At 69.2% G+C, this 90,733-nt stretch carries 94 protein-coding genes and 1 tRNA gene; 45 read left to right on the top strand and 50 right to left on the bottom strand.

Annotation, left to right across the window (positions count from 1 at the left end; genetic code table 11):
• Together R6U01_RS02125 and R6U01_RS02120 are read left to right on the top strand one after the other, a co-directional pair.
• The coding region (locus R6U01_RS02125) for a TCP-1/cpn60 chaperonin family protein (RefSeq protein ID WP_410284811.1) at window positions 1-765 on the top strand (765 nt) is incomplete at its 5' end.
• 390 nt (window positions 766-1,155) lie between these two features.
• Window positions 1,156-1,812, top strand: a complete 657-nt coding sequence (locus R6U01_RS02120; protein ID WP_410284810.1) for a lactate utilization protein — start codon at window positions 1,156-1,158, stop codon at window positions 1,810-1,812.
• Between the two features lie 252 nt (window positions 1,813-2,064).
• Here the strand turns inward: R6U01_RS02120 and R6U01_RS02115 are convergent.
• Window positions 2,065-2,138, bottom strand: a tRNA-Lys gene (locus tag R6U01_RS02115).
• Between the two features lie 113 nt (window positions 2,139-2,251).
• On the opposite strand from R6U01_RS02115, the gene R6U01_RS02110 reads away from it, so the two are divergent.
• A complete protein-coding gene (locus R6U01_RS02110; RefSeq protein WP_410284809.1) occupies window positions 2,252-3,589 on the top strand; it encodes a M20 family metallopeptidase in 1,338 nt (445 codons plus the stop codon).
• Here the strand turns inward: R6U01_RS02110 and R6U01_RS02105 are convergent.
• Window positions 3,562-4,230 (bottom strand): hypothetical protein, encoded by a 669-nt coding sequence (locus R6U01_RS02105; RefSeq protein ID WP_410284808.1) that lies wholly within the window; start codon window positions 4,228-4,230, stop codon window positions 3,562-3,564. The genes R6U01_RS02110 and R6U01_RS02105 overlap by 28 nt on opposite strands.
• A 776-nt stretch (window positions 4,231-5,006) precedes the next feature.
• On the opposite strand from R6U01_RS02105, the gene R6U01_RS02100 reads away from it, so the two are divergent.
• From R6U01_RS02100 to R6U01_RS02090, 3 genes are read left to right on the top strand one after another with little or no spacing between them, the layout of a single operon-like run.
• Complete coding sequence (locus R6U01_RS02100) at window positions 5,007-5,894, top strand: tetratricopeptide repeat protein (protein WP_410284807.1); 888 nt, start codon at window positions 5,007-5,009, stop codon at window positions 5,892-5,894.
• A gap of 22 nt (window positions 5,895-5,916) precedes the next feature.
• Window positions 5,917-6,216, top strand: coding sequence for a DUF424 domain-containing protein (locus tag R6U01_RS02095; RefSeq protein ID WP_410284813.1), 300 nt, complete (start codon window positions 5,917-5,919; stop codon window positions 6,214-6,216).
• Between the two features lie 10 nt (window positions 6,217-6,226).
• Window positions 6,227-6,547, top strand: coding sequence for a hypothetical protein (locus tag R6U01_RS02090; protein ID WP_410284806.1), 321 nt, complete (start codon window positions 6,227-6,229; stop codon window positions 6,545-6,547).
• 31 nt (window positions 6,548-6,578) lie between these two features.
• Here R6U01_RS02090 and R6U01_RS02085 read toward each other — a convergent pair whose 3' ends face one another.
• From R6U01_RS02085 to R6U01_RS02060, 6 genes are all read right to left on the bottom strand, one after another.
• Window positions 6,579-7,688, bottom strand: coding sequence for a pyridoxal-phosphate-dependent aminotransferase family protein (locus R6U01_RS02085; RefSeq protein ID WP_410284805.1), 1,110 nt, complete (start codon window positions 7,686-7,688; stop codon window positions 6,579-6,581).
• Window positions 7,689-7,857: 169 nt separating this feature from the next.
• Window positions 7,858-10,050 (bottom strand): amino acid permease, encoded by a 2,193-nt coding sequence (locus R6U01_RS02080; protein WP_410284804.1) that lies wholly within the window; start codon window positions 10,048-10,050, stop codon window positions 7,858-7,860.
• A 139-nt stretch (window positions 10,051-10,189) separates the two neighbouring features.
• Entirely contained in the window at window positions 10,190-10,447 is a 258-nt protein-coding gene (locus R6U01_RS02075; RefSeq protein WP_410284803.1) for a hypothetical protein, read from the bottom strand.
• 503 nt (window positions 10,448-10,950) lie between these two features.
• Entirely contained in the window at window positions 10,951-12,159 is a 1,209-nt protein-coding gene (locus R6U01_RS02070; RefSeq protein ID WP_410284802.1) for an ABC transporter ATP-binding protein, read from the bottom strand.
• Window positions 12,149-14,011 (bottom strand): ABC transporter permease, encoded by a 1,863-nt coding sequence (locus tag R6U01_RS02065; RefSeq protein WP_410284801.1) that lies wholly within the window; start codon window positions 14,009-14,011, stop codon window positions 12,149-12,151. The genes R6U01_RS02070 and R6U01_RS02065 overlap by 11 nt, the downstream gene beginning before the upstream one ends.
• Window positions 14,012-14,018: 7 nt before the next feature.
• Window positions 14,019-15,299, bottom strand: coding sequence for a thiamine ABC transporter substrate binding subunit (locus tag R6U01_RS02060; RefSeq protein ID WP_410284800.1), 1,281 nt, complete (start codon window positions 15,297-15,299; stop codon window positions 14,019-14,021).
• Between the two features lie 157 nt (window positions 15,300-15,456).
• Between R6U01_RS02060 and R6U01_RS02055 the strand changes: the two genes are divergently transcribed.
• Complete coding sequence (locus R6U01_RS02055; RefSeq protein ID WP_410284799.1) at window positions 15,457-16,278, top strand: hypothetical protein; 822 nt, start codon at window positions 15,457-15,459, stop codon at window positions 16,276-16,278.
• Between the two features lie 80 nt (window positions 16,279-16,358).
• Entirely contained in the window at window positions 16,359-17,099 is a 741-nt protein-coding gene (hisA, locus tag R6U01_RS02050) for a 1-(5-phosphoribosyl)-5-[(5-phosphoribosylamino)methylideneamino]imidazole-4-carboxamide isomerase (RefSeq protein ID WP_410284798.1), read from the top strand.
• A 39-nt stretch (window positions 17,100-17,138) separates the two neighbouring features.
• Here hisA and R6U01_RS02045 read toward each other — a convergent pair whose 3' ends face one another.
• Both R6U01_RS02045 and R6U01_RS02040 read right to left on the bottom strand, forming a co-directional pair.
• Complete coding sequence (locus tag R6U01_RS02045) at window positions 17,139-17,990, bottom strand: universal stress protein (RefSeq protein ID WP_410284797.1); 852 nt, start codon at window positions 17,988-17,990, stop codon at window positions 17,139-17,141.
• A gap of 1 nt (window position 17,991) precedes the next feature.
• A complete protein-coding gene (locus tag R6U01_RS02040) occupies window positions 17,992-19,443 on the bottom strand; it encodes an APC family permease (RefSeq protein ID WP_410284796.1) in 1,452 nt (483 codons plus the stop codon).
• 131 nt (window positions 19,444-19,574) lie between these two features.
• On the opposite strand from R6U01_RS02040, the gene hisB reads away from it, so the two are divergent.
• From hisB to R6U01_RS02015, 5 genes are all read left to right on the top strand, one after another.
• A complete protein-coding gene (hisB, locus tag R6U01_RS02035) occupies window positions 19,575-20,171 on the top strand; it encodes an imidazoleglycerol-phosphate dehydratase HisB (RefSeq protein WP_410284795.1) in 597 nt (198 codons plus the stop codon).
• A gap of 91 nt (window positions 20,172-20,262) precedes the next feature.
• Window positions 20,263-22,728, top strand: a complete 2,466-nt coding sequence (locus R6U01_RS02030; RefSeq protein ID WP_410284794.1) for an ATP-dependent DNA helicase — start codon at window positions 20,263-20,265, stop codon at window positions 22,726-22,728.
• Window positions 22,725-23,333, top strand: coding sequence for a KEOPS complex subunit Cgi121 (gene cgi121, locus R6U01_RS02025; protein ID WP_410284793.1), 609 nt, complete (start codon window positions 22,725-22,727; stop codon window positions 23,331-23,333). The genes R6U01_RS02030 and cgi121 overlap by 4 nt, the downstream gene beginning before the upstream one ends.
• Window positions 23,334-23,741: 408 nt before the next feature.
• On the top strand, window positions 23,742-24,350 hold the full coding sequence (locus R6U01_RS02020; protein WP_410284792.1) for an IMP cyclohydrolase: 609 nt from the start codon (window positions 23,742-23,744) through the stop codon (window positions 24,348-24,350).
• A gap of 75 nt (window positions 24,351-24,425) precedes the next feature.
• The gene (locus tag R6U01_RS02015) at window positions 24,426-26,558 is read left to right on the top strand and encodes a S9 family peptidase (RefSeq protein ID WP_410284791.1); all 2,133 of its coding nucleotides are present in this window, start codon (window positions 24,426-24,428) and stop codon (window positions 26,556-26,558) included.
• 4 nt (window positions 26,559-26,562) lie between these two features.
• Here R6U01_RS02015 and R6U01_RS02010 read toward each other — a convergent pair whose 3' ends face one another.
• From R6U01_RS02010 to R6U01_RS01995, 4 genes are all read right to left on the bottom strand, one after another.
• A complete protein-coding gene (locus R6U01_RS02010) occupies window positions 26,563-26,940 on the bottom strand; it encodes a helix-turn-helix domain-containing protein (protein WP_410284790.1) in 378 nt (125 codons plus the stop codon).
• A gap of 81 nt (window positions 26,941-27,021) precedes the next feature.
• Window positions 27,022-27,270: a hypothetical protein gene (locus R6U01_RS02005; RefSeq protein ID WP_410284789.1), complete on the bottom strand. Its 249-nt coding sequence runs from the start codon at window positions 27,268-27,270 to the stop codon at window positions 27,022-27,024.
• 52 nt (window positions 27,271-27,322) lie between these two features.
• Window positions 27,323-28,009 (bottom strand): DUF5828 family protein, encoded by a 687-nt coding sequence (locus tag R6U01_RS02000; RefSeq protein ID WP_410284788.1) that lies wholly within the window; start codon window positions 28,007-28,009, stop codon window positions 27,323-27,325.
• An 84-nt stretch (window positions 28,010-28,093) separates the two neighbouring features.
• Window positions 28,094-28,327: a hypothetical protein gene (locus tag R6U01_RS01995; RefSeq protein ID WP_410284787.1), complete on the bottom strand. Its 234-nt coding sequence runs from the start codon at window positions 28,325-28,327 to the stop codon at window positions 28,094-28,096.
• Window positions 28,328-28,473: 146 nt separating this feature from the next.
• Here R6U01_RS01995 and R6U01_RS01990 point away from each other — a divergent pair, with 146 nt between their 5' ends.
• Window positions 28,474-28,854, top strand: coding sequence for a cupin domain-containing protein (locus tag R6U01_RS01990; RefSeq protein WP_410284786.1), 381 nt, complete (start codon window positions 28,474-28,476; stop codon window positions 28,852-28,854).
• The gene (locus R6U01_RS01985) at window positions 28,847-29,476 is read left to right on the top strand and encodes a hypothetical protein (RefSeq protein WP_410284785.1); all 630 of its coding nucleotides are present in this window, start codon (window positions 28,847-28,849) and stop codon (window positions 29,474-29,476) included. Before R6U01_RS01990 ends, R6U01_RS01985 begins: the two co-directional genes overlap by 8 nt.
• A gap of 54 nt (window positions 29,477-29,530) precedes the next feature.
• Here the strand turns inward: R6U01_RS01985 and R6U01_RS01980 are convergent, their stop codons facing one another.
• The 4 genes from R6U01_RS01980 to R6U01_RS01965 all read right to left on the bottom strand — a co-directional run bounded on the left by R6U01_RS01980 (window position 29,531) and on the right by R6U01_RS01965 (window position 33,135).
• Complete coding sequence (locus tag R6U01_RS01980) at window positions 29,531-31,384, bottom strand: carbon starvation protein A (protein ID WP_410284784.1); 1,854 nt, start codon at window positions 31,382-31,384, stop codon at window positions 29,531-29,533.
• A gap of 162 nt (window positions 31,385-31,546) precedes the next feature.
• Window positions 31,547-32,524 carry an ArsA family ATPase gene (locus tag R6U01_RS01975; protein WP_410284783.1) on the bottom strand — a complete coding sequence of 326 codons (978 nt, stop codon included), beginning with the start codon at window positions 32,522-32,524 and terminating at the stop codon, window positions 31,547-31,549.
• The gene (locus R6U01_RS01970; RefSeq protein WP_410284782.1) at window positions 32,524-32,820 is read right to left on the bottom strand and encodes a hypothetical protein; all 297 of its coding nucleotides are present in this window, start codon (window positions 32,818-32,820) and stop codon (window positions 32,524-32,526) included. The genes R6U01_RS01975 and R6U01_RS01970 overlap by 1 nt, the downstream gene beginning before the upstream one ends.
• A gap of 99 nt (window positions 32,821-32,919) precedes the next feature.
• Entirely contained in the window at window positions 32,920-33,135 is a 216-nt protein-coding gene (locus R6U01_RS01965; RefSeq protein WP_410284781.1) for a hypothetical protein, read from the bottom strand.
• A 128-nt stretch (window positions 33,136-33,263) separates the two neighbouring features.
• Here R6U01_RS01965 and R6U01_RS01960 point away from each other — a divergent pair, with 128 nt between their 5' ends.
• Window positions 33,264-34,619 carry a CobW family GTP-binding protein gene (locus tag R6U01_RS01960; RefSeq protein WP_410284780.1) on the top strand — a complete coding sequence of 452 codons (1,356 nt, stop codon included), beginning with the start codon at window positions 33,264-33,266 and terminating at the stop codon, window positions 34,617-34,619.
• A gap of 114 nt (window positions 34,620-34,733) precedes the next feature.
• Here R6U01_RS01960 and R6U01_RS01955 read toward each other — a convergent pair whose 3' ends face one another.
• Together R6U01_RS01955 and R6U01_RS01950 are read right to left on the bottom strand one after the other, a co-directional pair.
• Window positions 34,734-34,973: a hypothetical protein gene (locus R6U01_RS01955; RefSeq protein WP_410284779.1), complete on the bottom strand. Its 240-nt coding sequence runs from the start codon at window positions 34,971-34,973 to the stop codon at window positions 34,734-34,736.
• An 87-nt stretch (window positions 34,974-35,060) separates the two neighbouring features.
• Window positions 35,061-35,387 carry a hypothetical protein gene (locus R6U01_RS01950; protein ID WP_410284778.1) on the bottom strand — a complete coding sequence of 109 codons (327 nt, stop codon included), beginning with the start codon at window positions 35,385-35,387 and terminating at the stop codon, window positions 35,061-35,063.
• A gap of 59 nt (window positions 35,388-35,446) precedes the next feature.
• Here R6U01_RS01950 and R6U01_RS01945 point away from each other — a divergent pair, with 59 nt between their 5' ends.
• The 6 genes from R6U01_RS01945 (at window position 35,447) to R6U01_RS01920 (ending at window position 39,032) form a co-directional block, all read left to right on the top strand.
• On the top strand, window positions 35,447-35,662 hold the full coding sequence (locus tag R6U01_RS01945; protein WP_410284777.1) for a hypothetical protein: 216 nt from the start codon (window positions 35,447-35,449) through the stop codon (window positions 35,660-35,662).
• An 82-nt stretch (window positions 35,663-35,744) separates the two neighbouring features.
• Window positions 35,745-36,419 (top strand): uracil phosphoribosyltransferase, encoded by a 675-nt coding sequence (gene upp / locus R6U01_RS01940; protein ID WP_410284776.1) that lies wholly within the window; start codon window positions 35,745-35,747, stop codon window positions 36,417-36,419.
• Window positions 36,420-36,505: 86 nt separating this feature from the next.
• Window positions 36,506-36,721 (top strand): hypothetical protein, encoded by a 216-nt coding sequence (locus R6U01_RS01935; RefSeq protein WP_410284775.1) that lies wholly within the window; start codon window positions 36,506-36,508, stop codon window positions 36,719-36,721.
• A 176-nt stretch (window positions 36,722-36,897) separates the two neighbouring features.
• A complete protein-coding gene (thrC, locus tag R6U01_RS01930) occupies window positions 36,898-38,181 on the top strand; it encodes a threonine synthase (RefSeq protein WP_410284774.1) in 1,284 nt (427 codons plus the stop codon).
• A gap of 96 nt (window positions 38,182-38,277) precedes the next feature.
• Window positions 38,278-38,634 (top strand): antitoxin VapB family protein, encoded by a 357-nt coding sequence (locus R6U01_RS01925; protein ID WP_410284773.1) that lies wholly within the window; start codon window positions 38,278-38,280, stop codon window positions 38,632-38,634.
• Window positions 38,631-39,032: a type II toxin-antitoxin system VapC family toxin gene (locus R6U01_RS01920; RefSeq protein ID WP_410284772.1), complete on the top strand. Its 402-nt coding sequence runs from the start codon at window positions 38,631-38,633 to the stop codon at window positions 39,030-39,032. The genes R6U01_RS01925 and R6U01_RS01920 overlap by 4 nt, the downstream gene beginning before the upstream one ends.
• 42 nt (window positions 39,033-39,074) lie before the next feature.
• Here R6U01_RS01920 and R6U01_RS01915 read toward each other — a convergent pair whose 3' ends face one another.
• The 4 genes from R6U01_RS01915 to R6U01_RS01900 all read right to left on the bottom strand — a co-directional run bounded on the left by R6U01_RS01915 (window position 39,075) and on the right by R6U01_RS01900 (window position 43,334).
• Window positions 39,075-40,388, bottom strand: a complete 1,314-nt coding sequence (locus tag R6U01_RS01915) for a hydroxyacid-oxoacid transhydrogenase (RefSeq protein WP_410284771.1) — start codon at window positions 40,386-40,388, stop codon at window positions 39,075-39,077.
• Window positions 40,385-41,191, bottom strand: coding sequence for an N-acyl homoserine lactonase family protein (locus R6U01_RS01910; RefSeq protein WP_410284770.1), 807 nt, complete (start codon window positions 41,189-41,191; stop codon window positions 40,385-40,387). The genes R6U01_RS01915 and R6U01_RS01910 overlap by 4 nt, the downstream gene beginning before the upstream one ends.
• 139 nt (window positions 41,192-41,330) lie before the next feature.
• Complete coding sequence (gene serA / locus R6U01_RS01905; RefSeq protein ID WP_410284769.1) at window positions 41,331-42,935, bottom strand: phosphoglycerate dehydrogenase; 1,605 nt, start codon at window positions 42,933-42,935, stop codon at window positions 41,331-41,333.
• Between the two features lie 159 nt (window positions 42,936-43,094).
• Window positions 43,095-43,334 carry a hypothetical protein gene (locus R6U01_RS01900; protein ID WP_410284768.1) on the bottom strand — a complete coding sequence of 80 codons (240 nt, stop codon included), beginning with the start codon at window positions 43,332-43,334 and terminating at the stop codon, window positions 43,095-43,097.
• A gap of 68 nt (window positions 43,335-43,402) precedes the next feature.
• Here R6U01_RS01900 and R6U01_RS01895 point away from each other — a divergent pair, with 68 nt between their 5' ends.
• Window positions 43,403-44,728: a hemolysin family protein gene (locus tag R6U01_RS01895; protein ID WP_410284767.1), complete on the top strand. Its 1,326-nt coding sequence runs from the start codon at window positions 43,403-43,405 to the stop codon at window positions 44,726-44,728.
• A 72-nt stretch (window positions 44,729-44,800) separates the two neighbouring features.
• Here the strand turns inward: R6U01_RS01895 and thpR are convergent, their stop codons facing one another.
• The 3 genes from thpR to R6U01_RS01880 form a co-directional block, all read right to left on the bottom strand.
• Window positions 44,801-45,391, bottom strand: coding sequence for an RNA 2',3'-cyclic phosphodiesterase (thpR, locus tag R6U01_RS01890; RefSeq protein ID WP_410284766.1), 591 nt, complete (start codon window positions 45,389-45,391; stop codon window positions 44,801-44,803).
• Between the two features lie 169 nt (window positions 45,392-45,560).
• On the bottom strand, window positions 45,561-46,814 hold the full coding sequence (locus R6U01_RS01885) for an MgtC/SapB family protein (RefSeq protein WP_410284765.1): 1,254 nt from the start codon (window positions 46,812-46,814) through the stop codon (window positions 45,561-45,563).
• Window positions 46,815-46,950: 136 nt separating this feature from the next.
• Complete coding sequence (locus R6U01_RS01880; RefSeq protein ID WP_410284764.1) at window positions 46,951-48,741, bottom strand: excinuclease ABC subunit C; 1,791 nt, start codon at window positions 48,739-48,741, stop codon at window positions 46,951-46,953.
• A 182-nt stretch (window positions 48,742-48,923) separates the two neighbouring features.
• Here R6U01_RS01880 and R6U01_RS01875 point away from each other — a divergent pair, with 182 nt between their 5' ends.
• From R6U01_RS01875 to R6U01_RS01865, 3 genes are all read left to right on the top strand, one after another.
• Window positions 48,924-50,534, top strand: a complete 1,611-nt coding sequence (locus tag R6U01_RS01875; RefSeq protein WP_410284763.1) for a methyl-accepting chemotaxis protein — start codon at window positions 48,924-48,926, stop codon at window positions 50,532-50,534.
• A 90-nt stretch (window positions 50,535-50,624) separates the two neighbouring features.
• A complete protein-coding gene (locus tag R6U01_RS01870; RefSeq protein WP_410284762.1) occupies window positions 50,625-52,019 on the top strand; it encodes a cytochrome P450 in 1,395 nt (464 codons plus the stop codon).
• 3 nt (window positions 52,020-52,022) lie between these two features.
• Window positions 52,023-52,238, top strand: a complete 216-nt coding sequence (locus R6U01_RS01865) for a hypothetical protein (RefSeq protein ID WP_410284761.1) — start codon at window positions 52,023-52,025, stop codon at window positions 52,236-52,238.
• 295 nt (window positions 52,239-52,533) lie between these two features.
• Here R6U01_RS01865 and R6U01_RS01860 read toward each other — a convergent pair whose 3' ends face one another.
• Complete coding sequence (locus tag R6U01_RS01860; protein ID WP_410284760.1) at window positions 52,534-53,127, bottom strand: 2'-5' RNA ligase family protein; 594 nt, start codon at window positions 53,125-53,127, stop codon at window positions 52,534-52,536.
• 3 nt (window positions 53,128-53,130) lie between these two features.
• Window positions 53,131-53,334, bottom strand: a complete 204-nt coding sequence (locus tag R6U01_RS01855) for a hypothetical protein (protein ID WP_410284759.1) — start codon at window positions 53,332-53,334, stop codon at window positions 53,131-53,133.
• 97 nt (window positions 53,335-53,431) lie between these two features.
• On the opposite strand from R6U01_RS01855, the gene serB reads away from it, so the two are divergent.
• The 5 genes from serB to R6U01_RS01830 all read left to right on the top strand — a co-directional run bounded on the left by serB (window position 53,432) and on the right by R6U01_RS01830 (window position 57,048).
• Complete coding sequence (gene serB, locus R6U01_RS01850) at window positions 53,432-54,079, top strand: phosphoserine phosphatase SerB (RefSeq protein WP_410284758.1); 648 nt, start codon at window positions 53,432-53,434, stop codon at window positions 54,077-54,079.
• A 113-nt stretch (window positions 54,080-54,192) separates the two neighbouring features.
• Window positions 54,193-54,996 (top strand): lycopene cyclase domain-containing protein, encoded by an 804-nt coding sequence (locus R6U01_RS01845; protein WP_410284757.1) that lies wholly within the window; start codon window positions 54,193-54,195, stop codon window positions 54,994-54,996.
• Complete coding sequence (locus R6U01_RS01840; RefSeq protein ID WP_410284756.1) at window positions 54,989-56,089, top strand: Brp/Blh family beta-carotene 15,15'-dioxygenase; 1,101 nt, start codon at window positions 54,989-54,991, stop codon at window positions 56,087-56,089. Before R6U01_RS01845 ends, R6U01_RS01840 begins: the two co-directional genes overlap by 8 nt.
• Before the next feature lie 60 nt (window positions 56,090-56,149).
• Window positions 56,150-56,767 carry an N-acetyltransferase gene (locus tag R6U01_RS01835; protein WP_410284755.1) on the top strand — a complete coding sequence of 206 codons (618 nt, stop codon included), beginning with the start codon at window positions 56,150-56,152 and terminating at the stop codon, window positions 56,765-56,767.
• Complete coding sequence (locus tag R6U01_RS01830) at window positions 56,764-57,048, top strand: hypothetical protein (protein ID WP_410284754.1); 285 nt, start codon at window positions 56,764-56,766, stop codon at window positions 57,046-57,048. Before R6U01_RS01835 ends, R6U01_RS01830 begins: the two co-directional genes overlap by 4 nt.
• An 85-nt stretch (window positions 57,049-57,133) precedes the next feature.
• Here R6U01_RS01830 and R6U01_RS01825 read toward each other — a convergent pair whose 3' ends face one another.
• From R6U01_RS01825 to R6U01_RS01815, 3 genes are all read right to left on the bottom strand, one after another.
• On the bottom strand, window positions 57,134-58,924 hold the full coding sequence (locus R6U01_RS01825) for an L-aspartate oxidase (RefSeq protein ID WP_410284753.1): 1,791 nt from the start codon (window positions 58,922-58,924) through the stop codon (window positions 57,134-57,136).
• A 160-nt stretch (window positions 58,925-59,084) separates the two neighbouring features.
• Window positions 59,085-59,972 carry a YkgJ family cysteine cluster protein gene (locus tag R6U01_RS01820; protein ID WP_410284752.1) on the bottom strand — a complete coding sequence of 296 codons (888 nt, stop codon included), beginning with the start codon at window positions 59,970-59,972 and terminating at the stop codon, window positions 59,085-59,087.
• Between the two features lie 610 nt (window positions 59,973-60,582).
• Window positions 60,583-61,260, bottom strand: coding sequence for a class I SAM-dependent methyltransferase (locus R6U01_RS01815; protein WP_410284751.1), 678 nt, complete (start codon window positions 61,258-61,260; stop codon window positions 60,583-60,585).
• A gap of 135 nt (window positions 61,261-61,395) precedes the next feature.
• Here R6U01_RS01815 and R6U01_RS01810 point away from each other — a divergent pair, with 135 nt between their 5' ends.
• Window positions 61,396-61,839 (top strand): DUF2391 domain-containing protein, encoded by a 444-nt coding sequence (locus R6U01_RS01810; protein WP_410284750.1) that lies wholly within the window; start codon window positions 61,396-61,398, stop codon window positions 61,837-61,839.
• 25 nt (window positions 61,840-61,864) lie between these two features.
• On the opposite strand, the gene R6U01_RS01805 is transcribed toward R6U01_RS01810, so the two are convergent.
• Both R6U01_RS01805 and R6U01_RS01800 read right to left on the bottom strand, forming a co-directional pair.
• Window positions 61,865-62,419, bottom strand: coding sequence for a magnesium transporter (locus R6U01_RS01805; protein WP_410284812.1), 555 nt, complete (start codon window positions 62,417-62,419; stop codon window positions 61,865-61,867).
• Between the two features lie 38 nt (window positions 62,420-62,457).
• Window positions 62,458-63,030, bottom strand: a complete 573-nt coding sequence (locus R6U01_RS01800) for a magnesium transporter (RefSeq protein WP_410284749.1) — start codon at window positions 63,028-63,030, stop codon at window positions 62,458-62,460.
• 147 nt (window positions 63,031-63,177) lie between these two features.
• On the opposite strand from R6U01_RS01800, the gene R6U01_RS01795 reads away from it, so the two are divergent.
• Entirely contained in the window at window positions 63,178-63,756 is a 579-nt protein-coding gene (locus tag R6U01_RS01795) for a hypothetical protein (protein ID WP_410284748.1), read from the top strand.
• 45 nt (window positions 63,757-63,801) lie between these two features.
• Here R6U01_RS01795 and R6U01_RS01790 read toward each other — a convergent pair whose 3' ends face one another.
• Window positions 63,802-64,671 (bottom strand): hypothetical protein, encoded by an 870-nt coding sequence (locus R6U01_RS01790; protein WP_410284747.1) that lies wholly within the window; start codon window positions 64,669-64,671, stop codon window positions 63,802-63,804.
• Window positions 64,672-64,903: 232 nt separating this feature from the next.
• Here R6U01_RS01790 and R6U01_RS01785 point away from each other — a divergent pair, with 232 nt between their 5' ends.
• Window positions 64,904-65,518: a hypothetical protein gene (locus R6U01_RS01785; protein WP_410284746.1), complete on the top strand. Its 615-nt coding sequence runs from the start codon at window positions 64,904-64,906 to the stop codon at window positions 65,516-65,518.
• 90 nt (window positions 65,519-65,608) lie between these two features.
• Here R6U01_RS01785 and R6U01_RS01780 read toward each other — a convergent pair whose 3' ends face one another.
• The 5 genes from R6U01_RS01780 to R6U01_RS01760 all read right to left on the bottom strand — a co-directional run bounded on the left by R6U01_RS01780 (window position 65,609) and on the right by R6U01_RS01760 (window position 69,106).
• Window positions 65,609-66,790, bottom strand: coding sequence for an aspartate kinase (locus R6U01_RS01780; protein WP_410284745.1), 1,182 nt, complete (start codon window positions 66,788-66,790; stop codon window positions 65,609-65,611).
• The gene (locus tag R6U01_RS01775) at window positions 66,781-67,029 is read right to left on the bottom strand and encodes a hypothetical protein (protein WP_410284744.1); all 249 of its coding nucleotides are present in this window, start codon (window positions 67,027-67,029) and stop codon (window positions 66,781-66,783) included. The genes R6U01_RS01780 and R6U01_RS01775 overlap by 10 nt, the downstream gene beginning before the upstream one ends.
• Window positions 67,030-67,229: 200 nt before the next feature.
• Entirely contained in the window at window positions 67,230-68,051 is an 822-nt protein-coding gene (locus R6U01_RS01770) for a Zn-ribbon containing protein (protein WP_410284743.1), read from the bottom strand.
• The gene (locus R6U01_RS01765) at window positions 68,052-68,465 is read right to left on the bottom strand and encodes a DUF2073 domain-containing protein (protein WP_410284742.1); all 414 of its coding nucleotides are present in this window, start codon (window positions 68,463-68,465) and stop codon (window positions 68,052-68,054) included.
• Entirely contained in the window at window positions 68,465-69,106 is a 642-nt protein-coding gene (locus R6U01_RS01760) for a GTP-binding protein (RefSeq protein WP_410284741.1), read from the bottom strand. Before R6U01_RS01760 ends, R6U01_RS01765 begins: the two co-directional genes overlap by 1 nt.
• 1,405 nt (window positions 69,107-70,511) lie before the next feature.
• On the opposite strand from R6U01_RS01760, the gene R6U01_RS01755 reads away from it, so the two are divergent.
• Window positions 70,512-72,272 (top strand): AAA family ATPase, encoded by a 1,761-nt coding sequence (locus tag R6U01_RS01755; protein WP_410284740.1) that lies wholly within the window; start codon window positions 70,512-70,514, stop codon window positions 72,270-72,272.
• Between the two features lie 72 nt (window positions 72,273-72,344).
• Here R6U01_RS01755 and R6U01_RS01750 read toward each other — a convergent pair whose 3' ends face one another.
• Entirely contained in the window at window positions 72,345-73,442 is a 1,098-nt protein-coding gene (locus R6U01_RS01750) for a S26 family signal peptidase (RefSeq protein ID WP_410284739.1), read from the bottom strand.
• A gap of 108 nt (window positions 73,443-73,550) precedes the next feature.
• Between R6U01_RS01750 and R6U01_RS01745 the strand changes: the two genes are divergently transcribed.
• Window positions 73,551-75,158, top strand: coding sequence for a DNA-directed DNA polymerase II small subunit (locus R6U01_RS01745; RefSeq protein ID WP_410284738.1), 1,608 nt, complete (start codon window positions 73,551-73,553; stop codon window positions 75,156-75,158).
• Window positions 75,159-75,349: 191 nt separating this feature from the next.
• On the opposite strand, the gene R6U01_RS01740 is transcribed toward R6U01_RS01745, so the two are convergent.
• The 4 genes from R6U01_RS01740 to R6U01_RS01725 all read right to left on the bottom strand — a co-directional run bounded on the left by R6U01_RS01740 (window position 75,350) and on the right by R6U01_RS01725 (window position 78,125).
• Window positions 75,350-75,985 carry an IMPACT family protein gene (locus tag R6U01_RS01740; protein WP_410284737.1) on the bottom strand — a complete coding sequence of 212 codons (636 nt, stop codon included), beginning with the start codon at window positions 75,983-75,985 and terminating at the stop codon, window positions 75,350-75,352.
• A complete protein-coding gene (locus R6U01_RS01735; protein ID WP_410284736.1) occupies window positions 75,982-76,473 on the bottom strand; it encodes a hypothetical protein in 492 nt (163 codons plus the stop codon). Before R6U01_RS01735 ends, R6U01_RS01740 begins: the two co-directional genes overlap by 4 nt.
• A gap of 34 nt (window positions 76,474-76,507) precedes the next feature.
• Entirely contained in the window at window positions 76,508-77,113 is a 606-nt protein-coding gene (gene pspAB / locus R6U01_RS01730) for a PspA-associated protein PspAB (protein WP_410284735.1), read from the bottom strand.
• Window positions 77,114-77,204: 91 nt separating this feature from the next.
• Window positions 77,205-78,125, bottom strand: a complete 921-nt coding sequence (locus R6U01_RS01725; protein WP_410284734.1) for an MBL fold metallo-hydrolase — start codon at window positions 78,123-78,125, stop codon at window positions 77,205-77,207.
• 160 nt (window positions 78,126-78,285) lie between these two features.
• Here R6U01_RS01725 and R6U01_RS01720 point away from each other — a divergent pair, with 160 nt between their 5' ends.
• Entirely contained in the window at window positions 78,286-79,236 is a 951-nt protein-coding gene (locus tag R6U01_RS01720; RefSeq protein ID WP_410284733.1) for an NAD(P)H-binding protein, read from the top strand.
• A complete protein-coding gene (locus R6U01_RS01715) occupies window positions 79,233-79,901 on the top strand; it encodes a hypothetical protein (protein ID WP_410284732.1) in 669 nt (222 codons plus the stop codon). Before R6U01_RS01720 ends, R6U01_RS01715 begins: the two co-directional genes overlap by 4 nt.
• A 150-nt stretch (window positions 79,902-80,051) precedes the next feature.
• Here the strand turns inward: R6U01_RS01715 and R6U01_RS01710 are convergent, their stop codons facing one another.
• Window positions 80,052-80,219 carry a DUF5786 family protein gene (locus tag R6U01_RS01710; RefSeq protein WP_410284731.1) on the bottom strand — a complete coding sequence of 56 codons (168 nt, stop codon included), beginning with the start codon at window positions 80,217-80,219 and terminating at the stop codon, window positions 80,052-80,054.
• Between the two features lie 247 nt (window positions 80,220-80,466).
• Here R6U01_RS01710 and R6U01_RS01705 point away from each other — a divergent pair, with 247 nt between their 5' ends.
• A complete protein-coding gene (locus R6U01_RS01705; RefSeq protein WP_410284730.1) occupies window positions 80,467-81,513 on the top strand; it encodes a DUF5784 family protein in 1,047 nt (348 codons plus the stop codon).
• 134 nt (window positions 81,514-81,647) lie between these two features.
• Here R6U01_RS01705 and R6U01_RS01700 read toward each other — a convergent pair whose 3' ends face one another.
• Entirely contained in the window at window positions 81,648-81,932 is a 285-nt protein-coding gene (locus R6U01_RS01700) for a DUF2795 domain-containing protein (protein WP_410284729.1), read from the bottom strand.
• 144 nt (window positions 81,933-82,076) lie between these two features.
• Here R6U01_RS01700 and R6U01_RS01695 point away from each other — a divergent pair, with 144 nt between their 5' ends.
• From R6U01_RS01695 to hemB, 3 genes are all read left to right on the top strand, one after another.
• Window positions 82,077-82,913: a PHP domain-containing protein gene (locus R6U01_RS01695; protein ID WP_410284728.1), complete on the top strand. Its 837-nt coding sequence runs from the start codon at window positions 82,077-82,079 to the stop codon at window positions 82,911-82,913.
• A gap of 25 nt (window positions 82,914-82,938) precedes the next feature.
• Window positions 82,939-83,103, top strand: a complete 165-nt coding sequence (locus tag R6U01_RS01690; protein WP_410284727.1) for a DUF6757 family protein — start codon at window positions 82,939-82,941, stop codon at window positions 83,101-83,103.
• Window positions 83,104-83,234: 131 nt separating this feature from the next.
• Complete coding sequence (hemB, locus tag R6U01_RS01685; protein ID WP_410284726.1) at window positions 83,235-84,215, top strand: porphobilinogen synthase; 981 nt, start codon at window positions 83,235-83,237, stop codon at window positions 84,213-84,215.
• A 297-nt stretch (window positions 84,216-84,512) separates the two neighbouring features.
• Here the strand turns inward: hemB and R6U01_RS01680 are convergent, their stop codons facing one another.
• Window positions 84,513-84,755: a ferredoxin gene (locus R6U01_RS01680; protein WP_410284725.1), complete on the bottom strand. Its 243-nt coding sequence runs from the start codon at window positions 84,753-84,755 to the stop codon at window positions 84,513-84,515.
• A 465-nt stretch (window positions 84,756-85,220) separates the two neighbouring features.
• On the opposite strand from R6U01_RS01680, the gene R6U01_RS01675 reads away from it, so the two are divergent.
• Both R6U01_RS01675 and R6U01_RS01670 read left to right on the top strand, forming a co-directional pair.
• Window positions 85,221-85,475 carry a hypothetical protein gene (locus R6U01_RS01675; RefSeq protein WP_410284724.1) on the top strand — a complete coding sequence of 85 codons (255 nt, stop codon included), beginning with the start codon at window positions 85,221-85,223 and terminating at the stop codon, window positions 85,473-85,475.
• A 92-nt stretch (window positions 85,476-85,567) separates the two neighbouring features.
• A complete protein-coding gene (locus R6U01_RS01670; RefSeq protein ID WP_410284723.1) occupies window positions 85,568-88,231 on the top strand; it encodes a valine--tRNA ligase in 2,664 nt (887 codons plus the stop codon).
• A gap of 43 nt (window positions 88,232-88,274) precedes the next feature.
• Here the strand turns inward: R6U01_RS01670 and R6U01_RS01665 are convergent, their stop codons facing one another.
• Together R6U01_RS01665 and R6U01_RS01660 are read right to left on the bottom strand one after the other, a co-directional pair.
• The gene (locus R6U01_RS01665; RefSeq protein ID WP_410284722.1) at window positions 88,275-89,330 is read right to left on the bottom strand and encodes a quinone-dependent dihydroorotate dehydrogenase; all 1,056 of its coding nucleotides are present in this window, start codon (window positions 89,328-89,330) and stop codon (window positions 88,275-88,277) included.
• Between the two features lie 138 nt (window positions 89,331-89,468).
• Window positions 89,469-89,672 (bottom strand): hypothetical protein, encoded by a 204-nt coding sequence (locus R6U01_RS01660; protein ID WP_410284721.1) that lies wholly within the window; start codon window positions 89,670-89,672, stop codon window positions 89,469-89,471.
• Window positions 89,673-89,964: 292 nt separating this feature from the next.
• On the opposite strand from R6U01_RS01660, the gene R6U01_RS01655 reads away from it, so the two are divergent.
• Entirely contained in the window at window positions 89,965-90,294 is a 330-nt protein-coding gene (locus tag R6U01_RS01655) for a non-histone chromosomal MC1 family protein (RefSeq protein ID WP_410284720.1), read from the top strand.
• Window positions 90,295-90,733 lie beyond the last annotated feature (439 nt).

The raw sequence follows: 90,733 nt of genomic DNA, 5'->3' as shown, positions 1-90,733 counted from the left end.
GGCATCCTCGCCGTCCGCCGAGCGAAGTCCGGTGACCTCAAACGCCTCGCCCGCGCGACCGGCGGCCGCGTCGTCTCCAACCTCGAGGACATCGAGTCGGACGACCTCGGCTTCGCCGGCTCCGTCGCCCAGAAGGACATCGGCGGCGACGAGCGCATCTTCGTCGAGGACGTCGAAGAGGCGAAGTCCGTCACCCTCATCCTCCGCGGCGGCACCGAACACGTCGTCGACGAGGTCGAGCGCGCCATCGAGGACTCGCTCGGCGTCGTCCGCACGACGCTGCTCGACGGGCAGATCCTGCCCGGCGGCGGCGCCGCCGAGGCCGAGCTCGCGCTGCAGCTCCGCGACTTCGCTGACTCCGTCGGCGGCCGCGAGCAGCTCGCCGTCGAGGCGTTCGCCGACGCGCTGGAAGTCGTCCCGCGCACTCTCGCCGAGAACGCGGGTCTCGATCCCATCGACTCGCTGGTCGACCTCCGCTCCCGCCACGACGCCGGCGAGTTCGGCGCCGGTCTCGACGCCTACACGGGCGACGTGATCGACATGGAGGCCGAGGGCGTCGTGGAGCCGCTCCGCGTCAAGACCCAGGCCATCGAGTCCGCCACCGAGGCGGCCGTCATGATCCTGCGCATCGACGACGTCATCGCGGCCGGCGACCTCAAGGGCGGCAGCTCCGACGACGGCGGCGACGAGGGCGGCCCCGGCGGCGCGCCCGGCGGCATGGGCGGCGGTATGGGCGGCATGGGCGGCATGGGCGGTGCGATGTAAGCGAGGTTCTGAAAGAACCTCACTGCCGAGCGGGGAGCGTCGCGACCCGCGAGGCGTAAGCGTCCAATAGGACAACTACACTCACCCACGCCGACGCCACCCCTCGCTGCACCGACCCGCCGACCGACCGTCGCGCCCCCTCGGGCCCGACGACACGCGATTTTTATCGACGACCGACCGCGTAGCCGCCGGCTCGTCCCGCCGACGGACTCCGAGCGGTCGCCCCACCGACACGACGATAACACCGGTGTCACCACCCGACACGAGTGTTCGCGAGCGATTAAGTGTCGTCCGGCCCTCCGATCGATCGACGAAATGGACCCGGCGCCGCTCGACGTTCGCTGACTCCGCCGAGGGGCGACGACGGTTCCGATTCGCCTTCACTTCACCATGCCACAGCAGAAAGCGGACTACGCAGACGACGCGGAGATCGACGACTCGCTCGACCAGGTGCCCGACGACGAGACCCTCGAGGAGACGGTCGCGAACTTGGAGGAGCACGGGTTCGACGTTATCGCCGTCGACGACGCCGCGGACGCACTAGACGCGGTCGAGGCCCAGATCCCCGCGGGCGTCTCCGTGATGAACGGTCACTCGACGACGCTCGAGGAGATCGGATTCGACGAGCTCCTGAGCGAGGGCGACCACGAGTGGGAGAGCCTCCCGGACGAGATCTGGGGCATCGACGACGACGCCAAGCGGCAGGCCGCACGGCGGCGGTCGCAGACGGCCGACTACTTCCTGGGGGGCATCAACGCGATCGCCCAGACCGGCGAGCTCGTCGCCGCCGACCTCTCCGGTAGCCGCGTCGGGGCGTACCCGTTCGCCGCCGGCAACGTGATCATCGTCAGCGGCGTCAACAAGGTCGTCCCCACGCTCGACGACGCGTTCGACCGGCTGGAGTCGGTCGCGTACCCGCTGGAGAACGAGCGCGCCCAGGAGGCGTACGGGGTCGAGTCGGCCGTCGCGAAGCAGCTGATCTACCGGCGTGAGACCGAGGAGGGCCGGACGACGGTCGTCCTCGTGCGCGAGCGGCTCGGGTACTGAACGCGGATCGACAGCGACGCGTCGCGCGTTTTTTGGGGTTTCGAACCCTCCCTCGGCGACGGTCTCGCGGCTCGCGAAGTGCTCGCCGCGAGAAGTACGGGCCGGGAGGGATCCACGCGAGCGAAGCGAGCGTGGAGCCAGTCGGACCGCATCGCGGTCCGACGGGATTCGAACCACGGTCACTCCGCAGGCTCCGTTCCCTGATTCGAATCCCTTCTGGCGTTTTCACTGCTCCCTTTGGTCGCAGGAAAACGGGCCGGGAGGGATTCGAACCCCCGACCGTCCGGTTAAAAGCCGGACGCTCTCCCTAACTGAGCTACCGGCCCAGACACGAATTCGTAAGGAGAGACCACGGATAAACGTTTAGAAACCGCACGCGGCGGGGCCCATCGGCCGGCAGACCCGAAACGGTTTCCGGGGGGGTGCCGTCGCCGAGAGCATGGACTTCGATATGCGCGCGTTCGCCGCGGCGCTCTGTCGGTTCGCCTCCACCGCCGGCGAGGAGGCGGTCGCGGCCGACTTCGTCGAGGGACAGCTCGACGACCTCGGCTTCGAGACGTACGCGTGGGACGCCGACGCCGATCTCCTCGCCGACCACCCCTCCTTTCCCGACGACCTCGACGAGGCGGACGTGGCGGGACGCCGGAGCGTCGGCGGCGTGCTCGAACTCGGCGGAGCGAGCGCGGGGGACGACGGAACCGAAGGTGAGGCGGGCGACGCCGCCGGCGACGCGCCGACGGTCGTGCTGAACGGCCACATCGACGTGGTGCCGGCCGAGCCCGCGGAGTGGTCGAGCGGCCCCTTCGAGCCGGAGTGGGGAGAGAGCGACGCCGGCGAGACCCTCACCGCCCGCGGCTCGACGGACATGAAGTCGGGGGTCGCGGCGTGCGTGGGCGCGGCGCTCGACGTGCGCGACGCCGTCGACTCCGGTGAGTTCGACCTCCCGGACGCGGGGGTGCGAGTCGTCGTCGAGGCGGTCGCGGGCGAGGAGGACGGCGGCTACGGCGCGGCGACCGCGGCGCTCGCGAACCCGTACCCGTTCCAGCGCGACGCGGCCATCGTCGCGGAGCCGACCGAGCTGCGCCCCGTGGTCGCCTGCGAGGGCTCGCTGATGGCACGGCTGGAGCTGACCGGGCGGAGCGCGCACGCCGCCACGCGCTGGGGCGGCGAGGACGTCCTCCCGCGATTCGAGGCCATCCGGGGGGCGTTCATGGACCTCGAGGCGGAGCGCGGGGAGTCGGTCGACCACCCATTGTATACGGAGTTCCCGGTGCCGTGGCCGGTGGTCTGCGGGACCGTCGAGGCCGGGTCGTGGGCGTCGACGGTCCCGGCGACGCTGACGGCCGAGTTCCGGATCGGGGTCGCGCCGGGCGAGACGGTGAGCGAGGTGGAGGCGGCGTTCCGCGAGCGGCTGGCGGCGGTCGCCGCCGAGGACCCGTGGCTGCGCGAGCACCCGCCGACGTTCGAGCGGTTCTCCGTGCAGTTCGAGCCCGCCGAGGTCGCCGTCGACGAGCCGATCGTGGAGGCGGCGCGGGCTGGCCTCGTCGACGCCGGGCTCCCGAACCCGGAGCCGACCGGGGCGACCTACGGCGCCGACTCCAGGCACTTCGTCGCGGCGGGGATCCCGGCCGTGTTGTTGGGGCCGGGGACGGTCGCGGAGGCGCACTACCCGGACGAGACGATCGCGTGGGGAGAAGTCGAGCGCGGACGGGCGGCGATCGCGGCCGCGGTCGGTCGGTTCGCCGAGGGCTACTCGGAACCGTCGGCGGCGAAGTAGTCGTCGAGCGCCTCTGCCGCGATCGTCCCCGGCTCGGCGTTTCGGTTCGAGGCGCGTCGGCGGAGCTTCATGTAGGTGTCGAGCGGGAGCCGAAGGTCGATGTGGCCGAGATCGACGCCCGTCTCGCGGACCGCGGTCTCGATGTCGGCGCCGTCGTTGACGGCGGACGCGACGGAGCGCACCTCGCGCACCGTGAGGTCGCCGTCGATCACCGTCCACGCGAGCAGGTAGCGGTCGGTGCCGCCGAGGCGCGCGACGTGTTTCGCCGCGCTCGGCGCGATCCGACCGCTCGCGACCTGGCGTCGGATCGCCTGCGGGAGGTCGTGGACGCGGGCCCACTTGCGGATGAACGCGACGGAGACGCCGTCTCCCGCGCACTCGGCCGCCGCCTTGTACGAGCCGACGCCGCGGACGAGCGCCGCGCACGCGGCCGCCCCACGCAGCATGAGCACGTTGTCCTCGTCGCCGACGTCGCCGGCCGCGAAGCGGGCCACCGTCTCGGCCGCCTCGGCGACGCTCTCGGGGTCGTCGGGGTCGAAGCCGACCGCCTCCGCGGCCCGCTCGCCCGTCACCTCGGGGTCGGACCGGACGACGGGCTCGCCGACGGGAGAGCGGCGGTCCGCGCGGGAGTCCTCGGTCATACCACTCCCTTCGGGTGTACACACATAAGCGGCCGGCACCGGGGCAGGATTCGCTCACGACCGCGACGGGCCACAAAGAACCGAGAAACGACTGAGAGCGGCCCGCAGTGGACGGCGAGGCCCCGATGGCGACGACGTGGTTTATAAATAGATCGCGAGGCGGCGTCACGACTGTTTATAAACGAACGCGCGGTGGCGCGTGCCTCCGAGCGCCCACCGGGCGCGAGTAGCGAGGGACCGGAGGTCCCTCTGACAGCCGGCGGCGGAGCCGCCGGCGAGAGCACGCGCGAGGGAGCCCGCGGCCGCCGCCGGCGGCCGCGGCGAGGCTGGGGAGGTGTGAGGTGCTGTGCGGTAGCGGTCGGGTGGGACTCAAAGGGGCAGCCGCGAGGGCGAAGCACGCCGTAGCAAGCACCGCAAGGAGCGAGTGGAACGAGCGACTGAGGAGCGCAGCAAGGCGCGCGAGTAGCGAGGGCGACCGAAGGGAGCCCTCGACTGGCGAGCGGCCGATAGGCCGCGAGCCCCTCGCGGCTGGGGCTTTGGAAGCGTTCACCGCCGATCTGTCTTCGACTACTTACAGTCGAGCGGCAGCGAGGCGCGAAGCGCCTCTGGCAGCCGGCGGCTTCGCCGCCGGCGACTGGGGCTTGGGAAGTGGCCACCGCGCTGGCGACTGCGTAGGAGCGGTCGATGAGACGAATACCGACGGAAGATACGTATAAATCACACCCGTTCAGTCGGCGACGCAACCCTTACGCCGCGTGACCGTCAAAACCGGGTATATGACCGACGAACGCGACGACGACCGCCACAAATTCTCCGCGGGGCAGGGCGTCGACGCCGACTACGAGGAGTTCACCCTCGACCCCGAGGAGATCGACGCCGACCCGAACACGGTCGACCCCGTCGACTCCCGCGTCCTCACCGATATCCTCGACAAGCGCAACGTTGAGAGCGACGCCATCGACGTCGAGCGCCTGATCGACGTCGGGCTCTCGTACATGGGGATCAACCGCTTCGAGGAGGCGACGGAGACGTTCGAGCGCGCGGCGCAGTTCGCCGAGGAGGACTCGCTCGAAGCGCAGGAGGCGTGGGTGAACAAGGGGGCGGCCCACGCCGAGTTAGAGGAGTACGACCAGGCGATCGGCGCCTACGAGGAGGCGCTGCGGATCGACGACTCCTCCGAGCACGCCGCGACCGCCGAGACCAACCTCGCGTACGCGCTCTGGGAGTTCGGCCGCACCGAGCAGGCGCTCGAACACGCCGAGCGCGCCGTCGAGACCGACCCGCGCTTCGCCGAGGCGTGGTACAACCGAGGGTTCCTGCTGGTGGAGCGCGGGCTCGCCGAGGACGCCGTCACCTGCTTCGACAACGCGATCCGCCTCGGCTACCGGAACGCGGGCGTCTTAGAGGAGAAGGCGCGCGCGCTCGAAGAGGCCGGCGAGCACGAGCAGGCCGAGGAGGTCGCCGACCGCGCCGACGAGATCCGCCGCGAGGCCGAAGAGCAGATGATCGAGGAACAGACCGGGCAGGCCCCCGGGCCGGGCGGTCTCGGAAACCGCGGCGGCCGCGGCGGCCAGCCGGACGCGGGCCGACAGCGGGGCGAGCGCGGCGAGCCGGCCGAGCCCCCGGAGCGCGAACTGCAGGGCGAGGGGCCCGAGGGGTTCTGAGATGGACCGGGGGGGTTCCGGGATGCTCCTGCGCGAGCGCGAGACCGCGGAGGGGACGCTCGTCTCCGTCTGCGACGCGGACTGTCTCGGCGAGACGTACGAGGACGGTCCCGTGACGCTCACCGTCACCGAGGAGTTCTACGGCGGCGACGAGGCCGTCGAAGCCGACGCCGAGGAGGTCGTCGCCGGGCTCCACCGCGCGCAGGTCGCGAACATCGTCGGCACCGAGGCCGTCGGCGTCGCGGTGGAACACGGACTCGTCGACGAGGAGACCGTTTTGGAGTTCGAGGAGACCCGACACGCACAACTGCTCTGGCTGTGAGCGGGAGGGCATGAAGCGAGTCACGAGGGAGGAGCTGGCGGACCGGCTGGGCCCGCTCCCTCCGTCGGACGCGTTCTGGAACCGCGCGGTCGAGGCCGGGCGCGGCGTCATCGGCGTCGCGCCGGCGGTCGTCGGTGAGGACGGCGAGGACGCGGAGCGAGCGCGTCGGAACCGGCGCCGACGCGGGGTTCCCGGCCCGGACGGCCCGCTCTCGACGGGCGACATCGTCGACGTCGGCGACCACTCGTTCGTCGTCGTCGCGGTCGAGGAGACGGCGGCCGGGGGGCGGCGGTATCGGATCGACCTGGTCGAGCCGCGGTCGGACGAGTGACCCTGTTAAGATAGAGACCGGAGCGACCGCGCTACAGATCCGCGACGTCTTCGATCGCGTCGGTGAGTTCCGTCACGCTCTCGACGGTGTGTTCGCCCATGTGACCGATGCGGAACGTCTCCTCGGCGATGTCGCCGTACCCGTTCGAGAAGGCCATGTCGTACTCCTCGCTCACCGCCTCGATCGTCGCGGCGACGTCGATGCCCCGCGTGTTCTCGATGCAGGCGACTGTCTGCGACTCGTACCCCTCCTCGGGGAACATCGCGAAGTGCTCGTCGGCCCAGTCGTGGACGTACGCCATCATCTCGCGGTGGCGCTCGTCGCGGGCGCGGTGTCCCTCGTCGAGCATCCGCTTCATCTGCTTGCGGTACGCTAACATGATCGGGATGGCGGGCGTCGAGTGGGTCTGGCCCTTGCGCTCGTAGTAGTCGATCGCGCGCCGGAAGCCGCCGTACCACGAGGAGGTGCCCTTCTCGACCTCGCGGTCGTAGGCGTCCTGGCTGACGACGCAGACCGCGAGCCCCGGCGGCATCGCGAACGCCTTCTGCGTGGACGCGAAGATCGCGTCGATGCCGTGTTCGTCGATATCGACGTAGTCGCCGCCGAGCGAGGAGACGGCGTCGACCGCGAAGTAGGTGTCCGGGTACTCGCTGATCACGTCGCCGATCTCCTCGATCGGATTGCGGACGCCGGTCGACGACTCGTTCATGACGCCCGCGACCATGTCGTACCCCTCGTCGCTGGATTCGAGCGCCTCGCGGACGTCCTCGGGCTTGACCGCGTTCCCCCACTCGTACTCCAGCCGGGTGACGTCCTTGCCGAGGCGCTCGGCGACGTTGGCGAAGCGCTCGCTGAAGCTCCCGCAGGTCGGCACCAAGACGCGCTCGTCGACGAGGTTGAGCGTCGACGCTTCCCAGAACTCCGTGCCGGAGGCCGTGAGGATGATCACGTCGTTGTCGGTGCCGAGGAACTCCTTGGTGTCCTCGACGATGGTGGTGTACAGGTCGGTCATCCGGTCCATCCGGTGGCCGAACGTCGACTCCGTCATCGCCTCGATCACGTCGTCAGGGACCTCCGTGGGCCCGGGGATGTACAGCGTCTTGTCGTCGTAGTCGTCTCGGTATTCGCGTTTTCTCGTCACGGGATCCACCTGATGGATCGTACCGGGTCGCGCGAGGGTATGTTCCTTGTGATACGCTCAGTTCCTCGTGAGACGCTCAGTTCCTCGTGAGACGCTCAGTTCCTCGTGAGACGCTCAGTTCCTCGTGAGACGCTCAAACACGGGGAGCGGCGACCGGCGGTCGAGACGCTCAGAACAGTCGCCGTTCGATCGCCCGGCGGAGCCGCCCGGGTCGGCTCGCGCCGTAGACGACGAGCGTCCCGTGTTCCGCCGTCACCGGGTCCGCTCCGCGACCGAACAGCCGGTCGACGAGCCCGCGCTGGACGCCGCTGACGACGAGGACGTCCGCGTCGTCGGTCGCGGTCTGGACCGCGGCGTCAGTGCCCGCGTCGACGACCCGCGTCTCGACCGGCGCCGCGCACAGGTCCGCCAGTTCGGCGAGGTAGTCGTCCGTCGTGTTCCGGCGGCTCTCGGGCGAGTCGCCGCCGACCGGGAAGTGGAACGTGACGGTCGCGCCGACCGCCGTGGCGAGCGCGTCGGCGATCGCGACCTTCGCCGGGTCGAACGGCCCCTCGTCGGTGACGACGGCGACGCGCTCGACGGTGTCGTGGTCGAGGTTCGACACCTCGATGGCGTCGCAGGGAGCGTGCGCTTCGATCCAGTCGGCGTCGCTGCCCAGCAGCGTGTCGAACCCCTCCGAGCGCTCGATGATCAGCGTGTCGGCGTCGACCTCCGCGGCGTAGTTGACGACGGCGTGTCGGGTGTCGTGGCTGACGACCTCGCCGTACCGGATCGGGATCGTCGAGTCGGTCGCCCGGTCGGCCATTCGCGCCTCGAACGCCTCGTCGGCCTCGGTGAGCGTGGCGGCCGACTGCGGGAGGGGCGTCTGGTCGGGCGTCTCGTCGAACCGCGCGACGCGGACGCCGCCCTCCCGGGTGCGTGCGAGGTCCGTGGCCAGGTCGATCAGCGACCGCTCGACGGCGGGCGGGGTCGCCTCGGTGACCGCCACGAGGACCTCGTCGCCGTCGGTCCCGACCGCGGACTCGGTCTGCTCGACGACGTCGCGACCGACGCTCCGTCGGAGGGCGTCGGTCATCGCCCCCTCGCGGTCCACGCCGCCCCGGCGGGAGACGAAGAGGTGGTACCACGCCATCGAGCCGACGATGATGACGACGGCGCCGACCAGCGGGACGAAGCCGATGTACCGGAGCAGCACGAACCCGCCGACGACCCCCACCAGCTGCGGGACGGGGTACAGCGGCGACCTGAAGCTGGGGTCGTACGCCTCGATCGACCCCTGACGGAAGGCGATCAGCGCGACGTTGATCAGGATGAAGACGAGGATCTTGAACGCGCTGGCGAGCTTGGCGATGTCGTCGATGGGGACGAACGCGATGAGGACGAGCAGCACGCCGCCGGTGATCGTGATCGCGTTGACGGGCGTCTCGAACCGGTCGCTGACGGTCTCGAAGACGTCGGGCGCGAGCCCGTCCCGACTCATGGCGAAGGGGTACCGCGACGAGGAGAGGATACCCGCGTTGGCGGTGCTGATCAGCGCGAGCAGCGCCGCGACGACGACGGCGGCGACGCCGATCGGGGGCAGCGCGTTGACGGCGGCGACCTCCATCGGCGTCTCGGTGTTCGTGAGCGCGGCCGCGTCCGCGACGCCGACCATGACGGTCACGATGGCGACGTAGATCCCGGCCGTGATGACGAGCGATCCGAGGATCCCGAGCGGGAGGTTCCGGTCGGGGTTCTCCACCTCCTCGGCGACGCTCGCGATCTTCGTGACGCCGGCGTAGGAGACGAACACGAACCCGGTCGCGCCGAGGATCCCGTCGATCCCGCCGTCGAAGAACCCCTCGAAGCGGGCGCCCTCGACGCTCGGGGCCCCGACGACGATGAACCAGACCATCACCGCCAGCATGACCGCGACGATGGCGATCTGCATCCGGCCGGTCTGTTTCGCGCCGACGACGTTCAACACGATGAGCAGGGTCGCGACCGTCAGCGCGACCGGCGTCACGGGCAGGTCCAACAGCAAGACGAGGTACGGCGCGCCTCCGACCAGCGCCAGCGCCCCCTTGAACGTCAGCGAGAACCACGTCCCGACGCCCGCGATGGTGCCGAACAGCGGGCCCATCGCGCGCTCGATGTAGAGGTACGTCCCGCCGGCCTCGGGCATCGCCGTCGCCATCTCCGACTTGCTCAGCGCCGCCGGCAGCACCAGCACGCCGGCGAGGAAGTACGCGAACACGACCGCCGGCCCGGCCATTTTCATCGCCAGCCCCGGCAGGATGAAGATCCCGCTCCCGACCATCGCGCCGATGCTGATGGCCGTCACCGCGGGCAGGCCGAGGTCGCGCTCCAGTTGCTTGCCCATCAGCGGGCGGGGGACACGGCGGGCCGATTCCGTCGGAGCGATACCGCGGCGGAGAGAGGGATCTGCGAGTCAGTCACGTGTGGGAGGGCTTTCGGTACCGGGCGATAAATGGCCCGATTGGGCGGCGGGCAGTCCCGGCTTACCGCCAGTGCCAGAAGTCGTTCCCGTCCTCCTCGACGGGGTCGGTGCGCTCGCGGAGGTCGACGACGTCCGCCTCGGTCGGCTCGTGGTCGTCCGGGAGCGCCTCCATGCACTCGAAACAGAGGAAGAACTCGGCGCCGTCGACGAGCTCCAGGGTCATCCCCTGCGTCGACTCGAACGCGAAGTTCCACAGGTCGCCGATCCCGCCGGCGATCCTGACGGACCGCTCGCAGACGTCACACGACTCCGATGCCATACTGAGGGTAGCGGCTCGGAGCGCTAATGCGTGTCGCCGTCGTACGCGGATCGGAGCGCAGTGTTCGATTGCGAGGTAACGGCGGGGACCCACGCTAGCGCCCGAGTCGGTCGTTTATAAATGGATGAGTGCGGATCGCCGGTGACCGCCTCCAAAGCCCCGGCCGATTACTTATAAACATCTAACCACTGATCACCGGTGACCGCCTCCAAAGCCCCAGCCGCGACGACTCGGGGGCCTTGCTGCGCTCCTCGCTCGCGATACTCGCTGCGGTGCTTGCTGCGGCCGCCTTCGTCCTCGCGACTGCCCCTTTGAGTCCCACCCGACCGCACCGTAACCACACCTCACGCCTCCCCAGCCTCGCCGCGGCCGCCGCCGGCGGCCGCGGGCTCCCTCGCGCGTGCTCTCGCCGGCGGCTCCGCCGCCGGCTGTCAGAGGGACCTCCGGTCCCTCGCTACTCGCGCCCGGTGGACGCTCGGAGGCACGCGCCACCGCGCCTCTATTTATAAATCGTCGTCCGTCACGCGCGCCCGGTCGTCGATCACGTGCGCGTCCTCGGGATCGAAGCCGACGACGACCTCGCCGGAGAGGGGGTCGCGCGTCCGGACGAGGAGGTCGCGACCGCCCCAGTCGAGGGTCACGCGCGTCGTCTCGCCGAGGAACTCCGCGCTCGCGACCGTCGCCGCGAGCCGGCTCTCCCCCTCGTCGATCCGGAGGTACTCCGGGCGAACGCAGAAGGTGAGGCGGTCACCGACCTCGACGTCGCTGGTCTCGTCGATCCGGACGCGGAGCGTCTCGCCGCCGACGTCGACCGCGGCGGTGCGGGTGGGACCGTCGCTCGCGCCCTCGTCGGCGGCGGTGGAGACGTCCCCGCCGCTCGCGCCCTCGTCGGCGGTGTCTGCCCCCTCGACGTCCGTGGTCCGACCCGCGAACACGTTGTTGTCGCCGACGAACTCGGCGACGAAGCGAGTGGCCGGCTCGCGGTACACCGTCCGCGGGGGCGCGATCTGCTCGGGCGCGCCGTCTCGCATCACCGCGACGCGGTCGGAGATCGCCAGCGCCTCCTCCTGGTCGTGGGTGACGTAGACGGTCGTGATCCCGAGCTCGGACTGGATCGTCCGGACCTGCACCCGGAGGCGCTCGCGGAGCTGCGCGTCGAGCGCGCTCATCGGCTCGTCGAGGAGGAGGACGTCGGGGCCGGGCGCGAGCGCCCGCGCCATCGCGACGCGCTGCTGTTGCCCGCCGGAGAGGCTCTCCGGGTCGCGGTCGGCGGCGTCGGGGAGGTCGACCAGCTCGAGCAGCTCCGCGACGCGCTCGTCGCGGGTGACGCCCCCGGGCGGGTCGGCGAAGTTGAGCCCGTACGCGACGTTCTCGCCGACGGTCATGTGCGGGAACAGCGCGTAGTTCTGGAAGACGACGCCCACGTCGCGGTCCTCCGGCGGCACCCCCGCGACCGACTCGCCGAAGAAGCGGACCGTCCCGGCGGTCGGTTCCTCGAACCCCGCGATCAGCCGGAGCGTCGTCGTCTTCCCGCACCCGGAGGGACCGACCAGCGTGAAGAACTCGCCCTCACGCACCCGGAGGCTCACGTCGTCGACGGCGGCGGTGTCGCCGTAGCGCTTCGTCACACCGTCGAGTTCGACGGCCGGCGGGGCGCGGTCGGTGGCCGCGGCCTCGGCCGCGGCGTCGGTGACCGACCGCTCAAAGTCCACGGGTCTCACCCCCGAGGCGCTCGATGACGACGAAGCTGAGCCCGGTGACGACGAGGAGAACGACGCCCATTGCGGTCGCCGGTCCGAGCCGACGCCCGATGAACCGTTCGATGGCGACCGGCATCGTGTACGCGTCGGCCCCGGTGGCGAGCACCACCGTCGCCGTGAACTCGCCGATCGAGATGGCGAACGCGAACGCCGCGCCGGCGACGACGCCGGGCCACACTAAGGGGAGTTCCACGTCGCGGATCACCCGGGCCCGCGACGCGCCGAGCGCCCGGGCCGACTCGACCAGCGAGCGGTCCAGCCCCTCCAGCCCCGGCGCGACCGTCCGGACGACGAAGGGGTACCCCGCGACGGCGTGCGCGACCGCGATGGCGACCGCGCCGGACACCGCGATCCGCCACCCCGCGACCTCGACGCCGAAGACGAGCCCGCGCAGGAGCCCGAGCCCGACGACGATCCCCGAGACGGCGAGCGGCGCCATCGCGGCCGCGTCGACCAGCTTCCGGCCCCGGTACCGGCGCGTCGTCAGCACCGCGACGACGACGCCCATCGGCAGCGCCATGAGCGTCGCCGCCGACGCGAACAGGAGGGAGTTGCGGATCGCGGGCCACGGCCGCACCTGAAACGCCGCGCCCGTCTGCTGGCGGTCCACGAGGAACCGGTAGTGCTCCAGCGTGAGCGCGCCGTCGCCCCCCGTGACGCTCGCGAGGATCATCGAGCCGATCGGAGCGAGGAAGAGGACGGCCGCGACGACGGCGTAGGCGGCGAGTCCGACGCGGGGGAGGACCTCTCGTAGGGTCCGCCCCGACGGGAGCAGGGGCTTCCGGGGGAGCGGACGGACGCCGCGCGCGCGGACCGTGTGTCGCGCCTCGTAGCGCAGGTACGCGAGCAGCACCCCCAGCGAGATCACGAGCTCGACGATCGCCAGCGCGGCCGCCTCAGAGTAGCTCAGGTCGCGGACGAGCCGGTAGATGAACACCTCGATCGTCGCCAGCTGGAACCCGCCGAGGGCGAGGACGATGGGGAAGGTGCCGAAGGTGAACACGAAGGTCAGCGCCGCGCCCGTCAGCACGGCGGGGTACACCTGCGGCGCGACCACGTCCGAGAACGCCCGGAGCGGCCCCGCGCCGAGGCTTCGGGCCGTCTCGACCGCGCTCGCGTCGACCGACTCCCACGCCGCGGTCGTCACCCGGGCGACGAGCGGCGCGTTGTAGAAGGCGTGCGCGATCACGATCGCCTGGAGCGTGAACATGAGGTCGACGGACGGGAGTCCGAGCGCCGACAGGACGGCGTTGAGCGTCCCGTTGGTCCCGAAGGTGGCGACGAAGCCGACCGCGACCATGATCGACGGGAGGACGAACGGGACGATCGTCAGCGACCGCAGCGTCCGGCGGCCGGGGAACTCGAAGCGCGCGAGCAGGTACGCCGCCGGGAGCCCGAGCGCGACGCTGGCGACGGTCGACAGCGCGGCCTGGTACGCGGTGAAGCCGACGATACCGAGCCGGCGGTCCGGCGCGAGGAGCGCGCGGATGACGGCGAGCGGCGACTCGCCCGCGAACAGCCGGGCGAGCTCTCCGAAATAAAAGGGGTCCCGCAGCAGCGCGGCGAACACCGCGAGCGTGGCAGCGCCGTCGACGACGACCGCCTCGACGAGCACCGTGCCGACCGGGTAGTAGAAGGCGACGACGAGGACGACGCTCGTGAGGACCGCGAGCGCGGTCAGCAGGCGCCCCTCGATCCGGTCGCGGAGGGTCCGGACGCGACGGCGATTCCCGGCGGCGCGGTCCGGGCCCCCGTCGACACCGCGGTCCGATGCCTCCTCGGCGCCGTTGCGGCGGTCGGTCACGCCACCCTCAGTTTCCGGCGAACTGTCGCTCCCAGGCGTCGATCCACTCACTGACGGAGCCTTGGAGCTCGTCGTACGTGAACGTCACCGGTTCGGCCGGCTCCTGGGCGAGCTCGGCGTAGTCGTCGGGGAGCGTCGCGGTGTCGGTCGCCGGGAAGGCGACGTTGCGCTGGGCGATCTCGCCTTGGACCTCGGACTTCAGCATGAACGACATGAACTCTCGCGCCAGCTCCGGCTCGTCGGCGTCGGCGAAGAGCGCCATCCCCTCGGGGTTCGCGTACGCCTGGTCGTTGAGGAAGCGGATCTGGTGCTCTTCGAGGTCCTCGCCCGCGTCGGCCGCGAACACCTGGTCGGTCGAGTAGGAGACGACCATCGGCGCCTCCCCGTTGCTCCAAGCGGTGTACGCGTCGTCCCACGAGCCGAGCACTCGCACGTCGTTGGCCTGGAGGTCCGCCCAGTAGTCGAGGTAGCCGTAGTCGGGGTCGTCGTCGCCGCCGGCGACCGCCTCGTCGTCGCCGTCGCTCGCGACCCCGCCGTCGCCGAATCGGTGGATCGTGTGGAGTAGGAACGAGCGTCCCGTGGTGGAGCTGCCGGGGTTCTGCGCGATGAGCGCGCCGCCGTGCTCGTCGGCGAGCAGTTCCTCGAACGTCTCGGGGGCCTCGATCGCCGTGCCGTCGTAGACGAGGCTGACGTAGCCGGTGTCGAAGGGGACCGCCCGGTCGAACGGGTCGAACAGGAGCCCCTCGCGGACGTCGTCGAACCCGTCGATCTCCCCGCGCTCGGCGAACAGGTCGTCGTCGAGCCGGTCGTCGACGCGCACGAGGTCCTCGGTGGTGAGGCCGACGTAGAGGTCGGCGTCGATCGACGCGCCCGAGGCGGCCCGCTCGACGTAGTAGTTCAGCTCGTTGTCTGGGGTCGCCCACTCCAGTTCGGCGTCGACGCGCGACTCGAACTCCTCTTTGAGCCACTCGCCCGGGCTCACCGAGGGCGCGTCGATGAAGCTGGTGTACGTCGCGACGGTCAGCGTGGGGGTCTCCTCGTCGTCACCGTCGTCGGAGCCGTCCTCCCCGTTAGCCCCGTCGTCACCGTCGTCGTCCCCGTTCGACCCGTCGTCATCCCCGTCCTCCTCATCGTCGCCGGTCCGCTGTGCGCTACACCCGGCGAGCGCGACGGCGCCCGCAGCGCCGCCGAGCGTCAAGAACCGGCGGCGGGTGGATCGACCCGTCCGCCGTCGGGTCGGTCGATCGATCGACACCGCGTCGTCGGCCGAGTCTGCGTCGTTAGTCATTACTGGGTTGTCACACCGAGTTGTTATAAGGGATCCGTGTCGGCGACGGCGGCGGCATCGCTGACGGCGCGCGGCGACGGGGGGTGGGCGGCTCCGACGATATCGCTCCTGATACCGCCGTCGACACCCATTTACGAGAGGTGTGATTCGTACGCCCATGCACGAACCGTCGACAGGGGACGCCGCCGGAACGACGCGCCGTCGGGCGCTCGCCGCCGCAGCCGGCGCCGCGACCGTCGGCCTCGCAGGCTGTCTCGGCACCCGGGACGGCCCGGTGCCGGAGCCGAGGGTGACGAGCGACCGGATCGACGACGGCTGGCGGCTCCTCGACGAGTCGGAGAGCACGGCCTTCGAGCAGGAGTACGGGCCGGTGACGGTGCGCGCGCTCGAACGCACGCTGATATACGAGTGCGTCTCGGTCGCCGACGCGCTCGACGAGACGGTCGGCGCGAGCGGGTCGCCGGTCGTCTTCTTCGCGACCCGGATCGACCTCCGGCCCGCCCTCGACGGGCTGCCGGGGGGTGTCGGTCGCGATCGGGTGATGGCGGAGGTGGAGACGGCGGCGGTGGACGCGTTCCGCGCGCAGCTCCGGAACGCCGGGATCGAGGAGCTCGAGGCGGCCGACGAGGGGACCACGACGGTGACGGGGGGCCACACCGCGACGGCGTGGCGCTTCGAGGGCGAGTTCGCGCTCGACGGGCAGTTCCCCCTCCCGGACGGCTCCTCGACCACGGTCGAGGAGCCCGTGGACGTCACGGCGCGGCTCGCCGTGTGGCACGACGGTACCGACGTGCTCGTGGCGGGCGGCGCGTTCCCGGCAGAGGCCCTCACCGAAGTGATCGGCGAGGCGCTCCCCGAGTCGATCGACGGCGAGACCGCGGTGGAGTCGGTCACCGACACGGAGACCGCGGAGGCCCTCGCGACCGATCCCGCCGGCTTCGACGAGGAGATCTCGGCGCTGATCGTCTCGGTGGCGTGAGGTGAGGCCACGCGGAGGGCGCCGACGCGTCTGTCGCGCGAACCGACCCGTTTAATCCGCGTCCCCGACTCCCGACGGGTATGAGCGGCTTCTCCGAGTTCGAGGTGATCCCGGCGGTCGACGTACAGGACGGCGAGGTCGTCCAGCTGGTCGGCGGCGAGCGCGGCACCGGCAAGCGGTACGGCGACCCCGTCGAGGCCGCCGAGCGCTGGATCGAGGCGGGCGCGCGGACGCTCCACCTCGTCGACCTCGACGGCGCGTTCGAGGGCGAGCGCGTCAACGCCGACGCGATAGAAGCGGTGGTCCGAAGCGTTCCGAACGGGATCGGCCTCCAGCTCGGCGGCGGCATCCGAACCGCCGGGGACGCGCGCGACCTCCTCGACCTCGGGCTCGACCGGGTGATCCTCGGGACCGCGGCGGTCGAGACGCCGGAGATCGTCGCGGAGATCGACGAGACCCATCCCGGGAGCGTCGTCGTCAGCCTCGACGCGAAGGACGGCGAGGTGGTGGTGAGCGGCTGGACGGAGGGGACCGGCCTCAACCCGGCCGCGGCCGCGACGCGCTACGAGGAGCTCGGCGCGGGGGCGGTCCTCTTCACCAACGTCGACGTCGAGGGACAGCTGGCGGGGATCGACCGCGAGGCGGTCGAGAGCGTCGTCGAGGCGGTCGACGTCCCGGTGGTCGCCTCCGGCGGCGTGGCGACCGTGGACGACGTGGTCGCGCTGAAGGACGCCGGGGCGGCCGCGGTCGTCGTGGGGACCGCGCTGTACGAGGGGACGTTCACGCTGCGCGAGGCGCAGTCGGCCGCAGACGACGTCTAAATCGGGGGCCCGCGAGTCGCCGCTCGTTCCCGGCGTCGGCTATCCCTCGGGGCGCTCGCGCTGGACGACCAACACCGGGCCGAGGAAGCGCTCGGCGACCTGTTTCGACGGCATCCCGAAGACGAACGTCGTGACCGACGGGTCCGTCTCGCCCATCACGACCGCGTCGTGCGACTCGGCCCGGCCCGCGATGGCGTCGAGCGGGGCGTCCGCGTCCTCGACGAGCGTCTCGATCCCGTCGGGGCCCATCCCCCGGTCGACCAGCGTGGTCTGCACGCCGTTCAGGAACGACTCCCCGTCTTCGGGGGATTCGCCCTCGGCGAGGACGTGGTACAGCGTCACCGCGACGCCCGTGTCGGCGAACAGCCCCGCGACGAGCCGCGTGACCCGCTCGATGCCGACCGTGCCGCGGAGCGCGACGAGCACCGACTCCACCTGCGTCGCGCTGTTCGGGACCAGCACCGCGAGACAGTTGTGCTCGTAGATTTGTCGGTCGATCGTGGTCTCCTCGTCGTGAGTGAACACGAGGCGCGTCTCCACGTCGGCCCCCGCCGCGGCGAGCGCGTCGGCGAACTCGGCGAGCTTCGACATCGCCGTCTCGCCGAACTGCTCGCGCGCCTGTTCGGCCGCCGTCTGGTCGGGGATGACGTGGTACCCGAGTAGCACGACCCGGGCGTTCGCGAGCAGTTCCGGCGCGCCGTTCGGGAGGGATTCACCCTCCAGCACCGCCAGCGGGACCAACACGGACGGTCGTGCGGTCTGCGGGGGATCTCCGGCCTCCGATGGGTCGCCGGTCTCCGAGGGATCGCCGGCCTCCGGAGGTCCTCCGGTCTCGGTCGACGCGTCGGAGTCGGTCGGTTCTCCGCCGGTCTCGGTGGGTGTGTCGGTCATCTCAGAAGTCACCTTTGAGGTCGACGTCGGTCGCGTAGTACCGGTACCAGCCGTACGCCGCGAGCATGATCGCGACGCCGACGCCGATCGACGCCGGCTGCATGAACGCGATGAGCGCGAAGCTCGCGAGCCCGCCGACGCCGGCGACCGCGAACCCGGCCGGACAGCGGAACGCCGGGTCGTACCACGGCGGCCGCTCTCGCCGCAGCTGGATCAGCGCGACGCAGATCAGCCCGTACATCACGAGGTGGAGGAACGAGGCGACCTCCGCGAGCAGCGCCACCTGCCCGGTCGCGGTCAGGACGACGATCGGACCGCCGGCGAGCCCGAGGGCGACGTGCGGAGTGCCGTACGTGAGGTTGAGCCGGCTCGCGGTCTCGGGGATGATCTCGTCGCGGCTCACCGCGTACACCGCGCGGGAGGCGCTGAGGATGGAGGCGTTCGCGCTGGAGAACGTCGCCAGCAGCCCCGCGACCACGATCGCCAGCGCGCCCGGGAGCCCGACGAAGGACCGGGCGACCTCGACCATCGCGGTCTCCCCGAACTCGCCGAGCCGGGCGCTGCCGAACGCGCTCGTCGCGACGAAGATCGTGACGACGTAGAAGACGCCGACGAGGAGCACGGAGCCGACCATCGCCAGCGGCAGGTTCCGACTCGGCTCCGTGATGTCGCCCGCGACGGTCGCGACCTGCGCGAACCCCAGGTAGGAGGTGAACACGAGCGCCGCGGTCTGGAGCACCGGCAGCGCCCCGCCGGGAGGGAAGAACCGCTCCGGCGTGCGCTCGGCGCCGAACACGCCGAGCGCGTCGAGGGAGCCGTAGGTCAGAAAGAGCGTGAGGATGACCAGGAGGAGGATCACGATCCCGTTCTGGAGCGCCGCGGTGTTCTCGGTCCCGAAGAGGCTGAGGACGGTGAGCCCGACGCCGAACGCGACGCCGAGGGGGACCGCGGGGCTGACCGGGAGCGCGATCCCCGCTTCGAGGAACACCTGTCCGGCGTAGCTGCCGAGCCCGACGAGGTAGAACGCGGAGGCGAACACGAGGCCGAGCCAGAGCCCGAGCCCGACGATCGCGCCGGCAGCGGTCCCCAGTCCGCGCGAGATGAAGAAGTAGCCGCCCCCGCTGCGCGGCATCGCGGTGGCGAGCTCCGAGGCCGGCAGCGCGACGAGGAGCGCGATGACCGCTCCGATCGCGAACGAGAGCGACGCCGCCGGACCGGCGTTCTCCGCCGCGAGTCCCGGGAAGACGAAGATCCCCGCGCCGATCATCGTTCCCACGCCGATCGCGAGCCCGCCCACGAGGCCGATCGTCCGCTCGAGCTCCCCCTCGCCGGTGTCGGCGTCGACGGCGGCGGCGACGGCGTCCGAGTCCCTGATACCGACCGCCGGCGGATCGACCTCGGATCCCGGAGCGTGCGGCGGATCTGACGCGTCGGGCGGATCGGAGTCGTCCATTCCGTACGAGGGTGACTCACGGCCGCGGCAAATATCCACCGCCGGCCGCGGTCGTCGAATCCGGTGTCGGGTCGGGGACCGCCGGAGCGGCCACCCGCAATCCACTTACGAATCGCCCGCGACGGGCCGGTATGAGCGACCACGAGCGGACGGCCGCGGTCTCCCGCGAGACGAGCGAGACGACGATCGAGCTCACCCTCGCGATCGACGGCGACGGCGACAGCGAGGTCGACACGGGGATCGGCTTCTACGACCACATGCTGGCGTCGTTCGCCAAACACGGGCTCTTCGACCTGACGGTGAGGTGCGACGGCGACACCGAGATCGACGACCACCACACGGTCGAGGACGTGGCGATCTGTCTCGGCGAGGCGTTCGACGAGGCGCTCGGCGACAAGCGCGGAATCCGCCGGTACGCCGACCGACGGGTCCCCCTCGACGAGGCGGTCGCGAGCGTCGTCGTCGACGTGGCCGGCCGCCCGTACTACGAGTTCTCGGGCGAGTTCTCCCAGGAGTCGGTCGGCGAGTTCACCAGCGTCATGGCCGACCACTTCGCGCTCTCGCTCGCGCACAACGCCGGCCTGACGCTCCACGCCGCGGTCGAGACGGGCGACAACGCCCACCACGAGGTCGAGGCCCTTTTTAAATCGCTCGCGCGGGCGCTCGACGACGCGACCCGGCTCGACGAGCGCCGCAGCGACACGCCGAGCACGAAAGGGGAGCTGTAGCGGAAGCGGCGGGCCAGGGGTGAACGACCGCCGAGCCCCGTCACCGCCCCGTTCCGACGGTTTAAATCGGGTCGGGACCCACCTCCCGGTAATGCAACCGAGTTCGCTCTCCGGGCTCCCCGCGGGCGTCGGCGAGGCGCTCGAAGCGGAGGGCGTCGCCGAGCTGTACCCGCCCCAAGAGGCCGCCGTCGAGGCCGGCGTCGTCGACGGCGAGAGCCTCGTCGCCGCGGTCCCGACGGCCTCCGGGAAGACCCTGATCGCCGAGCTCGCCATGCTGTCGGCGATCGACCGCGGCGGCAAAGCCCTCTACATCGTTCCGCTGCGCGCGCTCGCCAGCGAAAAGAAGACCGAGTTCGAGCGCTGGGAGGACCACGGGATCACGGTCGGCGTCTCCACCGGCAACTACGAGTCCGACGGCGAGTGGCTCGCCACGCGCGACATCATCGTCGCCACCTCGGAGAAGGTCGACTCGCTGATCCGCAACGGCGCCCCGTGGATCGACGACCTCACCTGCGTCGTGAGCGACGAGGTCCACCTCGTCGACGACGCGAACCGCGGCCCCACCCTCGAGGTCACCCTCGCGAAGCTCCGGAAGGTGAACCCCGGCCTGCAGACGGTCGCGCTCTCGGCGACCGTCGGCAACGCCGACGTCATCGCCGACTGGCTCGACGCCGCGCTGGTCGAGTCAGACTGGCGACCCATCGACCTCCGGATGGGCGTCCACTTCGGCAACGCGATCGACTTCGCGGACGGGAGCAAGCGGGAGGTGCCCGTCGAGCGCGGCGAGGACCAGACGGCCCGGCTCGTCGCCGACGCGCTCGACACCGAGGAGGACGGGCAGGGCGGCTCCTCGCTCGTCTTCGTCAACTCCCGCCGAAACGCCGAGTCGTCGGCCCGGAAGCTCACCGACGTCACCGGTCCGCGGCTCACGGACGACGAACGCGGCCGGCTCCGCGAGCTCGCCGACGAGATCCGCGGCGTCTCCGACACCGACACCTCCGAGGACCTCGCCGACGCGGTCGAGCGGGGGTCGGCGTTCCACCACGCGGGGCTCGCGAGCGAGCACCGGTCGCTGGTGGAGGACGCGTTCCGTGACCGCCTTATCAAGTGCATCTCGGCGACGCCGACGCTCGCCGCCGGCGTCAACACCCCCGCCCGGCGCGTGATCGTCCGCGACTGGCGCCGCTACGACGGGGAGTTCGGCGGCATGAAACCCCTCGACGTGCTGGAGGTCCACCAGATGTGCGGCCGTGCGGGTCGGCCCGGGCTCGACCCGTACGGCGAGGCGGTCCTGCTCGCGAACGACGCGGACACGAAAGAGGAGCTGTTCGAGCGGTACCTCTGGGCCGACCCCGAGCCGGTCCGCTCGAAGCTCGCCGCCGAGCCCGCGCTCCGGACTCACGTGCTCGCCACCGTCGCCTCCGGGTTCGCCTCCACCCGCGACGGCCTCCTGTCGTTTCTCGACAACACCCTCTACGCCACTCAGACCGACGACGAGGGACGGCTCGCGGCCGTCACCGACACGGTTCTCGACTACCTCGCCGTCAACGACTTCATCGACCGCGACCGCGGCGGCGGGAGCGAGAGCCTGACCGCGACCGGCATCGGCCACACCGTCTCGCGGCTCTACCTCGACCCGATGAGCGCGGCCGAGATGATCGACGGGCTTCGGCGGGCCGGCGACGGCGCCGCCGGTGCGACGGGCGCCGGTGCCGGCGAGTTCGTCAGGACCGCCGACGACGACGGCGACGAGCCCGGGTTCGGGACGTACACGCGGGCCGGCGAGGACGGCGACGAGTCGGCCGCCGGGAGCGACTCCGACGGGCAGATGTCCGAGCGCGACTCCGCTCCCTCGTCGCCCGACGTCACCCCGCTCGGCCTCTATCACCTCGTCAGCCGCACGCCCGATATGTACGAGCTCTACCTGAAGTCGGGGGACCGCGAGACGTACACCGAGCTCTGCTACGAGCGCGAGGGCGAGTTCCTCGGCGACGTGCCCTCCGAGTACGAGGACGTGCGCTTCGAGGACTGGCTCGCGTCGCTGAAGACGGCGCGGCTCCTGGAGGACTGGGCGAACGAGGTCGACGAGGACCGCATCACGGAGCGGTACGGCGTCGGCCCCGGCGACATCCGCGGGAAGGTCGACACCGCCGAGTGGCTGCTGCGCGCGGCCGAGACCCTCGCGCGCGACGTGGAGGGGGTCGACGGCGACGTCGTCGTGGCGGTCCGCGAGGCGAGAAAGCGGATCGAGTACGGCGTCCGCGAGGAGCTGCTCGACCTGGCCGGGGTCCGCAACGTCGGCCGGAAGCGCGCCCGCCGGCTGTTCGAGGCCGGCGTCGAAACCCGCGCCGACCTGCGCGAGGTCGACAAGGCGGTCGTGCTCGGCGCGCTCCGCGGCCGCGAGCGGACCGCCGAGCGGATCCTCGAACACGCGGGCCGCGAGAACCCGTCGATGGCCGACGTGCGGCCGGACAAGTCGGCGTCTGCGGCGGCGACCGCCGGGTCCGCGAGCGACGGGGACGGCGACGGACAGGCGAGCCTGGGTGATTTCGAATGAGCGACGGGAGCGGGAGCGCCGAGACCGACCACGCCGGGAGCGACGACGCCCTCCCAGACCCTCCGATCCCCCCACACCGACTCGTTCGCGGGACGGTCGCCATCGACGACCTCGACGCCTTCCTCTCTCGGCTCGACGCGATCGCCGCCGAGACCGGCGCGGTCGTCCAGGCGTTCGACGCCGGCCTCGTCGTCTCCGACGCGCACCTCCGCACGGCGACTCGCCTCGCGGCTCGGGCGATCGCCCGCGGCGAGGCCGTCGCGCGCGACCCGGGCGTCGAGGTCCTGCTGTACACGGCCGGCCGGCGACAGATCGACCGCGCGCTGGCGCTCGGCGTCTCCGAGGGCGAACAGCGCGCGGTCGTGCTCGTCGCCGATTTCGGCGGTGTCGACGGCGCGGGCCGACCCACCGCGGACCTCGACGCGGCCGAGACCGCCGTCGAGGGGCTGACCGTTCCGGCCGAGACCGCTGAAGTCGCCGACGGGTTCGACGCGGATCGGGTCAGGGAGTTCTACGGCGTCTCCGATCGCGAACTCGCGGCGACGGCCGGCGGACTGGCCGATATCGTCCGCGAGCGGGTCGCTCTGCTCGACGTCGAGAAGTGATTCGGACCGCGGACGAACCGGTTGCAAACCCCTTTGTTTCTACTGGAAACCGCACCACGTGAGCGGGTTTTGATTCCATGCGAAGTGAGTCGCCGAGTCGAACGAGGCGATCAACCCGAAACGATCCACCGCAGGCGACCCGGACGGGGCAGTCGCGTTCGAGTCGAAGACGGGACGAACCGCGAGAATAGTCCATCCTGGATTCGAACCAGGGTCGTTGCCCCCAGAAGGCAACAGGATTGGCCACTACCCCAATGGACTGTGCGCATCCGTCGATAGCCTGTGCGTGTTTGTAAGCGTTGCGCGTCGCCGGCACTCTGTCACGCGTTCACAGGATCGGTCTCGTGTCTGATCGACGAACGTGTGCATATCGATGCGTTTTACTCGACCGAATAGCCACGACCCTGTATGTACGTCGGACGATTCGTCGTCGTCGCCCCCGGAATCGGTGCCTACCGCGTCTCCTCGCGTTCGTTCCCGAACCGACGCGTGCTCGACCGCGGCGGAACCCTCACGGTGGGACCGACGCCGGACGCCCCCGAGACGGACAACCCGTACGTCTCGTACAACTGCGCGCGCGAGGTCCGGACGCCGGCGGACGAGCCGCTGGCGGTCGTCGGCAACGGCTCGCACGTCGACCCGATCGCGGAGAAGTTGGAGCTGGGGTACCCCGCGCGCGACGCCCTGGCGGCCCCGCTGCTCGCGCTCGACTTCGAAAAGGACGACTACGACACGCCGCGGATCGCCGGGGTCGTCGGGAGCGAGACGGCGACGGTCGGGGTCGTCCGCCGCGACGCGCTCATCGTGGAGGCCGTCGACGAGCCGACGATCGTCGCCACCTACGAGACCGACAGTCCGGAGCCGTACCCCCTCGCGGCGGCGGACGCCGAGACGCCGGACGCGAGCGCGGCCGCGACCGAGGTCCTCGACGCCGACTTCGAGCACCCCGTCTGTGCCGCGGGCGCGACGGTGGACGACGACGGCGTGACGCTGGCGTTCGACAACGGGGGCGAGTAGGGAGCCGGACCGCCGTCGCCCCGGCCGCTTTTCCGGCTCCCGACGCCTTTTGCCCGCGGCGGTCGAGCCCCCTCCATGGAGCGCGTCACCGCGGCCGACTACCACGACATCGCGACGCCCGCCGACCCGCGGGTCTCGCCCGACGGGAACCGGATCGCCTTCCTGCGACGGCAGCCGACTGACGACGAGTCCACCGAATCGACGGTGTACCTCGTCGACGTCGCGGGCGGCGACCCCCGCAGACTCACCCTCGCCGAGGGCTCGGACGCGGAGCCGCGCTGGAGTCCGTCCGGCGACCGGATCGCGTTCACCTCGACGCGGGGCGACGACGACGACCGCCAGCAGCTGTGGGTGCTCCCGGTCGACGGCGGCGAAGCCCGGCGGGTCACCGACGTCGTCGGCGGCGTCTCCGAGATCGTCTGGTCGCCGGACGGAGAGCGGATCGCCTTCGTCCAGTCGGTGACCGCCGAGGACCGCGAGGAGGACCGGGACCTGTCGGTGCCGGCGGAGTACGAGCCCGACGAGCACCCCGACCCGCGCGTGATCGACCGCACCGTCTACCGGTCCGACCAGGAGTACTTCGACGGCCGGCGGTCGGGCGTGTACGTCGTCGACGCGGACGCGGCGGTCGACGGCGCGGCGGCGTCGGACCCCGCGGAGGGCGTCGAGCGGGTGACCGGCCGCGACGCCGACTTCGCCGCGCCCGATTGGGGGGACGCCGACACCCTCTACTTCGCCGAGGAGGTCGGCGACGACCCCGACGACTCCGTGGAGATCGCGATCCGCGCGCACGACTTCGAGACGGGCGAGACGGAGCGCGTTCACACGACGACCGGCTGGGGCGCCGCGCTCGCCGCGACCGCCGACGGCCGCGTCGCGTTCACCCACGCCGAGCCCGAGCGGGTGTCGATGCAGCCCGTCGACCTCCGCGTCGTCGACAGCGAGACGGGCGCGGTGACCGACCTCACCGGCGAGATCGACCGCGGACTGGGCTACGAGGCGGCGCCCCAGTGGGGCCCCGACGACGCGACGCTGTACTTCTCGACCCCCGACGAGGGGAAGACGGCGCTGTGGCACGTCCCGGCCGACGGGAGCGCGGCGCCTGAACGGCTCCTCCGGCCCGGAACCGTCTCCGGCGCGACCGTCGGCGGCGACGACGGCACTGGGCCCGGCGAAGTGACCGTCGCGTTCGCCGCCAGCGGGTGGGACCACCCGGGCGACGTCTTCGCGCACGACGCGTGGAGCGGCGAGACGACGCGGCTCACTGAGCTGAACGCCGACTACCTCGCCGAGCGAGCGATCGCGGAGCCCGAGGAGCTCCGATTCGAGTCGGACGGGACGGCGGTCCAGGGATGGGTGATGATGCCGCCGGACTCCGACCCGGACGGCGAGGGAAGCGAGGCGGACGAGGACGACGAGGAGTACCCCCTCGCGGTCGAGGTCCACGGCGGCCCGCACGCGATGTGGTCGACCGCGGGGACGATGTGGCACGAGTTCCAGACGCTCGCGGCCCGCGGCTACGTCGTCTTCTGGTCGAACCCGCGCGGCTCGACCGGCTACGGCGAGGCGTTCATGCAGGCGATCGAGCGCGACTGGGGGGAGGTGACCCTCTCGGACGTGATGGCCGGCGTGGAGACGGTCGCCGAGCGGCCGGACGTCGACGAGACGAACGCCTTCCTCACCGGCGGCTCCTTCGGCGGGTTCATGACCGCGTGGGCGGTGGGCCAGACCGACTACTTCCGCGCGGCCGTCTCCCAGCGCGGCGTGTACGACCTCACCGGCTTCTACGGCTCGACCGACGGGGCGTACAAGCTCGTCGAGGGCGACTTCGACACCGTCCCCTCGGCCGAGCCCGGGTGGCTGTGGGAGCAGTCACCGACCGGCCACGCCGACGAGGTCGACACGCCGACGCTCCTCATTCACAGCGAGGACGACACCCGGACGCCGATCTGCACGGCGGAGCTGTACCACCGGATCCTCCGGAAGAACGGCGTCGACACGCGATTCGTGCGCTACCCGCGCGAGGGTCACGAGCTCTCCCGCTCCGGCGAGCCCGGACACGTGGTCGACCGCATCGAGCGGATCGTCCGCTGGTTCGACGGCTACTCGGAGCACCACGACGCGCCGCGGGCGCTCGACCGCCCCGACGACGAGGGGCTGAGCGCTGCGACCGACGAGGACGAAGCGGAGGACGGCGACCAGTCGTAGCCCCTCACTCCCGGTCGTCCGGGTCGAAGGCGTCGATCGCAGTGTGAACGCCCTCGACCCACTCGTCGAGCGCGTCTTGAAGCCGTTCTTTCGCCTCCGGGACTGGGATCGCGGTGTACTGGTAGACGTAGCCGCCGGAGTCGAGCAGTCGACGGCGGCGCTCGACGAGCCCCTTGTCCCGCAGCGTCGACAGCGAGCGGTTCACGTTCGACCGGTCCCGGTCGAGCGTGTCCGCGAGCTCGGCGACGGTGCTCCCCGGGTGATCGAGCAGCGTCAGGTACGTGCGACTCTCGTGGTCTTGAATGCCGAACACGCAGGAAAGCACGTGTTCGAACGAGGGAGAGACGTCGCCGACGAGGTCCTCGATCTCGGGGTCGTTCATGGGCGTCGTTCGGCTGCGGTCGGGTTAAAAGTCGTCATCGGTCGCGAACCGAGGTCGAGGGAGCGGCGGCCCGCGATCGGGTCAGTCCTCGGCGCCGGCGTCGGCGTACCCCATCCGGTCGATACAGCCGCGCATGTCCGCCTCGTCCGCGTGGCGGTGGAGGTTCGTCGGCGTGTCGCAGTGATACGTCTCCCCGTCGTACCGGAGCACGACCTCGTGGCGACCGCCGGCGACCTCGACGTCGACGAGGATCCGGCGGCCGTCGTTGAGGGCGTCGATGATCTCGTCGGCCGACAGCTCGCCGGCCTCGATCCGGAGTACCTCGGTCATACGTTTCCTTCGCGGGTCACCGAATTAAAACCGCGTGTGCGCCGCGCCGGGATCACGTCGTCGTCGAGTCCGGACCGCCCTCCTTCTCGGGGGGTTCGACGCCCTCGGCGGCGGCGACATCGTCGGTGCGCTTCTCGGTCTCGACGTGCCAGCGGTCGATCTCCGACTCGTACTCGGCGAGGATGTCGCTCACCTCCGCCTTCAGCTCGTCGTCGTTGACGTTCACCTCGAACTCGAACGTCTCGCCGTCCTCGCCGCGGCCGACTTCCTGGATATTCGCGCTGACGAGCTCGTTGTCGAAGTAGTACGGCGCCATCTGGGTCATCACCTTCCGATAGACTGTGTCCTCTACCTTCCGGAGCGCCTTCCGGCTCGCCGAATCGGCCGCGCGGGCGACGTGGCCGATCGACTCGCCCCAGCTCTCCATCGCGCTCTCGGTGTCGTTCTCTTCGACTTTCTCGTAGGACTCGGTGAGCTTCTCACCGGCCGTCTGGAGGTCGTCGCCGGGCGTCTTGCCGGCCTGTTCGCCCTCGCCCTCGCCGACGGACGCCTGCTCGGCGGTCTTCGCCGACACGTCCTCGTCGATGCGCTCGTGGGACTTCGGGCGCCAGTCGTCGAACTCGTGGAACGGGTCGCCACTGGCGCCCGTCTCGCGGAGCGCTAGGGTGATCCGCTCGCCGTGCTCGACGACGTCCCCCCAGTCTCCGCGCATCTTGAAACCGGAGATGCTCTCTTCCATCGGGTGGACCCCCTTACGAAACGAACGCGTATAAGTCTCTTCGAATTGACGTGAGCCGTGGCGTCGGTCGAGCGGCCGGGAGCGCTACTTTCCGTACGAGAGCCGCCGCCCGAGGGCGTCGACCCGCTTTTTGAGGTCGCTGAGAAACCCCCCCGGCGACACCCGCCGGAACGAGGACTCGTCGACCTCGATGCGCTCGCCGGCGAAGGGGTCGCGCTGGGCGCGCTCCTCCGAGTCCTGCTCTCCGCTTACGGCGCCCACGACGGTCGACATCGAGCATCGCCCGCACGCCTCCGCCTGTATTTCGTCGTCTGACATGCGTATCCCTACCGAACGATCGTGTTCGACGCGGTTAAAACTCCCGCAGCGGCGCCGCTGCGGGGGTTCGTCGCCGACGGCGCGGTCTCGGAACCGACCGACGCCGGCCCGACGACCTTTTCAATCGCTCCGTGGAATGAGTTCACATGGGATACCGCGTCGTCGACACGGACTCGGTGGAGCCGAAGGCCGACCGCCCCTGCGAGTGCCGAAAGCTCTCCGGGCCGGCCGGCTTCGACTCCGCGGCGATAAACCGGTTCCGCGCCGAGCCGGGCGAGCAGCTCCCGCTCGCGTACCACTATCACCAGACCCAACAGGAGGCGTTCTACGTCCTCGACGGCACGCTCTCGGTGGAAACGCCGGATCAGACGTACGAGGTCCCCAACGACGACCTGTTCGTCGTCGACCCCGAGAGCCCGCAGCGAGCGTACAACGCGGCCGACGCCGACGGTCCCGTGACCGTCCTGGCGATCGGGGCGCCGCCCGCAGCGGACGACGCGGTCGCCTACGACCCGGACGATGAGTGACGCGGCCGGAGGGAGCGACGAGCGCCGCGACCCCGACGAGCTCCCGGCCGAGATCCGGGAGGCGGTCCCCGACTACGACGACGAGTACCTCGACCGCGTCTCCGACCGGCTGATGTACAGCTACGACCTCGACGCCGACGTCGTCGTCGACGGGGAGCGGTTCGATCTCACCGCCCAGATGCGGATGCGCAACCAGAAGCAGTTCCTCCACCCCGCGCTGAGCTACGCGGACCACGACGTGATGGAGTACCTGTTCGCCCGACGCGTCGCCAGTCCGACGGTCGGCGAACTGGAGCGGCTCGTCGAGTTCGCGCACGGCGTGGCCGACGAGCGGGTCGAGGGGAACGAGCAACACTACGGCACCGATATCACGGTCGTGCTCGTCGCCGACCGAATCCCGGAGTCGGTCGCCGAGTTCGTCGACGGCTTCCGAGACCGGACGCTGTTGAAGTTCGGCTACTACGGCCACTACGAGGTGAACCTCGTCGTCGTCGCGCCCGACGAGGAGCGGCTCGTCGCCAGCGAGGTCGCGAGCAGCGCCGAGGCGCTCCGGCTGTGGGAGCCGGTCGAGAAGCCGGACGAGGGGTTCTTTTCGCGGTTCGCGAAGCGGTTCTGGCGCTGATCGGGCGGAGAAAGGAATCCGAAAACCGAAACGGTCCGCGAAGCGGCGTCGCCGTCAGTCGTCGCTCGGCTCGGCCGCGGGCGTCCCCCGGCTCCGCACGGACCGGAGGTTACTGACCCCGATCCGGACGAGCGACAGGGCGATGTAGATCAGCGCCAGTCCGAGGAGCATCTGCGCCACGGACGAGAGCTGCGCGCCGAGCGTTCCGGCGCCGCCCTGGATGAGGTTGACGTAGAGGTTGTTGTACAGCGCGACCCACGTCAGCCCGAGCACGGTGATCGTCACCATGATCGCCATCGGGACGCCGGTGGAGACGAGCTGCTTGGACTCGTCCCAGTTGGCGAGCCACACCGTCGCCGTCAGCAGCGCGAGCGCCGCGAGCAGCTGGTTTGCGCCGCCGAACAGTCCCCAGAGCGTCTCCCACTGCCCCGAGACGACGAGGAGGTACGCGAAGCCGACCTGGATGACCGGGTTCGTGTACCGACCGCGGGCAGCGGCTCCGATGCCGCCGGACAGCCCGGAGACGGTCATGCCGTCGTCCATGCCGACGATCTCCTCCATCATGTACCGACCCAGTCGCACCGCGGTGTCGGTGGAGGTGAGCAGGAAACTCACCAGGACGAGCGCCATGAACACGCTCCCGATGGCCTGCGGGATCCCGACACTGGTGAGGATGATCCCGCCGCCGGTCGCGAAGTTCGGCAGCGCGCCGCCGATACCGCCGCCCGCGGCGTCACCGGCGAACCCGGCGACCGCGAGCGTCGACAGCGCGAGGGCACCGAGCAGTCCCTCTCCGAGCATTCCGCCGTAGCCGATCAGCCGAGCGTCGCTCTCCTTGTTGAGCTGCTTCGAGGTCGTCCCCGAGGAGACGAGCGAGTGGAAGCCGCTGATCGTCCCGCACGCGATGGTGATGAAAAGCAGCGGGAACAGCGGGAACAGGCCGGCCGCTTCGATCCCCCAGAACCCCTCGAAGACGCCGATCGAGGAGTCGACCGTGAGCGGTTGACTCGACGTGGCGAAGATCGTCCCGACGATGATCGCCAACACGCCGCCGCCGACCCCCGCGTACAGCAGGAACGACGAGAGGTAGTCGCGCGGCTGAAGCAGTACCCACACGGGGAGGGCGCTCGCGATACCGGCGTACACCATCACGATCGGAACCCACGCGGCGGCGTTACCGCCGATCTGTCCCGCGGCGGGTACCCAGCTCCCCGTGCTCCCGCTGAACAGCACGAACGTCCCCGCGGGGTGGCTCCCCTCGGCGAGTTCGAACAGCGCGAACGGGTACTGGATGCCGACCCAGACGCCGGCGAACACGCCGGCGACGAACAGGATCGTCCCCGGGACGAACGGTCCGTTAAGCTGGTAGAGGTACACGCCGAACGCGAGCGCGAGCGCCACGTACACGAAACTCGCGGTCGTCACCTGCGGGAACGCGTTGAACACGACGCCGACGACGAACGCGAACACCGCGACGACGAGAATGATCGTGAGGAACGCGAACCACAATAACAGGTTCTTCCCCCGCTCTCCGACGTACTGGCCCACGATGTACCCGATCGAGCGACCCTCGTGGCGGATCGAGCTCGACAGCGAGATGAAGTCGTGGACCGCGCCCATCAGCGGATTCCCGATCGCGATCCATAGCATCGCTGGGACCCACCCCCAGATGGCCCCCGCCGTGATCGGGCCGACGATCGGCGCGCCGCCCGCGATACTCGAGAAGTGATGCCCCAGTAGGACCGGTTTCTTCGACGGTACGTACTCTTGGCCGTCCTCGTACTTGTGTGCCGGCGTCTCTCGTTCGTCGTCGAGCTCGACGAACCGCGAGAGGTACCGCGAATACCCCATGTATCCGACAGTGAACGTTCCGAGAACCGCGACCATTATCCATATTACGTTTGTCATGAGTTCCCCTGCCTCGTGAACTCGGTTCGGAAAGAGCGTATTAAATATTGGCTTCAACCGTGATAGTTACGCGGAAGAGGCGAGCGGATCACCGAATCGGAAGCCGTACGGCGGTTCCTTTCTTCAGACAGAGGCTTGATTTCGCGATCCGAATGCCGGTTCTTACTCGCGCGCACTCGCGGACTGTCCCGTTTCCACGTCGAGCGCGGCCGCGACCTCCGAGAGCACGTCGCCCCGGACCTCGCTGGTCCGCGACTCGATCTCGGCGACCAGCGGCGGGTCGAACTCCTCGCGAACCTGACTGAGCCGCTCGCGCTCGGTCGTGACCTTCTCGCGGAGGTAGCTCGCGCCGCGTCCCTCCTCGTCGTCGTCCGGCGATGGCGTGAGCTTGTTCGCCACGAGTCCGCGGACCCGCAGGTCGCGCTCGGTGAACCCCTCGATCGCCCGCCCGGTCTCGTTGACCGACAGCTGATCGGGGTTCAACACGAGGAAGAAGGCGGCGTCGTTTCGCATCGTGTCGCCGGCGAACTCGAAGAACTCCTTGCGGCGCTGGAGCCGCTCCAAGACGGGGTCGCCGTCCATCAGCCGTCGGGGCTCCATATCGCCGATCGCGGCCTTCTCGAACAGGTCGATCGACTGCTTGCGCTTGTACAGCAGGCGGTCGATCCAGTCGCCGAGGAACTCCGGGAGCCCGAGGAGCCGGAGCGTCGACCCGGTCGGTGCGGTGTCGAAGACGATGCGGTCGTACGAGTCGCGCTCCTCGCGCATCACGCTCACGAACGCGTCGAAGAGGGCGGCCTCGTACGCCCCCGGCGTTCCGTGCGACATCTCCAGCTGCCGGTTGATCTCCGACACCATCGCCGCCGACACCTGCTCGGAGAGCCCCTCGCGGATCTCCTGGAGGTGGCGCTGCATCTCGTCTTCGGGGTCGATCTCCATCGCGTCGAGCTTCGCGACCCCGTCGACCGGTTCCGGGTCGTCGCCGAACTGCTGGTCGAACACGTCGGACACCGAGTGCGCCGGGTCGGTCGAGACGACGAGCGTGCGCAGCCCGGCGTTCGCGCAGCGGTACGCGTACGCACAGGAGACGGTGGTCTTGCCGACCCCGCCCTTCCCGCCGAAGAAGACGAACTGCTCCATCAGAAGTGGTACTGCTGACCCTTTCGTTCGATGAGGCTCTCTCGGTCCCACAGCCGCCGCTCCCACGCCTCGAACTCGTTTTCGAGGTAGGGAAGCAGCTCCGCGGTGTAGTACGAGACCGGCGAGGGGATCCCGAACGCGTCGGGGAAGCACGCGAGCATGAACTCGTCTTCCGCGTCCTCCGCCTCCTTCTCGATCTTCTCGTACGCCGGATGCGTGATCATGCCGTGGTACAGGCCGCGGAGCCACTCCTCAAGGACGGCTCGAAAGCGTTCGATCCGGTCTGCGACTGTCATTATCAGTCGTGACGGTCGATGTGCGTTAAAAACTGTCGCGGTGGTGTGTCGACCGCCCGGGGGCGGTCCGACTCGGTCGGACGGCGGTACCGGCGCCGTCTACGCCGAGTTGCCGTCGGCCGCCAGTTCGGCCTGCGGCTCGTCCGAGTCCGTCGCCTCCTCGGCCTCGTCGAGCTCCGGTTGCTCGTCCTCGTCCGGAGTCGGCGTGTGCGCGTCCCCGTCGAGCGCATCCCAGACGAGGTACATCATCGCGACGACCATTAGAACGGTCATGACGATCGCCACGATTCCCACCGCGGACACGTACTGGAACATGGTCGGCGGTGGGCGGGCGCGACGTATCAACGTATCGGCTTCCAGTGAGCGGGTTCGGGGCCTCGCCGACGAGCGCGCTCGATGCCGCCGCCGCGACGTTGAAGGGGCCCGCACACCGACCGAACGTCATGGACGACGACCGGACTCCGGTGACCGTACTCTCGGGGAGCCTCGGCGCCGGGAAGACGACGCTGTTGAATCACCTCCTGCGGAACGCCGGCGAGCGCGACATCGCGGTGCTGGTCAACGACATGGGCGACGTCAACGTCGACGCCGAGCTGATCGCCGAGGAGTCCGAGGTCGACGTCGAGGGTGTCACGGAGCTGTCGAACGGCTGCATCTGCTGTGAGCTCCAGGACGACTTAGAGACCGCCGTGGTGCGGCTCGCCAACGAGCGCTCCTTCGACAACCTGGTCGTCGAGTCGTCGGGCATCTCCGAGCCCGCGCCGGTCGCGCGGCTGTTCACGACCGAGTCGCGCGCGGCGGCGCGCTACCGGGTCGACGCGCTGGTGACCGTGATCGACACGCGCGGGTTCCTCGACGCCTTCGCCGGCGGCGGGACGCCCGAACGCCGCGTCGCCGCGGACGACGAGGAGGAGGCCCGCCCGCTCTCCGACCTCGTCGTGGAGCAGGTCGAGGTGTCGAACCTGGTCGTGTGTAACAAGGCCGACCTCTGTACCGACGCGGAGCTGGACGAGGCGGTCGAGCTCGTGGGCGCGCTCCAGCCCGACGCGGAGACGGTCGTCACCGAGTTCTCCGCGGTCGACCCCGACCGGATCCTCGACGTCGGGCTGTTCGACGCGGGCGAGCTTGGCGACCTGCCCGGGTGGAAGCGGGCGCTGGCGGAGGCCGCCGAAGACCACGCCGACGGCGAGGACGGCCACGCCGATCACGACGAGGACGCCCGCGCCCACGACGAGGACGGCCACGCCCACGACGACCGCGCCCACCGCCACCCGGACGAGGTGTACGGCGTCACCTCCTTCACCTACCGGCGCCGGCGGCCGTTCCACCCGGACCGGATCGCCGCCGTTCTCCGCGACCTGCCCGCCGACGTCGTCCGTTCGAAGGGCACGCTCTGGGTCGCCGGCACGGACCAGCGCCAGCAGGTCGGACAGGCCGGCGCGTCGGTGCGGGTCACGGCGCTCGGCCCCTGGATCGCGAGCCTCCCGGCGGTCGAGCGCGACATGCTGCGCTCGAACCGGCCGGACCTCGACTGGGACGACGAGCACGGCGACCGGCGCACGGAGTACGTCGTCATCGGTACGGACATCGACGAGGCGACGGTCCGCGGCCGCTTGGACGACGCGCTCGTCACCGACGAGGAGTGGGCGGCCTTCAGGGACGACGGAACGAGCGAAGACGACGGAACGAGCGAAGACGACGGAACGGGCGGAGACGACGGAAGCGCGACGACCGCCGCGGACGACGGGTTCCCCTTCCCGACGGAGCAGGGCGAGGAGCTGGCGCTCCGCGAGCCCTGACAGGGGACGAGGCTTCGACCGGCGGAATCGGCGGGATGCGGACGCCGGCGTCAGCGGGCGCCGACCTCAGCGGGCGCAAACCTCATGGGGCGCAGACCTCAGCGGGCGACGAGTTCAACAGGCGCAGCCCGTCCCACTCGCGCGTTCGAATCGCATCGCCTCGCCGCAGTCGGGACACGCGGGCGTACCGTCCTCGTCGCGGTCGAGGCCCTCCGCATCGACCTCGACGTCTCGGACCCGGACGCCGCAGTCGTCACACCAGTACGAGCCCTCGGAGCCGTCGTCGCCGGCGTTCCCGGGCGCGCGCTGCGTCGAGCCCGCCATCATGTCCGCTACCGTGTCGAAGATTCCCATGGCGGGGGGTACGAGGCCCTGCGTCTTACTTTCCCGGTGCTGTGTGAACTGTACGCACGACCGCGGTCGCCGTCGGCACCGAGACGGTCACAACAGCGGAACGGTGAGCGCGACGATCAGGACGCCGAGGCCCATTCCGGCGTACAGCAGCCGCTCGACTCGCGGTCCCGGCGGGAGCGGCCCGGCATCGAGCGGCGGGGCGCGGCGAACGAGCTGCTGGTAGGCGAGCGCGGTGGCGAGCGCGAACGCCAGCGTCGACAGCGCGAGCGACGTCGCGAGCGTGAGGCCGTACGAGAGGCCGTAGATGGGGCCGAACGAGAGCGCGAACGTGAACGCGAGCCCGGCGGTGACGAGGAAGGGAACGGGATCGATCCGGTCACCGTGGCGGTTGTGAACAGGCACCTCAACGCTCATGGGGTTCGTACGAGCCGCACGGACAAAGAGCTAAGTGCCGGTCTCCCGCGGGGATTCCTATGAGCGAGGAGCCGAAGGGGATCCGCGAGGGGGTCGAGGAATCGAAGGGCGACCCGCGGCTGATCCTCCTGTTGAACGCGGTCCTCTCCGCGTGGTTCGCGTGGACCGTCGTCTGGGGGCTCGACCGACTAGGCGTGACCGCGCTGACCGCGGCGAACGTCGGCGCCCTCGCGCTGATCGTCTTCGGGGTGACGTACGTCGCGGTGTTGCGATGAGTTCGAGCCGAGAGCGCCTCGGATCGCCACGAACCGGCGGGGTTCGCCACGTTTTAAGCCGAACGCGGTCCCTCTCCCGACAATGACGATCGAAGACCGCGACGACGCGTACCTCATCACGCACGCGCTGGCGAAGGACACCCTCTCGCGGCTCCGGGACGTCGAGACCGAGCAGGTCGCCTTCCGGAAGGGACTGGTGAAGCTCGGCCGCATCTGCGGGTACGAGATCATCGACGGCGCGATGGAGACGGAGTACGTCCCGGTGACGACGCCGCTCCAGGAGACCACCGGCGAGCGCGTGAAGGGCCTCGACGACGTGGTGATCATCAACGTGTTGCGGGCCGCGACCCCGTTCGTCGAAGGGCTGTTGAAGGCGTTCCCCCGCGCGAAGCAGGGCGTCATCTCCGCCGGCCGCGACGAGGAGGCCGGGATGACCGACGGCGAGTTCCCGATAACCATCGACTACGTGAAGCTGCCGGAGATCGGCCCCGACGACACCGTGATCGTCGCCGACCCGATGCTCGCGACCGGCTCGACGATGTGCGCGGTGCTCGAGCACGTCCTCGACGAGGCAGACGACTTCGAGGACCTGTTCGTCCTCTCGGCCGTCTCCGCGCCCGACGGGCTCGTCCGCGTGAGCGAGCAGGTGCCCGAGGCGGACCTGCTGACGGTCGCCATCGACGAGCGCCTCGACGACGACGGGTTCATCGTCCCGGGCCTCGGCGACGCCGGCGACCGCGCGTTCCGCACGGTCTGAGGTTGCCAGGCGCCGCGTACGGTCCGTGTGCCTCCCGGCTCCCTCCGTCGACGTACTTTTAAGAGCCGTCCCCGCGACCGATCGGTATGAGCGACGCGCCGACGACCGAGCCCTGCGACGGCTGCGGCGAGCCGACCACGGACGCGCTCGCGCGGACGCTTCGGCTGAGCGTCGACCGGGCCAACATCGACACCCAGCGGCTCTGCCCCGACTGTTTCGCCGACTGGATCGAGCGCTACCAGAACCGGCTCGGCTCCGGCCCCGACGAGTCCGACGGCAGCTCCGAGATCATCGTCGACTGAGGTCGCTCGGTTCGACCGACGCCACCGGGCTCCCGTCCCGCGGCACTCCGCCCCCGCCGGGCTCCCGCCCCGCCGGACTCCGCCCCCGCGCCGAACCGGTTCGCCTCGGAGCGCGCGAACGGCAACGTCCGTCCCGACCGCCCGTCTTAAGCCGCGGCGGCACGGACCACGACGTAATGGACCTCGCCATCGACGCCCCGACCCCGGCGGCGCCCGACTGCGCCGCCGACGGGACGTGGCTCGCCTGTATCGAGTGCGACGAGACGTTCGCCCCCTTCGAGGACGTCCGGTACACCTGCGACGAGTGCGACGGCCTGTTGGAGGTGCGCTACGCCGACCCGCCGACGTTCGACGAGTTCGGGTCGGGCGCCTCGACCGACGGCCCCGACCGCGGCGTCTGGCGCTACCGCGAGGCGCTCCCCTTCGACCTAGGCGTCACGCTCCCCGAGGGCGGCACCCCGCTCCACCGCGTCCCGCGGATCGAGGAGGCGGTGGGCGTCGACGCGCTCCGGATCAAACACGAGGGAATGAACCCCACCGGCTCGTTCAAGGACCGCGGGATGACCGTCGGCGTCCGGGTCGCGAAGGAGCTGGGCGTCGGCGCGCTCGCCTGCGCGTCCACCGGCAACACCTCGGCCGCGCTCGCCGCCTACGGCGGGCGCGGCGACATGCAGACGCTCGTGCTCCTCCCGCAGGGGAAGGTCGCCGCCGGGAAGGTCGCGCAGGCGAGCCTCCACGGCGCCCGCATCCTGGAGGTCGACGGCAACTTCGACGCCTGTCTCGACATCGTCCAGGAGCTGGCCGCCCGCGGCGAGGCGTACCTGCTCAACTCGCTGAACCCGTTCCGCCTGGAGGGCCAGAAGACGATCGGCTTCGAGATCTTAGAGGAGTTCTACGCCGACTACGGCGTCTTCCCGGACCGGATCGTCCTCCCCGTCGGCAACGCCGGGAACACCTCGGCGCTTTATAAGGGATTCCGCGAGCTGGTCCAGGCGGGTGCGCTCGATGTCGACGAGGTCCCCAAGCTGACCGGCGTGCAGGCGGAGGGCGCCGCGCCGATGGTCGAGGCGGTCGAGGAGGGGAACGACGAGATCCGCCGGTGGGAGGAGGTCGAGACGCGCGCGACCGCGATCCGCATCGGCAACCCGGTCAACGCGCCGAAGGCGATCCCCGGGATCCGCAACACGGGCGGCACCGCCGTCGCCGTCACCGACAACGAGATCACCGCCGCGCAGCGCCACCTCGCCAGCGAGGGCGTCGGCGTCGAGCCCGCCTCCGCGGCGAGCCTCGCCGGCCTGAAGAAGCTCCGGCGCTCCGGCGTCGTCGACGACGACGAGCGCGTGGTCTGTCTCACGACGGGGCACCTCCTGAAGGACCCCGAGGCCGCCTACGAGGCCGGCGGCGAGCCCGAGCCCGTCCCGAACGACGTGGACGCGGTGCTCGATCACCTGCGCGGGTGATCTGGTCGTCCGCGCACGCGGTTCTCCTCTCGCGCGTCTCTCTGTCCCCTCGTCGTCGCCACATATTATACACACAAACACATACACAAACACGAGATGCCCACCAAGACGATCGGCGTTCGCGAGGAGGTGTACGAGCGGCTCCGCGCTCGGAAGCGCGACGGCGAGAGTTTCACCGATCTCATCGATCGGCTGATCGACGAGAGCGAGGGCGACTGGCGCGACGGGTTCGGGTCGCTGTCGGTCGAGGAGGCCGACTCGCTTCGAGAGACGACGGCCGCGTCGAGAGAGCGATTCGACGGGTCGGCGAGTGACCGACAGACCGCGGCGCTCGATCGGTTGGCGGGCGCCCCCGACGGCGACGACCAGCCGAGTGACGACGGTTCCGACGACGCGGAGCCCGACGACGCGGACCCCGACGACGCGAACGTCGACGCCGGAGGGTCGGCGTGACTCGGTACCTGCTCGACACCACGTTTCTGATCGACTATCTGGGCGGCTCCGACAGCGTTCGTCGGTTCCTCGAATTACACGGGGAAGACGAGTTCGCGACGACCGCGACGAACTACAAGGAGGTCGCGGTCGGTCTCCGTCTCGACGGCTCGTTCGACGCGGAAACGCTCGCGGCGGCGTTCGAGTGGCTCGACGTGGTCCCGATCGCGAGCGAACACGCCCTCGCTGCGAGCGCCTTCGAGGCGGAGCTGTACCGCTCCGACGAGCACACGAGGCGAGGCGTCGACGCCGCCGCCGCGGACCTGCTCATCGCCGGAGTCGCCGACGCCGAGGGCATGGCCGTCGTCACTCGGAACGTCGACGACTTCGAGCCGTTCGTCCCGGTCGTCGAGTACTGACTGCCAATACCGATCGTCCGCCGTCGACCGGTTCGGCGGATGTCACTCCCAGTTGTACAGCGCGTCGTCGAACACCGCTTTCACGTCCTCCTTCGTCACGGGTCGCGGGTTACACCGGAGCAGTCGCTGCTGGCTCTCGATGGTGCGCTCGGCGAGCGCCTCGGTGTCGTCTGCGGTGATCCCGGCCAGCTCGTTGAGACCGCTCGGGAGCACGTTGAGGTCGCGCTGGAGGCGGACGAACTCCGCGCGGGCCCGGTCGGCCGCCTCGCGGGTGCTCATTCCCGAGGTGTCGGCGCCGAGCATCTCCGCCACCTTCGCGAACCGCGGCGGGTCGCTGGCGACGTTGTAGCCGAGGGTGCTCGCGGGCGTGAGCGCGGCGATCGTCTCCCCGTGGTACGTGTGGTAGTTGTTGCCGACGGGGTACGCCATCGCGTGCGCGAGGCTCGCGCCGGCCGTGAGCCCGGCGATAGCGCCGAACAGCGCGCCTTTTAACATCGCGCCGCGCGCCTCGACGTCGTCGCCGTTGTTAACGACGCGCCGGACGTTCGAGGAGAGCAGGTCGATCGCCTTCTCGCTGAACATCTCCGTGAAGTCGGTCCGTCCGGCGTAGACGGGGCGGTCCGCGGGGTCCTCGGGACGGAGCAGGTCGTCGTATCGGTGGGTGGTGTAGCCCTCGATCGCGTGGCCCAGCGCGTCCATCGCGGTCTTCGCCGTGAGATCCGGCGGCAGCGTCGTGGTGAGCGTCGGATCGAGCACCGCGGCGTCCGCCCGGACGTGCGTGCTGGAGATCCCCTCTTTGATCTCCTTTTCGGGCACCGAGAGGATCGCCACGGGGGAGATCTCCGAGCCCGTCCCCGCCGTCGTCGGTAGCAAGATCAGGGGCGGTCCCGACTCCGTGAGGCTCTCCCCCGCGCCGGTCGGTGCCGCCACGTAGTTGAGCGCGTCGCCGCCGTTGGCGACGATCGCTCGCGTCGCCTTCGCGGTGTCCATACAGCTCCCGCCGCCGACTCCGAGGTAGAAGTCGTACCCGTCCTCGCCCATCTCCTCGCGGACGAACGCGATGCACTCCTCGACGGCGCCGATGCTCGGCTCGCGCTCGACGCCGTCGTACACGTCGACGTCGAAGCCGTCGGCTTCCAGTTCGTCGGCGACGCGGTCGACGTGACCGAGCGAGACGAGGTCCTCGTCGGTGACGATCAGCCCACGACCGTCGCCGCCGAGTCCCAACTGCCCGAGCTGATACCCGAGTTCGTCGGCCGCGCCCGCCCCCACGCGGATCGCCGGCATTCGCACCTCCCAGACCGTCTCCGGCGACAACTGGTGCGGATCCGCCGAGACGGAGCGCTCGTAGCTCACACCCCCCACCCCGGCTGGATCGCCTCGAACTGCTCGGGGTCGTGGCCGAACACGACCTCGGCGTCGTGGCGCCGCTCCAGTTCGCGGATGCGGTCCATGCTGTCGGCCCACTCCGTCTTCCCCCACACGAGGGGGCCGCCCAGCGGCGTTCCGTTCTCGTAGTTCTCGTTCATGTACGCCTGATCGCCGGTGAACACCACGGTGTCGCCGGAATCGAGGTGGATCACGGACCCGGTGAGCCCGGGCGTGTGACCGGGGAACCTGACGAACTCCAGGTCGACGAAGTGCTCCTCGCGATCGCGGTGGAGCACCTGCCAGTTCAGACCGTGGTCGAAGTCGTCGAGTACGTACGCGGCGCTTCCCTCGTCGGTCTTCGCGCTGTAGTAGGCGAACTTCAACTCCTCTTCGTGGACGTACACCGGCGTGTCGGTGCCCGCGAAGAACTCCAGCCCGCCCGCGTGATCGAGGTGGAGGTGACTCTGGAACACCGCGTCGATGTCGTCGAGCGAGTACCCCGCCGCCTCCAGGTCGTCGTCGAGCCGGTGCTCGCTCGCGTCGTGCGGATAAAACGCCTGTACGAGTCCCTCGGGCCAGTGGCCGTCGGCGGCGTCGTGGTGGGAGCCCGTGTCCCAGAGGATCGTCGCCTCGGGGTGGTCGATGACGAGGTTCCACACCGGGATCTCGCCATAGTCGGTGTCCGGGTTCGGCTCGTCGTGCGTCCCGATGGTATTCGCCTCCATCATGTAGTTCATGTCGCAGTACAGCCCGCCGCGGTCGATGACGTGGACTTCGGCGTCTACCATGCCGTCGGATATTTATTATAATCATTCATAAACATACCTTTGGAACGCGGGCGGTTCGTCCCGTTCCGGGTCCGCGGCGCCACGGCTCGGGACTGTCGCGGACTGCGAAAAAACCGCACTCGACAGTTCTCGCGCCGGTCTATTCGGCCGGCCGCTCGTCGGCGTCGTCCAGCGTGATCTCGGTGACCTCGACGATCCGGTCGTCGGCCAGCAGCGCCTCGATCGCCGCGTCGGGGACGTCGTGGTCGAGGTTGTAGACCGTGAGCGCCTCGCCGCCCTGCGTCTCGCGGGCGTTGTACATCCCGGCGATGTTGACGTCGTGGTCGCCGAGGACGGTGCCGATGAGGCCGATGACGCCCGGCTCGTCCGTGTTGCGCGCGACCAGCATGTGGCCGTACGGGACCGCGTCGACGCGGAACCCGTCGATCCGGACAATCCGCGGGTCCTCGCCGGCGAACAGGGTGCCCTCGACCGCGATCGAGTCCTCGCCGTTGTGGACGGTGACGCGCACGAGGCTCTGGAAGTCCTCCGTCTGGCGGGTCTTGGACTCGGTCACGTCGATGCCGCGCTCTTCGGCGAGCCGCGGCGCGTTCACCGCGTTCACCTGCCACTCCAGCGGCTCGAACACGCCCTTCAGCGCGCTCGCGGTGACGAGCTCGACGTCCTCCTCGGCGATGTCGCCCTCGTAGGCCGCCTCCACGCTCGTGATGCGGCCGTCGAGCAGCTGCGCGGCGACCTTGCCGGCGGTCTCCGCCACGGCGATGTACGGCTTGATCCGCGGGAACGCGGTCTCGTCGACGGAGGGCGCGTTGAGCGCGGTGAGCACCGGCTCGTCGTCGAACGCGGAGAGCACGGCCTCGGCGGTGTCGACGGCGACGTTCTCCTGGGCCGCCTCAGTCGACGCGCCGAGGTGCGGCGTCAAGACGATCTCCTCGACGTCGAGCAGCGGCGAGTCCTGCGAGAGCGGCTCCTCGGCGAACGAGTCGAGCGCGGCGCCCGCGAGGACGCCGTCGTCGACCGCCTCGGCGAGCGCGTCCTCGTCGATGATGCCGCCGCGGGCGCAGTTGATGAGGTAGCCGCCCTCCAGCTGGGCCAGCTCGTCCTCGCCGATCATCCCCTCCGTCTCGGGGAGGAGCGGGGTGTGGATCGTCGCGAAGTCGCCGCGCGCGAGCGCCTCGTGGAGGTCCTCGACGAGCTCGGCGCCGAGCCGGTCGGCGCGCTCCTCGGAGATGTACGGGTCGTAGACGACGAGGTCCATCCCGAGCGAGTCGAGCCGCTTGGCGACCTCCTGGCCGACGCGACCGAGCCCGACGATGGTGAGCGTCTTGTTGTTCACCTCGGTGCCGAGGAACTCGCCTTTGGCCCACTCGCCGGCGAGGAGGCGACCGTGCGCCTGCGGGATCGAGCGCGCGACGGCGAACGTCATCGCGACCGTGTGCTCGGCGGCAGCCCGGACGTTGCCCTCCGGCGCGTTGGCGACGATGACGCCGTGGTCCGTGGCGGCCTCGATGTCGATGTTGTCGACGCCGATCCCCGCGCGGCCGACGATGACGAGGTCGGGGGCGGCCTCGAAGACGGCCTCGGTGACCTCGGTCCCGGAGCGGACGATGAGGGCGTTGGCGTCGCTCACGGCGTCGAGGAGGGCCTCCCCCTCGACGTGGTAGTCCGTTTCGACCTCGTGGCCGGCGTCTCGGAGTCGGTCCAACCCCGCGTCCGCGATGGGGTCGGTCACGAGTACCTTCATGTTCGGATCCACCGGCGGCGCGAGGTTAACGCTTTCCTCATCGCGCCGTTTTGCCGTCCGATGTGATCCGTGATCGTGGTCACCTTACCCCTTCGTTTCCGGTGGAAACACCTCGTTCGTGTCTACCCGCGTTGCGGAGCGCCTCCCTCCGCTCGCCCTTCACCTCCTTCGCTCCTTCCCCCTCCTCGTTTCTTCTCCCTCCTCCTCGCTCTGTCCCCTCCTCGTCCCTTCTCCTCGTATCTTCTCTCTCCTCCTCGATCTGTCCCCTCCTCGTCCCTTCTCCTCGTATCTTCTCCCTCCTCGTCCCTTCTCCTCGTATGTTCTCCCTCCTCCTCGCTCTGTCCCCTCCTCGTATCTTCTCTCTCCTCCTCGCTCCTTCCCCCTATCGTCCCTTCTCATCCCCTCGGTGTGCGGATCCGCCCGCTCCCCGGCGGTACTCCCTTTTATATTCGGCCGCACGGGCGCGTATGGACATTACGATCGCGTTCGCCGGCGTGGCCGCGATCCTCGTGCTGACGGGGATCAGTGCCTTCTTCTCCAGCTCGGAGCTGGCCGTCTTCTCGGTGCCGAGCCACCGGATCGACTCGCTGCTCGCCGCCGACGTGCCCGGCGCGCGGGCGCTCTCGGCGCTCCGCGAGGACTCGCACCGCTTCCTGGTCACGGCGTTGGTGAGCAACAACGTGGCCAACATCGCGGCCGCCTCGGTCGCGACCGCCGTGTTCGTCCGGTTCGGCTTCTCCGGAGGGCAGGCCGCGACCGGGTCGACGCTCGTCACCTCCGTTTTCGTCATCGTCTTCGGGGAGATCGCGCCGAAGTCCTACGCGGTCGCGAACGCCGAGACGCACGCGCTCCGCGTCTCCCGCCCGGTGGTCGCGATCCAGCGGGTCATCCGCCCGGTACTGTACGTCTTCGAGGCGCTCTCGGGCGTCGTCAACCGCTTCACCGGCGGGGAGTCCGACATCGAGTCGTACCTCACCCGCGAGGAGATCGAGACGCTCGTGCTCTCGGGGCAGGCCGCGGGCGCGATCGATCCCGAGGAGGGAGCGATGATCCGCGGGGTCCTCGACCTGGAGTCCACGCGCGTCTCCGCGGTGATGGTCCCCCGCACCGACATGGTGGCGCTGCCGGACACCGCGACCCCGGCCGACGTGCTCTCGACCGCCGGCCGGGAGGGCGTCACCCGGATGCCGGTGTACGGCGAGAACCGAGACGATGTGGTCGGGACCGTCGACGTGCGCGACGCCATCGGCGCCCACGAGCGTGGCGAGCCGCTTTCGAGCGCCCTCCGCGAGCCGACGTTCGTCCCGGAGACCCAGCCCGTCGACGAGCTGTTCGCCGAGCTGCGGTCGTCCGGGCGACGGCTGGCGGTCGTCGTCGACGAGTTCGGCGCGGTCGTCGGGATCGTCACGCTGGCGGACGTCGTCGAGGAGATCGTCGGCGAACTGGTCGGCCGGTGGGAGGTCGACCACGTCGACGTGGTCGCGCCCGACGCGGCGGTCGTCCGCGGGTGGACCACGGTCGCGCACCTCAACGAGACCCTCGGGCTGGACCTCCCGGTCGGCGGGGGCGTCGAGACGGTGGCGGGGCTGATCTCCCAGCGGATGGGCCGGGTCGCGGCCGAGGGCGACCGCGTCGTCCTCGGGGACGTGTCGCTCACCGTCACCGGGGCGACTCCGACGCGGGTGACGCGGGTGCGGGTCGAACACCCCGGAGAACGGCGGAGCTCGGGGGACGGGGACGACGCCGAGCGCGACGACGGCGGGGATCGGGGGGGATCCGAGAGGACGGAGTGAAGGCGTCGATCCGGCGAGCGCGCCGATCCGGCGAGCGCGCCGATCCGGCGAGCGCGTCGACCCCCTCCCGCCTCACAGCTCGAACGACGCGACGGTCTCGTACGTCGGGCCGTCGCTCGTCAGCGTCGACGAGACGAGCCGGACCGCCTCGACCTCGAACCGACCGATCTCGGGATCGCGGTTCCGGACGACCTCTTGGACCAGGTCCTTCCCGCGAGCGTCGTCCATCCGGGCGAGCGTGACGTGCGGGGTGAACGCGTGGTCCGCGGGGTCGACGCCGAGCGCGGTCGCCTCCGCCTCCAGCGCCCCGTGGAGCGCGGTCAGTTCCGCGCTCCCGTCGCCGATTCCGGCCCACACGACCGAGACGTAGTCGAGGCTCGGGAAGACGCCGAATCCCTCCACGGAGCACTCGAAGGGATCCGCGTCGGCGTCCGCGACCGCGCGCTCGCCGGCGGCGGTCACGTCGTCGAGAGCGGGGGCGTCGCTCTCGGCGTCGGCGTCGCCGGCGTCCGCGTCGTCGACCTCGCCGAGGAACGTCAGCGTCACGTGCGCCTGTTCGGGGTCGACGAACCGGAGTCCGTCGGCGCCCTCGAACGCGGCCTGTGCCTCCGCGACGGGCGCCGCGAGGTCGTCCGGCAGGCCGACGGCGAAGAACGCGCGCATAGACGGGTCCGAAGTTGGTCGAGGTCGATTATAAATGCGCGTGGGGTCAGTCGGCGGCTCCACCGGAAGCGGGGGGGTTGTTCGGGGAACCCCTCGAAGGTGCCGGCCGAACGCGGAAGAGGCACAGCGCGTCGCGGGAGCGCGAGTCACGACGCGCGACGGCGGAAGCCTATATCACGAGGAGAACGAGGCCGCTCGCGACGACGACGCCCAGGACGATGGAGACGAGTCGTCCGAGGCGATAGGTGCCCAGGAGCCACGCCAGTGCGGCCTTGACCAGCGTGTTCGCGATGGCCGCGATGACGATTCCCGTGGTCGCGACCTGCGTCGAAATCGTCCCCTCGGCAGCGAGCCTGCTCAGCGTGATCGTCATCGCGTCGACGTCTGCCAGCCCCGAGAGGAACGCCGTGGCGTACACGCCCGACGTGCCGAACCACTCGTGCGCGTGTTCGGAGACGAGGAGCACGAGCGCGAAGACCACCCCGAACAGGAGCGCCGGCCGGAGTCGAAACGGATTGCTCAGCTCGTCGGGTTCGACCGTCTCGTCGGACGTCGTGCGCCAGTACAGCGCTCCGGCGGCAACGGTCCCGACGACGGTCATGGCTCCCAGCGGAACGGCGACGCTCGGGAGGAGCTCCGGATTGACGACCGCGACCTCGATGAGCGCTCGGGGGAACATCACGATGGACGCGATGACGACCGCGAACGCGCAGATGTGATACAGCGTCTCGTTTTGCGTCGTCTTCTCCGCCATCGAAACCGTCGTCGCCGTCGAGGAGACGAACCCGCCGATGACGCCGGTCACCGCGATGCCCTGTTCGGGATCGAGGAACTGCGCGAGCACGTACGCGACGAACCCGAGCCCGGTGACGAAGACGACCATCAACCAGATAAACCGCGGGTTGAGCCCGTAGAGGGCGTCTAACGGGCGGTTCGGAAGGGTGGGGAGAACGACGAGGACGACGAGGATGAACTTCGCCGAGGCCAGGCGCTCGGTCTCTTCGATGTTCTCGGCGAACTCGTGGATCGGGTCCTTGATCGAGAGGAGCACCGTGACGGTCCCGCCGACGACGATCGCGACGATCGCACCGGTGTCGGAGTGCATCGCGATCGCCCCCAGTATCGCGGTGAGGAGGGCAGCCATCACCGTCGTCAGACCGATGTCCTCTTCGAACCTGATTTTTCCGGCGTACGCGACGGTGAGCGGGACGACGAGCGCGCCGATGGCAAGCGGAAGCATCCTCGGGAAGAACTCCGAGACGAGCCCGCCGTAGAGCGCGAACAGGGGGAAGGTGCGGCTCCCGGCGAACATCCCGCCCGACTCGCTCTGCTCCCGTTCCAATCCGATGAGTGCGCCGAGCCCCACACCGACGAGGAGATGTAAGAGAACCTCGGCGAGCGGATCGGCTACGGGGTCGACCATTGCCCGGAGGTTCGGGTACGCCCGACGTTAAACTACGGGACGAGAGAAATCGCGGCGTTCACGCCCGCGGCGTCGCTCGAGTCAGCGGGGTCGAATCGTCTATCGATACGCCCTCGCTGCCCGCCGGCCGGTCTGTTTACAAGCGCTCGCGGAGGGTCCGGGCGGTCGCGTCGCCGACGCCGTCGACGTCGGTGAGGTCCTCGGGCGAGGCCTCGCGCACGCTCTCGACCGACCCGAATCTGCGGAGGAGTCGGCGGCGCGTCTGAGGACCGACGCCGGGCACGTCGTCGAGGACCGTCCTGACCTCGTCGCGGACGGTCTGGTGGTACGACACCGCGAAGCGGTGCGCCTCGTCGCGGACCCGCTGGAGCAGGTGCAGTTCGGGGGCGTCGTCGGGCCACCGGCGGGTGCCGGTCGGGGTGACGACCAGCTCCTCGGCCTTCGCGAGCGCGACGACGGGCACGTCCCAGCCGGTCTCCGCGAGCGCGTCGCGGGCGGCGCCGAGCTGCCCGTCGCCGCCGTCGATGAGCAGGAGGTCGGGGTCGGGGCGGTCGTCCCGGCCGGAGACCGCGCGCTCGGCGCGCCACCGGATCAGCTCGCGCATGTTCGCGTAGTCGTCGTTGCGGTCGGTGAGCTTCTTCCGGCGGTAGTCGGCCGTCTCCGCGCTCCCGTCGACGAAGCAGACGTCCGAGCCGACCACCGCGGTGCCCTGCGCGTGGCTCACGTCGAACCCCTCGATCCGGGCGGGCCGGTCGATCCCGAGCCGCTCGCCGAGCGCGCCGACGGGGTCGTCGCGCCCCCCGCGCTTGCGGGCGTTCTTGAGGGCGAGCTCGACGAGCTTCGCCTCGCGGCCCGCGCCGGGCACCCGCACCGCGACGCCTTCGGCCTCCAGCCAGTCGACCACGTCCGGGTCCGACGGGCGCTCCGCCAAGAGGACCGCGTCCGGGAACTCGCGTTCGGCGTAGTACTGCGTGAGGAACGCCGACAGCACCGCGGCAGGGGTGTTGGCGTCGGGGTCGGCGGGGGCGTCGGCGACGGTCGCTTCCGCTCCCTCGGCGTCGTCTCCCACCGCCGCCGCGTCCAACCGGTGGCGGCTCCGGTCGACCAGCTGCCCGCGCTCGCTGTGGAGCCGTGCGACGCGGGCGACGTCGCCCTCGACGGCGGCCGCGAGCACGTCGACGGTGCGGTCGTCGGACCGGTCGCTCACGGCTTCGCCGCCCTCGCCGTGGAACGCCTCGACCGCTTCGAGCCGGTCCCGGAGGTTGGCGGCGCGCTCGAACTCCGCGCGCTCGGCGGCGGCCTCCATCCGCCGGCGCAGGGGGTCGGCGAGGACGCCCGTCTCGCCCTCCAAGAACCGGTGGACGGCGGCCACGTCCTCGGCGTAGCTCTCGGGGTCGATCTCGCCGGTGCAGGGGGCCGAGCAGATCCCCATCTCGTAGTCGAGGCAGGGGCGGTCGCGGTTCGCGTACTTGTGGTCCGAGCAGCCGCGGAGCAGGTACTCGTCGCGGACCGCCTTCACCACGGTCTCGACGCGGCCCTTGTCCGTGAACGGCCCGTACGCGACCGCGCCCTCCTCCGGGTCGCGGGTGACCTCGATCCGGGGGATCGGGTGGTCGGTGAGCGCGATCAGCGGGTACGACTTGTCGTCCTTCAGCCGGACGTTGAACCGGGGCTGCAGCCGCTTTATGAGGTTCGCCTCCAACAGCAGCGCCTGCGTCTCGGTATCAGTGACCGCGAACTCGATCCGGTCGGCCCGCGCGACCATCCCCCGAATGCGCCCCGATCGCGGGTCCGCGTACGACCGCACCCGGTCGCGCAGGTCGACCGCCTTGCCGACGTACAGCGTGGTCTCTCCCGCCCGGAACTGGTACACGCCGGGCTCGGTCGGGAGGTCTGCGGCCCGCTCGCGCACGGCGTCGGCGTCCATCGACCGGGAGTAGCCGCCGAACGCGTTTGAACGCTACGGGCGGGGGTGTTGCGAGCTGCGCAGCGAAGGAAGAGGTCAGCGTAGCCGGCGGCGATCCTGTCGGCCGTCCAACGGACTTGGTATCAGTTTCGAGAATCGGGGGAAACCGTTTATCCGGGTGCTTTGGGGAGGGCCACGTAGACATGACGGGACTTCGAGGGCTCTTCCGGCGCGTGTTCGGGCGGGATCGGAACTCGCGGTCGGTCCCGGACGGGGGCGTCGTCGTCGACGACTCGACCGGTGACGGGGGGTCGACTCCGGGAGGGGTCGGAGGCGGGGGCGAAGCGTACACGATCGCCGAAGCCCGGGGCGTCGACCGCGCCGAAACGCTGGCCAGGGCGGGCTTCGAGCAGGTGTTCGACGCGACGAGCGTCCCGACGTTCATCCTGGACGCCGAGGGGAACGTCGCCGAGTGGAACGAGTCCATCGCGTCGCTCACCGGGAGCGAGCGCGAGGACGCCGTCGGCCACGGCCACGTCTCGGAGCTGTTCTACCCCGACGGCCGACGGGCGGACACCCTCGCCGACAAGGTGCTCGACGCGCCGGAGACCGCCGACGAGGCCTACGGCGTCGAGCGCTGCGACTCGGCTCGGCACCGCTACCGCGACACCAGCACGATGGTGGACCGGCACGGCGACGAGAAGCACATCGAGTTCACGGCGACCCCGTTGTACGACGGCGACGAGGTGATCGGCGTCACCGAGGTCGTCATCGACCGCACGGAGAACGTCGACGAGCGCGACGCGACGACGGAACTGGTCTCCGAGATCCGCGCGACGGCCGAGGAGATCGGCGAGGGAAACCTCGACGCACGCGCCGTCTGCCACGAGGAGTGCGAGATCCTCGACGACGACCTGTTGGCCGTCATCGGCGTCGTCAACGAGATGGCCGAGAACCTCCAGGACCTCTCCGAGAGCGTCCACGAGCAGGCGCGACAGATCGACCGGACGGTCCAGGAGGCGAGCGGCGCCGCCGCCGACATCGCCGAGAACGTCGACGAGCAGAACGAGCTGTTAGAGGAGAGCGTCTCCGAGATGCAGTCGTTCTCGGCCGGGATGGAGGAGGTCGCCGCCACGGCGGACCAGGTCGACTCGGCCGCGGTCGCCGCCAGCGAGGCCGCCGACGAGGGGCTCGACGCCAGCGAGGACGCCCGCGAGGCGACGGAGGACGTCGTCGAGATCGGGGACGAGCTCGTCGAGAGCGTGGGGGCGCTCTCGGAGCGCATGGACGACATCGAAGAGGTGATCGAGGTCATCTCGGACGTCGCCGAGCAGACGAACCTGCTCGCGCTCAACGCCAACATCGAGGCCGCCCGCGCCGGGGAGGGCGGGGACGGCTTCGCGGTCGTCGCCGAGGAGGTGAAGAAGCTCGCCGACGAGACCCGCGGCTACACCGAGGAGATCACGGAGAGCCTGGCCGAACTCCAGGCGCAGTCGGACGAGACGAGCGCCGCCGTCGAGCGCTCGCACGATCGGATCGAGGACGCCGGCACCGAGATCGAGACCGTCCTCGACTCCCTGGCGGAGATCGCCGACGCGGTCGACGAAGCGGCCGCCGGCGTCGCCGAGGTCGCTCGGACGACCGACGACCAGGCGGCGACCGTCGAGGAGCTCACCTCGTCGCTGGAGGCGGTGCGGGAGCGCTCCGACCGCACCGAGGCGGCGACCCACCGCATCGTCGAGGCGACCGACGATCAGGAGGTCGCCGTCGACGAACTGATCGCGCGCGTCGAGCGGCTGGACGCCCGAGAGTAGGCCGAACGCCGCGCTTCGATCGGCCGTCCCCGCGGTGCGTCTCGTCGGCCGCCGCCGAACGTTTAACCCCACCGAGGCCCTGTTTCTGGTATGTCCGCCACGCCGCCCGGACCCATGGGCGACCCCTTCTTCGGCAACGGTCGCCAGTACGCCGACGATCCGTTCTCGTTCATGCACGCCTGCGCCGACAGCTACGGCGACGTCGTCCGTTTCGACCTCGGCCCGCGCGAGACGTACCTCCTGACGAACCCCGCCGATATCGAGCGCGTCCTCGTCTCCGACGCCGAGCGCTACCGGAAGCCGCAGTTCGGCGACGACGCCATCGACACGCTGCTCGGGGACGGCCTCCTCATGAGCGAGGGAGAGACGTGGGAGCGCCAGCGGAAGCTCGCGAGCCCCTCGTTCCACAACCGCCGGATCGGAGCGCTCGCGGGGACGATGGTCGAACACACGCGGTCCCAGATCGCGGACTGGAACGACGGCGAGATCGTCGACGTGCAGCTGGAGGTCGCCCGCCTCACCGTCAAGATAATCGTCTCGGCGATGTTCGGCGCCGATATCACCGACGAGGAGGTGAAGACGGTCCAGGAGGAGCTGGAGCCGCTCGGCGCTCGGTTCGAGCCCGACCCGCGCCGCTTCCTGATCCCGAACTGGGTCCCGACCCGTGAGAACCGCGAGTTCGACGCCGCTATCGACACCCTCGAGTCCGTGATCGACGGGATCGTCGAGCGCCGGCGCGGGACCGAGCGCGACCCGAGCGTCGACCCGGCCGGGCCCGAGGGCGTCGCGGTTCGCGGTCCCCCCGGCGACGGGAACGGCGACCTGCCGATGGACCTGCTCTCCGTCCTGCTGCGCGCCCGCGACCGGGGCGAGCAGACGGACGAGAACCTGCGCGACGAGCTGGTGACGATGCTGCTGGCGGGTCACGACACGACCGCGCTCGCGCTGACGTACACCTTCTACCTGCTCTCGAAGCACCCCGAGGCGCGGGAGCGCGTGGCCGCGGAGGCCGAAGCCGCTGTGGCGGACGGCGCCCCGACCGCCGCCGACGCGCGCGAGATGAAATTCACGGACCGCGTGCTCACCGAGTCGATGCGGCTGTACCCGCCCGTCTACACCATGTTCCGCGAGCCGAAGCTCGACGTGAAACTGGGGGGGTATCGGATCCCCGAGGGCTCCGCGCTGATGCTGTCGCAGTGGGTGATCCACCGGTCCTCGCGTTGGTACGACGACCCCGAGACGTTCGATCCGGACCGCTGGACGCCCGAGCGTCGGAGCCGGCGCCCCCGGTTCGCCTACTTCCCGTTCGGCGCCGGTCCGCGCCATTGCATCGGCAAGGCGTTCTCGCTGCTGGAGGCGAAGCTGATCCTCGCGGAGGTCTGTTCGCAGTACGACCTCGACTACGAGGGGCCCGAGCTCTCGCTGCGCGGGTCGCTGACGATGCACCCGAATCACCCGGTCCCGATGCGGATCCGCGAGCGGTGAGGGATGCCTGACGACGGGACCGAGTACTGCCGCCGCTGCGGCGAGCCTCTCGTCCGCGGCGCCGTCGCGAGCCACCAGCGCGCCTGTTGCCTCTACGCGACCCCGATCGCCGGGATCTGCCCGACGCACGGCCCCGTCGGCCCCCACCACGCGGTCAACGAGCCGAGCGGGAGCGACGGCGCGAACGGCGAGAACGACGTGAACGACGGCCGAGAATGACCGCCGACGGCGACGTGCTACTTATAAATCGATAGCGGTGGCGTCGCCGGCGCTACGCGCCGGCTGCAAGCGAGAGCTTCGCTCTCGCCCTGCGCGCCTCCGAACGCCCGCAGGGCGTGAGGAGCGCGTGCGAGGGAGTCGCTGGCGCGTTCCGCGCCAGCGACGAGGCTGGGGAGGCGTGAGATGCGGTCGACGTGGGGGCTTTGGAGGTGGTCACCGTCGAAGCCCAGTCGACAGCGTATCGCCGAGCGGCTGGGGCGTTGGACGCCTTCACCGTCGATCCGCTCGCAACCACTTATAAATCGATAGTCGCGGCGACCTCGCGAAACTCCGGATCATACAGGTCGAGCGCGTGGACCCGCCACCGGATCGGGTCGAACTCGGTGGCGACGAGGTCCGCCACGGTCCCCGGCTCGGGGTTCCCGCCGCGAGCCAGGGTGACGTGCGGGACGAAGTCGTCGCCCTCGATCCCCTCGACCGCGCCGTAGGCGGCGCAGAGCCGGCGGTGAATCCGGACGAGCCCGTCGCTCTCGACGGCGAGATACACGACGGGCCGCGAGCCGGAGGCCGGGGCGTCGAAGACGTCGACCCCGGTCACCGCGACGTCGAACGGGTCGGTACCCGAGAGGAGGGGCCGGAGGTCCTCGCGCAGCGCCGCGATCGCGTCCTCCTTGAGGACGATCGGGTCGCCGCCGGGAGCGTCGTCGGGTGACCCCGCGCGACCGGACCGACCGCCGCCCGCGACGCGGTCCGGAACGTCCTCGACCCCGAGCCGCTTGCAGACCAGAGTGTGCCGGTCTCGCACGCGGTCGAACCCCGACAGTTTCGGGTGGAGATCGGCCGCGAGGTGGTCGACAGCGGGCGGGAGCGGGACGTTGAGGCTGAACACGTCTCAGATCCGATCGGTGAGCCGTAAGGCGATCAGGACGACGATCGCGACGACGATCAGCGTCGGGAGCGCCTCGATCAGCGCGAACGTCAGGTCCAGCACCGTCCCGAGGATCTCCAGGAGAAGCCACACGATAGCAAGCCCCAAGATCACCTTCAGGAGGTCGTCGACGTCGAGGTCGGCGCGGTCCGCGTCCGGTCTGTCCATAGGTGAGTCGACGGTCGCGACGGGCAAAAAGGCCACCGAGGGGCGCCGTCGGTGCGCGATCGGGTATTTAAAAATGGCTCCGCGCCGAACGGGATCCATGAGTCTCATCGCGTTCGACTTCGACGGCACGCTCTCCGACTCCGAGATGACGGTCCTGCTCGCCCGGCGCGCGGGCGTCGCCGACGAGGTGGCCGAGATCACGGAGCGGGCGATGAACGACGAGCTCAGCTACGCCGAGAGCCTCTACCGGCGGGCGGAGCTGCTCGACGGGCTCGACGAGGACGCGGTCGCGGCCGCGTTCGACGAGGTGACGCTGCGGTCCGGCGCCGGGGAGCTGATCGCCCGGTTGCAGGCCGACGGCCACCACGTCGCGGTGCTCACGGGCGGGTTCGAACGCGGCGTGGAGCGCGCGCTCGCGACGGAAGGCGTGGAGGCCGACACGATCGTCGCCAACCGCCTCCCGATGGCGGGCGGGAAACTCACCGGCGACGCCGAGGGACCGCTCATCGAGGGGACCAAAGACGACGCGCTGGCCGAGCTGGCCGACGACCTCGGCGTCCCGATGGCGGAGACGGTCGCGATCGGCGACGGCGCGAACGACCTCCCGATGCTGGAGGTCGCCGGCCTCGCGGTCGGGTTCGTTCCCAAGGACGCGGTGCGTCCCGTCTGTGACGCCGTCGTCGCCTCCATGTTCCGGCTCGGGAAGGTGCTGGAGAGCTACGGCGTGCTGTCGCCCGAGTCGTGACCCCATCGGGAGCCGAGCGTCGTCGCACCCGCCACGGCCACACTGTTTGGATAGGTCCTTAATAAGGGGCGGAGCGAACAGGGAGTTATGAACGGCGTTGCCGGGGTGAGTAGATGCTTCCGACGCTGACGTATCTCCAGTTCCACCTCGTCTTCAGCCTCCCCGTGGTCGCGGCGCTGTGGTACCTCGCGCCGCGGTACGAGCCGGTCCGTCGCCGCCGCGCGACCGCCGGGATCGCGATCCTCGTCGCCATCGCGTACCTGTACACGACGCCGTGGATCAGCTACATGATCCGGCAGGGGGCGTGGTGGTACGCGGACGGGGCGGTGCTCGTCCGCGCGCTGTCGATCCCGCTCGGCGAGTACCTCTTTTTCACCATTCAGACCGTCGTCACCGCGTTCGCGCTCCACCTGATCGGGTTCGACCCGACGTTCCGCGAGGGCGACTTCGACCGACTGCCACGGGTGGCCGGCGTCGTCGCCGGCGTCGCGATGGTGGTGGGCGGGCTGTGGCTGGTGACGCTCGACCAATCGTACCTCTACCTCGGCGGGCTGATCGCGTGGGTCGGTCCCGTCGTCGCGCTCCAGTGGGCGGTCGGCGGCGGCTACCTGGTTCGGACGCCGCGGGTCTGGCTCGCGGCGACGCTGATCCCGGCCGCGTACTTCTGGGTCGCGGACCGGATCGCGATCGAGATGGGGACGTGGCAGCTCTCGACCGAGCTCACGACCGGCGTGGCCGTCCTCGGGCTCCCGATCGAGGAGATGCTCTTCTTCGCCTCGGCCGGCGTGATGACCGTGAACGGGCTCGTGCTGTTCGAGTGGGTGCTCGACTGGAACGACCGCCGCGGGCGGCCGACCGAGGCCGCCGCCGGCGCGTTCGAACCGGACCCCGAGTCGGCCGACCCCGTCGATGACTGAGACCGCGACGCGCTCGGCGGCGCGGCGCGAACCGACGGCGGTCGAGCGCGACGACCGAGCCCGATCGGCCGTCGACCGGTGGTTCGCGCTGTACCCCGCGCTGGCGCTCGCCGCGCTGCTGCCGGTCGGCGCCGTGACCCCTCTGTTTCCGGTCGAGATCGGCGTCGCGACGTTCGCGCTGGGGACGCTCGTCGTCGGGATGGCCCACGGCGCGGTCGACCACCTCGTCCCCCTGCGGGCGGCGCCCGACGTGTCGCTTCGGCGGTCGGTCGCCGTCGTCTCCGCGGTGTACGCGCTCCTCGGCGGGGCGGTCGTCGCGGCGTTCTTCCTCGCGCCGGTGGCCGCGTTCGTCGGGTTCATCGCGCTCACGTGGCTCCACTGGGGGCAGGGTGACGTCGCGGCGCTCGTCGTCGCCGGCGTCGACCACCTCCCGACCTCGGCCGAGCGCTGGCTGAGCCTCGTCGTCCGCGGCGGGCTCCCGATGGGCGTCCCGCTGCTCGGGCATCCGGGGGAGTACCGGCTGGTCGCCGAGTGGATCGTGGGGCTGTTCGTCGTCGACGCGGCCGCCGCGACCGCCGCGGTCGACCCGCTGTTCGTCCCGGCGACGCGACTGGCCGTCGGCGGGTTCATGATCGCCGCGACGGCGCTGTCGGTCGTGCTGGGGTACCGGCGCGTCCGCGCCGGAGCCTCGCGCCGGGGGTGGGTCCGCGACGCGGGCGAGGTGGCGGTGCTGTGGGCGTGGTTCCTCCTCGCCGCGCCGGTGTTCGCCGTCGGAGTGTACTTCGCGCTCTGGCACGCGCTCCGGCACGTCGGCCGGCTCGTCCTCGTCGACGAGCGGGCGTCCGCGGCGCTCGGCGACGGCGACTTGCTCGGCGCCCTCCGGCGGTTCGCGCGCGACGCCGCGCCGCTCACCCTCGGCGGCTTCCTCGTCGTCGCCGCGGTCGGGCTGTCGGTCCCCGCCGGCGTCGCCGCGCCCGGAGACTTGCTCGCCGTGTCGCTCGTCGCCATCGCGGCCATGACGCTTCCGCACGTCGTCGTCGTCGCGTGGCTCGATAGACGACAGGGCGTCTGGCGGCCGCGAGCGGGCGGGTAAGATCGGTCTGCGCTCGCGTCAGCGTGCCACTCTTGTCGACGGGGAGCGTACCGCATCGGGATGGACGAGATCGCGATCCGAGACCCGCGACCGGACGACGCCGACGAGCTGGAGGCGCTCATCACCGCGCACTTCAGCGAGGGGAGCTCCTACGGCGTGGACCTCGGCCTCGACGACCCGACCTACCACGTGCTGGTCGCGGTCACGGTCGACGCCGACGTCGAGTCGGACGGCGTGGGGAGCGCCGACACGGACGCCGCAGACGGCGGCAGCGACTCGATCCTCGGAGTCATGGCGCTGCGCGAGCTCGAGGACCCGGCCGCCGTCGCCGAGGAGATGTACTTTTTCGACGACCCCGCTCTGGTCCCCGAAGCCGACCGGTACGGTCACCTCGAGATGGGCTACATCCGGGAAGGGGCGACGGGGCGCGGGATCGGGAGTCGGCTCCTCGAACGGCTGCACGATATCGGCGCGAGGCGGGGCGTCGACCTGTTCCTCGCTGACTCGTGGTTCCACGGCGGCGACGACTCCCCGGAGAAGCTGTTCGACCGCCACGGCTACGAGACGGTCCACCGCGAGCCGATCGAGCGGTCCGCCGCGGAGTGCCCGAAGTGCGAGGTCGAGTGCACCTGCGAGGGGGCGCTCGCGGTGCGACGCGTCGGGGGGAATGCGCGGTGAATCACGACCGCGTCCACGCCAGAGAGCCGTCGCACCACGTCGACCGGTGGTCAGTCGGGGTGATCGAATCGATCGACGAGCGCGACGGTCACTGCGTCGTGACGGTTCGCCCGGTCGCGTCGGGGGAGGCGGGCGACGAGCGGCAGTCCGAAGGCGACGGCAGGACCGTCGAGCTCGTGATCACCCTCGCGGTCAGAGACCTGTTCGTGGGGCGGCTCGCCGTCGACGACGACGAGTCGCCGGTCGGCGAGCGCGTGTGGTATCGGAAACGGGGCGGGTGAGGCGGGGTAAAACAGTACATAAACGTAGCGGGGTGGAGGCCGACGCGGTCAGCGGGACCGGACCGTCCCGAACGGTCCGGCGTCGTCACTCCAGCTGGTGGTAGTCCAGCTCGTGACCCTCGTCGAGCGCGGCCTGAACGGCTTCGCTCGGCTCGTCGACCGGTTCGGTCCGGAGCCGCATCCCGCCGACGTCGGCGGCGTCGATGTAGATGTTCCGCCGCCAGTCGGAGTCGACGTCGGGGTGATCGGTGCGGTAGTGGGCGCCGCGGGACTCCTCGCGTTCGAGCGCACCGCGGAGCACCGCCTCGGCGGCGACGAGGGTGAACCCGACGTCGACGGCGAGCTCGAACGACTCGCTCGTGACCGGGCCGACGCGCATGTCGGCGGCCCGCTCGCGGACGGCGTCGAGTCGCTCGAGCCCCTCACGGAGGGACGACTCGTCGCGGAGGATCCCGGCGTGGTCCCACATCAGCTCCCGCAGCTCGGCGATCACCTCGTCCACGTCGTGGTCGCCCTCGTTCCCCGCCATCGCGCGCAGGTCCCGGAAGTGCGGTTCGACGAGCGACTCGCGGAGGGCGTCCGGAACCTCGCCCGGGCCGTCGACCCGGTCGGCGATCCGCTCGCCGGCGACGACGCCGTACGCGACGGTCTCGGCCAGCGAGTTGCCGCCGAGCCGGTTCGCGCCGTGAACGCCCGCCATCGTCTCGCCGATGGCGAAGAGGCCGTCCACGTCGGTCTCTCCGCCGTCGTCGACGGCGACGCCGCCCATCCCGTAGTGGGAGGTGGGCGCCACCTCGACGGGCGCTTCGGCCATGTCCACGCCGAGGTCGTGGAACCGCTCGTACATCCGCGGGAGACGCTCGCGGATGAAGTCGGCGTCGCGATGAGAGATGTCGAGGAAGACGCCGCCGTTCTCGGTGCCGCGTCCCTCGGCGACCTCCTGTGCGATCGCCCGAGCGACCACGTCGCGGGCGTCCAGCTCCATCTGGTCGGGGGAGTACCGCTCCATGAAGCGCTCGCCCTCGCTGTTGAACAGGCGGCCGCCCTCGCCGCGGACCGCCTCGGTCACGAGGCGCCCGCTCCACGGCGCCCACTCCGGGTCGCCCTCGTCGACGGCCATCCCTGTCGGGTGGAACTGCATGAACTCCATGTCCATCAGCGACGCGCCGGCGTCGGACGCCAGCGCCGCGCCGTCGCCGTTGTTCTCGTCGTCTCTGGACGTGTGGCGGTTGTAGATCGCCGCGTGGCCGCCGGCGGCGAGGACGACGGTGCCGGCGTTGAACAAGACGAACTCGCCGGTGTCCATGTCGAACCCGACGGCACCGTAGACCGCGTCGCCGTCGGAGACGAGCTTCGTGATCATCACGTTCTCGCGGTACGGGACGGAGAGCTCCCGGGCCCGGTCCACGAGCGCGTTCAGCATCGACTCGCCGGTGTGATCGCCGGCGAACGCCGTCCGGCGGAACGACTGGGCGCCGAAGAACCGCTGGTCGATCTCGCCGTCCTCGGTGCGCGAGTACGCCATCCCCCACTCGTCGAGTTCGCGGAGGCGCTCGGGCATCTGCTCGGTCACGGTCTCGACCTTCGCCGGGTCGTTGAGGAAGTGGCCCTCGTTGAGTGTGTCGGCGGCGTGGATCGCCGGCGAGTCCTCGGGGTCGCGGGTGCCGAGCGCGCCGTTGATCCCGCCGCGGGCCCACGTCGTGTGCGCGTCGCCGTGGCCGCGCTTGCCGAGCACCAGAACGTCGTCGACCCCGCGCTCGGCGAGCTCGATCGCTGACCGTGCCCCCGCCGCGCCGGCGCCGATGACGAGGACGGAGACGTCCACGTGGTCGTACTCGACCGATTCGTCGGGGTCAGTGGGTCGTCGTTCGTTCACGTCTCTGGTACGGTCTCTACGGGGAAAAGGCTCACGCGCGTGCGCGCGCGAGAGAACGTAAGGTGGTGCGAAGTGGGATGACGCGGCTGAGGTGGGGTGACGCGGCTGAGGTGGGGTGACGCGGCTGGCGCGAGCGGGGTGACGGCGGTGAGCGGTCCCGTCAGTCCCACCCCGGCGTTCCGGGGGCGCCGGCGTCGTCCTCCAGTTCGCGGACCAGCCGCTCTTGCGAGTCGGCGTCGAAGGGAACGGGCTCCCCGTCGGCGCCGGCGCGGTCCGTCCACTCGCCAATCGCGCGCCCCGCCCACGAGTCGGCGTCGCGGGCGCGAGCGCGGGCCTCGGCCATGCGGTCGCGGTCGACCGACAGCGATCCGGGACGGGAGCCGACGGCGGCCCCGACGAACCGGGCCCGGTCGTCGTCGGTGAGCGAGTCGCTCCGGATCCGGTCGATCACGCCGTCGAGTCCGTCCGGATCCGGGTACGCGAAGACGGTCGTTCCGAGCGCCTGCGGGCCGAACGCGGGCGCGGGGAGGTCGGCCGGCGGCTCGTCGTCGAGGAGTCGGTCGCCGCCGCCCGCGTCCTCGACGCGCTCGCACTCGGTCTCGGCGTCGAGTTCGAGGTTCTGCCCCGGGTACGTCGCGCAGGTCCGGGGATAGCGGTCCTCGTCGTGGATCCGGCACTGGAGCGTCGTCGGGTCGAGGAAGACGCACGCGTCGAGCCAGCGGAGCTCGTCGGTGCCGATCGGCGCGACCGGCTTAGGCGGTTTCCGAAGGCCGAGCATGAACACGGGGCGGTCGCCGGCCGCCGCGACCTCGGTGCCGTCGACGGCGACGCGTTCGTCGCGCTCGGCGGGCTCGAACAGGCGGGGGACGAGCACGTCGCCGAGTCCGTCGTCGAGGAAGCCGGCGACCTCGTCGCGGGTGAGCGGGACCAGGTCGTACGCGTCGTCGAGGGGAGGGCGGTCGCCGGCGCGGTCGGAACCGGCGGCGTCCGGCGCGAGCGGCCGCCAGTCGACGCAGCAGCCGGCGCAGCCCTCACAGCGGAGTTCCATATGGTATCAACCGTGCGAACGGTTCGCACGGTTAAAAGGGATCGGAGGGTGACGGGTTCGCATTTATAAACAGAGGGCGGTCGGCGCGCGCCTCCGAGCGGCCGCCCCGGGCGGCCGCGAGTAGCGAGGGACCGAAGGTCCCTCTGACAGCCGGCGGCTCCGCCGCCGGCGAGAGCGCGTGCGAGGGACGCGGCGAGTGACGCGGGCGACCGAAGGGAGCCCCGAACGAGCCGCGAGGCTGGGGAGGTGTGAGGTGCGGGGCGGTTGCGGTCGGGGCGGGATTCAAAGGGGCAGTCGCGAGGACGGCGCACGCTCGCTGTGCTCCTCATTCGGTCGCTCACTTCGTTCGCTCCCTCATTGCGGTGCTTACATCGCCTGCGCCGTCCTCGCGACTGGGGCTTTGAGGTGTTCGCCGCAGAGGAGTCGATCAGGTATAGCCGAGCGGCTGGGGCTTTGGAGGTGTCCGCCGTACAGGAGTCGATCACATACAGCCGAGCGGTAGCGAGGCGCTTCGCGCCTCTGGCAGCCGACGGCGAAGCCGCCGGCAACTGGGACTTTGGAGGTGTTCACCGTCGATCCGCGATCGACCGTTTATAAACGAGCGATCGGGTCAGGGCGCGACGCCGACGGTCAACAGCGTCCCCCACGTCCGGTAGCGGTCGACCATCGCCTCGCGCGAGTGCCAGTCCTCGGTGGGGAACTCGGCGGCGGGCGGGATCTCGATCTCCCGGTCGGGAACGTTGTCCTGTTCGGCGACGTACAGCCCGGCGTCGCGGAACGCCTCGCGGTACTCCTCGCGGCTCCACAGGGTCATCTCCACCGCGATGTTGTCCTGCCACGCGTGGCTCGCTTCGTTCTCCGCGTAGTAGTTGACGGCGCAGTAGAAGGTGCCGCCGGGTTTCAGCACGCGCCGGATCTCCCGGAGCGTGTTGCGGGGGTCCGCCGCGTAGTAGAACGCCTCCATCGAGAAGACGTGGTCGAGCGAGTCGTCGGCGAAGGGGAGCGCGTCGAAGTCGCCGACGAGGAAGCCGACCGCGTCGTCGTCGGTGTAGCTCCGAGCGTTGCCCGCCATCTCGGGCGCGCCGTCGAGTCCGTACGCTCGCCCGATCCCGCGCTCGCGGAGCGCGCGGAGCGCGTAGCCGGAGCCGGTGCCCAGGTCCAGAACGGCGTCGCCCGCCTCGACCGGCATCCGCGCGAGGACGTGCTTCGCGGTGTGCCAGTGTCTGTCCTCCATCCCGCGGTCCTTCCCCGACGTCGCCCACTGATCGAACTCTTCGCGAACGCTCATGGCGGGACGAGGGGCGGACGGGTGAAAACCGGTTCGGAGCGGAATGGGTGCCGTCCGTCCGATTTGCGGCGTACGACACGCGACGTGCGCTCAGAAACCGCCGCCGTTTTATTTACCGGCGACCGTGCGAGGAGTGTGAAACGCCCGCAGAGCCTCCGTCGACCGAAGTACCGGATCGCGGACTCCGCACAGCAGGCGGTCGGCGGCTTCCTCCTCGCGGGACCGTTCGTCGTCACCGAGGAAGTGTGGGTGCTGGCTGCGGGCATGCACTGGATTCAGGGGGTGCTGACCGCCGGGATCGTCGCGCTGATCGGGTACGCCGCGCTCTACCGGGCAGACACTGACCGCGACCCCGAGGTTGAAAAAGAGATCGCGGGGATCCCCGCCCGGTTCGTGTCCCTGATGATCGTCGCCTTCGGCTCCGTGGCCCTCCTCGCGGTGCTGTTCGACGCCCCGGACACGTTCCTCATCGAGGAGGGCGTGACGGGTATCGAGTTGTGGGGGACGACGGCCAAGGCCGTCTCGGTCGGCGCGGTGTTCAGCGTCGTCGGCGCCGCGACCGCCGACAGCGTGTTCTGAGTTCACACGACCACCGAGACGAAGCTCACACCACCACCGAAACGACCGCGAAGAGGATCAGGACGCCGGCGATGTCACAAACGTTAGTGACGACCGGAATTGTGGTGCTGTCCGGATCGAGGCCGACGCGGTAGGAGGCCTCCACGGCGGCGACGCTCGTCACGACGACGAGGACGGCGAGGAGCATCCCGGAGATCAGCGAGACGAGGAGCACGCGCCCGAGCGCGAGCGTACCGCCGAGCGCGACGCCGATGGCCCACGCGGCGACGCCGACCGCGCCGAAGACGGTGGCCGCGAGCGCGAACACGGCGCCAGCGTTCGCCCTGAGATCGGGGTTCGACGGGTCCAGCTCGTACGTCCCGAGATACAGCTGGGTGGTGAGCCGCGAGCAGGTGATCGACGCGAGGTTCCCCGCGGTGCCGATCTGGACCGGAACCAACACGAGGAGCGCCGGGTTCTGGACGAGGACCGCCTCGTACACTTCGAGGACGGTGCCGGAGACGAGCTGGAGCACCGACAGCCCGGCGAGGAGGGGAACCATCGTCCGCACGATCCGTGGGATCGACCACTCGTCCGGCATGGTCGTCTCGGAGATGTTCGAGGGGGCGTCTCCGTCGGTCACAGCACGACCCCCACGACGTAGATACCGACGAGCAGGAAGAGAACCCCGAACACGTCGCCGAGCGTCGTCACGACCGGCCCGATCACGTTGTCCGGGTCGAGTCCCCGCCGGTAGCCGACGAAGATGACGACGATCAGTACCGAAATCATGAGCACCGCCGAGAGAAACCCGGCGATGACCATGATCCCGACCAGTTGAAGGAGGTTACCCCCCGATCCCAGAAGCCTCAGCCAGAGGGAGGTGACGACGGCGATGAACACGGAGACGGTCATCCCGTTGATAAAGGAGGCGACGATGGCGTTCGTGAGTCGCCGGTCCAGCCGAAACCGCGGCTCGATGAGTCCCTGGTGGAGGCCGGTGGAGAGGCGGGCTCCGAGCGAGCCGTAAACGCCGCCCCGCGTGGCGAGGAACGCGGGGAGCAGGAGGAGGAGTCCGGGCACCTCCGAGATCCCGGCTCGCATCGTCTCGGAACCGAGGATGGTCCCCGCGAACAGCCCGGCGACGAGACTGACCAGAATCACCGGGAGCGCTTGCCGATAGACGTCGCGCGCGGTGTCGTGGCCCACCATCGTACGTCTCGATGGTGGGAACACTCAAAAAAACCGGCCAACCGACACGGCCCGCGTCGAAACCCGATCGGACGACGCGGTTCGTATCGAAACCCGATCGGACGACGTGGCCCGCATCGTTAAGTCGGTCGGGCGATTTCCGATCGCATGGACTATTCGCTCGCCATCGAGAACGGGCCTGAAACGATCCCTGGCGGCACGGGGCTCCTACTCATCCACCCGAGTATCGGCGAGACGGACCGGATCGACACGGACTTTCTGAAGACCGACACCGACGCGTTCCTCGTCGTCTCCACGCGGACGACGGCACGGGAGGTCGAACAGAAGCTGGAGTACTACGACGTCGACGAGACGAAGGCGACCATCCTCGACACGCTCTCCGTGGAGCGCGGGTACTCGCGGCGCTCCAGCGACGACGTGTACTACGTCTCCGCTCCCGACGACCTCGACGGCGTGGTCGACCGAGTTGAGCGGTTCCTCACCGAGAGCGAGGGGAAGCGACGCGTCTCGGTCGACTCGCTCACTGAGATGGCGTACTACGCCGACGACAACGCGGTGTTCGAGGCGGCTGCGGACATCCTCGAGCTTCTCGATGAACACGACGCGGTCGGGATCTTCCACCTCTCCGAGGAGGTCCACGAGGTCGCGACGCTCGACCGCTTCAGAGATCTGTTCGAAGGGGTCATCGAACTCGACGGCGACGGCAACGTCACCGTCGAAATATAAAAGGAAGAACGAGTCGGGGAGAAAACGAGTCGGGGAGACGTCCCGTCAGTCGTCGTCGGTGACCATCGACTCGAACGTCTTTTCCGCCCACTTCACCGCGTAGGGAGCGCCGCGGTCGCGGTAGGCGGCCGTGTCGAGGGCGGCGAACGGCGCCGGGAGGTCGAGGCCGTGACGGACGGCAGAACAGGCGTACTCGGTCGCGCTCGCGAAGTCGGTCTCGCCGCGAACAACCTCGCCGGCCAGATCGCCGAGCCGGCCCTCTAATCGGCTCCCAGCGTCGGTCCACGCGTCGAACAGTCGCGGGTGACGCCCCTCCCACGACGCGAAGACGTCGCGAGTGTACACCCCGACCCACGCGTCGAAGAGCGCGGCCCCGACCTGAAACACGTCGTTCGAGCCGTATCCCGTGGTCGAGGCACCGGTGTCGGGGTCCGGCCGGCGGATGGCGGCATCGAGATCGCGGTAGCGCTCGCCGAAGAAGGGGAGGAACGTCTCGGGGAGTCGGTCAGGGGGAGCGTCGTCCGGGAGCGTTCCGGGAGACGGCGAGACGCCGACCTGGACCAGCCGATCGGCGATCAGGAACGCGAGGAAATCGTCCGGGGTGCCCGCCGCTCGCTTCTTCACGAGTATCGTCTGCGGGTCGGTCTGGGTCGTCCGGGCGACGGTGCCGTCGCCGGGGAGTCCGACGGTGAACGCGGGACCGACGTACGTCCGGAGGAGGTCGGGCGTCTGGTCGGGGAGCCACTCCGCTGGGAAGGACGCGGGCGAGAGCGCGTCGACGAACAGACCGAGGTCCTCCGCCGCTGCCGGCGGAAGGGTCTCGAAGTCCGCGTCGACGTCGAGGACCGGGGATCCGGGCGCGTGTTCCTCGCGGACCGCCTCGAGGTCCTCGTCGAGCGGTCGGGTCGAGAACATCAGCCGAGCACGTACGAGAGGATGATGAGTACGGACAGGGCCGCCGACACGCCGATCGTTCCGAGCACGATCGTGGTGGATTTGCTCATGTCGAATCGTGCGGCCGCTGGTCGTTTAAAACTATATTACTTCGAGCGGACGGGGAGCGCTTCGGACGGAACGGCGGCTACGGACGACCGCTGCGGAAGCCTGACGGCAGCGGGTTTATACGGGTTCGTCCGGTAACCGAGGTATGCGGATCCGTGACGCACTCGAGTCCGACGCCGAGGCGCTGGCGACGGCGACCGGTCGGCCACGAGAGGTCGTGCGGAACATGATCCACGACCGGTCAGTTCGGGTCGCAGTGGAAGAAGAGGGCGATGGAAACGGCGCTGAGGAGGGCGATGGCGACGGCGCTGAGGAGGGCGATGGCGACGGCGCTGAGGAGGGTGGTGGCAACGGCGCTGAGGAGGGTGGTGGCAACGGCGCTGAGGAGGGTGGTGGCAACGGCGCTGAGGAGCGCGATGGCGACGGGGCCGAAGAGAGGGACGCCAGTGCTGAAGTAAGCGAGGGCGGTGAGGGAACTGTCCGGGGGTTCGTCGCCTTCGATGTCCGCGCCGACACCGTTCATGTGACCGACTTCGAGGGAAGCGGATCGACGGTCCGAACGCTGTTCGAGGAGCCGCGGCGATTCGCGCGCCGAGAGGGGATGGGCGTTGAGGTCGTCGTCCCGAACGATGAGGAGACCAGCGAGGTCATCGAGGCGTCTGGGTTCGCGGCCGCGGGGAGAGGCCCGCGGTTTGAGGGGCGCCGGACCACCCGGTATCGGATCGAATCCGAAGAGCTGGACGAAGGCAAAGACGAATAAAGACGGTGAATATCGGGCCCCAGACGGGGGAAGACGAGGGGAGATCGTCGGATCGTCTGGTCGCTCGACGTCGGGCAGGTCGACGTCCGGTCAGTCGAATCGGCGCTGGACGATTTCGAGCGCCTCTTCTCTGTCCTTCCAGTCGACGAACACCGCGACCGACGTCGCGCTCGTGATGAGGTCGATGATGTTGATCCCGTCTTCTGCCAGCGGCGCGATGATCTCCTGGATGACGCCGGGCTGGTTGGGGAGCTCGCCGCCGGTCACTCGGATGACCGCGATCGGGTCGGCGACGGTCACCGACGAGAGCGCCTCGTCGTCGACGACGGCCTCGTGAAGGAGCGCCTCGGCGGTCTCCGCGATGTCCACGTCGACGTAGAACGTGACCGAGTCCATGCCGGAAGCGACCGCGTCGATGTTGATCTCCTCCTTGCGGAGGGCGTTCGCGAGCTGCGAGAGAATTCCCGAGCGGTTCCGAATCGCGCGCCCGGCGATGGTGAGACACGCGAGCGGTTCCTCGCGCATGTCGATCAGGCTCTCGAACTGGCCCTCGATGCGGGTCCCGCCCCTGAGGAGGTCGCCGTGTTGGTAGTGGACGACCCGGACGGAGAGGTCCTCGTCCTTGTACGAGAGCGCCGATGGCGCGACGACCTCGGCGCCCCGGAACGAGAGGTTCCGGAGCTCGTCGACGGTGATCCGACCGACGTTCCGCGCTCCCTCGACGACGCGGGGGTCGCCGGTCATGACGCCCTCGACGTCGGTGACGATCACGACCTCGTCGGCGTCCATGTAGTTGCCGAGCATGACCGCGGTGGTGTCGGAACCGCCGCGGCCCAGCGTCGTGACGTTGCCGTCGTGGTCCTCCGCCAGAAACCCGGTGATGATGGGGACGACGCCGTCGAGGCGCTCCGCGATGGCCTGCGCGCGCTTTTTCGTCTCCTCGACGTCGACCTCCCCGAGTTCGTCCGTGATCACCGGCCAGTCCGGATGGCCGGGTTCGAGAAAGACGGCGTCGATATCGCGGACCGAGAGAGCTGCCTTGAGCATCCTGACGCTGGTGCGCTCGCCCATGGAGACGATCTCAGCGCGGTCGGCGTCGTCGGTCTCGAAGGTTATATCCTCGAGGAGGTCGTCGGTGGTCGATCCCATCGCGCTCGCGACGACGGCGATCTCGTGGCCGGCCTCGACCGCGTTCGCGACCGAGTCGGCCGCGCGTTCGATCCGATCGCCGCTGCCTAGGCTCGTCCCGCCGAACTTGGCGACTACGCGCATACGGCCACCTCAGCACGAACAGACCTGAGCGCGTCGTCGACCGGCTTCGACACGTCGGTTTTCGAACGGTCGGCTTTCGACAGGTCGTCCGTCGATATGTCGTCCGTCGACAGGTCGTCCGTCGATATGTCGTCCGTCGATAGGTCGTCCGTCGACAGTGTGTCCGTCGATGAGTCGTCGTATCCGATCAGACGAGAGGCGCCTCGGGGCCCCGAATTGAAAGCGCGATCAGCAGACATGAGCGCCCGTAGCGGAGGAAGCCGCATAACTGTGTCCACTTCGACAATGGTCGCCCGAACGAACGGTTCGGTGAGGTCGACTGGTTGGGAGACGTTCTCGTTCGGTGAGGTTGCCGGGTTGGGAGACGTTTCAGTTCGGTGGGGTCGACCGCGCTGAAGGTCAGCTCAGTAGCGCTAGTCGGGGGAAATCGCCGGTGCCGTCACTCGTCTTGAATGCCCCACGCGTCGGGCATCTCGATGACGTACCGTCCGTCTTCCTGCAGGGAGATAATGTACTCCTGGCGGTCGTACAGCTCCATCAGATTGAGCTCGTACTTCCCCGGGCTCACGATCCGGATGCTCTCGAACTGCTCGTTGAGTTCGTCACGGAGTTCGTCGATGTCGGGACGCGGACCGTCAGGGGCAGTGGAGTCACCGACATCGCTGTCGGGGTTAGAGTCGACCGGTTGGCTCGCGCGGTCGAGTTCATCCGGCGAGACGACGTCGGAGCGAGCGCTCGCCTGCGCGACGTCCTCTTCGCTGCGTTCGTTGACGTGTTCGGTTCCGGTCGGCGGATCGGCTGGTTCGGTGTGTTCGGCTTGCTCCGACGACGAGCTAGACGAATCGGCCGATTCAGCGTTTGCGGACGATCGCTTATCGGCGCTTGGAGTCGAATCGGCGCTTGGAGTCGAAGCATCCGTGTCGGCAGCGTCCGTCGAGTCAGAGGAAACGGCGCTGCCGATCCGGGAAGACCGATCCTCCGAAGCCGTGGACGACCGCTCTGTCGCATCCCCTGTCGGCGCTGACTGCTCGGTCGGCGCTGACTGGTCAGCCGACGTCGACTGGTCGCTCGACGCTGACTGCTCGGTCGACGTCGACTGGTCGCTCGACGCTGACTGCTCGGTCGACGTCGGTTGTTCGTCGGTAGCCGCGCCCGCGGGTTTGAATTGGAACTTGTTTCCACCGCAGTCCGGACAGCCGGAGAGCATCTCCTTCGATCCGTCGGGGAACGTCCGGCCGCAGGTGGTACACTGGTGAGGCATCTATTTGCGGGAGACGAGCGTGCTGATGAGGTTCTCGTCTTTATGCAGCGTCTCGATACGGTTGGCCGGACCGATGACGGTGAGCTTCTGGGCGGACTTCCGGCCCATCAGCTTGTCGAGGAAGCTCTGGTCGTTCGCCTCCGCCTTCGGGTACGTCTCGATCTCGATCCCGGTGAAGTCGTCCGGGCTGATCTCGGTCATCGTCACCTCGATCAGCTTCGACTCCTCGTCGGGGGAGAGTCCCTCCTCGAGGATCACAATGTTCCCATCGCGGACGCCGTCGAGGATGAGGCGGATCTTCTCCATACCGGTGAGCCCCTCCATCCGGGCACCGCTTATCATGTCGATCCGGACACCGTCGTCGGGGTCGTCGGGAGAGGCGTCGCCGTCGACGTTGGGGGTCGGGCCGGGCATCAGCCGAAGTACTCCGCGATCTTCGTGTACACTTCGTCCATGTTGTCGCCTTCGAGCGCCGAGAGCGGGATCGTCTCGTGTTGCGGGAACGCGTTGGCGATCTGCTGGACGTCCGACTCGGGCAGGTCCGTCTTGTTCGCGAGGATCAGCGCCGGGAGATCTTGCGACTCGATGATCCCGATGAGCATCGTGTTCACCTGCGTGAACGGGTCCGTGGAAGAGTCGAGCACGTAGATGACGCCGTCGACGTCCTCGCGGAGCCAGTGCATCGCCTCGGCGACGCCCTCTGTCGCCTCGCGGGAGCGACGCACGGCGTCTTCCTTCTCCATGTCGTGGTCGAGGAACTCCTTGTAATCGACCTTCGTCGTCACACCGGGCGTGTCGACGATGTCGATCGTGACCTTCCGCCCGTTCCGTTCGATTTCGACGTTCTCCTTTCGGCGAGCTCGTCGTGTCTCGTGCGGGATGTGACTCTCGGGCCCGACGGCGTCACCCGTCCAGTCGCGTGCGATCCGATTTGCGAGGGTCGTCTTTCCAGCGTTCGGCGGTCCGTAGATCCCGATCCGTTTGGGTTCATCGGCCGCGAACAGCCCGTCGGTGACCCGTGATATGCTGTCTTTGAGATTCGTGAGCAGTCCCATCCTGACCTCCAGTGCTGTTTTCTCCCGAACGAGCCGTGTTGCGTGCGACCGCTCGGTCCGACCGCGCCCGGGGTTCGTTCGGGGAATTACAGTAGAATCTACACCCCTCTCACTTAAGAACTGCGTCAGACGCACCGATCGCCCGATATCTCCAGTGTGCGGATTCGTGTCCTCCAATATCGAATTCATTTCGAACCGTCGAAACGAACGTGTCGGATACGCCACTATCTGGGGCTCCTCGACAGTGAGTCTGAGGTCCCTCGACAATGAGGAGCCGTAGGCGACTGTCGGTCGCTTCTCCCCCCCACCCCTTTGTTTCAACTGGAGACTGTTGGCGGTGTGGGTAGGTGGGCGGGGAGACGGGAGTGTCGTGGCGATAGCAGTTTAATTATATTATCTACTGTTACAAATAACTATGAACTAACAACAAAAATGTAGGAAAGATTGTCGAGGGTACTGTTATATGACATAGTATATAAAACCTTCTAATATATACGACCCCTCCACGAATCCCCCCACCCACCGAAACCGAGTTCCACACGAAACAAAGGGGTGGGGGGGTCGCGACAACGTGAACGGGTTCGGGCAGGACAGAGGAGCAGAAATATCAGTTGCGTGGCCGGTCAGGTAGCAGGCTACCCAGCGACTGCGACGGTGGAATCGCCCAGCGGTCTCCCCTCCGTTTCCCGTCGACGGTCGACGCCGTCCACGCACGAACCGAATTACTCCTCGGGCAGGTGGCGGGCAAGCCGATCGACTCTTTAATAGAAATCGACGTAGCCGAAACCGATATGGTACAAACAAAACTGTCCCCGCCCTGTATACGAACTCGTCACTAGCCCTCCATAAGCCCAGCCCTCCATAGGAAACCTCCCCCAGCCTTCATTTGCATCGACGCTCCCGGCCGGCATTCGAACTCCGTCTTGGAGCAGCGTTCGGACCGCACCGAGAGCAGTGTTCGAACGATATCCTCCGGGAGACTTCGGACTACTCCTCGGCGAGCTGCAAATTTCACCGACGTTCTCACTGATGCGTGACTCCGCAAAGTCGAGTCGATTCGACGCCGGTGTCGACACGTCGGTTCACCAAGGCGCTATCGGGAACGGTAAGATCTTGTTAACCGTCCCCTAGCCACCCTCTGCGGAGCGCCCCAGTCGCCATCAGTTTCGAGTCAGGCACGTTCGGGGAACATCCGTTTTGAACTCAGAGAACGTCCGTTTCGAGTTCGGAGAACATCCATTTCGAGTCCGGAGAGCAACACTTTAGTACCGCCTCTTCATCTGGTTCGACTGCATCAACTGGATATCGCTGGACGCGTATTGTGCCAGATGTCCACGTTTCAGGGCGGAACGCGACGCAGTGGGCCTCAGCGCGAGGTATTTCCACTTGAAACAAGGGGGTTCACATGGACGAAACAGAGCACACATCGCAGGCGGGTGAATCGGAAGATAACGGCGGGGAAATCGACGATCCGACCGCGACGGACGGGGTTCTCGACGACCCGCCACCGCCTCAGGATCCGTCGGACGACGGTACCGAGGGTTCCGGCGGTGACCCCGACACCGCGTCGACCGCCGACCGAGACGCCAACGCGGGTCCGAAATCGGACGTGGACCCCGCTGCCGCCACGGACAGTACGACCGACGCGGAGGTCGCAACGGACGCGGAGGTCGCAACCGATGCGGAGGTCACCGCTGACGAGGACGTCGACGTCGGAAGCGGCGGCCGCGATCGGTCTTCACCTGACGTCGATTTCGACGGAGTCGTCCTCGACGACGACGACAGTCAGGGGCTGTTCGACGACCTGCTCTCCGGTGAGCCGATCTTCGAGAACAAGGAGGTACTCCGCCCCTCGTACACCCCGCACGAACTCCCGCACCGGAACGACCAGATCAACCGAATGGCGACGATCCTCGTCTCCGCGCTTCGGGGTGAGACGCCGTCGAACATCCTCATTTACGGAAAGACGGGAACGGGAAAGACGGCGTCGGCGAAGTTCGTCTCACAGGAGCTCGAGTCGACCTCCCAGAAGTACGACGTTCCCTGCGAGGTCGAGTACATCAACTGCGAAGTCACCGACACCCAGTATCGCGTCCTCGCGCAGCTCGCTAACACGTTCATCGAGAAGAACCAGCAGGTCATCGCGAACCGTCTCGACGATCACCGAGAGTTCAGATCCGACGCGGTCGACGACCCGGGAATCCTCGCCGGCACCGAGTTCGCGACGCTCGACGAACTCGACACACGAATCGAGGAACTCGAGGCCGACGCCGCGGAGATGGAAGAGGTCCCGATGACCGGGTGGCCGACCGACCGAGTTTACTCGACGTTCTTCGAAGCGGTCGACTACCACGAGCGCGTGGTCGTGATCATGCTCGACGAGATCGACAAGCTCGTCGAGAAGAGCGGCGACGACACGCTGTATAACCTCTCGCGGATGAACTCCGAGCTCGATCGGTCCCGGATCTCAATCATGGGGATCTCGAACGACCTGAAGTTCACCGACTTCCTCGATCCCCGTGTCAAGTCCAGTCTCGGCGAGGAGGAGATCGTCTTCCCCCCCTACGACGCGAACCAACTCCGAGACATCCTCCAGCACCGCGCCGATATCGCGTTCAAACAGGATGCGCTCACCGACGACGTGATTCCGCTTTGTGCGGCCTTCGCGGCCCAGGAACACGGTGACGCCCGTCGCGCCCTCGACCTCCTCCGGACCGCGGGCGAGCTGGCCGAGCGCTCGCAGGCGGAGATCGTCGCCGAGAAACACGTCCGGCAGGCACAGGACAAGATCGAGCTCGACCGCGTCGTGGAGGTCGTGCGAACCCTCCCGACCCAGAGCAAGATCGTCCTCTTCGCCGTCATTCTCCTCGAAAAGAACGGCGTCCACAACATCAACACCGGCGAGGTGTTCAACATCTACAAGCGGCTGTGCGAGGAGATCGACGCGGACGTACTCACGCAGCGCCGCGTCACCGACCTCATCAGCGAACTCGACATGCTCGGGATCGTCAACGCGGTCGTCGTCTCGAAGGGCCGGTACGGCCGCACGAAGGAAATGGGGCTGTCGGTGCCCGTCGAGGAGACGGAGGCGGTACTGCTGTCCGATTCCCGTCTCGGCGATATCGAGAACGCTCAGCCGTTCGTTCAGGCGCGGTTCGACAACTGAACCGCGTCACCGTCACGCGATCAATTGACTCACCCCCGTTACCGTCACGCGATCAACTGGCTCGCGTGGCCGTCACGCGACAGCGCCGCCGAGTGAGCCACCAGCTGAACTCGCGAGTGAACCTCCGGTCGAAACTATGGGCTCGTCAGTCGGCTTCCGTTCCTCGATTTCGCTGCGTTCGCCGGACGTCTCGGAGCCGTCGACCGAATCGATCTCTCCGGCCACGGTCGTCGCGATCACGTCACCCAGCTCTGCCTGGCCGCTCGCTATCAGGCGCACGTACCCGAGGTACGGGACACGCACTCTCGCGACACCGGTCACCCACTCGGCCCTGACCGGAGCCGCGAGCCCGTTCGCTTGATCGTACGCGCCGTTGTTATCGCCGAGCGTGATGAACCCGCTGTGAGGGGCCGGACAGTGGCGGAGCTCGGCGCACCCCGCTGCGTTGTGATACTCGTCGTCGGCGCGGTCGTACCAGTTTTCCCCCTCTTCCACGTGAAACATGGCCCGGTGGATGATCGGCGAGGCCGTCCGTCCGGGCGGTCGGTATATCACGACCGAGCCGTACGAGCCGAACGTTCGGTAGTCGGCGCTTCGCCCCGCCTCATAGGTCACCACGCCGATATCGTTCGCCGCCGCGTCGGGCGCGAGCCGCCCCGGCTCGGTGACGAAGACGAGGTCGCCGACCTCCATGTTCGGCTCCATGCTTCCCGACTCGACGGCGACCATCGGCGGCCACACGCCGCTGATCCCAAACAGGAGCAGTCCGATCACGAGGACGATGGCGACGCTGGAGAGCATCTCCCGGATCCACATCAACGCGCCTTCATCGTCGTGACGGAACCGATAGACGAAACTCTCCGACGCTTCCGTAGCTGACTGGACATCACCTCGCTCCGCGGGCCCGCTCTCATCCTCATCCGTCGGGAACCGACTCTCTCCCGAGGGGTCGCCCGGCACGATCGGCTCAGCTTGTCCGGACTCGTCGGTGGGTTCGGTAAGGTCGGACTCGTCGGTGGGTTCGGTGGATTCGGATCCGTTGGTGGGATCAGATACCTCGGTAGGATCGGATGCGTCAGTGAGATCGGATCCGTCGCGTCCGTTCCCGTCCGACACGTCGGTTCGCTCGGCCGGGTCGCCGTCGGATCCCGGCCGATCCTCTTCGTCCATTACGTCCGGCTTGACGGGTTTCGGTGATAAGCTTCCGGGTCACCGCCCCGCGAGTCAGCCGGCTCCTCCTCCGGAACCGTTTTGAGTCGTACTCCCCTCTCGGCTGTCGTGCCGCTGGAGTCGAACGCGCGGATCGCAAAGGAGCTCGCCAGTCGGGGATACAACGCGGAGCGGGAGGCGGTTACCCTGCTGGCGAGCGCCCCAGACTCCGAAGCAGCCCTCCACCGCGCCGTGGACCGCGCGCCGGACGACGCTCTCCGCATCACCGCCGATCACGTCCGCGCGGCGATCGATTCGAACGAGACCTCCGACGCCGAAACCGCGACCGAATCGGAACCGAACACGTCCCCGAACCCGGACCGATCTCCAGTCGAAACGAAGGGGTATGACGGTGCCGTCCGCGTCGACTCGACCGGGGGAAGCTCCGATCGCGTCTCCGCGGATACCGGCGGTGAGCGCGCCCCCACCGACGACGGCGAACCCACCGGCAGCCGCGACCGTGACTCGGCTCGTAGAGAGCTCGAGGTCGGCAACGACATGACCGGACGGAGTACCGGGACCGGCGAGTACGCCGACTTCGTCCGGACGTTCCGCGACCGCTACGAGCGCCTCTCGAAGGTGCTCCGCGGTCGCGTCAACCACCGCCCCGCCGAGGCGATCGCGGACATGCCCGGCGGCAGCGACGCCGCGATGATCGGGCTCGTCAACGACGTCCGCTCGACCAAGTCCGGCCACTGGCTCGTCGAACTGGAGGACACCACCGGCACGTTCCCCGCGCTGGTGATGAAAGACAAGGGCCTCGCCGACGTCGTCGACGAGATCCTGATGGACGAGTGCGTCGCCGTCGAGGGGACCCTCGCCGACGACTCCGGAATCCTCTTCGCCGATTCGCTGCACTTCCCGGACGTTCCCCGAACGCACCGGACCGGCGCCGCCGACCGCCACGTCCAGGCCGCGTTGATCTCCGACGTCCACGTCGGCAGCGACGAGTTCATGGCCGACGCGTGGCACCGGTTCACCGACTGGCTCCACACCCCCGAAGCCGAACCGATCGAGTACCTCCTGCTCGCCGGCGACATGGTCGAGGGTGTCGGCGTCTACCCCAATCAGGACGAGGAGCTGGAGATCGTCGACATCTACGACCAGTACGAGGCGTTCTCGGAGCACCTCAAGGAGGTACCGGCCGACACCGAAGTCGTGATGATCCCCGGTAACCACGACGCGGTTCGGCTCGCGGAGCCGCAACCCGGTTTCAACGACGAGATCCGCGACATCCTGGACGTCCACGACGCGCGGATCGTCTCGAACCCGGCCACCGTCAGCGTCGAGGGCGTCGACGTGCTGATGTACCACGGCGTCTCGCTCGACGAGGTGATCGCGGAGCTCCCCGAGGAGAAGGCGAGCTACGACGAGCCCCACAAGGCCATGTACCAGCTGCTGAAGAAGCGCCACGTCGCGCCCCAGTTCGGCGGGCACACTCGCGTCGCACCGGAGGAACGCGACTACCTCGTCATCGAGAACGTCCCGGACGTGTTCCACACCGGCCACGTCCACAAGCTCGGCTGGGGGAAGTACCACAACGTCCTCGCGGTGAACTCCGGCTGCTGGCAGGCCCAGACCGACTTCCAGAAGTCCGTCAACATCGACCCCGACGCGGGCTACGCGCCCATCCTCGACTTGGACACGCTGGAGATGACCGTTCGGAAGTTCGCGTAGTCGGCCTCGGCCCTTTCCCGGTCGGCCACGACCGACGGTTCAAGTCGAATACCGAGCCCACTCCCTCCGTGACCTGACCGTCGCTCGCGGCGCACTGGGCGGGAGCGCGACGCGCCGCCGCGAGTAGCAAACCCGAGCGTCGCCTGTTCGCCATTGAGGCTCTCGCCGACCGATCGCCGTCACCGATCCGACTACCAATCGATCTCGACCCGCCCGCTCGTCGCGCTGTTGAGCCGCTCCACGAGCGCCTCCACCTCGGGCACGGGAACCCGCAGTTCGAACCGCACGCGCTCCTCGTACTCCGCGTCGAACGCGACGCTCGAGGACTCGATCACGCCCCGAACAGTCCCCGAGTCGTCGTATTCGGTCTCGACGACCAGCCGACGATGCGGCCGTTCCTCGACGACGCCGGCCTCGTCGACCCCGTCCTTCACCGCCCGCGAGTAGGCGCGCGCGAGGCCGCCGACGCCGAGGTTCGTCCCGCCGTAGTAGCGAGTCACCACCGCGACGACGTTGCGGATCTCGCGCTGTTGGAGGACGTTGAGCGCCGGCTTTCCGGCCGAGCCGGAGGGCTCGCCGTCGTCGTCGGAGTACTCCCGGAGCATGGGACCGCCTCCGGGCGTCCGCTCGGACGCCGCACCGGCCGGCACCCGGTACGCCGGCACGTTGTGAGTCGCGTCGCCGTACTCGCCCCCGACGTGCTCGATGAACGCCTCTGCCTCCGCGACCGTGTCGACCGGGGCGACGTGGCCGAGGAACTCCGAGCCCCGGACCTCGAACGCCGCCGTCGCGGGCCTCGCGACCGTCAGGTACGTCTCGTCGGTCACGGGTCCGAGCCCCCTCCTGCGGGATCGTCGTCGGCCCGGTTTCCATCGCCGCTCGCGGTGTCGTCTCGGCGGTCGAGCACGACGCCCGTCGGCGGCGCGAGCCGGTAGAGCGCGAGGAACGCGACGACGCCGACGACCTCCGCTCCCTTCGCGACGATCGCCAGCGGGTCGTCCGCGAGCGCCGACACGACCCCGGCGCCGTACCAGCCGACGTAGCCGAGGAGGAACGCGGCGAGCGTCCCGGCGCCGAGCGCGTACAGACGCCGGTACTCCGGCGCGCGCAGCGTCGCGACCGCGACGGCGACCGTGAACGCTCCGCCGAGCACGAACACGTAGGGACGCGGATCGCCTGCGGCCTCCAGGCGCGGCCACGCCCACAGCAGGTGAACCGCCGCGCTCACCGCCGCGGCCTGCGCCGCGATCATCCGACCCACCCGCTTTATCGGGGCGTCACGGCCGCCGTGTCCCCCGGCGTTCGACGCGCTCATCGAGTCACTCCCACGGTTCGACGCGCTCATCGAGTCACTCCCACGGGTGCTTCCCGGGCGCGTCCGGCCACAGCGGGTACCAGTACGCCTCGTCGTCTTCGAGGCCGAGCTCGCCGTCGAGGACGGACTGGAGTTTGAACTCCACCTGTCGGTTCCGGTCGCTCGTCCCCTTCGGCGAGAACGGGTAGTACGCGCCGCGCCGGAACGAGTAGATCCAATAGACGTCGAGATCTCCGCGCTCGAAGCCGAAGACGGCCGCGAGCAGCCGGGAGCCGAACCCCTCCTCGATGAACTGGTCGGCCGCGAAGTGGACGCTCGTCACGAGGTCCTCCGGGTCGTCGTCCTCGAGGACGAACCACTGGTAGCCGTGGTCGTCCTCGTGGCGCCGAAACCCCGTTCCGGTCTCCACCTCGCCGGCCTCCAAGATGGCCTCCACGGTCTCGACGGCGTCGTCGAAGCGGGTGCTGTCCACGCCGGAGAAGCACAGCGCGGCCTCCCCGCAGTGGTCGTAGCCGAGGTCGGCCTCCATCGTCATGTACGCGGTCGACATCCCGAAGAGGTCCTCGGGGTCGGCCTCGCGGGTCGCGTCCGTCTCGGCGCTCGTTCCGAACACGGCGCGGATCGTGTCGAAGATACCCATTTATAACTGGATCGTAGGTGGCGCGGGGTTTAGGAGGTTTGCGTCGGCGGCGACGCGCCGTCGGTGGCACCTCCGTCTCACCCCTCCGGCGTCACTCCTCGTCCTTCTCCGCGACGTAGTCGAGGTACCCGAGGACGCCCCGAACGTTCAGACTCGCGTTGGCGCGGGCGCGCTCGGAGTTCCAGAACTCCGCGTCCCGGCTCGTCTCCTCGAAGTGCTCGATGACCGCCTCGTCGTCGCCGAGCTCCTCCCGCTTCTCCCGGATCGCCTCCACCCACTCCACGTACGCGCGCTTCACTTCGCCGGCCAACGCCGGCTCGTACTCTCGCGGTCCGAAGTGACCGAAACAGAGGTACCCCGGGTCGAGCTCCTCGATCGTCCGGACGTCGGCGAGACACTGGTCGAGGTCGAACTGCGGCGGGGGCGTCGTCGGCTCGATTCCGTCGACGGCGGGGACGTAGATCCCGGCGGCGTCGGCCGTGAAGACGACGTCGGCGTCGGGGTCGTGGTAGACCGCGTGGTGGGGGGCGTGTCCCGGCGCCTCGTACACGACCAGCTCGCGGTCGCCGAGGTCGATCCGATCGCCGTCCGCGAGTCCGGATATCCGGTCTTCGGGAACCGGTTCGGGATCGTCGTAGTACTCCCACTGCTCTCGCACCGCGGACTTCGTCCCGGCGACGAGCGCCTCCGGATCGACGAGGTGTCGCACCCCCTTTTCCGGCACGACGACCTCCGCGTTCGGGTAGCGCTGCGCGAGGTGCCCCGCACCGCCCGCGTGATCGAGGTGCGCGTGTGTCGGCAGGATCCACGCCAGATCCTCGCGTCCGATCCCGACCTCCGCGATCGTCTCGTACAGCGCCTCCCGGTTCGCGCCGGTTCCGGTGTCGATCACGACGGGTCGCTCCGCGTCGTACACGTACACGGATCCGTACTCGTCGGTGTCGAACATCCCGGTGTCGTGGACGTACAGGTCCGGAACCCCGCGGACCGGTTCGAACTCGCCTGCGTGCATGCCACAACGAGCGGCGCGCGGGCCCTTTTAACGATCGGTCCCGGCGACGGGGGTGGAGCCGTTTCCCAACGGTCCGCGCGTCGACTCCCCCGCGGTCTCGGATCGGTGACGAGGGCCGGCCGTGGCGGACGCTTATGGTCGTTCCACACGTGGAATTGGTATGCGCGTGCTCGTCACCGGTGCCACGGGATTCGTGGGGAGCCGACTCGTTCCGACGCTCCTCGACCGCGGCCACGAGGTCGTCGCCCTCGTCCGCGACGCCGACGGCTACGCTCCGCCCCCCGGCGTCCACGTCGTCGAGGGCGACCTCCTGGAGCCGGACACGCTCCCGCCTGCGTTCGAGATCGACGGCGATCCGATCGACGCCGCCTACTACCTCGTCCACTCGATGGACGGCGGCCCCGGCTACGAGGAACGGGATCGCAACTGCGCGACGAACTTCGTCGAGGCGGCGTCGACCGCCGGCGTCGATCGGGTGATCTACCTCGGCGGTCTCGGGGAGGACCGCGAAGAGCTCTCGGAGCACCTCCGCTCCCGCCGCGAGGTCGAGCGGATCCTGTCAGGCGGCGGTCCGGCGCTGACCACGCTACGGGCGGCGATCATCATCGGCGCCGGCAGCGCGAGCTTCGAGGTCATCCACGGGCTCGCGAGCCGGCTCCCGGTGATGACGACGCCGAAGTGGGTCGACACGCTCTGTCAGCCGATCGCGATCGACGACGTGGTGGCGTACCTCACCGGGGCCCTCGAGGTGCCAGAGACGCGAGACGACACCTTCGAGATCGGCGGGCCGGACGTGTTGACGTACGCGGAGATCCTCCGTCGGACCCGTCGACAGCTCGGCCACAAGCTGTGGATCATCCGGGTCCCGGTGTTGAGCCCGGAGCTGTCGGCGAAGTGGCTCCGGCTGGTGACCGACGTCAACCCCTACCTCGCCCGTTCGCTCGTCGAGGGGCTCCGGAACACCGTGATCGTCGAGGACGACCGGATCCGGGACCTCATCCCGATCGAACAGACGCCCTTCGAGGTCGCGGTCGCGCGGGCGATCGACAGACCGCGTCGCGGCGACCCGTCCGACGAGATCCCGGCGACCGAGCCCGAGGTCGAGCTGTGAGCCGGAACTACGGCGAGACGTGGGTGTACGAGAGTCTCGTCGGAGGGATACCCGGTCTGGGCATCTCGCGCGCCCTCGCGGTCGCGATCCAGTTCCTGCTGTTCCAAGCCGGCGTGCTCGCGCTCGGCTGGTACTACGGGCTGTGGGACGCGGTCGTCGCCGGGACGGTCGCCGTCCTCGTCGCCGCGATCGGCAGCGTCGAGATGCATCGGCTCGGCGAGGCGAACCGCCGCCTCTCGACCCCGCCGGAGCACAAGCGGCTGCTGTTCGGATCCAGCATCGAGATCGTCCTCGGCGTGCTCGCGTTCATCGCGCTGCTCACGTACATGATCGCCTGGGACGGGACGCTGATCGAGCGCCTGTTCGGCCTCGACCCGCCGATCCCGGTGGTGTATCTCACCCTCCTGATCCTCTGGGACCTCACCTACCGGATCGGCACGTCGTGGTGGAGCGCGGTCGTCGCGCTCTGGCGGGCGATAAACGTCGACCTCAGTCCGAGCGAGGCGGCCCGCGTCAGGCGGCTCGACGCGGAGAACATCGGGTTCTCGGCGCTCCAGTTGGTCCTCGTCCCGTTCCTGATCGGGGAACCGATCCTGCTCGGGGCCGTCGTCGGCCACGTCCTCGCCGTCGCGATCGTCTGTTCGGCCGCGATCGCGTTGACCTGACCGGGGCCGAGCGGCGCTCGCGTCTCAGAGCTTGTCACTCAGTGTAGGGAGCGTCGCTCAGTGCAGAGCTTGTCGCTCAGGGGAGAGCTCGTCGCTCAGTGGGTCGGCGGGAATCGGTGGTTCCGCAGAAAAGCGAGTCGGGTCGCCGTGTCACTCGCCCTGCAGCTCTTGGAACTTGTTGAGGAGCGCCTCCGCGGAGTCGCCGGAGTCGTACGTGAGCGAGCCGGAGTACTCCAGCCGCTCGGCGTCGAAGTCGGCGTCCACTTCGCTGGTCTTCTTCTCGCGACGCTCGTGTTCGGCCTCGTCATAGGCACCCATTGACATGGTATACTCTCACTTAGAAATAATCAGTCATATATGTGTCGGTGAATTGTCTGATTCTCGAAACGATGTCCGAGGAGACTGGAACGGTCGAGGTCTCGGGCTCTCGGGGTCGTAGCCCGGAATCTCACCCTTCTCGGTCGAACTCGGTCCGACGAACCGCATCGACGCACCCCATCGACGTCCGATCAGCCGGTGTCCGGTCCACCGGAACCGATTAGACCCGGCGGCCGGTAGCACCGGCGTGGCACAACCGCTCCGATTCAGACGCGCTCCCGGGCGGTGGAGCGCCGACCGTGTCCGGTCGCAGCTCGAACGGCCGCTCGACGAGAACCTCGGAGCGACCGCCGGCGACCCGTGGTTCAGCCCGCCGCCGGGATACGACGCCAGACGGTTCGACATGGACGACGGCTCGTTCGCCCTGTTCTGCTGGACCGACGACGACGCCGACCCTCCGCCGGACGCCGACGGCGGACCTGTCGGCTACTGGATCGGCAACACCGAGACGCCGAGCCAGCTGTGGCGCACGGACAAGTACGGGTTCGACGAGGTGGCGTACCCCATATCCCGGTGGGTTCAGCGGGAGCTGCTCGCGGGCCTTCACAACGACGAGCCGTGGCTCGCGGCGTACCCGCACGTCTCGTGGTTCTTCCTGCCCGTGTTCTGCTCGAAGGACGGCGCGGAGACGACGCGGGCGTTCTTCCGAGACCACGCGGCCGGGTTCCCGGACGCGACGCGCGAGGAGAGCACGGGGTTCGTCGAGGAGACGCTTCGACCGGGGACGCTCGACGACTACCGGGAGACGATGGCGGGAAAGCTCGGCACGTCGGCGTCCATGGACATCGTGCGGATGAGCGCGACGATCGCCGAGTTCACCGCGGCGCGGATACTCACCGACGCGGGCTACGACGTGACCCCGGAGATCGAGGTGACGACCGGGCACTCGCTCGACTTCCGAGCGACCGACCCCGAGACCGGCCGCGCGTCCCTCGTCGAAGTGACCCGCCCGCAACCCGTCTCCAGCCGATCCGCGAGCGGTCCCGTCGCGGCGGTCCGAGACACCGCGGAGACGAAGACGAGCGGCCAACTGGAGGCACACGGCGGCGGCGTCACGCTGCTCGTGGACTGTACCTCCTTTCCCGAGGACGATTGGGCCGCCGTTCGAGACGCCAAGCCGGAGGTCCGGCACCGCCCGGCCGTCGTCATGCGCGCACGGCCGGACGGGCACGTGGAGGGGTATCGGAAGGGGTCGGTTCCGATCGACCTGTCTCCCGCCATCGACTGGGTGTAGGTCCCGCCGTCGTCGCGCGTCCCGCTGCGCCGTGCGGGACGCGATCGACGGTGGCGACGAGAGCGATACCGTTCTCTCCCGCGACGCTCAGGGGCAGCGCGTTCCGAAAAAAGCCGGCCGAGCCGTGGTTCCGCTCAGAACGAGACCGGCGACGGCCCGTCCTCGGCGGCGGTCGTCGGGTCGCGGTCCGAGTAGAACCGCCGACCGACTCCGCGGTGACAGACGCCCGCGCGGAGGGTGGTGAAGACGTCCTCCGGATCGTCGAACGTCTGGTCCCCGAACCGCTCTAACACGTCGCCGAGACGCTCGGATCCCTCCGCGAGCTCTACGGTCGCGTTCCCGTGGGCCGCGATCAGTTCCTCCGAGGTCGTCGGATAGTGGTGCCGTTCAAGTCGGTCGTCGACGCCGTTCAAGCGCATCACCTCTCACAAACCGCCGGATGTTCTTAATTATTTTCCATGCACAACCTTAGTCCGGAATATCTCGTTATACTTCCTTATATTGGGTTGTGTTCACACGCGACGATCGGCGGCGATTAGTACGCGGGTCGCCGAACCGGACCCATGGACACGGACCGGATCGTCGCCGACCTCCACGCGCACACGACCGTCTCGGACGGCACCATGACCGCGGCGGAGCTCGCCACGACCGCCGCCGACGCGGGGCTCGACTGGGTCGCCGTCACCGACCATGACCGGATCCACCCCGACCTCGACGCTTCCGTCGTCGAGCGCGAGGGGGTCCGGGTCGTGCGGGGGCTCGAACTGCGCATCGACGCCGGCTTCGAACGGCTCGACCTGCTCGGGTACGCGGTCGAGCACACCGCCGCGCTCGACGCCGAGATCGAACGCCTCCAGGCGGACCGCGAGCGCCGCGGCGCCGCGATCCTCGACGCGGTCGAGAAGCGGCTCGACGTCGACCTCGGCGTCGAACCCCGTCCGGGCCTCGGGCGCCCGCACATCGCCCGCGCGATCGAGGCGTCCGAGGCGCCGTACGACTACGCGGGCGCCTTCGACGAGCTGATCGGGAACGACGGTCCCTGCTACGTCGCCCGCGAGGTGACCGGGCTGGAGCGCGGCGTCGAACTCCTCCGAGACGCGTCTGCGTTCGTGGGGCTCGCCCACCCGTTTCGGTACGAGGACGTCGCCGCCGCGCTCGACGTCGCTCGCGGTCTGGACGCGGTAGAGCGGTTCTACCCGTACGGTCGTCCCGTCGACGACGACCGCGTCGATCGGGTCGCCGCCGAGAGCGACCTCCTCCTGACGGGCGGCAGCGACGCCCACGAGCGAACGCTCGCCGAGGCGGGGCTGACCGTCGAGGCCTTCGAGCCCGTGCGCGAGCGGCTGCCGGACCCGCTTGGCGGTGGAATCGAATCCTCCCCGATCGACGAACAGGATTAAGCCCGACGCCGATAGAGTGTCGACCATGCGGTGTCACTACTGCGAGCGGGAGGCCACGTACGAGGCCGAGCAGAGCGGCGTGGTCGTCGGTCTCTGCGAGCAACACTTCAAGGAACGCGTCGAGGAACTCGCGGAGTCGGACGAGCTCGCGTCGCTCCGCGACCGGATCGATATCGAGTCGTCGGAATAACCCCCTCACCGGCGCCCCGCGGCTTCGGTGTCACCGTCGTCGGTTCGCCGGGGTGATCGCCGGTTCGTCGGGGCGATCGCCGGTTCGCCGCGGACGAATCATAAAAGAGAGCCCGTAGCCAACGCTTCGGTATGCATCCCACCGACCGGCCGCGCCGGCTCCGGACCGACGGCCTCCGTCCGCTCGTCAGCGAGACCGCGCTGTCGGCGTCGGACCTCGTCGCGCCCGTCTTCGTCGACGCGACGACTGACGAGCGCGTCCCGATCGAGACGATGCCGGGCCACGAGCGCGTCCCCGTGAGCGAGGCCGTCGACCGCGTCGAGGAGATCCGCGAGACCGGCGTCGAGGCCGTGATGCTCTTCGGGATCCCCGAGTCGAAGGACGCCGAGGGGAGTCGCGCGTACGCCGAGGACGGGGTCGTCCAGCGCGCGATTCGACGGATCGCCGCCGAGACCGACGCGTACGTCATCGGCGACGTCTGCCTCTGTGAGTACACCGACCACGGGCACTGCGGCGTGATCGAGGAGTCGGCGGAGACGGACCCGACGCTCACGGTAAAAAACGACGAGACGCTGGGGCTGCTCGCCGAGACGGCGGTCTCGCAGGCCGACGCGGGCGCGGACATGGTCGCGCCCTCCGCGATGACGGACGGGCAGGTGCGGGCGATCCGCGAGGCGCTCGACGCGGCCGGCCACGAGGACGTGGCGCTCATGAGCTACGCCGTCAAGTACGAGTCGGCGTTCTACGGTCCCTTCCGCGACGCGGCCGACGGCGCGCCCGCGTTCGGCGACCGGCGCCACTACCAGATGGACCTCGCGAACCGCCGCGAGGCGCTCCGTGAGGCGCGGATCGACGCCGAAGAGGGCGCCGACGTGCTGATGGTGAAACCCGGACTCCCGTACCTCGATATCGTCGGTGACCTCCGGCGGGAGTTCGACCGCCCGATCGCCGCGTACAACGTCTCCGGCGAGTACGCGATGCTGCACGCGGCCGCCGAGAAGGGGTGGCTCGACCTGGAAGCGACCGCCCACGAGTCGCTGCTCTCGATCAAGCGCGCGGGCGCGGACCTGATCGTCACGTACTTCGCCGAGGACCTGGCCGAGCGCTTATAAATCGGAGCGGGTGGAGATCGGCGGTTTTGCCACGCATCCACCTCGGCGCGCCCCGGTGAGCGGCCCGGAGGGCCGCGAACCGCCGGTGCGAGGGAGTCAGTCGCCGCAGGCGACTGACGAGGCTGGGGAGGTATGAGGCACGGGGTGGTGCTGTGGCGGGACGGGGCTCAAAGGGGCAACCGCGAGGCGCGAAGCGCCTCGGGCAGCCGGCGGCAACGCCGCCGGCGACTGGGGCTTTGGAGGTGTTTGTCGCAACCGATCTGCCAGCCGCTATTTATAAACAAAAGCTCGGATCGTTCACACCACCTGCTCGCCGTCGTCGTCGTACACCTCGATGGCGTCCACCGGGCAGACCCGCGCCGCGAACTTCGCGTCGAACTCCTCGCCGTCGGGCACGTCGACCACGAACACGTCGTCTTCCTCCTCTTCGCTTCCTTTTAAATCGGCCTTCCCGTCGTTCAGGTTCTTTTCGAAGGCGTCCCACTCGGCGACGCACTGGTACATCCCGACGCAGGTGTCGCGGTCGAATTTCACTTGCATGCTCCCCGGTTCGACGAGGCGGTACAAAGCGCTGGCGACGCGATACGGCGGAATCCAACCACCTCCAAAGCCCCAGCAGCTCGGCTATAAGCCACTGACAGCGGATCTACGGGGAACACCTCCAAAGCCCCAGTCGCGAGGACTCGGTGCGCTCGCTGCGGTCCTCGTCACTCGTTTCACTCGTTCCTGCGGTCCTTGCGTCGCGCGCCTTCGTCCTCGCGACTGCCCCTTTGAGTCCCGCCCCGACCGCGCCGCAACCGCACCTCACACCTCCCCAGCCTCGCGGCTCGTTCGGGGCTCCCTTCGGTCGCCCGCGTCACTCGCCGCGTCCCTCGCACGCGCTACTCGCGGCCGCCGAGGGCGGCTACTCGGAGGCGCACGCCACCGCATTCAGTATTCGTGATCGCTCGTGAGTTCCATAGCCCGACCGTCCTTTTTAAGCGTCGCAGGCGCCCATCATCGGGTATGACCACGGTCTGGCTCGTCGACCGACAGTTCGACTCGAAGGGACTCGTGCGGCTCACCTACGCCACGGAGGACGGCGAGCGGATGCACACGAAGGAGCTTGCCGAGCAGCGCCTCGTCACGGGCGACGGGATCACCGCCGGCCGCGACGTCGACGAGAACGCGCTCGGGGAGAGCCCGGACGACGAGGTCGAGCGGTTCGCCGCGGAGGCGTCGCGGATGGCCGCCGAGCACGACCCGGACGACGTGGTGTAAGACGCGATTCGGCGGACGCAATAGAAGCGACGGCTCGGGGCGCCCACACAACCGAGTCCGTTAAGGGGGAACCGCGGGAAGGTGAGCGTGAAATGCCCAGTGGTGAGTACGACCCCGACACCGTCGAGCCGCGGTGGCAGCGGCGATGGGTCGACGAGGAGACGTACGCCTATCCCGACGACGACCCGGTCGACCCGAACACCGTCTTCTCCATCGACACGCCCCCGCCGACGGTATCGGGGAGCCTCCACATGGGCCACCTGTACGGCTTTACCCTCCAGGACTTCGTCGCCCGCTTCGAGCGGATGAACGGCGGCGAGACGTTCTTCCCGTTCGGCTACGACGACAACGGAATCGCCTCCGAGCGGCTCACCGAGGACGAGCTCGACATCCGCCATCAGGACTTCGAGCGCCGCGAGTTCCAGGCGAAGTGCCGAGAGGTCTGCGCGCGGTACGAGGAGCAGTTCACCGAGAACGTCCAGGCGCTCGGCGTCTCCGTCGACTGGGACCACACCTACCAGACGATCGAGCCGCGCGTCCAGCGCATCTCCCAGCTGTCGTTCGTCGACCTGTACGATCAGGGTCGGGAGTACCGCGAGAAGGCCCCCGCGATCTGGTGTCCCGAGTGCGAGACCGCCATCTCGCAGGTCGAGACGGAGGACGACGAGCAGGACAGCCACTTCCACGACATCGCGTTCCCCGTCGCTTCCAGCGACGACGACGAGTTCGTCATCTCGACCACGCGGCCGGAGCTGCTCCCCGCGTGCGTCGCCGTCTTCGTTCACCCCGACGACGACAAGAACCAGCATCTCGTCGGCGAGTCCGCCGAGGTCCCGCTGTTCGGCCACGAGGTGCCGATCATCGCGGACGAGCGCGTCGACATGGACACCGGCTCCGGGATCGTGATGTGCTGTACGTTCGGCGACCGGAACGACATCGAGTGGTACCAGGTCCACGACCTGGACCTCCGCGTCGCCATCGACGAATCCGGTCACATGACCGGCGTGGCCGAGGGGTACGAGGGGATGCACTCGTCGGCGGCCGGCGAGGCCATCGTCGAGGACCTCGACGAGGCGGGCGCGCTGTTAGACCGCCGCGCGATCACCCACAGCGTCAACGTCCACGAGCGCTGCGGCACGAGCGTCGAGTTCCTCGTCACCGAGCAGTGGTACGTCGAGATGCTCGACAAGACCGACGAGTACCTCGAGATCGGCCGGGAGATGGAGTGGTCCCCGGAGAAGATGTTCACCCGGTACGAGCACTGGGTCGAGGGTCTCCAGTGGGACTGGCTCATCTCCCGCCAGCGCTCCTCCGGCATCCCGTTCCCGGTGTGGTACTGCGGGGACTGCGGCGAGGTCGTCGTCGCCGAGAAGGCCGATCTCCCGGTCGATCCCCTCTCTGACGATCCACCCGTCGACGCCTGCCCCGCCTGCGGTCACGACGAGTTCGAACCCGAGGACGACGTGCTCGACACGTGGGCGACGTCCAGCCTGACGCCCTTGATCAACGCCGGCTGGGACTGGGACGAGGAGGCCGAGGAGTTCACGATGGAACACCCCGAGCTGTACCGGTTCGACCTCCGACCCCAAGGGCACGACATCATCAGCTTCTGGCTGTTCCACACGCTCGTGAAGTGCTACGAGCACACCGGCGAGGTCCCGTTCGAGGAGACGATGATCAACGGCCATGTCCTCGACGAGAACCGGGAGAAGATGTCCAAGTCCGTCGGCAACGTCGTCGAGCCCGAGGAGGTCCTGTCGGAGTTCCCGGTCGACGCCACGCGCTACTGGGCCGCCGGCACCGCCGTCGGCGACGACTTCCCGTTCAAAAAGAAGGACCTTCGCGCGGGCGAGAAGCTGATCCGCAAGCTGTGGAACGCCTCCAAGCTCGTCGAGTCGCTGGCGCCGGAGCCGTACCCGGACGCGCCGGCCGACGGGGAGTTCCGCGAGCTCGACCGCTGGCTGCTCGCCGAGCTCGACGACCGGGTCAAGCGGCTCACCGACCTGTTCGAGGACCGCGCGTTCTCGAAGGCCCGCGACGAGCTTCGGAGCTTCTTCTGGAACACGTTCTGCGACGACTACCTCGAGATCGCCAAGCAGCGCGAGGACGACGCCGCGGCATACACGCTTCGGACGGCGCACCGCCGGTTCCTGAAGCTGTTCGCGCCGCTGCTCGCGCACGTGACCGAGGAGCTCTGGCACGACATGTACGCGGACGGGGCGAGCGATCCCGATGCGGTTGACGCCGCCGTCGCCGACGGCGCCCGCGACTCGATCCACCTCGCCGACTGGCCCGATCCGCTCGGGCTGGACGCGGACCACGAGGCCGGCGCCGCCGCCACGGCGGTCGTCGCCGTCCTCCGGAAGTACAAAAGCGAGAACCAGCTCCCGCTGAACGCCGAGCTCGACGCCGTCGAGGTGTACGCCGACGTCCGCGGCTTCGAGGACGACATCACGGGCGTGATGCACGTCGACGACCTCACCGTCCGCCCCGACGCCGACGCGCCGGTCGAGACGGTCGTCACGGGGATAGACCTCGACTACGCGACGATCGGCCCGAAGTACGGGGATCGGGTCGGCGACATCGAGGCCGCGATCGCACGGGAGGCGTACGAGATCGACGGCGAGAAGCTCCACGTGGCCGACGTCACGCTCGTCGGCGACGAGTTCGCGGTCGAAGAAGAACGGCAGTACCGCGGTGACGGCGAGCTGTTAGAGGCCGACGACGTCGTCGTCATCGTCCGCAACGAGGCGTAGGGCCGAGTCCTCTCGCCGGCTCCGCCGTCGTCGGCTCCGTCGACTACAGATCCGCGCCGACCGCCTCGGCGACGGAGTCGAACCCGTCGCGATCGAGCAGGTCGCAGAGCCCCTCGTTGATGTCGCGGGCGAGACGCGGCCCCTCGTACACGAGACCCGTGTACAGCTGGACGAGCGAGGCGCCGGCGCGTATCTTCTCGTAGGCTCCCGCGGCGTCCGAGACGCCGCCGACACCGACCACCGGCACTTCAGTGCGCTCGGCGACGAACCGGACCCGGTCGGTGGCGAGCCGCTCGATCGGTTTCCCTGAGAGGCCGCCTCCCTCGGCGCGATTCGGGCTCTTCAGTGACTCTGGGCGGGACGTCGTGGTGTTGGTCGCGATGACGCCGCCGAGACCGAGGCCGTCGACGACGCCGAGCGCCTCTTCGACTGCGGACTCCGGGAGGTCCGGCGAGAGCTTCACGAGCAGGGGGCTCGCGCCGGCGTCGACGAGACCACCGAGTATTTCTTCGAGGGCCTCTCGGTTCTGCAGCTCGCGGAGACCGGGCGTGTTCGGGCTCGAGACGTTGACGACGAAGTAGTCGCCCGCGTCCGCGACGCGCTCGTACGTGTACAGGTAGTCGTCCGGCGCGTCGGCGAGCGGCGTCGACTTCGACTTCCCGATGTTGATCCCGACGGGCACGTCGGGCATCGGCTCGCGGTCGAGCCGGTCGCCGACGGCGTCTGCTCCCTCGTTGTTGAATCCCATCCGGTTGATCAGTGCCTCGTCCTCCCGGAGTCGGAACAGTCGCGGTCGCGGATTCCCGGGTTGTCGCTCGGCCGTCACGCCGCCGACCTCGACGTGCCCGAATCCGAGCGACGCGAGCGCGCGCGGCACCTCTGCGTTCTTATCGAATCCTGCGGCCACCCCGACCGGATTCGGAAACGCGTTCCCGAACGCCTCGACCCGTAGCCGCGAGTCTTCGACGACGTACCGTCTGTGCAGCGCACTCGTGACTGCGGTCCCCTGTACGGCTCGTAACAGCCGGTGTGTCATCTCGTGTGCCGTCTCCGCCGGCAGGCCGAACAGTGCCGGCTTCAACAGATCGTACGGACCCATTGTTTCGGACTCGTCTCGAGCGGGCATCAATCCGCCGACCGACGGCGGGACGCCCCGTCCGTCCCCGTCTCGGACTCGGTGTCGTCGCTCGCGGGAGCTCGGTGACGGAACGAGCGGCGGCCGAAAACGAGATCCGGTTCAGAAGTCGTGCTCGAGCTGATCGGGGTTGGAATCCGCCTTCTGAATGATTATTTTCCCGTCTCGGACCCGGACGAACACCTCGTCGCCGATCTCCATGCCGGCGACGGCGAGTTCGTCCTCGTGGAGGTTCACGTGGACGTTGTGGTACTCCCCCTCGTCGTCCTTGGCGCCACTGGGGCTGAGCTTCTTTTTACGGACCATCGCGGTTGTACTGGTCGCATTTCGCCATAGCAGACACATAAGTGTTGTTTACCCACATCGAGGCGTCGCGAACGGCCGGTCGGCCCGAGCTCCGTCTCTGACCGATGCTCCGCCTCGCCCCGGTGTGCCTCGATCGGCTAATCTCCGCGAGTCCTCGCGTCGCCGCGCGGTGCTTCCCGCGCTAAAACCGCTAGCCCTGACGGAGTAGTATATAAAAGTTTTGCCGCACCAGCTTTCATTTCCCCGATATATTTATTACACACTGTGTGTTGGATTCTCATGGAGCATAACCATGGTACGTGAAGACGGTAAGCGAAACTTCGCCCTTCGAGAGGAAGACGGATCGGAACCGAGTGAATTCTCCGGAAACATGCCCCGCCAGGCGGCACTCAAGGCTGCCCGGACCCTCGACCCGGCTCCCTCGGAGGAGGAGGCCGAACGAACGACGATCCGACTCCGCGAAAAGGGGACCAAAAAGGTCCACGAGTACGAGGGGTGGGCGTGGAAAGACAGCGCTCCTGAGGTCAACGAGGCTGACGACGACTTCTGGCTCAACGACCTCGACGACATCACGAAGGCTAACGTCTCGAAACAGGGAATCGAGTACATCGACGAGGAGTAGCCGCCGAGGTCGGTCGATTTTTTTGATACCTCCGACCGCCTAGCTGTGAGTTCATTCACAGTTCCCCGGCATGAAACCGCATGACGTGGCGTCGATGCTTCGACGGGGTTAAATACAACCCGGGCATCGTGACTAATGCGAAGAACGCATCCGCGAACTCGGGCCGTTCAACTCGGCCCGGTTTCGCTGGACCGGAAACGCTTCGATGGGTTTATATCTCCTCGAAGGGTATACTCAGGTCCGCGAAGATGAGGATTTCGCCCCCTGCGCTCCGGCGTAAGAGGAAATCTGATGTGAGCCGTGGTCGTTCGGTGTCATCCAGGTCGCTGGCTGACTCGGACACCACATAGACCATGCAATGGTGTTTTGACTCACCGCGAGTCAAAACCCGCCAACACCCCCTCTGAGCCGGGAACCAGGCTCAGAGGTTATACATTCC

The organism is Halorubrum sp., assembly GCF_046498025.1.
GTDB lineage: Archaea > Halobacteriota > Halobacteria > Halobacteriales > Haloferacaceae > Halorubrum.
Note: the sequence above shows the minus strand (reverse complement) of the source record. Positions and strands in the feature narration are given on the sequence as shown.

What these genes read in the sequence shown, in the direction of transcription:
- R6U01_RS01895 (WP_410284767.1), top strand. Translation starts at nt 43,403, where the DNA reads ATGGACATTACGATCGCGTTCGCCGGCGTGGCCGCGATCCTCGTGCTG.
- R6U01_RS01975 (WP_410284783.1), bottom strand. Translation starts at nt 32,524, where the DNA reads ATGGAGCAGTTCGTCTTCTTCGGCGGGAAGGGCGGGGTCGGCAAGACC.
- R6U01_RS01995 (WP_410284787.1), bottom strand. Translation starts at nt 28,327, where the DNA reads ATGTCAGACGACGAAATACAGGCGGAGGCGTGCGGGCGATGCTCGATG.
- R6U01_RS02045 (WP_410284797.1), bottom strand. Translation starts at nt 17,990, where the DNA reads ATGACCGACACACCCACCGAGACCGGCGGAGAACCGACCGACTCCGAC.
- R6U01_RS02100 (WP_410284807.1), top strand. Translation starts at nt 5,007, where the DNA reads ATGACCGACGAACGCGACGACGACCGCCACAAATTCTCCGCGGGGCAG.
- hemB (WP_410284726.1), top strand. Translation starts at nt 83,235, where the DNA reads ATGCATCCCACCGACCGGCCGCGCCGGCTCCGGACCGACGGCCTCCGT.
- hisA (WP_410284798.1), top strand. Translation starts at nt 16,359, where the DNA reads ATGAGCGGCTTCTCCGAGTTCGAGGTGATCCCGGCGGTCGACGTACAG.
- R6U01_RS01695 (WP_410284728.1), top strand. Translation starts at nt 82,077, where the DNA reads ATGGACACGGACCGGATCGTCGCCGACCTCCACGCGCACACGACCGTC.
- thpR (WP_410284766.1), bottom strand. Translation starts at nt 45,391, where the DNA reads ATGCGCGCGTTCTTCGCCGTCGGCCTGCCGGACGACCTCGCGGCGCCC.
- R6U01_RS01900 (WP_410284768.1), bottom strand. Translation starts at nt 43,334, where the DNA reads ATGAGAAGGGACGATAGGGGGAAGGAGCGAGGAGGAGAGAGAAGATAC.
- R6U01_RS01655 (WP_410284720.1), top strand. Translation starts at nt 89,965, where the DNA reads ATGGTACGTGAAGACGGTAAGCGAAACTTCGCCCTTCGAGAGGAAGAC.
- R6U01_RS02105 (WP_410284808.1), bottom strand. Translation starts at nt 4,230, where the DNA reads ATGACCGAGGACTCCCGCGCGGACCGCCGCTCTCCCGTCGGCGAGCCC.
- pspAB (WP_410284735.1), bottom strand. Translation starts at nt 77,113, where the DNA reads ATGGGTATCTTCGACACGATCCGCGCCGTGTTCGGAACGAGCGCCGAG.
- R6U01_RS01795 (WP_410284748.1), top strand. Translation starts at nt 63,178, where the DNA reads ATGGACTATTCGCTCGCCATCGAGAACGGGCCTGAAACGATCCCTGGC.
- R6U01_RS02120 (WP_410284810.1), top strand. Translation starts at nt 1,156, where the DNA reads ATGCCACAGCAGAAAGCGGACTACGCAGACGACGCGGAGATCGACGAC.
- R6U01_RS01945 (WP_410284777.1), top strand. Translation starts at nt 35,447, where the DNA reads ATGAGCGAGGAGCCGAAGGGGATCCGCGAGGGGGTCGAGGAATCGAAG.
- R6U01_RS01925 (WP_410284773.1), top strand. Translation starts at nt 38,278, where the DNA reads ATGCCCACCAAGACGATCGGCGTTCGCGAGGAGGTGTACGAGCGGCTC.
- R6U01_RS02075 (WP_410284803.1), bottom strand. Translation starts at nt 10,447, where the DNA reads ATGGCATCGGAGTCGTGTGACGTCTGCGAGCGGTCCGTCAGGATCGCC.
- serB (WP_410284758.1), top strand. Translation starts at nt 53,432, where the DNA reads ATGAGTCTCATCGCGTTCGACTTCGACGGCACGCTCTCCGACTCCGAG.
- R6U01_RS01680 (WP_410284725.1), bottom strand. Translation starts at nt 84,755, where the DNA reads ATGCAAGTGAAATTCGACCGCGACACCTGCGTCGGGATGTACCAGTGC.
- R6U01_RS01880 (WP_410284764.1), bottom strand. Translation starts at nt 48,741, where the DNA reads ATGGACGCCGACGCCGTGCGCGAGCGGGCCGCAGACCTCCCGACCGAG.
- R6U01_RS01765 (WP_410284742.1), bottom strand. Translation starts at nt 68,465, where the DNA reads ATGCCCGGCCCGACCCCCAACGTCGACGGCGACGCCTCTCCCGACGAC.
- R6U01_RS01755 (WP_410284740.1), top strand. Translation starts at nt 70,512, where the DNA reads ATGGACGAAACAGAGCACACATCGCAGGCGGGTGAATCGGAAGATAAC.
- R6U01_RS01785 (WP_410284746.1), top strand. Translation starts at nt 64,904, where the DNA reads ATGCGGATCCGTGACGCACTCGAGTCCGACGCCGAGGCGCTGGCGACG.
- R6U01_RS02005 (WP_410284789.1), bottom strand. Translation starts at nt 27,270, where the DNA reads ATGACCGAGGTACTCCGGATCGAGGCCGGCGAGCTGTCGGCCGACGAG.
- R6U01_RS02020 (WP_410284792.1), top strand. Translation starts at nt 23,742, where the DNA reads ATGTACGTCGGACGATTCGTCGTCGTCGCCCCCGGAATCGGTGCCTAC.
- R6U01_RS01910 (WP_410284770.1), bottom strand. Translation starts at nt 41,191, where the DNA reads ATGGTAGACGCCGAAGTCCACGTCATCGACCGCGGCGGGCTGTACTGC.
- R6U01_RS01970 (WP_410284782.1), bottom strand. Translation starts at nt 32,820, where the DNA reads ATGACAGTCGCAGACCGGATCGAACGCTTTCGAGCCGTCCTTGAGGAG.
- R6U01_RS01955 (WP_410284779.1), bottom strand. Translation starts at nt 34,973, where the DNA reads ATGGGAATCTTCGACACGGTAGCGGACATGATGGCGGGCTCGACGCAG.
- R6U01_RS01885 (WP_410284765.1), bottom strand. Translation starts at nt 46,814, where the DNA reads ATGGTCGACCCCGTAGCCGATCCGCTCGCCGAGGTTCTCTTACATCTC.
- thrC (WP_410284774.1), top strand. Translation starts at nt 36,898, where the DNA reads ATGGACCTCGCCATCGACGCCCCGACCCCGGCGGCGCCCGACTGCGCC.
- R6U01_RS01805 (WP_410284812.1), bottom strand. Translation starts at nt 62,419, where the DNA reads ATGCCGGACGAGTGGTCGATCCCACGGATCGTGCGGACGATGGTTCCC.
- R6U01_RS01690 (WP_410284727.1), top strand. Translation starts at nt 82,939, where the DNA reads ATGCGGTGTCACTACTGCGAGCGGGAGGCCACGTACGAGGCCGAGCAG.
- R6U01_RS02040 (WP_410284796.1), bottom strand. Translation starts at nt 19,443, where the DNA reads ATGGACGACTCCGATCCGCCCGACGCGTCAGATCCGCCGCACGCTCCG.
- R6U01_RS02015 (WP_410284791.1), top strand. Translation starts at nt 24,426, where the DNA reads ATGGAGCGCGTCACCGCGGCCGACTACCACGACATCGCGACGCCCGCC.
- R6U01_RS01735 (WP_410284736.1), bottom strand. Translation starts at nt 76,473, where the DNA reads ATGAGCGCGTCGAACGCCGGGGGACACGGCGGCCGTGACGCCCCGATA.
- R6U01_RS02110 (WP_410284809.1), top strand. Translation starts at nt 2,252, where the DNA reads ATGGACTTCGATATGCGCGCGTTCGCCGCGGCGCTCTGTCGGTTCGCC.
- R6U01_RS01935 (WP_410284775.1), top strand. Translation starts at nt 36,506, where the DNA reads ATGAGCGACGCGCCGACGACCGAGCCCTGCGACGGCTGCGGCGAGCCG.
- R6U01_RS02000 (WP_410284788.1), bottom strand. Translation starts at nt 28,009, where the DNA reads ATGGAAGAGAGCATCTCCGGTTTCAAGATGCGCGGAGACTGGGGGGAC.
- R6U01_RS02080 (WP_410284804.1), bottom strand. Translation starts at nt 10,050, where the DNA reads ATGGGCAAGCAACTGGAGCGCGACCTCGGCCTGCCCGCGGTGACGGCC.
- R6U01_RS01770 (WP_410284743.1), bottom strand. Translation starts at nt 68,051, where the DNA reads ATGCCTCACCAGTGTACCACCTGCGGCCGGACGTTCCCCGACGGATCG.
- R6U01_RS02055 (WP_410284799.1), top strand. Translation starts at nt 15,457, where the DNA reads ATGCACGAACCGTCGACAGGGGACGCCGCCGGAACGACGCGCCGTCGG.
- R6U01_RS01660 (WP_410284721.1), bottom strand. Translation starts at nt 89,672, where the DNA reads ATGGTCCGTAAAAAGAAGCTCAGCCCCAGTGGCGCCAAGGACGACGAG.
- R6U01_RS02010 (WP_410284790.1), bottom strand. Translation starts at nt 26,940, where the DNA reads ATGAACGACCCCGAGATCGAGGACCTCGTCGGCGACGTCTCTCCCTCG.
- hisB (WP_410284795.1), top strand. Translation starts at nt 19,575, where the DNA reads ATGAGCGACCACGAGCGGACGGCCGCGGTCTCCCGCGAGACGAGCGAG.
- R6U01_RS01725 (WP_410284734.1), bottom strand. Translation starts at nt 78,125, where the DNA reads ATGCACGCAGGCGAGTTCGAACCGGTCCGCGGGGTTCCGGACCTGTAC.
- R6U01_RS01775 (WP_410284744.1), bottom strand. Translation starts at nt 67,029, where the DNA reads ATGTCTGCTGATCGCGCTTTCAATTCGGGGCCCCGAGGCGCCTCTCGT.
- R6U01_RS02030 (WP_410284794.1), top strand. Translation starts at nt 20,263, where the DNA reads ATGCAACCGAGTTCGCTCTCCGGGCTCCCCGCGGGCGTCGGCGAGGCG.
- R6U01_RS01670 (WP_410284723.1), top strand. Translation starts at nt 85,568, where the DNA reads ATGCCCAGTGGTGAGTACGACCCCGACACCGTCGAGCCGCGGTGGCAG.
- R6U01_RS01710 (WP_410284731.1), bottom strand. Translation starts at nt 80,219, where the DNA reads ATGGGTGCCTATGACGAGGCCGAACACGAGCGTCGCGAGAAGAAGACC.
- R6U01_RS01665 (WP_410284722.1), bottom strand. Translation starts at nt 89,330, where the DNA reads ATGGGTCCGTACGATCTGTTGAAGCCGGCACTGTTCGGCCTGCCGGCG.
- R6U01_RS01790 (WP_410284747.1), bottom strand. Translation starts at nt 64,671, where the DNA reads ATGTTCTCGACCCGACCGCTCGACGAGGACCTCGAGGCGGTCCGCGAG.
- R6U01_RS01835 (WP_410284755.1), top strand. Translation starts at nt 56,150, where the DNA reads ATGGACGAGATCGCGATCCGAGACCCGCGACCGGACGACGCCGACGAG.
- R6U01_RS01750 (WP_410284739.1), bottom strand. Translation starts at nt 73,442, where the DNA reads ATGGACGAAGAGGATCGGCCGGGATCCGACGGCGACCCGGCCGAGCGA.
- R6U01_RS01845 (WP_410284757.1), top strand. Translation starts at nt 54,193, where the DNA reads ATGCTTCCGACGCTGACGTATCTCCAGTTCCACCTCGTCTTCAGCCTC.
- R6U01_RS01865 (WP_410284761.1), top strand. Translation starts at nt 52,023, where the DNA reads ATGCCTGACGACGGGACCGAGTACTGCCGCCGCTGCGGCGAGCCTCTC.
- R6U01_RS01990 (WP_410284786.1), top strand. Translation starts at nt 28,474, where the DNA reads ATGGGATACCGCGTCGTCGACACGGACTCGGTGGAGCCGAAGGCCGAC.
- R6U01_RS01780 (WP_410284745.1), bottom strand. Translation starts at nt 66,790, where the DNA reads ATGCGCGTAGTCGCCAAGTTCGGCGGGACGAGCCTAGGCAGCGGCGAT.
- R6U01_RS01985 (WP_410284785.1), top strand. Translation starts at nt 28,847, where the DNA reads ATGAGTGACGCGGCCGGAGGGAGCGACGAGCGCCGCGACCCCGACGAG.
- R6U01_RS01720 (WP_410284733.1), top strand. Translation starts at nt 78,286, where the DNA reads ATGCGCGTGCTCGTCACCGGTGCCACGGGATTCGTGGGGAGCCGACTC.
- R6U01_RS01815 (WP_410284751.1), bottom strand. Translation starts at nt 61,260, where the DNA reads ATGAGCGTTCGCGAAGAGTTCGATCAGTGGGCGACGTCGGGGAAGGAC.
- R6U01_RS02090 (WP_410284806.1), top strand. Translation starts at nt 6,227, where the DNA reads ATGAAGCGAGTCACGAGGGAGGAGCTGGCGGACCGGCTGGGCCCGCTC.
- upp (WP_410284776.1), top strand. Translation starts at nt 35,745, where the DNA reads ATGACGATCGAAGACCGCGACGACGCGTACCTCATCACGCACGCGCTG.
- serA (WP_410284769.1), bottom strand. Translation starts at nt 42,935, where the DNA reads ATGAAGGTACTCGTGACCGACCCCATCGCGGACGCGGGGTTGGACCGA.
- R6U01_RS01700 (WP_410284729.1), bottom strand. Translation starts at nt 81,932, where the DNA reads ATGCGCTTGAACGGCGTCGACGACCGACTTGAACGGCACCACTATCCG.
- R6U01_RS01980 (WP_410284784.1), bottom strand. Translation starts at nt 31,384, where the DNA reads ATGACAAACGTAATATGGATAATGGTCGCGGTTCTCGGAACGTTCACT.
- R6U01_RS01855 (WP_410284759.1), bottom strand. Translation starts at nt 53,334, where the DNA reads ATGGACAGACCGGACGCGGACCGCGCCGACCTCGACGTCGACGACCTC.
- R6U01_RS01800 (WP_410284749.1), bottom strand. Translation starts at nt 63,030, where the DNA reads ATGGTGGGCCACGACACCGCGCGCGACGTCTATCGGCAAGCGCTCCCG.
- R6U01_RS01960 (WP_410284780.1), top strand. Translation starts at nt 33,264, where the DNA reads ATGGACGACGACCGGACTCCGGTGACCGTACTCTCGGGGAGCCTCGGC.
- R6U01_RS02095 (WP_410284813.1), top strand. Translation starts at nt 5,917, where the DNA reads ATGCTCCTGCGCGAGCGCGAGACCGCGGAGGGGACGCTCGTCTCCGTC.
- R6U01_RS01965 (WP_410284781.1), bottom strand. Translation starts at nt 33,135, where the DNA reads ATGTTCCAGTACGTGTCCGCGGTGGGAATCGTGGCGATCGTCATGACC.
- R6U01_RS01870 (WP_410284762.1), top strand. Translation starts at nt 50,625, where the DNA reads ATGTCCGCCACGCCGCCCGGACCCATGGGCGACCCCTTCTTCGGCAAC.
- R6U01_RS01675 (WP_410284724.1), top strand. Translation starts at nt 85,221, where the DNA reads ATGACCACGGTCTGGCTCGTCGACCGACAGTTCGACTCGAAGGGACTC.
- R6U01_RS01820 (WP_410284752.1), bottom strand. Translation starts at nt 59,972, where the DNA reads ATGGAACTCCGCTGTGAGGGCTGCGCCGGCTGCTGCGTCGACTGGCGG.
- R6U01_RS01760 (WP_410284741.1), bottom strand. Translation starts at nt 69,106, where the DNA reads ATGGGACTGCTCACGAATCTCAAAGACAGCATATCACGGGTCACCGAC.
- R6U01_RS01950 (WP_410284778.1), bottom strand. Translation starts at nt 35,387, where the DNA reads ATGAGCGTTGAGGTGCCTGTTCACAACCGCCACGGTGACCGGATCGAT.
- R6U01_RS02060 (WP_410284800.1), bottom strand. Translation starts at nt 15,299, where the DNA reads ATGACTAACGACGCAGACTCGGCCGACGACGCGGTGTCGATCGATCGA.
- R6U01_RS01875 (WP_410284763.1), top strand. Translation starts at nt 48,924, where the DNA reads ATGACGGGACTTCGAGGGCTCTTCCGGCGCGTGTTCGGGCGGGATCGG.
- cgi121 (WP_410284793.1), top strand. Translation starts at nt 22,725, where the DNA reads ATGAGCGACGGGAGCGGGAGCGCCGAGACCGACCACGCCGGGAGCGAC.
- R6U01_RS01840 (WP_410284756.1), top strand. Translation starts at nt 54,989, where the DNA reads ATGACTGAGACCGCGACGCGCTCGGCGGCGCGGCGCGAACCGACGGCG.